111 protein-coding genes and 4 pseudogenes (2 of these 115 only partly in view) are annotated in these 111621 nt (G+C 62.6%); 66 read left to right on the top strand and 49 right to left on the bottom strand.

The features are described 5' to 3' along the window. On the top strand, positions 1 to 818 hold the 3' portion of the coding sequence (locus tag RX328_RS29040; RefSeq protein ID WP_213249765.1) for a helix-turn-helix domain-containing protein. It extends 94 nt beyond the left edge of the window; only the last 818 of its 912 coding nucleotides appear in the window; its start codon lies off the left edge, out of view; it ends in the stop codon at positions 816 to 818. Between the two features lie 42 nt (positions 819 to 860). Here the strand turns inward: RX328_RS29040 and RX328_RS29035 are convergent, their stop codons facing one another. The 7 genes from RX328_RS29035 to RX328_RS29005 all read right to left on the bottom strand — a co-directional run bounded on the left by RX328_RS29035 (position 861) and on the right by RX328_RS29005 (position 7367). Next, on the bottom strand, positions 861 to 1295 hold the full coding sequence (locus tag RX328_RS29035; RefSeq protein WP_317258519.1) for a hypothetical protein: 435 nt from the start codon (positions 1293 to 1295) through the stop codon (positions 861 to 863). Positions 1296 to 1333: 38 nt separating this feature from the next. After that, on the bottom strand, positions 1334 to 2014 hold the full coding sequence (locus RX328_RS29030) for a site-2 protease family protein (protein WP_213249767.1): 681 nt from the start codon (positions 2012 to 2014) through the stop codon (positions 1334 to 1336). A gap of 112 nt (positions 2015 to 2126) precedes the next feature. Beyond that, complete coding sequence (locus tag RX328_RS29025; RefSeq protein WP_213249769.1) at positions 2127 to 2516, bottom strand: GFA family protein; 390 nt, start codon at positions 2514 to 2516, stop codon at positions 2127 to 2129. Between the two features lie 7 nt (positions 2517 to 2523). Beyond that, entirely contained in the window at positions 2524 to 3270 is a 747-nt protein-coding gene (locus RX328_RS29020; protein ID WP_213249771.1) for an SDR family NAD(P)-dependent oxidoreductase, read from the bottom strand. 201 nt (positions 3271 to 3471) lie between these two features. After that, positions 3472 to 4206 carry an SDR family oxidoreductase gene (locus RX328_RS29015; protein ID WP_213249772.1) on the bottom strand — a complete coding sequence of 245 codons (735 nt, stop codon included), beginning with the start codon at positions 4204 to 4206 and terminating at the stop codon, positions 3472 to 3474. Positions 4207 to 4338: 132 nt separating this feature from the next. Beyond that, entirely contained in the window at positions 4339 to 6159 is a 1821-nt protein-coding gene (locus tag RX328_RS29010) for an IlvD/Edd family dehydratase (RefSeq protein ID WP_213249774.1), read from the bottom strand. Positions 6160 to 6335: 176 nt separating this feature from the next. Further along, positions 6336 to 7367, bottom strand: a complete 1032-nt coding sequence (locus RX328_RS29005) for a LacI family DNA-binding transcriptional regulator (RefSeq protein ID WP_213249776.1) — start codon at positions 7365 to 7367, stop codon at positions 6336 to 6338. A gap of 193 nt (positions 7368 to 7560) precedes the next feature. On the opposite strand from RX328_RS29005, the gene RX328_RS29000 reads away from it, so the two are divergent. The 14 genes from RX328_RS29000 (at position 7561) to RX328_RS28935 (ending at position 21479) form a co-directional block, all read left to right on the top strand. Next, positions 7561 to 8628 carry an ABC transporter ATP-binding protein gene (locus RX328_RS29000; protein ID WP_213249778.1) on the top strand — a complete coding sequence of 356 codons (1068 nt, stop codon included), beginning with the start codon at positions 7561 to 7563 and terminating at the stop codon, positions 8626 to 8628. A 55-nt stretch (positions 8629 to 8683) separates the two neighbouring features. Continuing rightward, positions 8684 to 10003 carry an ABC transporter substrate-binding protein gene (locus RX328_RS28995; RefSeq protein WP_213249780.1) on the top strand — a complete coding sequence of 440 codons (1320 nt, stop codon included), beginning with the start codon at positions 8684 to 8686 and terminating at the stop codon, positions 10001 to 10003. 123 nt (positions 10004 to 10126) lie between these two features. After that, positions 10127 to 11086: a carbohydrate ABC transporter permease gene (locus tag RX328_RS28990; protein ID WP_213249782.1), complete on the top strand. Its 960-nt coding sequence runs from the start codon at positions 10127 to 10129 to the stop codon at positions 11084 to 11086. After that, on the top strand, positions 11079 to 12014 hold the full coding sequence (locus RX328_RS28985; protein WP_213249784.1) for a carbohydrate ABC transporter permease: 936 nt from the start codon (positions 11079 to 11081) through the stop codon (positions 12012 to 12014). Before RX328_RS28990 ends, RX328_RS28985 begins: the two co-directional genes overlap by 8 nt. Before the next feature lie 49 nt (positions 12015 to 12063). Further along, positions 12064 to 13047: a D-erythronate dehydrogenase gene (gene denD / locus RX328_RS28980; protein WP_213249786.1), complete on the top strand. Its 984-nt coding sequence runs from the start codon at positions 12064 to 12066 to the stop codon at positions 13045 to 13047. A 33-nt stretch (positions 13048 to 13080) separates the two neighbouring features. Then, the gene (locus tag RX328_RS28975; RefSeq protein WP_213249788.1) at positions 13081 to 14046 is read left to right on the top strand and encodes a sugar kinase; all 966 of its coding nucleotides are present in this window, start codon (positions 13081 to 13083) and stop codon (positions 14044 to 14046) included. Continuing rightward, positions 14043 to 14693, top strand: coding sequence for a bifunctional 4-hydroxy-2-oxoglutarate aldolase/2-dehydro-3-deoxy-phosphogluconate aldolase (gene eda / locus RX328_RS28970; protein ID WP_213249790.1), 651 nt, complete (start codon positions 14043 to 14045; stop codon positions 14691 to 14693). Before RX328_RS28975 ends, eda begins: the two co-directional genes overlap by 4 nt. A 55-nt stretch (positions 14694 to 14748) precedes the next feature. Beyond that, the gene (locus RX328_RS28965; protein WP_213249792.1) at positions 14749 to 15918 is read left to right on the top strand and encodes an acetyl-CoA acetyltransferase; all 1170 of its coding nucleotides are present in this window, start codon (positions 14749 to 14751) and stop codon (positions 15916 to 15918) included. A 154-nt stretch (positions 15919 to 16072) separates the two neighbouring features. Further along, positions 16073 to 16288 (top strand): hypothetical protein, encoded by a 216-nt coding sequence (locus tag RX328_RS28960; protein WP_213249794.1) that lies wholly within the window; start codon positions 16073 to 16075, stop codon positions 16286 to 16288. A gap of 123 nt (positions 16289 to 16411) precedes the next feature. After that, positions 16412 to 17614, top strand: coding sequence for a CaiB/BaiF CoA transferase family protein (locus tag RX328_RS28955; protein ID WP_213249796.1), 1203 nt, complete (start codon positions 16412 to 16414; stop codon positions 17612 to 17614). A 9-nt stretch (positions 17615 to 17623) separates the two neighbouring features. Continuing rightward, entirely contained in the window at positions 17624 to 18790 is a 1167-nt protein-coding gene (locus RX328_RS28950; RefSeq protein ID WP_213249798.1) for an acyl-CoA dehydrogenase family protein, read from the top strand. A 145-nt stretch (positions 18791 to 18935) separates the two neighbouring features. Then, a complete protein-coding gene (locus tag RX328_RS28945) occupies positions 18936 to 20072 on the top strand; it encodes a thiolase family protein (protein WP_213249799.1) in 1137 nt (378 codons plus the stop codon). Further along, on the top strand, positions 20069 to 20428 hold the full coding sequence (locus RX328_RS28940; protein ID WP_213249800.1) for a Zn-ribbon domain-containing OB-fold protein: 360 nt from the start codon (positions 20069 to 20071) through the stop codon (positions 20426 to 20428). Before RX328_RS28945 ends, RX328_RS28940 begins: the two co-directional genes overlap by 4 nt. A 523-nt stretch (positions 20429 to 20951) precedes the next feature. After that, positions 20952 to 21479, top strand: a complete 528-nt coding sequence (locus RX328_RS28935) for a carboxymuconolactone decarboxylase family protein (RefSeq protein ID WP_213249801.1) — start codon at positions 20952 to 20954, stop codon at positions 21477 to 21479. 29 nt (positions 21480 to 21508) lie between these two features. On the opposite strand, the gene RX328_RS28930 is transcribed toward RX328_RS28935, so the two are convergent. Beyond that, positions 21509 to 22765 carry an Hsp70 family protein gene (locus RX328_RS28930; protein ID WP_213249802.1) on the bottom strand — a complete coding sequence of 419 codons (1257 nt, stop codon included), beginning with the start codon at positions 22763 to 22765 and terminating at the stop codon, positions 21509 to 21511. A gap of 227 nt (positions 22766 to 22992) precedes the next feature. Here RX328_RS28930 and RX328_RS28925 point away from each other — a divergent pair, with 227 nt between their 5' ends. Next, the gene (locus RX328_RS28925) at positions 22993 to 25326 is read left to right on the top strand and encodes a Tex family protein (RefSeq protein ID WP_213249803.1); all 2334 of its coding nucleotides are present in this window, start codon (positions 22993 to 22995) and stop codon (positions 25324 to 25326) included. Between the two features lie 174 nt (positions 25327 to 25500). Here the strand turns inward: RX328_RS28925 and glsA are convergent, their stop codons facing one another. The 4 genes from glsA to RX328_RS28905 all read right to left on the bottom strand — a co-directional run bounded on the left by glsA (position 25501) and on the right by RX328_RS28905 (position 31042). Next, a complete protein-coding gene (glsA, locus tag RX328_RS28920; protein WP_213249804.1) occupies positions 25501 to 27360 on the bottom strand; it encodes a glutaminase A in 1860 nt (619 codons plus the stop codon). A 22-nt stretch (positions 27361 to 27382) separates the two neighbouring features. Beyond that, positions 27383 to 29446, bottom strand: coding sequence for a TRAP transporter permease (locus RX328_RS28915; protein ID WP_213249806.1), 2064 nt, complete (start codon positions 29444 to 29446; stop codon positions 27383 to 27385). Positions 29447 to 29495: 49 nt separating this feature from the next. Next, on the bottom strand, positions 29496 to 30659 hold the full coding sequence (locus tag RX328_RS28910) for a TAXI family TRAP transporter solute-binding subunit (RefSeq protein ID WP_213249808.1): 1164 nt from the start codon (positions 30657 to 30659) through the stop codon (positions 29496 to 29498). Positions 30660 to 30820: 161 nt separating this feature from the next. Next, the gene (locus RX328_RS28905; RefSeq protein ID WP_213249810.1) at positions 30821 to 31042 is read right to left on the bottom strand and encodes an acetyl-CoA carboxylase biotin carboxyl carrier protein subunit; all 222 of its coding nucleotides are present in this window, start codon (positions 31040 to 31042) and stop codon (positions 30821 to 30823) included. A gap of 134 nt (positions 31043 to 31176) precedes the next feature. On the opposite strand from RX328_RS28905, the gene RX328_RS28900 reads away from it, so the two are divergent. Next, a complete protein-coding gene (locus RX328_RS28900; protein WP_213249812.1) occupies positions 31177 to 32154 on the top strand; it encodes an IclR family transcriptional regulator in 978 nt (325 codons plus the stop codon). Beyond that, positions 32084 to 33643: an acyl-CoA carboxylase subunit beta gene (locus RX328_RS28895; RefSeq protein ID WP_213249814.1), complete on the top strand. Its 1560-nt coding sequence runs from the start codon at positions 32084 to 32086 to the stop codon at positions 33641 to 33643. Before RX328_RS28900 ends, RX328_RS28895 begins: the two co-directional genes overlap by 71 nt. A 116-nt stretch (positions 33644 to 33759) precedes the next feature. Here RX328_RS28895 and RX328_RS28890 read toward each other — a convergent pair whose 3' ends face one another. The 4 genes from RX328_RS28890 to RX328_RS28875 form a co-directional block, all read right to left on the bottom strand. Continuing rightward, positions 33760 to 35040: an MFS transporter gene (locus RX328_RS28890; protein ID WP_213249816.1), complete on the bottom strand. Its 1281-nt coding sequence runs from the start codon at positions 35038 to 35040 to the stop codon at positions 33760 to 33762. 270 nt (positions 35041 to 35310) lie between these two features. Next, positions 35311 to 35496, bottom strand: a complete 186-nt coding sequence (locus RX328_RS28885; protein ID WP_213249818.1) for a hypothetical protein — start codon at positions 35494 to 35496, stop codon at positions 35311 to 35313. After that, positions 35493 to 37184, bottom strand: a complete 1692-nt coding sequence (locus RX328_RS28880; RefSeq protein WP_213249820.1) for an FAD-dependent monooxygenase — start codon at positions 37182 to 37184, stop codon at positions 35493 to 35495. The genes RX328_RS28885 and RX328_RS28880 overlap by 4 nt, the downstream gene beginning before the upstream one ends. A 12-nt stretch (positions 37185 to 37196) precedes the next feature. Further along, on the bottom strand, positions 37197 to 37967 hold the full coding sequence (locus RX328_RS28875) for an enoyl-CoA hydratase (RefSeq protein WP_213249822.1): 771 nt from the start codon (positions 37965 to 37967) through the stop codon (positions 37197 to 37199). A 135-nt stretch (positions 37968 to 38102) separates the two neighbouring features. Between RX328_RS28875 and RX328_RS28870 the strand changes: the two genes are divergently transcribed. Both RX328_RS28870 and RX328_RS28865 read left to right on the top strand, forming a co-directional pair. Beyond that, entirely contained in the window at positions 38103 to 38639 is a 537-nt protein-coding gene (locus RX328_RS28870) for a PaaI family thioesterase (RefSeq protein ID WP_213249824.1), read from the top strand. Between the two features lie 61 nt (positions 38640 to 38700). Then, positions 38701 to 39318 carry a TetR/AcrR family transcriptional regulator gene (locus RX328_RS28865; RefSeq protein WP_213249826.1) on the top strand — a complete coding sequence of 206 codons (618 nt, stop codon included), beginning with the start codon at positions 38701 to 38703 and terminating at the stop codon, positions 39316 to 39318. 143 nt (positions 39319 to 39461) lie between these two features. Here the strand turns inward: RX328_RS28865 and RX328_RS28860 are convergent, their stop codons facing one another. Then, positions 39462 to 40376 (bottom strand): LysR family transcriptional regulator, encoded by a 915-nt coding sequence (locus RX328_RS28860; protein WP_213249828.1) that lies wholly within the window; start codon positions 40374 to 40376, stop codon positions 39462 to 39464. A 103-nt stretch (positions 40377 to 40479) separates the two neighbouring features. Here RX328_RS28860 and RX328_RS28855 point away from each other — a divergent pair, with 103 nt between their 5' ends. From RX328_RS28855 to RX328_RS28820, 8 genes are all read left to right on the top strand, one after another. After that, complete coding sequence (locus RX328_RS28855) at positions 40480 to 41976, top strand: CoA-acylating methylmalonate-semialdehyde dehydrogenase (protein WP_213249830.1); 1497 nt, start codon at positions 40480 to 40482, stop codon at positions 41974 to 41976. A gap of 22 nt (positions 41977 to 41998) precedes the next feature. Then, on the top strand, positions 41999 to 43144 hold the full coding sequence (locus RX328_RS28850) for an isobutyryl-CoA dehydrogenase (RefSeq protein ID WP_213249832.1): 1146 nt from the start codon (positions 41999 to 42001) through the stop codon (positions 43142 to 43144). Further along, positions 43141 to 44214 (top strand): enoyl-CoA hydratase/isomerase family protein, encoded by a 1074-nt coding sequence (locus RX328_RS28845; RefSeq protein ID WP_213249834.1) that lies wholly within the window; start codon positions 43141 to 43143, stop codon positions 44212 to 44214. The genes RX328_RS28850 and RX328_RS28845 overlap by 4 nt, the downstream gene beginning before the upstream one ends. Before the next feature lie 33 nt (positions 44215 to 44247). After that, positions 44248 to 45135 (top strand): 3-hydroxyisobutyrate dehydrogenase, encoded by an 888-nt coding sequence (mmsB, locus tag RX328_RS28840; RefSeq protein ID WP_213249835.1) that lies wholly within the window; start codon positions 44248 to 44250, stop codon positions 45133 to 45135. Between the two features lie 144 nt (positions 45136 to 45279). Continuing rightward, entirely contained in the window at positions 45280 to 47010 is a 1731-nt protein-coding gene (locus tag RX328_RS28835; RefSeq protein WP_213249836.1) for an AMP-binding protein, read from the top strand. 3 nt (positions 47011 to 47013) lie between these two features. Further along, complete coding sequence (locus RX328_RS28830) at positions 47014 to 47493, top strand: MaoC family dehydratase (RefSeq protein ID WP_213249837.1); 480 nt, start codon at positions 47014 to 47016, stop codon at positions 47491 to 47493. Between the two features lie 293 nt (positions 47494 to 47786). Beyond that, entirely contained in the window at positions 47787 to 48704 is a 918-nt protein-coding gene (locus RX328_RS28825; protein ID WP_213249838.1) for an SDR family NAD(P)-dependent oxidoreductase, read from the top strand. A 136-nt stretch (positions 48705 to 48840) separates the two neighbouring features. Continuing rightward, on the top strand, positions 48841 to 50070 hold the full coding sequence (locus tag RX328_RS28820) for an NAD(P)/FAD-dependent oxidoreductase (protein WP_213249839.1): 1230 nt from the start codon (positions 48841 to 48843) through the stop codon (positions 50068 to 50070). Positions 50071 to 50157: 87 nt separating this feature from the next. Here the strand turns inward: RX328_RS28820 and RX328_RS28815 are convergent, their stop codons facing one another. The 3 genes from RX328_RS28815 to RX328_RS28805 form a co-directional block, all read right to left on the bottom strand. After that, the gene (locus RX328_RS28815) at positions 50158 to 51240 is read right to left on the bottom strand and encodes a D-TA family PLP-dependent enzyme (protein ID WP_213249840.1); all 1083 of its coding nucleotides are present in this window, start codon (positions 51238 to 51240) and stop codon (positions 50158 to 50160) included. Between the two features lie 119 nt (positions 51241 to 51359). Then, complete coding sequence (locus RX328_RS28810) at positions 51360 to 53174, bottom strand: ABC-F family ATP-binding cassette domain-containing protein (RefSeq protein ID WP_213249842.1); 1815 nt, start codon at positions 53172 to 53174, stop codon at positions 51360 to 51362. A gap of 3 nt (positions 53175 to 53177) precedes the next feature. Beyond that, entirely contained in the window at positions 53178 to 53672 is a 495-nt protein-coding gene (locus RX328_RS28805; RefSeq protein WP_213249844.1) for a YaiI/YqxD family protein, read from the bottom strand. Positions 53673 to 53834: 162 nt separating this feature from the next. Here RX328_RS28805 and RX328_RS28800 point away from each other — a divergent pair, with 162 nt between their 5' ends. Further along, complete coding sequence (locus tag RX328_RS28800) at positions 53835 to 54629, top strand: hypothetical protein (protein WP_213249846.1); 795 nt, start codon at positions 53835 to 53837, stop codon at positions 54627 to 54629. Between the two features lie 157 nt (positions 54630 to 54786). Here RX328_RS28800 and RX328_RS28795 read toward each other — a convergent pair whose 3' ends face one another. After that, positions 54787 to 57162: a xanthine dehydrogenase family protein molybdopterin-binding subunit gene (locus RX328_RS28795; RefSeq protein WP_213249848.1), complete on the bottom strand. Its 2376-nt coding sequence runs from the start codon at positions 57160 to 57162 to the stop codon at positions 54787 to 54789. Positions 57163 to 57382: 220 nt separating this feature from the next. Here RX328_RS28795 and RX328_RS28790 point away from each other — a divergent pair, with 220 nt between their 5' ends. Continuing rightward, a complete protein-coding gene (locus RX328_RS28790; protein WP_213249850.1) occupies positions 57383 to 58426 on the top strand; it encodes a Ppx/GppA phosphatase family protein in 1044 nt (347 codons plus the stop codon). A 77-nt stretch (positions 58427 to 58503) separates the two neighbouring features. Here the strand turns inward: RX328_RS28790 and phaP are convergent, their stop codons facing one another. Next, the gene (phaP, locus tag RX328_RS28785) at positions 58504 to 59133 is read right to left on the bottom strand and encodes a phasin family protein (protein ID WP_213249851.1); all 630 of its coding nucleotides are present in this window, start codon (positions 59131 to 59133) and stop codon (positions 58504 to 58506) included. A gap of 218 nt (positions 59134 to 59351) precedes the next feature. Between phaP and RX328_RS28780 the strand changes: the two genes are divergently transcribed. The 3 genes from RX328_RS28780 to RX328_RS28770 all read left to right on the top strand — a co-directional run bounded on the left by RX328_RS28780 (position 59352) and on the right by RX328_RS28770 (position 62118). Beyond that, on the top strand, positions 59352 to 60302 hold the full coding sequence (locus RX328_RS28780) for an alpha/beta fold hydrolase (RefSeq protein WP_213249853.1): 951 nt from the start codon (positions 59352 to 59354) through the stop codon (positions 60300 to 60302). An 85-nt stretch (positions 60303 to 60387) separates the two neighbouring features. Continuing rightward, positions 60388 to 61077, top strand: a complete 690-nt coding sequence (locus RX328_RS28775; protein ID WP_213249855.1) for an RlmE family RNA methyltransferase — start codon at positions 60388 to 60390, stop codon at positions 61075 to 61077. A 213-nt stretch (positions 61078 to 61290) separates the two neighbouring features. After that, positions 61291 to 62118 carry a Crp/Fnr family transcriptional regulator gene (locus RX328_RS28770; protein WP_213250072.1) on the top strand — a complete coding sequence of 276 codons (828 nt, stop codon included), beginning with the start codon at positions 61291 to 61293 and terminating at the stop codon, positions 62116 to 62118. Between the two features lie 172 nt (positions 62119 to 62290). Here RX328_RS28770 and RX328_RS28765 read toward each other — a convergent pair whose 3' ends face one another. After that, a complete protein-coding gene (locus RX328_RS28765) occupies positions 62291 to 63769 on the bottom strand; it encodes a DHA2 family efflux MFS transporter permease subunit (RefSeq protein ID WP_213249857.1) in 1479 nt (492 codons plus the stop codon). 140 nt (positions 63770 to 63909) lie between these two features. Here RX328_RS28765 and RX328_RS28760 point away from each other — a divergent pair, with 140 nt between their 5' ends. The 4 genes from RX328_RS28760 to RX328_RS28745 all read left to right on the top strand — a co-directional run bounded on the left by RX328_RS28760 (position 63910) and on the right by RX328_RS28745 (position 67542). After that, complete coding sequence (locus RX328_RS28760; RefSeq protein ID WP_028346604.1) at positions 63910 to 64158, top strand: hypothetical protein; 249 nt, start codon at positions 63910 to 63912, stop codon at positions 64156 to 64158. Between the two features lie 222 nt (positions 64159 to 64380). Beyond that, positions 64381 to 65871, top strand: a complete 1491-nt coding sequence (guaB, locus tag RX328_RS28755; protein WP_213249859.1) for an IMP dehydrogenase — start codon at positions 64381 to 64383, stop codon at positions 65869 to 65871. Between the two features lie 254 nt (positions 65872 to 66125). Continuing rightward, positions 66126 to 67148 carry an NADP-dependent oxidoreductase gene (locus RX328_RS28750; RefSeq protein WP_213249861.1) on the top strand — a complete coding sequence of 341 codons (1023 nt, stop codon included), beginning with the start codon at positions 66126 to 66128 and terminating at the stop codon, positions 67146 to 67148. 118 nt (positions 67149 to 67266) lie between these two features. Beyond that, positions 67267 to 67542, top strand: coding sequence for a hypothetical protein (locus RX328_RS28745; protein WP_213249863.1), 276 nt, complete (start codon positions 67267 to 67269; stop codon positions 67540 to 67542). Positions 67543 to 67555: 13 nt separating this feature from the next. On the opposite strand, the gene RX328_RS28740 is transcribed toward RX328_RS28745, so the two are convergent. From RX328_RS28740 to RX328_RS28730, 3 genes are all read right to left on the bottom strand, one after another. After that, complete coding sequence (locus RX328_RS28740) at positions 67556 to 68389, bottom strand: metallophosphoesterase family protein (RefSeq protein WP_213249865.1); 834 nt, start codon at positions 68387 to 68389, stop codon at positions 67556 to 67558. Positions 68390 to 68504: 115 nt separating this feature from the next. Beyond that, a complete protein-coding gene (locus RX328_RS28735; protein WP_213249867.1) occupies positions 68505 to 69473 on the bottom strand; it encodes a dienelactone hydrolase family protein in 969 nt (322 codons plus the stop codon). Between the two features lie 120 nt (positions 69474 to 69593). Next, positions 69594 to 70286, bottom strand: a complete 693-nt coding sequence (locus RX328_RS28730; protein ID WP_312017977.1) for an acriflavin resistance protein — start codon at positions 70284 to 70286, stop codon at positions 69594 to 69596. Between the two features lie 173 nt (positions 70287 to 70459). Here RX328_RS28730 and RX328_RS28725 point away from each other — a divergent pair, with 173 nt between their 5' ends. Together RX328_RS28725 and RX328_RS28720 are read left to right on the top strand one after the other, a co-directional pair. Beyond that, the gene (locus RX328_RS28725) at positions 70460 to 70882 is read left to right on the top strand and encodes an MAPEG family protein (protein WP_213249869.1); all 423 of its coding nucleotides are present in this window, start codon (positions 70460 to 70462) and stop codon (positions 70880 to 70882) included. 71 nt (positions 70883 to 70953) lie between these two features. Then, complete coding sequence (locus RX328_RS28720) at positions 70954 to 72252, top strand: RsmB/NOP family class I SAM-dependent RNA methyltransferase (protein ID WP_213249871.1); 1299 nt, start codon at positions 70954 to 70956, stop codon at positions 72250 to 72252. Between the two features lie 143 nt (positions 72253 to 72395). Here RX328_RS28720 and RX328_RS28715 read toward each other — a convergent pair whose 3' ends face one another. Continuing rightward, positions 72396 to 72728 carry a DHCW motif cupin fold protein gene (locus RX328_RS28715; RefSeq protein WP_213249872.1) on the bottom strand — a complete coding sequence of 111 codons (333 nt, stop codon included), beginning with the start codon at positions 72726 to 72728 and terminating at the stop codon, positions 72396 to 72398. Between the two features lie 145 nt (positions 72729 to 72873). Beyond that, positions 72874 to 73248 carry a nuclear transport factor 2 family protein gene (locus tag RX328_RS28710; protein WP_213249873.1) on the bottom strand — a complete coding sequence of 125 codons (375 nt, stop codon included), beginning with the start codon at positions 73246 to 73248 and terminating at the stop codon, positions 72874 to 72876. A gap of 153 nt (positions 73249 to 73401) precedes the next feature. Here RX328_RS28710 and guaA point away from each other — a divergent pair, with 153 nt between their 5' ends. Beyond that, positions 73402 to 74997: a glutamine-hydrolyzing GMP synthase gene (gene guaA, locus RX328_RS28705; RefSeq protein WP_213249874.1), complete on the top strand. Its 1596-nt coding sequence runs from the start codon at positions 73402 to 73404 to the stop codon at positions 74995 to 74997. A gap of 7 nt (positions 74998 to 75004) precedes the next feature. Here guaA and RX328_RS43870 read toward each other — a convergent pair whose 3' ends face one another. Continuing rightward, complete coding sequence (locus RX328_RS43870; RefSeq protein WP_213249875.1) at positions 75005 to 75400, bottom strand: DUF4238 domain-containing protein; 396 nt, start codon at positions 75398 to 75400, stop codon at positions 75005 to 75007. A gap of 262 nt (positions 75401 to 75662) precedes the next feature. Between RX328_RS43870 and RX328_RS28700 the strand changes: the two are divergent. After that, a pseudogene (locus tag RX328_RS28700) lies at positions 75663 to 76919 on the top strand (serine hydrolase domain-containing protein). Positions 76920 to 76927: 8 nt separating this feature from the next. Here RX328_RS28700 and RX328_RS28695 read toward each other — a convergent pair. Then, positions 76928 to 77407 (bottom strand): VOC family protein, encoded by a 480-nt coding sequence (locus tag RX328_RS28695; protein WP_213249876.1) that lies wholly within the window; start codon positions 77405 to 77407, stop codon positions 76928 to 76930. A gap of 205 nt (positions 77408 to 77612) precedes the next feature. On the opposite strand from RX328_RS28695, the gene RX328_RS28690 reads away from it, so the two are divergent. Beyond that, the gene (locus tag RX328_RS28690) at positions 77613 to 77891 is read left to right on the top strand and encodes a hypothetical protein (RefSeq protein WP_213249877.1); all 279 of its coding nucleotides are present in this window, start codon (positions 77613 to 77615) and stop codon (positions 77889 to 77891) included. Between the two features lie 499 nt (positions 77892 to 78390). Here the strand turns inward: RX328_RS28690 and RX328_RS28685 are convergent. Continuing rightward, positions 78391 to 79247, bottom strand: a pseudogene (locus RX328_RS28685) (LysR substrate-binding domain-containing protein). A 114-nt stretch (positions 79248 to 79361) separates the two neighbouring features. Between RX328_RS28685 and RX328_RS28680 the strand changes: the two are divergent. After that, positions 79362 to 80412, top strand: a pseudogene (locus RX328_RS28680) (alkene reductase). Positions 80413 to 80798: 386 nt separating this feature from the next. On the opposite strand, the gene RX328_RS28675 reads toward RX328_RS28680, so the two are convergent. Beyond that, entirely contained in the window at positions 80799 to 81266 is a 468-nt protein-coding gene (locus RX328_RS28675) for a hypothetical protein (RefSeq protein WP_213249879.1), read from the bottom strand. 171 nt (positions 81267 to 81437) lie between these two features. On the opposite strand from RX328_RS28675, the gene RX328_RS28670 reads away from it, so the two are divergent. Further along, entirely contained in the window at positions 81438 to 82289 is an 852-nt protein-coding gene (locus RX328_RS28670) for a helix-turn-helix transcriptional regulator (RefSeq protein ID WP_213249881.1), read from the top strand. A gap of 470 nt (positions 82290 to 82759) precedes the next feature. Here RX328_RS28670 and RX328_RS28665 read toward each other — a convergent pair whose 3' ends face one another. Further along, on the bottom strand, positions 82760 to 83218 hold the full coding sequence (locus tag RX328_RS28665) for a DUF3237 domain-containing protein (protein WP_213249883.1): 459 nt from the start codon (positions 83216 to 83218) through the stop codon (positions 82760 to 82762). Between the two features lie 88 nt (positions 83219 to 83306). On the opposite strand from RX328_RS28665, the gene RX328_RS28660 reads away from it, so the two are divergent. After that, positions 83307 to 83927: a hypothetical protein gene (locus RX328_RS28660; protein ID WP_213249885.1), complete on the top strand. Its 621-nt coding sequence runs from the start codon at positions 83307 to 83309 to the stop codon at positions 83925 to 83927. A 192-nt stretch (positions 83928 to 84119) separates the two neighbouring features. On the opposite strand, the gene RX328_RS28655 is transcribed toward RX328_RS28660, so the two are convergent. The 3 genes from RX328_RS28655 to RX328_RS28645 form a co-directional block, all read right to left on the bottom strand. Further along, on the bottom strand, positions 84120 to 84821 hold the full coding sequence (locus RX328_RS28655; RefSeq protein ID WP_213249887.1) for a class I SAM-dependent methyltransferase: 702 nt from the start codon (positions 84819 to 84821) through the stop codon (positions 84120 to 84122). Then, complete coding sequence (locus tag RX328_RS28650; protein WP_213249889.1) at positions 84811 to 85275, bottom strand: Rrf2 family transcriptional regulator; 465 nt, start codon at positions 85273 to 85275, stop codon at positions 84811 to 84813. Before RX328_RS28650 ends, RX328_RS28655 begins: the two co-directional genes overlap by 11 nt. An 883-nt stretch (positions 85276 to 86158) precedes the next feature. Continuing rightward, positions 86159 to 86509, bottom strand: coding sequence for a hypothetical protein (locus RX328_RS28645; RefSeq protein WP_213249891.1), 351 nt, complete (start codon positions 86507 to 86509; stop codon positions 86159 to 86161). Between the two features lie 191 nt (positions 86510 to 86700). On the opposite strand from RX328_RS28645, the gene RX328_RS28640 reads away from it, so the two are divergent. Then, positions 86701 to 87279, top strand: a complete 579-nt coding sequence (locus RX328_RS28640; RefSeq protein WP_213249893.1) for a class I SAM-dependent methyltransferase — start codon at positions 86701 to 86703, stop codon at positions 87277 to 87279. Then, positions 87276 to 87422 carry a hypothetical protein gene (locus RX328_RS28635; RefSeq protein ID WP_213249895.1) on the top strand — a complete coding sequence of 49 codons (147 nt, stop codon included), beginning with the start codon at positions 87276 to 87278 and terminating at the stop codon, positions 87420 to 87422. The genes RX328_RS28640 and RX328_RS28635 overlap by 4 nt, the downstream gene beginning before the upstream one ends. 92 nt (positions 87423 to 87514) lie before the next feature. Here RX328_RS28635 and RX328_RS28630 read toward each other — a convergent pair whose 3' ends face one another. The 4 genes from RX328_RS28630 to RX328_RS28610 all read right to left on the bottom strand — a co-directional run bounded on the left by RX328_RS28630 (position 87515) and on the right by RX328_RS28610 (position 90159). After that, on the bottom strand, positions 87515 to 87907 hold the full coding sequence (locus RX328_RS28630; protein WP_213249897.1) for a VOC family protein: 393 nt from the start codon (positions 87905 to 87907) through the stop codon (positions 87515 to 87517). 298 nt (positions 87908 to 88205) lie between these two features. Next, a complete protein-coding gene (locus RX328_RS28620) occupies positions 88206 to 88682 on the bottom strand; it encodes an RES family NAD+ phosphorylase (protein ID WP_213249899.1) in 477 nt (158 codons plus the stop codon). 2 nt (positions 88683 to 88684) lie between these two features. Beyond that, a complete protein-coding gene (locus RX328_RS28615) occupies positions 88685 to 89119 on the bottom strand; it encodes an antitoxin Xre/MbcA/ParS toxin-binding domain-containing protein (protein ID WP_213249901.1) in 435 nt (144 codons plus the stop codon). A gap of 128 nt (positions 89120 to 89247) precedes the next feature. Beyond that, positions 89248 to 90159, bottom strand: coding sequence for a LysR family transcriptional regulator (locus tag RX328_RS28610; RefSeq protein WP_213249903.1), 912 nt, complete (start codon positions 90157 to 90159; stop codon positions 89248 to 89250). A gap of 98 nt (positions 90160 to 90257) precedes the next feature. Here RX328_RS28610 and RX328_RS28605 point away from each other — a divergent pair, with 98 nt between their 5' ends. The 4 genes from RX328_RS28605 to RX328_RS28590 all read left to right on the top strand — a co-directional run bounded on the left by RX328_RS28605 (position 90258) and on the right by RX328_RS28590 (position 93836). Beyond that, complete coding sequence (locus RX328_RS28605; RefSeq protein WP_213249905.1) at positions 90258 to 91325, top strand: aldo/keto reductase; 1068 nt, start codon at positions 90258 to 90260, stop codon at positions 91323 to 91325. Between the two features lie 78 nt (positions 91326 to 91403). After that, the gene (locus RX328_RS28600) at positions 91404 to 91871 is read left to right on the top strand and encodes a nuclear transport factor 2 family protein (protein ID WP_249726247.1); all 468 of its coding nucleotides are present in this window, start codon (positions 91404 to 91406) and stop codon (positions 91869 to 91871) included. A gap of 63 nt (positions 91872 to 91934) precedes the next feature. Next, the gene (locus RX328_RS28595) at positions 91935 to 92273 is read left to right on the top strand and encodes an Atu4866 domain-containing protein (protein WP_249726248.1); all 339 of its coding nucleotides are present in this window, start codon (positions 91935 to 91937) and stop codon (positions 92271 to 92273) included. A 114-nt stretch (positions 92274 to 92387) separates the two neighbouring features. Next, positions 92388 to 93836: a carotenoid oxygenase family protein gene (locus RX328_RS28590; RefSeq protein WP_213249909.1), complete on the top strand. Its 1449-nt coding sequence runs from the start codon at positions 92388 to 92390 to the stop codon at positions 93834 to 93836. A gap of 59 nt (positions 93837 to 93895) precedes the next feature. On the opposite strand, the gene RX328_RS28585 is transcribed toward RX328_RS28590, so the two are convergent. After that, complete coding sequence (locus RX328_RS28585; RefSeq protein ID WP_213249910.1) at positions 93896 to 94822, bottom strand: arginase family protein; 927 nt, start codon at positions 94820 to 94822, stop codon at positions 93896 to 93898. Positions 94823 to 95095: 273 nt separating this feature from the next. Here RX328_RS28585 and RX328_RS28580 point away from each other — a divergent pair, with 273 nt between their 5' ends. Beyond that, positions 95096 to 96313, top strand: coding sequence for an MFS transporter (locus tag RX328_RS28580; protein WP_213249911.1), 1218 nt, complete (start codon positions 95096 to 95098; stop codon positions 96311 to 96313). Positions 96314 to 96471: 158 nt separating this feature from the next. Here RX328_RS28580 and RX328_RS28575 read toward each other — a convergent pair whose 3' ends face one another. Together RX328_RS28575 and RX328_RS28570 are read right to left on the bottom strand one after the other, a co-directional pair. Then, positions 96472 to 96873, bottom strand: a complete 402-nt coding sequence (locus tag RX328_RS28575; protein WP_213250076.1) for a cupin domain-containing protein — start codon at positions 96871 to 96873, stop codon at positions 96472 to 96474. A 69-nt stretch (positions 96874 to 96942) separates the two neighbouring features. Beyond that, on the bottom strand, positions 96943 to 97638 hold the full coding sequence (locus tag RX328_RS28570; protein ID WP_213249912.1) for a VOC family protein: 696 nt from the start codon (positions 97636 to 97638) through the stop codon (positions 96943 to 96945). A 178-nt stretch (positions 97639 to 97816) separates the two neighbouring features. Between RX328_RS28570 and RX328_RS28565 the strand changes: the two genes are divergently transcribed. The 3 genes and pseudogenes from RX328_RS28565 to RX328_RS28555 all read left to right on the top strand — a co-directional run bounded on the left by RX328_RS28565 (position 97817) and on the right by RX328_RS28555 (position 100086). After that, a complete protein-coding gene (locus tag RX328_RS28565; RefSeq protein WP_247511641.1) occupies positions 97817 to 98341 on the top strand; it encodes a MarR family winged helix-turn-helix transcriptional regulator in 525 nt (174 codons plus the stop codon). 57 nt (positions 98342 to 98398) lie between these two features. Further along, a pseudogene (locus RX328_RS28560) lies at positions 98399 to 99375 on the top strand (SDR family oxidoreductase). A gap of 30 nt (positions 99376 to 99405) precedes the next feature. After that, on the top strand, positions 99406 to 100086 hold the full coding sequence (locus RX328_RS28555) for a GNAT family N-acetyltransferase (protein ID WP_213249915.1): 681 nt from the start codon (positions 99406 to 99408) through the stop codon (positions 100084 to 100086). Positions 100087 to 100135: 49 nt separating this feature from the next. On the opposite strand, the gene RX328_RS28550 is transcribed toward RX328_RS28555, so the two are convergent. Beyond that, positions 100136 to 100591, bottom strand: coding sequence for an SRPBCC family protein (locus tag RX328_RS28550; protein WP_213249917.1), 456 nt, complete (start codon positions 100589 to 100591; stop codon positions 100136 to 100138). Positions 100592 to 100695: 104 nt separating this feature from the next. Here RX328_RS28550 and RX328_RS28545 point away from each other — a divergent pair, with 104 nt between their 5' ends. The 5 genes from RX328_RS28545 to RX328_RS28525 all read left to right on the top strand — a co-directional run bounded on the left by RX328_RS28545 (position 100696) and on the right by RX328_RS28525 (position 103894). Further along, complete coding sequence (locus tag RX328_RS28545) at positions 100696 to 101784, top strand: adenylate/guanylate cyclase domain-containing protein (RefSeq protein WP_213249919.1); 1089 nt, start codon at positions 100696 to 100698, stop codon at positions 101782 to 101784. Positions 101785 to 101882: 98 nt separating this feature from the next. Beyond that, a complete protein-coding gene (locus RX328_RS28540; RefSeq protein WP_213249921.1) occupies positions 101883 to 102248 on the top strand; it encodes an ArsR/SmtB family transcription factor in 366 nt (121 codons plus the stop codon). A gap of 4 nt (positions 102249 to 102252) precedes the next feature. Further along, positions 102253 to 102786, top strand: a complete 534-nt coding sequence (locus RX328_RS28535) for an SRPBCC family protein (protein WP_213249923.1) — start codon at positions 102253 to 102255, stop codon at positions 102784 to 102786. Between the two features lie 50 nt (positions 102787 to 102836). Beyond that, positions 102837 to 103586, top strand: coding sequence for a DUF899 domain-containing protein (locus RX328_RS28530; protein WP_213249924.1), 750 nt, complete (start codon positions 102837 to 102839; stop codon positions 103584 to 103586). Continuing rightward, positions 103583 to 103894 carry a hypothetical protein gene (locus tag RX328_RS28525; protein ID WP_213249926.1) on the top strand — a complete coding sequence of 104 codons (312 nt, stop codon included), beginning with the start codon at positions 103583 to 103585 and terminating at the stop codon, positions 103892 to 103894. Before RX328_RS28530 ends, RX328_RS28525 begins: the two co-directional genes overlap by 4 nt. A 66-nt stretch (positions 103895 to 103960) precedes the next feature. On the opposite strand, the gene RX328_RS28520 is transcribed toward RX328_RS28525, so the two are convergent. Then, the gene (locus RX328_RS28520) at positions 103961 to 104464 is read right to left on the bottom strand and encodes a putative glycolipid-binding domain-containing protein (protein ID WP_249726249.1); all 504 of its coding nucleotides are present in this window, start codon (positions 104462 to 104464) and stop codon (positions 103961 to 103963) included. A 235-nt stretch (positions 104465 to 104699) separates the two neighbouring features. On the opposite strand from RX328_RS28520, the gene RX328_RS28515 reads away from it, so the two are divergent. From RX328_RS28515 to RX328_RS43865, 3 genes are all read left to right on the top strand, one after another. Continuing rightward, a complete protein-coding gene (locus tag RX328_RS28515; RefSeq protein WP_213249928.1) occupies positions 104700 to 105050 on the top strand; it encodes a Lin0512 family protein in 351 nt (116 codons plus the stop codon). A gap of 69 nt (positions 105051 to 105119) precedes the next feature. After that, on the top strand, positions 105120 to 106835 hold the full coding sequence (locus RX328_RS28510; RefSeq protein WP_213249930.1) for a dihydroxy-acid dehydratase: 1716 nt from the start codon (positions 105120 to 105122) through the stop codon (positions 106833 to 106835). Continuing rightward, on the top strand, positions 106819 to 107316 hold the full coding sequence (locus RX328_RS43865; protein WP_410733918.1) for a 2'-5' RNA ligase family protein: 498 nt from the start codon (positions 106819 to 106821) through the stop codon (positions 107314 to 107316). Before RX328_RS28510 ends, RX328_RS43865 begins: the two co-directional genes overlap by 17 nt. A gap of 167 nt (positions 107317 to 107483) precedes the next feature. Here the strand turns inward: RX328_RS43865 and RX328_RS28505 are convergent, their stop codons facing one another. After that, positions 107484 to 108119, bottom strand: a complete 636-nt coding sequence (locus tag RX328_RS28505; RefSeq protein WP_213249934.1) for an HAD hydrolase-like protein — start codon at positions 108117 to 108119, stop codon at positions 107484 to 107486. 21 nt (positions 108120 to 108140) lie between these two features. Then, positions 108141 to 109013, bottom strand: coding sequence for an SDR family oxidoreductase (locus tag RX328_RS28500; RefSeq protein WP_213249936.1), 873 nt, complete (start codon positions 109011 to 109013; stop codon positions 108141 to 108143). A 77-nt stretch (positions 109014 to 109090) separates the two neighbouring features. On the opposite strand from RX328_RS28500, the gene RX328_RS28495 reads away from it, so the two are divergent. Continuing rightward, positions 109091 to 109795 carry a glutathione S-transferase family protein gene (locus tag RX328_RS28495; protein ID WP_213249937.1) on the top strand — a complete coding sequence of 235 codons (705 nt, stop codon included), beginning with the start codon at positions 109091 to 109093 and terminating at the stop codon, positions 109793 to 109795. A gap of 74 nt (positions 109796 to 109869) precedes the next feature. Here RX328_RS28495 and RX328_RS28490 read toward each other — a convergent pair whose 3' ends face one another. Beyond that, a complete protein-coding gene (locus RX328_RS28490; protein ID WP_213249939.1) occupies positions 109870 to 110502 on the bottom strand; it encodes a TetR/AcrR family transcriptional regulator in 633 nt (210 codons plus the stop codon). Between RX328_RS28490 and RX328_RS28485 the strand changes: the two genes are divergently transcribed. Next, the gene (locus RX328_RS28485; RefSeq protein WP_213249941.1) at positions 110406 to 110855 is read left to right on the top strand and encodes a VOC family protein; all 450 of its coding nucleotides are present in this window, start codon (positions 110406 to 110408) and stop codon (positions 110853 to 110855) included. The genes RX328_RS28490 and RX328_RS28485 overlap by 97 nt on opposite strands. Before the next feature lie 75 nt (positions 110856 to 110930). Next, the gene (locus tag RX328_RS28480; RefSeq protein ID WP_213249943.1) at positions 110931 to 111302 is read left to right on the top strand and encodes an ArsC family reductase; all 372 of its coding nucleotides are present in this window, start codon (positions 110931 to 110933) and stop codon (positions 111300 to 111302) included. Here RX328_RS28480 and RX328_RS28475 read toward each other — a convergent pair. Further along, positions 111299 to 111621: the 3' portion of a PAS domain-containing protein gene (locus tag RX328_RS28475; RefSeq protein WP_213249945.1), read on the bottom strand. The gene runs 280 nt beyond the window's last position; the window shows 323 of its 603 coding nt (coding positions 281–603); its start codon lies off the right edge, out of view — the gene reads right to left on this strand; it ends in the stop codon at positions 111299 to 111301. The two genes, RX328_RS28480 and RX328_RS28475, sit on opposite strands and share 4 nt — an antisense overlap.

Here is a 111621-nt window from a genome sequence, read left to right as displayed (position 1 = left end):
GGGTCATCCGCCAGAAGGCGGAGCGCCGGGCGCATCTATTGTTGCTGCAATCGGATCGCGGCCGGGCTTCATGGCACGGAACCGGTGTCGCGCTCGAAGCGCCGGCGCTGCTCTGGTTGCCGGGCAGCACCGATGCAGCGCTGCACGTTGGTCCCGGCGCGCATGGATTCCTATTGTCGGTGGACGATGCCTTCCTGATCAAGATCATCGCGGGCAGTGCCGAGGCGCTGCATCTGCGCAGAACCACGGAGCGCGCTGCGCTGGTTGCCGGCGAGACGCTTTCTCCACATCTCGACACGATCGCCGAATCCTGCTGCGCGATCGTGGCGGAGTTGCGCGCGCCCGGCTTTGGCGGCGCGACTCTGATCGCCTCACATCTGCTGTTGCTGTGTCTGCAACTCTGCCGGCTCAGCTCCTCGCATGATGAGCGTCACGAGGTTGCAGCGCGTGGCGGTGGTCCGGCGCTGGTCGGCAATTTCCTGCAAATGGTCGAACTGCATTACCGTGACGGCTGGCCGGTAGCGCGCTATGCGGACGCGCTCGGCGTCACGTCCGACAAGCTGCACGCCCATTGCCAACGGGAGAAAAACTGCGGCCCGCGCGCGATCATCCACGAGCGCCTGGTGCGCGAAGCCTGTACGCGTCTGCAGCAGCTCGATCTTCCCGTCGAGCAGATCGGATACGGCCTGGGTTTTCGCGATCCGGCCTATTTCAATCGCTTCTTCCGCAAGTATCGCAGCGCGTCACCGGGCAACTATCGCCGGCAGATACGATTGGAGCACGCACGCAGCGGTCCGTCCTACGCGGCATGGCCGTGATGCGGTTGTATTGCAGACCTTCCGGGCAGTAATGTACCCGCCTCAGCGCCAGAACAAGCGAATGCTGACGTAGACGATCGCAAGACAGATAAAAATCAGCGCTACCGGCAGCCGCGGTTTTGTCGCCGGTCCCGAGACAGCCTGTTGTTTCGGCCGGGCGGGCGGACGGCGGAACGCAGTGACGTTGCCGCTGTCGGTGGTCGGATCACTCGTGCGGGACGGGAGCTGCGGCGGCGTACCTGAGCCGCCCATCTCCACATAGTATTTCTTGTACATGAGCTGGATGGTTGCTTCGGAAGCATCGTCTTCCGTCATTCTGGCAAGCAACTGCCGGTAGCCTTCAAGGAAGCTCTGCGCCTCGGGCGGCAGGGCGGAAAAGCCGTTGAGCTTGGCGATCATTTTCCAGGTTGCGAAATCTGCCCTCGCGCGAGTGTCGGCGCGTCGTGCGATCAACATATCGGCAGCTTTTGTCGCCATGGCCCGGGTCGGTTCTTCCCTATGTGTTGTTTCTAAACTTAGGCGTTGCCGGTGACGAAGAGAAGCGCGCTGATGACATAACCGGTCAGTGTCCGCAGTATCGCCGAAATAACATCAAGATTTAGGCCAAGCTGCGCGCCGATGATGGGAAGCAGGATCAGAAGGCCGATCAAAATCAGCAACCCATACGGTTCCAGCCGCGATAGCGGGTAAGCTAGCACCCGGGGCAGAAGTCCGACGGCGACCCGGCCACCGTCCAGCGGCGGGATCGGCATCATGTTGAAAATCGCCAGCACGATATTGATCAGAAAGGCGTTTTTGAGGTTGTCCGCCGTCCATTTGGTAGCTTCCGCCGGCACCAATGGCAAGGCGTGGAAGGCCAAAGCCGTGACAAGCGCCAACGCGATGTTCGTGGCGGGGCCGGCCAGCGCCACCCAGACCATGTCGAGCCGGGGGTGCTTCAGGTTCTGGAAGTTCACTGGAACCGGCTTGGCGTAGCCGAACAGGAACGGTGAATGCGACAGCAGCAGCAGCCCCGGAAGAATCACTGTCCCAAACGGATCGATATGCTTGAAGGGATTGAAGCTGACCCGGCCGAGCTGCCAAGCGGTATTGTCCCCGAGCCGGTAGGCCACGAAGGCGTGGGCGGCCTCATGGAAGGTGATGGCGATCAGGATCGGGAGAATCCAGACCGAAATGCCGTACAGTGAGATGTTCAAGCGGTCTGCCCCGGTTGCCGGGCATCGTAGCCCGGATGGAGCGAAGCGCAATCCGGGATAAGTGAGATCCCCTATGAGACGGCCCCGGATTACGCTGGCGCTGCATTCCGGGCTACGGAACCGATTCCTGATATTGCGGCAGGCCGTCATCCAGGCACACCCAGGCGATCTTCTCCGAGACCCAGATGTGCTCGGTCGGTGCAAAGGCGTTACGGTCGTCGAAGGCGGCGAGTGCGACGCCAACTGCGGTGCCGTTGGTGCGGCGGGAAAACAGCCTGGTACCGCAGATCTTGCAGAACTCCCGGTCGAGCGCCTCCGATGAGGGATAGCGCGCGGTGTCGCCCTCGACCGTCAGCGCCCGCTGGTCGAACAGCGCGCGAGCAAAGAACGGCGAGCCCATCGCCTTCTGGCAGTTGCGGCAATGGCAGATGCGGACATTCAGCGGCTCGCCCTCGGTCTTGAACCGGACCACGCCGCAGAAACATCCGCCTTCCCGGATCATGCCCATCTCAATAAGTAGCGCGGCCGCCGGAGATATCGAACACTGCGCCGGTCGAGAACGCGCAATCTTCCGACGCCAGCCACGCCACCATCGCCGCGAGTTCTTCCACAAGCACAAAGCGCCCCTTCGGAATCTTCGACAGCATGAAATCGATGTGCTGCTGCGTCAGTTGGTCAAAAATCGCGGTTTTCGCCGCCGCCGGCGTCACTGCGTTGACGAGGATGTCGTGCTGCGCGAGTTCCTTGCCGAGCGACTTGGTCAGCGCGATCAGGCCGGCCTTCGAGGCCGAATAATGCGCAGCGTTGGGATTGCCTTCCTTGCCGGCGATCGAAGCGATGTTGACGATGCGGCCGTATTTTTGCTGCAGCATCGCAGGCACCACCGCCTTGCAGCAGATGAAGGGGCCGTCGAGATTGATGCGCAGCACCTTGCGCCATTCCTCGAGGTCGGTCTCCCAGACTGTCTTGTTGACGCCGGCGATGCCGGCATTGTTGACGAGGATGTCCATCCTGCCGAGCGCCTTCAGCGTTTCGTCGCGGGTCTTTTCGACAGCGGCGAGGTCGGAGACATCGACCTTGAAGGCGGACACCGCCGGGCCGATTTCCTTCGCGGTTCTTTCCGCGAGCGGCAGGTCAAAATCCCAAATCGCGACCTTCGCACCCGATGCGACGAAACGTTCGGTGATCGCGCGCCCAAAACCCTGCGCCCCGCCGGTGACAACGGCACAACGGCCGTCCAGATCGATCTTGTTCATGAGCACATCCTTTCAATTCGGTCTTCGGCGCCGCATCGGCGGTTCACTCCCTCGCCCCGCCCTTCGCGGGGAGAGGGTTGGGGTGAGGGGCTGCTTCCGCAAATTCGGTACACAATGTTCGCGCGAAGATATCGTGCCTTGCCCCTCACCCGGAAGCTTCGCTTCCGACCTCTCCCCGCCAAGCGCGGGGAGAGGTTAGAACTACAGCGTCCAGCCGCCGTCGATGACGTGGGCGACGCCGGTGGTGAACGCGCTTTCGTCGCTGGCGAGATAGACGGCGAGGGACGCGATCTCCTCGGCGGTGCCGAGCCGCCCCATCGGCTGCCGGGCGATGAACATCTCGCGCCCGTTGGGGCCTGCCGCCGCCGCGCGCTCCAGCATCGAAGGCGTCTCGATCGTGCCAGGGCAGATGCAATTGCACCGGATACCTTTGGCGATGAAGTCAGTGGCGACCGAGCGCGTCAGCGCCGCAACGGCAGCCTTGGTCGCACCATAGACGTAGCGGTTCGGTGCCGCCTTGAACACGCCGGCGGCGGAAGAGATGTTGACGATCGCGCCGCGGCCGTTGTCCAGCATGCCCGGCAGGAAGGCGCTGATCGTGCGGTGCATCGACTTGACGTTGAGGTCGAACGAAAAATCGAAGTCTTCGTCGGAACAATCCAACACAGTGCCGTGATGCACGAAGCCAGCGGCGTTGAGCAGGATGTCGGTCTTGCCGGCGCGCTTGGCCATGGCGGCGACCGCCGCGCTGTCTCGCACATCGAGTTTCGCCACTTCGGCGATGCCTTCGCTCTTGAGCGCGGCGAGTTTGTCCTCGTCGATGTCGGTGGCGAACACCGTTGCCCCTTCACGCGCAAAGGCCACGGCGCAGGCGCGGCCGATTCCGACGGCGGCGGCGGTAACGAATGCGCGCTTGCCCTTCAGGCGGTCTGACATGTTTTCTTCTCCGGGGATTGGCTTGATGTCTATTGGCCGTCATTGCGAGCAAAGCGAAGCAATCCATTTCACCGCGAAAAGGGGAAGGATGGATTGCTTCGCCGCTTCGCTCCTCGCAATGACGGCGATCAGCTAATGATTATCCCGCGCCACGCCAACCGTGCCGGCGATATTCTGATAACGCGTGGCGAGCTCCATGCAGGCGCCGGTGGCCTGCTGTCCGACGGTCGAGCGGTAGAGCTCCTGCCACGGCGTCTGGTGGGCCGGATAGGGGAAGCCGCCCTTGTCCTTCAACTCGGCGCGGCGCTTCTTCAATTCATCGCTCGAGATCAGGATATTGGCGTCGCCGGTGTTGAGGTCGATGCGAACCTTGTCGCCGGTCCGCAAGATCGCCAGCCCGCCGTCGGCGGCGGCCTCGGGCGAGGCGTTGAGGATCGAGGGCGAACCCGAGGTGCCGGACTGCCTGCCGTCGCCTATGCAGGGCAGGGAAAGAATGCCGCGTTTGATCAGCGCCGCCGGCGGCTGCATGTTGACGACCTCGGCGCCGCCGGGATAGCCGATCGGCCCGGCGCCGCGAATGAACAGGACGCAGTGCTCGTCGATATTGAGCGAGGGGTCATCGATCCGGTCGTGATAATCCTCAGGCCCCTCGAACACGATGGCCCGGCCCTCGAATGCGTTCGGGTCCTTGGGGTTGTTGAGATAGCGCTCGCGGAACTCCTTCGAGATCACGCTGGTCTTCATGATCGCGGAATCGAACAGGTTGCCGCGCAGCACCAGGAAGCCGGCGTCCTTTACCAGCGGCTTGTCGTAGCTCCAGATCACGTCGCCATCGGGCTTTGGCGCCTCGCGGCAGTTCTCGCCGATGGTGCGGCCGTTGACGGTGACGGCGTCTTCATAGATGCGCTTGTGCGCCATCAATTCGCGCACCACCGCCGGCACGCCGCCGGCGCGATGGTATTCCTCGCCGAGATAGAAGCCGGCCGGCTGCATGTTCACCAAGAGCGGGATATCGTGGCCGTGTTTCTGCCAGTCGTCGATCGAGAGCTCGACGCCGATATGCCGCGCCAGCGCGTTGATATGGATCGGCGCGTTGGTCGAGCCGCCGATCGCCGAATTCACGACGATGCAGTTCTCGAACGCCTTGCGGGTCAGGATGTCGGAGGGTTTGAGATCCTCCCAGACCATCTCGACGATCCGCTTTCCCGTCTCATAGGCGATCTGGCCGCGTTCGCGATGGGGCGCCGGGATCGCCGCGCAGCCCGGCAGCGACATGCCAAGCGCTTCCGCGAGCGAGTTCATGGTCGAGGCGGTACCCATGGTGTTGCAATGGCCGACCGAGGCGGTTGAGGAAGCCACGAGCTCGATGAACCCGTTGTAGTCGATCTCGCCGGCGGCAAGCATCTCGCGAGCTTTCCAGACGATGGTGCCCGAACCGGTGCGCTCGCCGTTGTGCCAGCCGTTCAGCATCGGGCCGCCCGAGAGCACGATCGCGGGCAGATTGACGGTCGCCGCCGCCATCAGGCAGGCTGGCGTGGTCTTGTCGCAGCCGGTGGTCAACACCACGCCGTCGAGCGGATAGCCGAACAGGATTTCGACGAGGCCGAGATAGGCGAGGTTGCGGTCGAGCGCAGCCGTTGGCCGCTTGCCGGTTTCCTGGATCGGATGCGTCGGGAATTCCATAGCGATGCCGCCGGCGGCCCGAATGCCCTCGCGTACGCGATGCGCCAGTTCGAGGTGGTGGCGATTGCATGGGGAGAGGTCATTGCCGGTCTGGGCGATGCCGATGATCGGCTTGCCGGACTGCAATTCCTCCCGGGTCAAGCCGTAGTTGAGGTACCGCTCGAGATAGAGCGCCGTCATTCCCGGATTATGCGGATTATCGAACCACTCGAGGGAACGTAGCCTTCGGCCCTTGCCATTGGTCACAGTCTTGCTGTCGTTCTTTTTCATTGGTTCCTCCCGCACTGCAAACTCGTGACCGGCCTAATCAAGGCAAAGATGCACGATGCCGAAAATTTCATCCGGTGCAACGCGCTTGCCCGTCTCCATTTGAGCATAACGATCTTAGTTCGGCCGAAAAGATAGCGCTACCATTTTCTCAGGCGCACATCGATGCTGCGTCGAGATCAAACGCTTTGCGGCGTGGAGCTCTCACGGACCATCAACTGAAAACCGAGGTCGAGAACCGGCTTCTGCGGGCGACGCCCCTCGATCGCGTCGATCACCATCGTGACGGCGTGCCGGCCCATTTCATAGCGATTGGTCCGCACGCTGCTGAGCGAGGGAACTGCGGCGGCGGTGAATTCCAGGTCGTTGAAGCCGACAATGGCCAAGTCACGGGGAATCGATATCTGCCGGCGCTGGCATTCGAAGAGGACGCCGAGCGCGAGGTCGTCATTGACGCAGAAGACCGCGTCGATATCGGGTGTCTGGGCAAGGAGGTCGGCGAAAAGCGTTCCGCCAAGCGTGACGGTCGTGGGTACGGAAGTGGTGACGATGAGGTTCGGGTCAAACAGCGAGGCCGCTTTCATGGCATCACGATATCCTTCGAACCGCCGTTGCACGCGGGGGTCCATTCGCGCACCGAGAAATCCGATGCGGCGGCGTCCCTGATCGAGGATGTGCGAAATCGCCGCAGAAGCTGCATCATAGTGCGAAAAGCCGACCATCATGTCGACAGGACTGTCGCCGATCTCCATGATCTGTGTGACCGGGCAATTCATGGATTCCAGGATGGCGCGGGATTCCGCGGTCTGGTTGATGCCGGTGACGATCAATCCCGCAGGCTTCTGCGCTCGAAACAGGCGCAGAAGCTTTTCCTCCTGCAGGATGCTGTAGCGCGTATTGGCAAGTTGAATGGTGTAGCGGCTACCTTCGGAAGAATCGTAGATGCCGCGCAACACGTCGGCGAACACGTTGTTGGTGAGAGAAGGAATGACGACGCCGATGACTTCGGTGCGGTGCGAGGCGAGGGCGCGCGCGGCGAGATTGGGTACATAACCCAGTTCCTTGACAGCGCTATCGACGCGTTCCCGCTTGCTAAGCGACAGCGCTTCGGGGTTCCTGAAAAAACGTGATGCCGTAATTGGACTGACGCCAGCGAGCTTGGCGACCTCGGTGAGGCGGATTTTGCCAGACTTTGTCTGTTTTCGTCCCATCTTGCGCTCATATCACAACAAATTAGACGTTTGAACAATTATTGACAGCGCTACCATCGGATTGCTAAAAGCCGCCAAACTGCGGATGATAATGACCGTTGAATTCGACTTCCGGCATTAGAGTCGAAAAGACAGCATGGCGTCGTTGCCCGTCTGTGGCGCCACAAAGCAGAAATTGAGGGGAGAGAGTTCGATGTCGTCGGTACAGATTCGCGACGTGCGCAAGTCGTTCGGAAACTTTGAAGTTTTGCACGGCGTGTCGATTCCGATCGAGGATGGTGAGTTCGTCGTGCTCGTCGGCCCCTCCGGCTGCGGCAAGTCGACGTTGCTGCGGATGCTCGCAGGCCTCGAAAACATCACCTCCGGTACGATTTCGATCGGCGATCGCGTGGTCAACAATGTCCAGCCCAAAGAGCGCGACATTGCCATGGTGTTCCAGAACTATGCGCTCTATCCGCATATGACGGTCGCCGACAATATGGGCTTTTCGCTCAAGCTGCGCGGCGCCAAGCCCGAGGAAATTTCGAGCGGGGTGAAGCGCGCCGCGGAAATCCTGGCGCTGACCCCGCTGCTCGATCGCTATCCCCGGCAACTGTCGGGCGGCCAGCGCCAGCGCGTCGCCATGGGCCGCGCCATCGTGCGCGACCCGCAAGTGTTCCTGTTCGACGAGCCCTTGTCCAACCTCGACGCCAAGCTGCGCGTTGCGATGCGCACCGAGATCAAGGAACTGCACCAGCGGCTCAAGACCACGACGGTCTACGTTACCCACGACCAGATCGAGGCCATGACCATGGCCGACAAAATTGTCGTCATGCATGACGGCATCGTCGAGCAGATGGGCACGCCGCTCGAGCTCTACGATACCCCGGCCAACCAGTTCGTCGCAGGCTTCATCGGTTCGCCGGCGATGAATTTCCTTAAAGGCAAGGTTAAATCGAACGGCAGCGCCGGTTTCGAAGGCCCGAACGGCGTCAAGCTGCCGCTGAAGACGGCGCCCGCCAATTCGGAAGGCCAGCCGGCGGTTTACGGCGTGCGCCCCGAGCATTTCACCATTGCCGATGACGGCGCCGAAGCCGAGATCGTCGTGGTCGAGCCGACCGGTTCGGAAACCCAGGTCTTCGCCAAGCTCGGCGGAGAGCAGGTGGTTGCCGTGTTCCGCGAGCGGCATCAATTCAGTCCGGGCGACAAGGTCCGGCTCAAGCCGGATCCGTCGCTCGTGCATCTGTTCGACGAGACGACGGGCAAGCGACTGAATGGCTGAGCGATAACTAAATGGGCTGAGCAATAACCAAAAATATTTAAAGGGAGGATGGACTATGCATGACTTTACCCGGCGCTCTCTGCTTCAGGGTGGCACCGCGCTGGCGGCAGCCGGCGCGCTGACCGGACCCGCACTGCTCGATTTCGCCAAGGCTTGGGCGCAAGCTGCGCCGTGGAAGGCGGAGCAGGGCGCCAAGCTCACCGTGATGCGCTGGAAGCGCTTCGTGCCCGCGGAAGACGATGCGTTCAACGCGATGGTCGCCGCGTTCAAGGCCGCGACCGGCACCGAAATGAACGTGTTCTCGGAGTCGTTCGAGGACGTGCAGCCGAAGGCGTCCGTTGCCGCCAACACCGGCTCGGGTCTCGACCTCGCCTGGGGCCTACATACGCTGCCGCAACTGTTCCCGGCGCAGGTGTTGCAGATGAACGACGTCGCCGACTATCTCGGCAAGAAATATGGCGGCTGGACCGAGGCCGCGGCGGTGACCTGCAAGCAGGGCAACAACTGGCTCGGCATCCCGGTTGCGACCGTCGGCGGCTACATGACGTACCGCAAGTCGTCGCTGGACAAGGCCGGCTACAAGGAATTCCCGAAGGATTTTCCGGGCTTCCTCGAGATGTGCAAGAAGCTCAAGGCCAACAACACCCCGGCCGGCTTCCCGCTCGGCCACGCCTCGGGCGACGCCAACGCCTGGCTGCACTGGATTCTCTGGGGTCACGGCGCCTACACCGTGGACAAGGACAACAAGGTCATCATCAATTCGCCAGAGACGGTGAAGGCGCTCGAATACTGCAAGGCGCTGTCGGAGACCTTCATTCCCGGCGTGGCATCCTGGAACGACTCCTCGAACAACAAGGCGTTCCTCGCCGGCGAACTGCATTGCACCGCCAACGGCATCTCGATCTATGTCGCGGCAAAGGACGACCCGACCAAGAAAGAGCTCGCGGAAGATACCTATCACGCGCTCTGGCCGGTCGGGCCGGTCGGCAAGCCGACCGAACTGCAGCTCTGCGTTCCGATCCTGGCGTTCAAGTTCACCAAATACCCGAACGCTGCGAAGGCTTTCATCGCCTTCATGCTGGAGAAGGAAAACTACGACAAGTGGCTGTCGGGTGCGCGGGGCTATCTCACCCACACGCTCAATGCCTATGATAACTCGCCGGTCTGGACGGCCGACCCGAAGAACCAGGTGTTCAGCCAGGCCAGCAAGCGCGCATTGCCTGCGTCCGGTATTGGCACGCCCGGCGAGAAGGCGGCGACTGCGATCGCCGACTTCCTGGTGGTCGACATGTTCGCCAATTACGCGACCGGCGCCAAGGATGCCAAGACCGCGATTGCGGAAGCCGAGCGGCAATTGAAGCGCATCTATCGCTGACGAAACCGGAGCGGGCGGCGGATGCCGCCGTCCGCTCCGTCAATACAGGCGTGACTCGGAAACGCGGGGGACGGCTTTCCGGCAAGTCACGCGCAGCAAGAAGCAGTAATCGGGACATCAGGCATGGCTGACATCGCAATCGCGCCAAGACGCGCCAAGACGGAGATCCGCGAGGCCAGTGCGTGGGACCAGCTCAAGCACAACCGTAACTGGCTGGGCTTCTGGTTCATGGTGCCCGCGCTGGCCTTCCTGATCTTCTTTCTGGCCTATCCGCTCGGCCTTGGTATCTGGCTCTCATTCACGGATACACGTATCGGCCGGGTAGGGCAGTATGTCGGGACCGAGAACTACGAATGGCTGTGGGATGACGCGATCTTCTGGCTTTCGGTATTCAACACGCTTCTCTACACGTTTATCGCGAGCGCCATCAAATTCGGAATAGGGCTCTATCTGGCCCTGCTGTTGAACGAGAACATGCCGTTCAAGGCGATGCTGCGCGCGTTGGTGCTGATCCCCTTCATCGTGCCGACGGTACTATCGGCGCTGGCATTCTGGTGGATCTTCGATTCTCAATTCTCGATCATCTCGTGGTCGTTGAAGCAGATGGGCCTGATCACCCAGAACATCAATTTCCTCGGCGACACGACCTGGGCCCGCATTTGCGTAATCTTCGCCAATATCTGGCGCGGCGTGCCGTTCGTCGCGATCACGCTGCTCGCCGGCCTGCAGACCGTGCAGCCGTCGCTCTATGAGGCCGCGACGCTCGATGGCGCGTCGCGCTGGCAGATGTTCCGATTCATCACCTATCCGCTGTTGACGCCGATCATCGCCGTCGTGATGACGTTCTCGGTGCTGTTCACCTTCACAGACTTCCAGTTGATCTGGGCAATGACGCGGGGCGGGCCGGTCAACGCCACGCATTTGATGGCGACCCTGTCGTACCAGCGCGCGATCATTGCGGGTCAGTTGGGCGAGGGAGCGGCGATCTCGAGCGCGATGATCCCGTTCCTGCTCGCCGCCATCATGGTGTCCTGGTTCGGCCTGCAGCGCCGCAAGTGGCAGCAAGGGGAAAACAATGACTGATCTCCCCACCTCACGGATCGATCTCAAGGCCGTACTGCATGGCTCGGCGCCAACGATCGCGAAGGACGATCACAGCGAAGGCATGAGCTATCTGCAGTCGGTGCCGCGCCGGCTGGTGACGCTCTATCTGCCGTTGTCGATCATCGTCATCGTGCTGCTGTTCCCGTTCTACTGGATGGGGCTGACGGCGATCAAACCGGACGAGCAGTTGCTCGATCTCGACAAGTACAACCCGTTCTGGACCTGGAATCCGACCTTCAAGCACTTCTACAAGCTCCTGTTCGAAAGCCACTATCCGATGTGGCTCTGGAACACGATGTATGTCGCGGTCTGCGCCACCATCCTGTCGATCATAGCCAGCGTGCTCGCGGCCTATGCGATCGTCCGGTTACGCTACAAAGGCGCCAATATGGTCGGCGGCCTGATCTTCCTGGCCTACCTGGTGCCGCCGTCGATCCTGTTCATTCCGCTGGCGACCGTCGTGTTCCAGTACGGCCTGTTCGACTCGCCGATGGCGTTGATCCTGACCTATCCGACCATCCTGATCCCGTTCTCGACCTGGCTGCTGATGGGCTACTTCAAGACCATCCCGTTCGAGCTGGAGGAATGCGCGCTGATCGATGGTGCCAGCCGTTGGCAGATCCTGATCAAGATCGTGCTGCCGCTGGCAATTCCCGGACTGATCTCGGCGTTCATCTTCTGCTTCACGCTGTGCTGGAACGAGTTCATCTATGCGCTGACGTTCCTGCAATCGACCTCCAACAAGACGGTGCCGGTCGCAATCGTCAACGAATTCGTCGACGGCGATATTTATCGCTGGGGCTCGCTGATGGCGGGCGCGCTGGCGGGCTCGCTGCCGCTGGTCATCCTTTACGCCTTCTTCGTCGAGCATTATGTGTCGGCCATGACGGGAGCCGTGAAAGAGTGAGCGCTTTAAGGCCCGGGTCGGATAACAGGGTTCAAAAAGGAGACGGGTCTTGCACATTCTGATTCTCGGCGCCGCCGGCATGGTGGGCCGCAAGCTGACCGAACGGTTGTTGCGCGACGGTCGCCTCGGCAAGCACGACATCACCCGAATGACGCTGCAGGACGTGGTGGCGCCCACCAAGCCCAACGCGTCGATCCCGATCAGCGTCGTGGCCTCCGACTTTGCCGATCCCGGCGCGGCGGAACCGTTGATCGCGCACCGACCGGACGTGATCTTTCATCTCGCCGCGATCGTTTCCGGCGAGGCCGAGGCCGAATTCGACAAAGGCTACCGGATCAATCTTGACGGCACGCGCTATCTGATCGACGCGATCCGCCACGCCGGCGGGGGCTACAAGCCGCGGCTGGTCTTCACATCCTCGATCGCAGTGTTCGGCGCGCCGTTCCCCGAAAAGATCGGCGACGAATTCTTTCATACCCCGCTGACGAGCTATGGCACGCAGAAGTCGATCTGCGAGCTCTTGATCAACGATTATACGCGCAAGGGCCTGCTCGACGGCATCTCGATCCGCCTGCCGACGATCTGCGTGCGCCCGGGCAAGCCGAACAAGGCGGCCTCCGGCTTCTTCTCCAACATCATTCGCGAGCCGCTCGCCGGCGAGGAGGCCGTGTTGCCGGTCTCCGAAGACGTGCGCCACTGGCACGCCTCGCCGAGATCGGCGGTGGGCTTTCTGGTCCACGCCGGCACCATGGACCTCGACGCGATGGGGCCGCGGCGTAACCTGAGCATGCCCGGAATGTCGGTCACCGTCGGCGAGCAGATCGCAGCGCTCGACCGCGTCGCCGGCAAGAACGTCACCGCGCGCATCAAGCGGGTGCCCGATCCGACCATCATCAGTATCGTCTCTGGTTGGCCGCGGGACTTTTCCACCGACCGCGCGCTGAAGCTCGGCTTCACCACCGCGGAAAAGACGTTCGACGACATCATCCAGATCCATATCGAGGATGAGCTCGGCGGCAAGTTCGCGGCCTGAGTTGATTTCACGCCAGTTCACGCGGATGCGGTCATGAGCAAGGTAGCCTGCATCGGCGAATGCATGATCGAGCTGAAGCAGGCCCAAGGGACTCAGCAAGGAACTGAGGCCGGCCTGTATTCGCGCGGCTATGGCGGCGATACGCTCAATACCGCCGTCTATCTCGCGCGCCTGGGCGTCGACGCCGACTACATCACCGCGCTTGGCGACGATACGCTGAGCGACGAGATGATCGCCGGCTGGGCCGCGGAGGGAGTCGGGACGGCGCGCGTGGCGCGGCTGCCCGGCAAACTGCCGGGTCTCTACATGATCGAGACCGACGACAAAGGCGAACGCCGGTTCTTTCATTGGCGCGACAGCGCCGCCGCCCGCAGCCTGATGGATTTGCCGCAGACGCCGGAGATCCTTGATGCGCTCGCTGGCTATGACGTGATCTATCTCTCGGCGATCACGCTGTCGCTATATGGTGCGGAGGGGCGGACGCGGCTGTTTGCGGCTCTCAACCGCGCGCGCGACAATGGGGCGCGTTTCGCTTTCGATACCAATTTCCGCGCCCGCGGCTGGCCCGATCTCGACGTCGCCCGCGCCGTTTTTCAAGAGGCCTTCACGGCTGCCGATATCGTGCTGGCTTCCACGGAGGATTTGCTGCCGCTCTATCCGGGCGTGACCAACGAAGCCTTGCTGGCCCGGATTCCCGGCGCCGAGGTGGTGTTGAAGCTCTCCGAGCCGGCGAGCATCGTGCGTCTGGAAGGTGTTCCTTATCCGATCAAGGCCAAGCCGGTGGAGGCGCCCGTCGTCGATACCACAGCGGCCGGCGACAGCTTCGCTGCGGCCTATGTGGCCGCGCGCCTCGTGGGCGCGGATCCGCTTGAAGCTGCGCGGGCCGGGCATCGTCTGGCCGGCGTTGTGGTATGTCATCCCGGCGCGATCATTCCGCGTGCGGAGATGCCGTCCGGCCTCATCCCGAACCACGTTCATTCTCGCAAGGCATCGCCATGACTGCAGCCGCACGGCAGGAACAACTCGCCGCCATCTTCAAGTCCGCGATCGTGATCCCCGTGCTCACCATCGAGCGGTTGGAGGACGCGGTGCCGCTGGCGCACGCGCTGGTTGCGGGCGGGGTGCGTGTGCTGGAGGTCACCCTGCGAACGCCGGTGGCCGTCGAGGCCGCCAGGGCCGTGATCGCCGAGGTGCCGGAGGCCGTCGTCGGCATCGGTACGATTCTGAACGCCGACGACTTGGCGCGGGCGCGCGCGCTCGGGGCCAAATTCGGTATCAGCCCGGGCTCGACGCCGGAGCTGTTGAAAGCCGCCGCCGCAAACGACCTGCCGTTCGCCCCGGGCATCGCAACGGCTTCCGAGCTGATGCAGGCACTGGCGGCAGGCTTCGACATCGTTAAATTCTTCCCAGCGGAGCAGTCCGGCGGTATCAAGGCACTTCGGGCGCTGGCCGGGCCGTTTCCGAATATCAGGGTCTGTCCGACCGGCGGCATCGGAGAGGCCAATGCCGCAACCTGGCTGGCGGAGCCGAACGTGGTGGCGGTGGGCGGTTCCTGGCTTTGTCCGGCGGCGGACATCCGGTCCGGGAACTGGGCCGACATAACCGCCATGTGCGCGCGGACCATGAAATCGCTGAAACCGGCGTGAAGTCTTTTTCCCGATAGGGTACAAAGGCTTCAGAACCGGAACAGGGAGAACGACCATGACAGCCAGCATCGTCGGATGGGCGCACACGCCATTCGGCAAGTTCGACGCGGAAACCGTCGAGAGCCTCGTGGTCAAGGTTGCAACCGATGCGCTTGCTGACGCCGGCATTACCGCTGAAGACGTCGACGAGATCGTGCTCGGGCATTTCAATGCCGGCTTCTCGCCGCAGGATTTTACCGCCTCGCTGGTACTGCAGGCCGACCCGAAACTGCGCTTCAAGCCGGCCACGCGTGTGGAAAATGCCTGTGCCACCGGCTCGGCGGCGGTGCACCAGGGTATCCGGGCGATCGCCTCGGGCGCCGCCAGGATCGTGCTGGTGGTCGGCGTCGAGCAAATGACGCGGACACCGTCGGCCGATATCGGGCGGTACCTCCTGAAGGCGTCCTATCTGCCTGAGGATGGCGATATCGTCGGCGGTTTTGCCGGCGTGTTCGGCAAGATCGCGCAAAGCTATTTCCAGAAATACGGCGACCAGTCGGACGCGCTGGCGATGATCGCAGCCAAGAACCACAAGAACGGCGTCGCCAACCCTTATGCGCAGATGCGCAAGGATTTTGGCTTCGAGTTCTGCCGTGCCGAGAGCGAGAAGAACCCGTTCGTCGCCGGCCCCCTGAAGCGCACCGATTGCTCGCTGGTGTCGGACGGCGCGGCAGCGCTGGTGCTGACGGATTCGGAAACCGCCAAGACCATGGGCAAGGCGGTGAATTTCCGTGCCACCGCGCATGCGCAGGATTTCCTGCCGATGTCCAAGCGCGACATCCTGCAGTTCGAAGGTTGCACCGTGGCCTGGCAGCGCGCGCTGGCGCAGGCCGGTGTGCAGCTCTCCGATCTCTCCTTTGTCGAGACTCATGACTGCTTCACCGTCGCCGAACTGATCGAATATGAAGCGATGGGCCTGACGCCGCGCGGCCAGGGCGCCCGTGCCATCAAGGAAGGCTGGACCCAAAAGGACGGCAAGCTGCCGGTCAATCCGTCCGGCGGCCTGAAGGCCAAGGGCCACCCGATCGGCGCCACCGGTGTCTCCATGCACGTGATGAGCGCAATGCAGCTCGTGGGACAGGCGCCCGAGGGCATGCAGCTCAACAACGCAAAACTTGCCGGCATCTTCAACATGGGCGGCGCGGCGGTAGCGAACTACGTCTCCGTGCTGGAGCCCGCGAAGTAGGCGTTGCATCATGCCGACACGGATTGGGCATCGGCAGCATTCCGTAGGGTGGGCAAAAGCGCGCTTGCGCGTTGCCCACCATGACTAGCGCGATATGAGACGGGTGGGCACGCTTCGCTTTACCCACCCCACAAAGTCGTCTGGAGCGTGCATCATGAGCAACGAAAGTTCGATGTCAGAGGCGGAACTGAACAACCGGATCAGGATTGTGGAAGACAACATCCGCCAGTTGATCGAACAGGCTGCCGCGGCCTCCGGCGAACGGAACGAAGCGCGCATCGCCGACCGGCTCAGTCAGCAGAATGAAGAGCTGGAACGGCTGACCCGGGAACGCGACGCCAGATCGAAGAAAGAACCATCGAAGAAATAGCCGCTATCGCGCATACGCCCATACGCTGGGCGCGCCTTGATCTTCGTAAGCGCCTGCCGTTACTTGGTTCCGAGACAATAATGCGGACCGGAGATGGCCCGCTATCGGGAGCAGGGCTGATCCATGGGTCCATTGGCGGGCATCAAGGTCATCGATATGACGACCGTGCTGATGGGGCCCTATGCAACCCAAATGCTCGGCGATTACGGCGCCGACGTCATCAAGGTGGAATCGCTCGATGGCGACGTGACGCGGCAGATCGGGCCAACCCGCCATCCCGGCATGGGGCCGGTGTTCCTCAACACCAACCGCAACAAGCGCTCCATCTGCCTCGATCTGAAGAAGCCAGCCGGGCGTGACGCGGTGCTGCGGCTGATCAAATCCGCCGACGTGCTCGTCTACAATGTGCGGCCGCAGGCGATGGCGCGGCTGAATCTCGGTTACGACGTGGTCGCGAAAATCAATCCGCGCCTGATCTATGCCGGTGTGTTCGGCTTCGGCCAGGACGGCCCCTACGCGGCAAAGCCCGCCTATGACGATCTGATCCAGGGCGCGACTGCGCTGCCGGCGCTGATGGCGCAGACCGCAGACGGTGTGCCGCGCTACGTGCCCAATGCGCTGGTTGACCGTATCGTCGGGCTCACCGCGGTCGGCGCTATTTGCGCCAGTCTCGTCGATCGTAACCGTACCGGGCGCGGCCAGCGCGTCGATATTCCGATGTTCGAAACCATGGCCGGTTTCGTGATGGGCGACCACATGGGCGGGCTCACCTATGAGCCGCCGCTCGACAAGGGCGGCTATGCCCGGCACCTGTCACCAGACCGTCGGCCTTACAAGACCTCCGACGGCTATATCTGCGTCATCGTCTACAACGACAAGCAGTGGCAGAATTTTTTCGATGCCACCGGGCGCGACGACCTTCGCGTCCATCCGAAATTTTCGACCTTCGCCGGCCGCGCCGCCAACATCGATGCCGTCTATGCCGAGCTGGCGCGCATCCTCGAGACCAAAACCACCGCCGAATGGTCCGCGATCCTGGAGAAGGCCGACGTGCCGGTCATGCCGATGCATGATCTCGAGAGCCTGCTCGGCGATCCCCACATCGTCGCGACCGATTTCTTCCCGGTTGTCGATCATCCGACCGAGGGCCGCATTCGCAACATGAGGCCATCGGCGCGATTTTCCGAAACGCCGGTTGAGGCGAAGCGGCTGGCGCCGCGCCTCAGCGAGCACAGCGCTGAAATCCTCAGCGAAGCGGGGTTCTCGGCGGACGAAATTGCCGCTTTGGTACGCGATGGCGTCACCAAGGCCGTGCCAAACACATAGGACGGACACATGGATTTCGCGCTATCCGCCAACCAGGAATCGATCCGTGACGCAGTCGGCAAAATCTGTTCGCGCTTCGACGATGCCTATTGGCTGAAGAAGGACAAGGAGGGCGGCTACCCCGCCGATTTCCACCGCGCGCTGGCGGATGCCGGCTGGCTCGGCATCTGCATTCCCGAAGAATATGGCGGGTCGGGGTTAGGCATCACTGACGCCGCGATCATGATGCGGACCATTTCGGAATCGGGCGCCGGCATGTCGGGTGCATCCGCCGTGCACATGAACGTGTTCGGGCTCAATCCCGTGGTCGTATTCGGCACCAAGGAGCAATGCACACGCATGCTGCCGCCGATCATCGATGGCCGCGACAAATCCTGTTTTGCAGTGACAGAACCCAACACCGGACTGAACACCACGCAGTTGAAAACCCGGGCGGTGCGCAAGAGCGACAAATATGTCGTCAACGGGCAAAAAGTCTGGATTTCCACCGCGCAGGTTGCCAACAAGATCTTGCTCTTGGCGCGCACCACGCCGCTGGAAGAGGTGAAGAACCCGACCCATGGCCTGAGCCTGTTCTACACGGATTTCGACAAGCAGCGCGTCACCGTGCACGAGATCGAGAAGATGGGCCGCAAGCCCGTCGATTCCAACGAGCTGTTTTTCGAGAATTTCGAAATTCCGGTCGAGGACCGCCTCGGCGAAGAGGGCCGTGGCTTCGAATACATCCTGCACGGCATGAACCCCGAGCGCATCCTAATTGCAGCGGAGGCGGTCGGGCTGGGGCAGGTCGCGCTGTCGCGGGCCGCGGCCTATGCGAAGAACCGTATCGTGTTTAACCGTCCGATCGGCATGAACCAGGGCATCCAGCACCCCCTGGCGAAGAACTGGATGGAGCTGGAAGCTGCGTGGCTGATGGTGCTCTCGGCCGGCTGGCAATACGATCAGGGCATGCAGTGCGGACCGGCCGCCAACGCCGCGAAATATCTCGCCGCCGAAGCCGGCTTCCACGCCTGCGAGCAGGCGGTGATGACCCACGGCGGTTTCGGTTACGCCAAGGAATATCACGTCGAGCGCTATTTCCGGGAATCGCTGATCCCGCGCATCGCGCCGATCAGCCCGCAGCTCATTCTCAGCTTCATCGCCGAGAAGGTGCTGGGACTGCCGAAGTCGTATTGATCATGGATTGGCATACACAGATCGTCATTGCGAGCGAAGCGAAGCAATCCACCTCTCCGCGCGGGGACAGATGGATTGCTTCGTCGCTGGCGCTCCTCGCAATGACGGCATGCCACGGCGCTTTGCGTTCGAGCGGGGCGATAGGATGAGCTTCATCACCGGCGTCGGGCTGACATCCTACGGCAAGCACGAAGGCTCGTCCTCGCTTGATCTCATGAGCAAGGCGGCCGAGCTCGCCATCGCCGACGCCGGGCTGAAGCGATCCGAGATCGACGGCATTCTTTGCGGCTATTCGACAGTCTCGCCGCACATCATGCTCGCAACCGTGTTCGCCGAGCATTTTGGAATTCAGCCGTCCTACGCGCACGCCGTGCAAGTCGGCGGCGCCACCGGCCTTGCCATGGCCATGCTGGCGCATCATCTGGTCGATGCGGGCGTCGCAAAGGATGTGCTTGTTGTCGGCGGCGAGAACCGTCTCACCGGTCAGAGCCGCGACGCCTCGATCCAGGCTTTGGCGCAGGTCGGCCACCCCGACTACGAGGTGCCGCTGGGGCCGACGATCCCGGCCTACTACGGCCTCGTCGCCTCGCGCTACATGCATGAATATGGCGTCACCCAGGAAGATCTCGCCGAATTCGCGGTTCTGATGCGTGCCCACGCCCTGACTCATCCCGGCGCGCAGTTCCACGAACCGATCACGGTCGATGACGTGATGGCCTCAAAGCCGGTCGCGATGCCGCTGAAGCTGCTGGATTGCTGCCCGGTGTCCGACGGCGGCGCCGCCTTCGTGATCAGCCGCGAGCGCACTGGTGCAACCGGCATTCGTGTGCGCGGCTGCGCGCAGGCGCATACCCATCAGCACGTCACGGCAGCTCCCGCTTTAAGCGAACTCGGCGCCGAGATTGCGATCGCCAAGGCCAAAGCCGCATCCGGTCTCGCGATCTCGGATGTACGCTACGCGGCGGTCTATGACAGCTTCACCATTACGCTGGCGATGCTGCTGGAAGATCTCGGCCTTGCCGGGCGCGGCGAGGCGGCGGCGCGGGTGCGGGCAGGGCATTTCGGTCGCGACGGCGCCATGCCGCTCAACACCCATGGTGGTCTCTTGAGCTATGGCCATTGCGGCGTCGGCGGTGCGATGGCGCATCTCGTCGAGACGCATCTGCAGATGACAGAACGTGCCGGTCCCCGGCAGGTTCGCGACGCCTCGATCGCGCTGCTGCATGGCGATGGCGGCGTGCTGTCGTCACATGTCAGCATATTCCTGGAGCGGGTAAGATGACCGACAAGCTCGCCGACTGGACCAAGGGCGCCGAGGCCATCGTCTATCAATCCTGCGATGCCTGCGGGAAGGCGCAGTATTTCCACCGCAGCTTCTGCGCCGCTTGCGGTGCACCTGATCCGGTAGAGAAGCGGGCCAGCGGCATAGCGACGGTGTATGCGACCTCACTCGTCTGCCGTGCCGCGACGCCGGAAACCCGCGCCCACGTTCCCTACAATATTGTGCTGGTCGATGCGGAAGAGGGCTTTCGCATGATGGCCCATGGCACCAACGATCTCGCCATCGGCGATTCCGTTACCGCAAGCTATCGGCCGTTTGCCGGAAAACTGGTCCCGTACTTCGAGAAAACGAAATGAGGTTCAGGAAAAATGCTCACGCAGCGAAGCAATCCAGATTACGCGGAACGGTGAAAAATCCGAATTGCTTCGACGCGTCAACATTCAGTGCCAGTAGAACACAACGCTGGCGATGACGAGCATCGCTGTTACCGCCAGCATCTGCGCAAGCGCTTCCGAGGCCGCCTTCCTGGTGGCTTCCTTCATGCCTAACTCCCTAGACTTGGGCATGAGTCATCCATGCCTGCGAAGGCCTGATGAGCTCAGTTTGGTTTTACTCGGAACACCCCGCGACGAGTATTCGCTCCTTTGAGTCCCCACTCAGCGAATATCGACAGTCCTGAGAATCGACCAGCATTGAGGCGGCAATTTGGCTCGCTCGCAGCCGGTTTGTGCACGAGAAAGGGAGTTTTTTGGAGCGTGCCGAACGGCCTCACCGCAGGCCCGACGTGCCGCGAGCGCCTTTCGACAGTTGATCGGCTCCCTGCTGCAGTGCATGATCTCTCTGTCAGCAAATCAGAAAATCCAAAGCCCAAGGTGACGAATGGCCCGCATCGAATACAGCGATCCTGCCAAGCACAATGATCGCACCCGCGAACTGCTCGGCAAAAACCGCAATGCGAACATCTTCCGGATGATGGCACACTCGCCGAGCTATCTCGAACAATACTGCCGGCTGGGCGGTGCGATCAGGCACAAGGGCGAGCTGGACCCGATCCTGCGCGAGCTCGCCATCACACGCACCGGCATCCTCTGCGAGGCGCCTTACGAGATCGTCGCCCATAAGCGAATTGGGAAGAACGTCGGCGTGAGCGACGAACAGAACGAGGCGCTGGAGAATTGGGAGGGGGCGACCTGCTTCAATGACGTGCAGCGCGCCGCGCTGGCCTTCACCGACGAGATCGTCAAGCGTCACAAACCGACCGATGCGACCTTCAACGCGATTGCCGCCAAGCTGACCCCGGCCGCACTGGTCGAACTGCAGCTCTCGGTCGGCTTCTACATCATGACGTCAAAGTTTCTGGAAACCTTTGCCATCGACATGCAGCCGGTGACGGAAGTGGTTGGCTGAGCGGCGGTTGGACCCGCGAACCGCTGATCTCAATTCGCAGGGCCGTATCGCCGCACCGCCTCCAGCGTCAGTCCCTTGCCGACGGCGCCGAAGATATCGCCTTTGACGATGCGGGCTGAGGGCACAGCCTGGGTGATCGCCTTGTGGACGTGGGCGAGTTTTACCGAGCCGCCGGTCAGGAACACGGAGTCGATATCTTCAGCGGCCAGTCCCGCCTGAACGAGGCAGTTCCTGATGCGCGCCGCGATGCGATCGGCCAATTGCTTGGTATGGCTGACGAGGTCGGGGCGGCCAATATCTGCGCTGAGACCGCGGGCAACCCACTCCAGCGGAATGTCCGCCCGCCGCTTCTCGGACAGCGCGATCTTGGCATCTTCGACTTCCATGGCCAGCGTATGGCCGCGCTGCTCGTGGACCACGCGGATCAGCCGGTCGAGAAGTACCGGCTCGGCCGCCTCCTGCCGGACTTGGCGGATGTCCGCCATTACGCGCGGCTCATACATGTGGTTGATGTTCGACCAGGTGGCGAGGTCGTGGAAATAGCTCGACGGCACATCAAGCCCGGCGCGCTTCCTGGCGCTGCGGAATCCGAACAGCGGCATGACTACGCCGAGGCTGAGCTGACGGTCGAAATCGGTGCCGCCGATGCGGACGCCGTCATTGGCGAGAATATCGGCGGCGCGATCCGCCTTGTCGTGGCGTTCGGGACCCAGCCGCACGATCGAAAAGTCGGATGTGCCGCCGCCGATGTCGGCGATCAATGCCAGTTCCTCGGAGGTGATTTGCCGTTCATACTCCAGTGCTGCGGCAATCGGTTCGAACTGAAACGTGACCTCGTCGAAACCGATCCCATGCGCAATCGATCGCAGGGTTTCCTCCGCCTTGCGATCGGCGTCCGGCGCATTGTCTACGAAATGCACTGGACGGCCATGGACAACACTCCGCAGTTGGCGGCCCGTGGCCTGTTCCGCGCGACGTTTGATCGCGCCGAGGTAATAGGCAATCACATCGCGAAAGCTGATCCGCGCACGTCCGAGCCGGGTGGTTTCCTCGATCAGCGAGGTGCCAAGCACCGATTTCAGGCTGCGCATCAGGCGGCCGGCGGTGCCTTCGACGTAGGCTTCCATGGCCCTGCGGCCGATTAGAACGCCGCCATCCGCCTCATAGAAGATCGCACTGGGAATCGTGGTATGCGCCGCCTCCAGCGCCACCAGAACCGGCGCCCGACCATCGATGGTGCCGAGCGTCGTGTTCGACGTTCCGAAATCAAGGCCGCAGATCGACATGGGAGGCTCCGGGAGGGAGCGCCCGTTTACACATTACAGCGCCATCAATCCACCCTTATCTCGGCGTGCTTTCCTTGCGAATCCCGCGCGGCCATTGTTGACCGACACGGCCGATCCACAGATCAATTTCTTTCGTGCGGCGGGTTGAAAAATCGCTCCGAGATGGTCCATAAGCGGCGTCCCCGCGGCCGGTCCTCCCGCCGCAAACGGCTTTGGAAAGAGGTCGCGTGGCAAATATCAATCGACAAATTGCGCAAGAGCTTGGCGTTCGCGAGGAGCAGATCGCGGCAACCGTCGAGCTGCTGGATGGCGGCGCCACGGTGCCGTTCGTGGCACGCTATCGCAAGGAAGTCACCGGCGGGCTCGATGACGCGCAATTGCGCACGCTGGAAGAGCGCCTGACTTATTTGCGCGAGCTCGAAGCGCGCCGGGTCGCGATCCTTGATTCGATCCGCGAGCAGGGCAAGCTCGACGCCGCGCTGGAAGCACAGATTATGGCAGCCGATACCAAGGGCCGCCTGGAAGACATCTATTTGCCGTTCAAGCCGAAGCGCCGCACCAAAGCGGAGATTGCCAAGGAAGCCGGGCTCGAGCCGTTGTCCGAGCTGTTGCTGACGCAACCGCAGAACGATCCGCAGGTTGTGGCGGCGGGTTTCGTCAACCCCGAAAAGCAGGTGGCAGACGTCGCCGCTGCGCTTGAGGGGGCGCGCGCGATTCTGGTGGAGCGATTCGCCGAGGACGCCGACCTGATCGGACGGCTGCGGGAGGAGATGTGGACCCGTGCGCTGATGATCTCCACGGTGCGCAAGGGCAAGAAGCTCGAAGGCGAGAAGTTCAAGGACTATTTCGATTTCAACCAATCGCTACACAAGTTGCCTTCACACCGCATTCTCGCGTTGTTCCGCGGCGAGAAGGAAGAAATTCTGGAGCTGCAGATCCAGCCCGAGGCGAATGTGCCCGAGGCCGGCGTCCCCAGCGCTTATGAACTGAAGATCATGCAGCGCTTTGGCATCACTGATCAGAAACGCCCGGGCGACCGTTGGCTGGTGGAGACCGCGCGCTGGGCCTGGCGCACCAAGATCCAGGTGCATCTCAACATCGACCTGCGGATGCGGTTGTGGACGGCGGCCGAGACCGAGGGCGTGCGGGTGTTCGCCTCGAATTTGCGCGACCTGCTGCTGGCGGCGCCGGCCGGCGCCCGCGTCACCATGGGGCTCGATCCCGGCTATCGCTCCGGCGTCAAGACCGCGATCGTCGATGCGACGGGCAAGGTGGTGGCGACCACTACGATCTATCCGCATGAGCCGCAGCGGCAATGGAATGAAGCGTTGGCGACGCTCGGTAAGCTCGCGGTCGCGCATCGCGTCGAGCTGATCGCGATTGGCAACGGAACGGCTTCGCGCGAGACCGACAAACTGGCGACCGAGCTCGTCAAGCTGCTGCCCGATCTGAAGATGTCGAAGATCGTGGTGTCGGAGGCCGGCGCATCGGTCTACTCCGCCTCGGCGTTTGCGTCGGAAGAGCTGCCGGAGCTCGACGTCACCTTGCGCGGCGCGGTGTCGATCGCGCGGCGTCTGCAGGACCCGCTTGCCGAACTCGTCAAGATCGATCCGAAGGCGATCGGCGTCGGCCAGTACCAGCACGATCTCGGCGAGGCCAAGCTGGCGCGTTCGCTCGATGCTGTGGTCGAAGATTGCGTTAATGCCGTCGGCGTCGATGCCAATACCGCTTCCGCGCCGCTGCTGGCGCGGGTGTCGGGAATCGGGGCAGGGCTCGCGCAAAGCATCGTGCAGCATCGCGATGCCAACGGGCCGTTCAAGTCTCGGAAGGAGCTGAAGCATGTGCCGCGGCTGGGGCCGAAGGCGTTCGAGCAATGCGCCGGCTTCCTGCGGATCAACAATGGCGAAGACCCGCTGGATTCCTCCGGCGTACATCCCGAAGCCTATCCGGTCGTGCGCCGGATTCTTGCCGCGACCAAGAGCGACATCAAGGCGCTGATCGGCAATGCCGATGTCGTGCGCCAGTTGAAGCCACAGGCCTTTGTCGACGAAACCTTTGGTCTTCCCACGGTGACCGACATCCTGCGGGAGCTGGAAAAGCCCGGCCGTGACCCGCGTCCGGCATTCAAGGCCGCGGTGTTCAAGGAGGGCGTCGAGGAGATCAAGGATCTCAAGCGCGGCATGATCCTGGAAGGCACCGTCACCAACGTGGCGGCGTTCGGCGCCTTCGTCGATATCGGCGTGCATCAGGACGGCCTGGTGCACATCTCGGCGATGTCTAAGAACTTCATCAAGGATCCGCGCGAGGTGGTGAAGCCGGGCGACATCGTCAAGGTCAAGGTGCTGGAGGTCGAGGTGGCTCGCAAGCGCATCGCGCTGACGCTGCGGCTCGACGACGAAATCGGCGACAAGGGCCCCAAGCTGTCGGACAGCAAGATGCGTGAGTACTCCAAGGCGTCGATGACGTCGTCGTCGCCGCGCAAGCCGCAGGAGCCGGGCGGTGCCCTCGCCGAGGCGCTCCGCCGCGCCGCCGAAAAGAACGGGCGGGGCAAAGCGGGGTAGTAGCATAGGCTGCGTGCCGGGCTTCATCCTTCGAGACGCATCGCGTCGCGATGCTCCTCAGGATGAGGTCTGGCAGGGTCGAATCCGGGATACGAATCCATGATCCTCATGGTGAGGAGCCCGGCAGCGCCGGGCGTCTCGAACCATGCGGTCCGTGACCTCTCCCAATTCGGTCTAACCCGACGTCAGCAGGTCCAGTTTGGCATTGGCGAGGATCAGTCGATCGGCCAGCAATTGCGCGAGATTGCGCATGATGCGCTCGCCGGCGCGCGGGTGCTGTTGCCGGAAACGTTCGAGATCGCGCAGCGGAATCTCGTAAGCAGTCGCGGCCACGTCGGCCAGCACGTCGGCCGAACGGTGCGGCTCCAGCAGCGCCATTTCACCGAAGGGCATTCCTGCCGTCAATGTCGCCAGCCTGACGCCGTCGGGCAGGGTAACGTGGACTGCACCGCTCCGCAGAAAGAACAGCGATGCGGCGGGATCGCCGGCGGAGACGATCTTCTCGCCGGTTTGATAGGTCCGGATTGACGCAGACGACGTGAGATCGGCCAGTTCGTCTTCCGTCAGCCCCGCCAGCAGCGATTGCTCGGAAAGCTCGGTCGCCTCGAAGAAGTCGATGGCGCCGCCGTAGCGATAGACGAGCTGGTCCTCCGCCCATTCGATCGCGGCATCCAGCAGATAGTAGTTGCGGATATTGTTCAGTCCTTCCGTCCATTCCGCGATCATTTTCCAGTCCGGCGACGAGCGCCGGATGCCGGACAGAATCACCGTGACGTGGTGCGCGGCGAGCTCGCGGAATTCCTCGGCAAGCAGGCGGGCGCCGGCGCGAGTCATGGCGGTGACGCGGCGCAGGTCGAAAATGACCAGTTGCGGGCGCGGCCTGGCCGCAAGCTGGCGCGAGACGTAGTCAACGTTTGAAAACGACAGCGTCCCGACCAGCTCGATCACGCGGACCTCCTGGTGATGGGCGGCCAGGATGCTCTGTTCCTGCGCGCGCCGCACGCGCCGCGAGGGGCTGTTGCCGATGTCGTAGTCGGCGATGATGCTGGTGCGCGCATCGTCGCTGCGGTTGAGCATATGCAGATCGTAATGCGAGGACAGCGCCTCGCAGACCTTGATGCCGCGCACGCTGTTGCCGTGCTTGTCGAGCCTTGGCGAATAGCTGCCGAGCCCGAGCCGCGCGGGGAGCGCTGCGAGGATGCCGCCGCCGACGCCGCTCTTGGCGGGGATGCCGATCCGATAGATCCATTCTCCCGCATAATCATACATGCCGGAGCTCGTCATCACGGAAAGCGTGCGCGAGATGGCGTAGGCGCTCATCACCTGCTCGCCTGTCACGGGGTTGATGCCGCGGTTGGCCAGCGTCGCCGCCATCACCGCGATATCGCGCGCCGTCACCAGGATGGCGCATTGCCGGAAATAGACCTCCAGCACGGCGGCCACGTTCTCCTTGATTACCGCGTTGGTGCGCAGGAGATAGCCGATCGCCCGGTTGCGGTCGCCGGTCGCGCTTTCGGAGGCATAGACGGCATCGTCGACGTCGAGTTCGCGCCCGGCAAACCGGTCCAGCGCCTGCCTGATGTATTCGAATGCCGCCTCGCCCTTGGCCTCGTGGATCAGGCCGGAGCAGGAGATCGCACCGGCATTGACCATGGGGTTGAAGGGATGGTTCTCGGCGTTGAGGCGAATCGAGTTGAAGGGATCGCCCGAGGGCTCGACGCCGATGACGCTTTCGACCTGCGCCGCCCCCAGCGTGTCGAGCGCCAGCGCGAACACGAAGGGCTTTGACATCGACTGAATGGTGAAGGGGATCTTCGTGTCGCCGACCTCGTAGACATGGCCGTCGAGGGTGGCGAGGCTGATGCCAAAATGGGCAGGATCGGCTTTGCCCAGCTCGGGGATGTAATCGGCGACCGCCCCGCCGGTCTCAGAGGTGAATTCGGCGTGGCACGCGTGCAGGAACCGCAGCAAGGGCGGCTTCGAGCTGGTCCAGGTCGCGGGGCCTGCCGTGAACGGAAGAGGCAATGGTTTCATCGCCTCTTCTTGTGCAACGCAATCAGGGTGCGCGCAACTGGTTCGGCGCCAGCGTCTGGCGCCGTATCAGCACGAGCGCGATCAGAACGGTCGGGATCAGGATCGCCAATCCAAGAGAGGTGATCTGCCATTGTGAGAGCGGCATGATGCCGCCGCCGGGCGTTGCGATCACGAAGCCTCCGAGCACAAGCAGCACCCGCACCGGCCATTCCAGCGCACCTGCGCCTCTGAGGTCGCCGACAAAAGCCTGATAGCCCTGGATGCCGCCGCAGATAAACAGTGTGCCGACGCCCGCCAGCGCCATCAGCCCGAGCCCTTCCAGATACGGGTTCGGTCCCTGCATCACCAGCGCCGGGTTCAATACGAAGAAGAACGGGATGAAGTAGATGATGCTGCCCACCCACATCGATTCCCAGCCCGTCTTCATTGCTGGCGATCCAGCTATTCCGGCCGCGGCAAAGGAGGCGATGGCGACCGGTGGCGTGATCGAGGACAGCATTCCCCAGTAGAAGATGAACATGTGCACGGCCATGCGGTTGAGGCCGAGTTTTTCCAGCGCCGGGGCCACCAGGATGGCGAGGAAGATGTAGCAGGCGGTCGTCGTCAGCCCGAGCCCAAGCACGAGGCTGGTAAAGGCGCACATCACGAGCAGCAGGAGCGCGTTGTCGCCGGCGATCCGCAGCAGATCGTTGGCGAGGCTCGAGACCACGCCGGTCATCGAGAACGCGCCGATCAAGAGCCCGCATCCGGCGAGAATGCCGACCAGCTCGACGAAGGTGCGACCATTGACCTCAAGGAACTTGCTGATTGTCCCAAGCGTCCAACGGGTATCCTTGGAGAAGAGCTGGTTCAACATCAAAAGCAGCGCAGTGGCGTAGAACGGCGCGTGGCTCTCCCGTTTGAAGTAGAGCAGCATCACAATCAGCAACGCGATCACGAAAACGTAGTACCAGCCCTCCTTGATTGTGTCCCAGACCTTCGGCAACTCGGCGCGGGGTATGCCCTTCAACCCGTGGCGGGCTGCATAGGAGTCCACCTGCATGAAGAGGCCAGCATAATAGAGCGTCGCCGGAATGATCGCGGCAACCGCGACCTCGGCATAGCTGACATTGAGGAACTGCGCGATAACGAACGCGGTCGCGCCCATCACCGGCGGCGCCAGCACCGCACCGGTCGAGGCGCAGGCCTCGATCGCAGCGGCATAGGAGGCGCGGAAGCCGCTCTTCTTCATGACGGGAATGGTCATGGTGCCGGCGGTCAGTACGTTGGAGATGATCGAGCCCGACATCATGCCGAGCAGGCCGCTAGCAAAGATGCAGACCTTGGCGGCGCCGCCGCGGAAGGTGCCGCACATGGCAAACGACAGGTTGATGAAGAATTTTCCGGCGCCCGTCATCATCAGCGCCGTGCCGAACACGAGAAAGCCGATCACGGTGTCCGCGAAGGCCTGGATCGGGATCCCGAGCAGGCTTTCGCCCGAAAGCACGTGATACGCGGTCGCTTGTTCGAGTGTCGATTGGGTGCCGCGAAACGGCCCAAGCCACTTCTCATCGGCGAACAGGGGATAGACGGTAAAGGGGAGCACGCTCAGCAGCAGGCTCCAGCCGCCTGTGCGCCGCAAAGCTTCCATCAGCACCACCCACATGATGACGCCGGCGACGATCACGGGTGTCGGCGCGCCGCCGAATTCCCAGCCGGCTTCAGCCGCCTTGCGGACGCTGCGCATCAGGAGGATTGCGCAGGCGAAGCTAGCGACAAAAAGCAGGATGTCATACCAGGGAATTCGATCGAGCGGCGCGCTTCCGGTCCCCGGAAAGATCAGGAACGTGAACGGCAGCATCAGCGCGATCAGGAGATAGAAGTACTCGGTGTTGAGCTGGGTGTAGCCGAGGAAGAAGCGTAGCGAAAATTGCTGGTTGATGCACAGCAAGATGGTTACTGCGGTTGCAACCACCAGCGCCCAGCGCCACACCCCGCGCAATGTCCGCACCCGCGTGACTTCGGCTTCCTGCATGTTGGCATGCGGGTCGTCGAACTCAATTCGTTGTGCAGGCGCGACTACGCTATCACTCGCAGCAGGTGACATCATTCCCCCTAGACGATATTCGCCTTAGACCCAGGCGAGTGAGGCAGCGCTATTCAAAGCCGTTGGGCATATTCGCCTTTGCCAGCGCCGCGGCGCGCGCCTTCATCCAGCCTTCGAGAAACGCCTTGTCATCCGATGGCGGGCTAGACTTGCCGTAGTCCGTCCATGCCGCTGTCAGAACCTGCTGGCGCTTGAACAGCGCATTGTTGTGAGCGTCCTGCTCGGGGCTCCATTGTCCGGCTTCCTTCAGCGCCTTCACGGCGCCCGGATGTACAGGGACCACCCAGTTCTTGGTCTGACGGTCGGCCGCAAGGCCGCTCGCGCCCGGCGCGGAATCCTTATAGGCGTCGTAGCCCGTGATCATCGCCTTGGTGATGGCATAGACCTCGTCGGTGGGCAGCGAACCATAAACCATGAAAATGGGATAGGGGTAGTTGCCGAGCTCGATCGGCTTGTCCTTGGAGATGCCGGCGCCGCAGGTCGCGACGTGCGGGAAGAAGAACGAGCCAACCTTTTTCACGCGCTCCCAGCCGGCCTTGTCGGCGTGGGGCAGGGGCGGCCAGATGATGCCGCGCGGCGATGTCTCGAGTTCCTTCGCCGGACCGGTGATGGTGGTGGCGAAGGCGGCATCGACGTCGTTGTTGATCATGCCCTTCCACATCGCGCCATAGCTCGAGAACTCGACGACCTTGACGTCGCTTTGCTTGAGGTCACCGAACGCCAGGATCGCGAGCGCGTTCTGGTTCAGCGCCGGCGAACCGACCACAAAGCCGACGCGCTTGCCTTTAAGCTGCTTGATCTCGGTCACGCCGGTATCTTTGGCGACGCCGAGCGTCGCGGCGTTGCAGTCGACCGATGACAGCACGAGCTGCAGGGGCTGGGGACCCCATTCCTTGGTGCCGAACTCGAACACGCCCTCCTGGGCGAAATAGGTGCCGGAGCCCATCGCGGACATGGCCGCGCGCTTGGCGCGCAGCGGCGCCAGTCGCGCCACGTCATTGCCGGCCGGCAGCACGCGGACGTCGGTGCCATATTTGTCCTTCATCATCTTGCCGACGCCGACGGCGATGTTGAAGCCCGCAGTGCCGGTGTCGTAGGCGGTGACGACCATGGTCGGCGGCAGCTTGACGTCGTCAGCGTAGGCCGCTGGCAAGGTCAGCCATGAGATGCCTGCAAGGGCGATTGGCGCGAGCGCCTTCAACCGGTGAATCATAATTTTTCCCCTCAGATTGTTTCGCTATGCGAAAATTCTCTTGTTAGCGTTGATCATGTCATCGGCTGCGTGCGATGGCAACGTTAGGTGCGACGCGCCAACACCAAAGCTGGACAGATTGTCGCGGAACGCGTCGGAAGAAGGCTTATGCCATGATCCGGTTAAGCTTCGATGATCACGACAACCTGTCCTTCGGCGATCACGTCGTCGAGTTTGACCAGGATGGCCTTGATCGTTCCTGCCGTCGTCGACGTGACCGGAATTTCCATCTTCATGGCTTCGACGAAAGCGATCTCGTCACCGTCGCCGACATTGCCACCGGTTGCTACGGGAAGCGCGCACACGCGTCCGGCGACTTCGGTGACAATTTTGATCTCTGGCATTTCCGTTCTCCCGGGGACCGTCTGACGGACTGACTGTCCTCGTGAACGGCTTTTTGTTGTGGCGGCAGATTGCCTGAGGTAGTTTGTTCTGCAAGTGGAATTTTATTCCGCAGGGCGGAATGGAGCCATAACACATGGGAAGACGCTCGGAACGGCTAAGCAAACAGGGAATGCTCGCCAGCGATCTGGCAGGCGAGGGCGACGTGATTCAGGTGGTATCGCGGGCGTTCGACGTCTTGCGCTGCTTCGAGGGTCATGAAGCGCGACTAGGCAATCTGGAAATTTCCAGTCGCTGTGGTCTGCCGCGGTCGACGGTATCGCGGCTCACCCACACGCTGACGCGGATGGGCCAGCTCGTTTATCTGCCGCGCGACCAGAAATACCGCATCGGTCCAAGCGCGGTGGCGATGAGCACCTCGATGATGAAGGGGCTGCAGCTTCGCAATCTGATCAGGCTGCGTCTGCAGGACGTCGCCGATCAATTGCCGGGCACCGTCGGCTTCGTGATTCCCGATCGCTATCACCTCGTCTATCTAGAATTCGCGCGCGCGGCGAACGCGCTCGGCCTGCACGAAGGCACCGGCAGCCGCATCTCGATGACGAGCACCGCGGCCGGCTTTGCCTACACCGCAGCGCTCGACACCGACGTCGGCGACGCCCTGATCGCCGAAATGGAGCGCGAGATCCCGGAAAATGCGGGACTGTTGAAGTCGCGCATAGAAGAGAATCGCCGCCATCTGCGCGAACACGGCTATGTCGTGGGCTGCGGCACCTGGAGCCCGCATATCAACGGGTGCGCGGTGCCGGTGTGGTCGCCGCAATATCAAACCTTCGTCGTCGTGACGATCGGCCTTCTCGCTGCCATGTTTGACGAGAAGCGGTTGCACCAGGAAGTGGCGCCGCAGATGCTCGAACTCGGTGTTGCGATCGGCGGCCTGCTCGAAGGCGCCGAGGGCGACATCTTCGCCAACCGGATCGAAAGAAAGCCGCTTCCGGTGCCGGCCCATAACAACAATAAGATCATCAAGACGGAGGATACGAATGAATTGGAAGCCGGAGCTCGACGAGCTCGCTCGGCGCGAAGCGTTCGCGCGCGAGATGGGAGGCGTTGACAAGGTCAAGCGCCAGCATGACCAGGGCCGGCTCACAGTTCGTGAGCGCATCGACAAACTGATCGACAAGAATTCCTTCCACGAGATCGGCGCGATTTCCGGCATCGCCGAATACGACGAAAACAGCGAGCTGAAGCATCTGACGCCGGCCAACTGCGTGTTTGGCCGCGGCAGGATCGATGGCCGCACCGTGGTTGTCGTCGGCGACGATTTCACCGTGCGCGGCGGCTCGGCCGACGCCTCGATCTCGGCCAAGCCGCTGATGGCGGAGGAGATGGCACACGATTTTCGCCTGCCGATCATTCGGGTCATCGAAGGCTCGGGCGGCGGCGGCTCGGTAAAGACGATCGAGACGCGCGGCGCTGCGAATCTGCCCGGCGGCGTCGGCGGCACGCGCTGGTATTGGTTCACGACCGCGAACATGGCGCGCGTGCCCGTGGTCGCGCTCGGGCTCGGTTCGGTTGCAGGCCTCGGCGCTGCGCGACTCGCCGCCAGCCATTATTCCGTCATGACCCGAAATTCCGCGATGTTCGTCGCAGGCCCGCCAGTCGTAAAACGGCTCGGCCAGGATCTGACGAAGCAGGAGCTTGGCGGCGCCGAGATCCAGACCCGCGCCGGCGGCGTCGATGACGCCGTCGACACGGAGGAGGAGGCGTTCGAGCGCGCCAGGCGTTTTCTGTCCTATCTGCCCTCATCGGTGTACGATCTGCCGCCGACCATGCCCTGCACCGACGATCCGGAGCGCGCGGAAGAATCGCTGTTGAAGGCGGTGCCGCGCAATCGCCGCCAGGTCTACAAGATGCGCCTGATCATTGACGCCGTCGTCGACAAGGGCTCGTTCTTCGAAGTGAATTCCAATTTCGGGCGCCCCATCATCACCGGGCTTGCGCGCCTCGAAGGCCGCGCGGTGCTGCTGCTCGCCAGCGATCCCTTCCACTATGGCGGGTCGTGGACGGCGGAGGCGTGCCAGAAAGTGGTGCGCTGGGTCGACTTCGCCGAGACCTTCCATCTGCCGGTCGTCTATCTGATGGATTGCCCCGGCTTCATGATCGGGCTCGAGGCCGAGAAGTCGGCGACCATCCGCCATGGCGTGCGGGCGATGGCGGCGGTCAACCAGTCGACGGTGCCCTGGTGCACCATCATCGTGCGCAACGCGTTCGGCGTCGCTGGAGTCGTGCACCAGCCGGCCAACCGCTATTCGATGCGCTATGCCTGGCCGTCGGCCTATTGGGGCTCGCTGCCGCTCGAAGGCGGCATCGAGGCCGCCTATCGCGCCGACATCGATGCAGCCGAGGATCCGGCGGCGAAGCTGAAGGAGATCGAAGACCGACTCAACAAACTGCGCTCGCCGTTCCGCTCCGCCGAGAAATTCTGGGTCGAAGAGGTGATCGACCCGCGCAAGACGCGCTCGCTGCTGTGCGAGTTCGCGCGGCTCGCAGAGCCGATCCGCAGTGTGGGTCCGCCGACGAGTATGTCGACGCGGCCGTAGGGGATGTCATTTCCGGGATGGTGCGTTAGCACCAGACCCGGAATCTCGAGATTCTCAGGTGCGCAATTGCGCACCGTAGTTCGATGCTTCGCATCGCCCGGCAATGACAGATCGCGTTATGCCGCCACCGCCTTCGGCCGCGAGATCGCCAGCACAATCAGCGCCGCCACCACACAGAGCGCTCCAGCGACGAAGAAAGCCGGCAGGTAACTCTGCAGCACCGTCCGCGATAGGCCAGCGCCGAACGCCGCGACTCCCGCACCCAACTGATGGCCGGCAAAGATCCAGCCGAACACCAAGTTGGCGCGTTCGGGGCCGAAGCGCTGGGTGGTGAGACGCACCGTCGGCGGCACGGTTGCGATCCAGTCGAGTCCGTAGAACATCGCAAACAGCGACAGGCCGTAGAGGGTGAAATCGGAGAAGGGCAGAAACAACAGCGACAGGCCGCGCAGCCCGTAATACCAGAACAGCAGCCAGCGATTATCGTAGCGGTCCGACAGCCAGCCGGAGGCGATGGTGCCGACGAAGTCGAAAATGCCCATCGCCGCCAGCAGGCTCGCCGCCTGCACCTGTGGAATGCCGAAATCGAGGCACATCGGAATCAGGTGGACCTGGACCAGGCCATTGGTAGAGGCGCCGCAGATAAAGAAGGTGGCGAACAGGATCCAGAACACGCCCGACTTCGAGGCATCGCGCAGGGTGCCGAGCGCGGCCGCCATGATCGGCGTGTTGTTCGGCGGCGGCGCAGGCAGCGGCTCCGTGCCTTCATCGCCGAACGGCCGCAGGCCCACGTCGCTCGGCCGGTCACGCATGATCATCAGCACGGCGAAGGCCGCAATGCCCATCATGACGCACACCAGCGTTAGCGCGATCCGCCAGCCGTAAGATTCGGTCAGGCTCGCCAGTAGCGGCAGGAAGGCGAGCTGTCCGGTGGCGACGCTCGCGGTCAAGATGCCGACGACCAGGCCGCGCCGCGCCACGAACCAGCGCGCAGCGATGGTGGCGCCCAGCACCAGCGCCGTCATGCCGGTGCCGAGTCCGATCACCACGCCCCATAGCAGCATCAGGTGCCAGACCTGCGTCATCGCCAGTGACGCGATGAGTCCGGATACGACGATGAGCTGCGCCGCCAGCGTCACGTTCCGCAGCCCGTAGCGGTTCAGCAGCGCCGCGGCGAATGGCGCCATCAACCCGAACAGGATAAAGCGGATCGACAGTGCCGATGAAATCTCCGCTGTCGTCCAGCCGAATTCCTTCTGCAACGGCACGATGAAAACGCCGGGTGCGCCGACCGTACCGGCGGCAATCAGGGCGGTGAGGAAGGTTACGGCGACCATCGCCCAGCCGTAATGGATGTTGCGGCGGGTGAGGGCGGCGGAAAGCCAGTTCGAGATCATTCGGCCTCGGAAGATTGCAGTGGGAAGATTTGCTTTCAGTATTTTGACGTGATGATCGTTTGACTTAAATGTCGTACTTCCCTCATTTCAGGACACCACGCGGGGTGCCAGGATCCATCCGTGTGAACGTCAATTCGATCATTGAATTATGTGTATAATATTATAGGTAACGAAAATCGCAACCGATCATCCCCATGAAAAATCTCGCCGGTCGCATGAGAGAAATTGATCGATCGGCACCCTTGAGACGGGGATTGCCGCGAACCTTCGCTATTCCAGGCCATCGAGGGCGGTCTCGATCGCCTTCCTGAAAGCCGCGATGTCGCCGAGTTCGTGGCCGAGCACAAGCGCCAGCCGGGTCAGGAACAGCGCTTCGCGTTCGGGGCCGGCCGTATCAATCGCCATTGCCAGCGTCTCATAGGCGGTCTCGAAGTCCTCGAAGGGCATTGCGCTCATGGCGTCTCGCTCCCCAGGCAAATCTTTGCGGTTTTCAGGATCTCGTCGGGAATGGCGGCCATCCATCTCCCGGCAATGTGCAGGTCGGGCCGGAGGAGATAGAGCGTGCCGGGCGCGGCGGCGAACAGGCGGGCGATTTCGCCGTCCTGATCCGCAATGGCCTTCGTTTCAGAGGCCGAGCCGCGCAACGTAACCAGCACGGCAACGAAGCGCCTGTCGATCCGGCCAAGCTCGGCAAGCATCGCCGCCTGTTCGGCGGTGGGGTGCCTCTCGCAGAACAGGATCGCCGTCATGCCGTTGCCGGCGCGATCCAAAAGGTAGCTTCCGTCGGCCAGTCTCGCGTTCGGCGCAGCGCTGCCGCAACGAGGGCCGCCGGCGAATTCGGCGTCGCGTCCGGCATAGGGCGTCAGCGGGCTTTCCGAATAGGTGTAGGGCTGCATCTGGCGCGGATTGGCGAGCCCGCGGGGAAATTCGTGCTTCAAGCTGAGAGACAAGGCCGCCTCGCGCGCCAGCCGCCAGCCGCGCGTCGGCGGCGTCATGAAGCGGGTGCTCTTGGTGGCGTTGGCGAACACGTCGAGCGTGGCGCCGCGCCGCTCCGGCGAATAGCTGTCGAGCAGCCGCTCGTCGGCCTCGCCATGGAGCACGAGCGCCAGCTTCCAGCCGATGTTCTCGGCATCCGCCAGGCCATTGTTTAGCCCGCGCACGCCGAAGATCGGCACGATATGCGCGGCATCGCCGATGAAGAAGACGCGGCCGTGCCGGTAATCGTCAAGGCACAGCGTGTTGGCAGAGTAGACGCTCCACCATTCCAGATCCCATGGTTTGGTGTGGCCGATCTCCGCAAGGATCGCACCGACGCGGGCGCGGAGATTTTCTTCCTTTAAAGCCTCTTCCTCGTTCTCGCCTTCACGAAGCTGGTAATCCACGCGCCAGATATCGTCCGGCTGCTTGTGGATCAGCACCGTGCCGCCGGGATTGCCGCTTGGTTCGAAAAACGCCCGGCGTTCGGTCGGAAAATCGTGGTCCATCCGAATATCCGCGATCACATAGCGGCCTTCGTAATTGTCGCCCTTCAGCCGCAAGCCAAGCATCGACCTGACAGGCGAGCGCGCCCCGTCGGCGGCCAGCACATAGTCGGCATCGAGCCGATAATCGCCCTTCGGCGATGAAATCCGGACCGAGACGCCATCATTGTTAGATTCGATGGCCGACAATTCGCTCTGCCAGCGCATGTCGACGAGGTCACAGGCTGTAACCGCATCGTGCAGGAATTTCTCGATATACTGCTGCTGCAGATTGTACATCGGCAGATATTTTTCGCCCGGCGGCTGCGGCATCTCCAGCCGGAAAATCTGTTCGCCGCGGTAGTAGCTGCGGCCGAAGCGCCAGCCGAGCGCCTTTTCCACGAAGGGCGCGACCGCGCCGATCCGCTCCAGAATATGCATGCTCGGCCGCGCAATGCAGATGGCGCGGCTGCCGTCATTGAACGTGTCCTTGCGGTCGATCAGCACGCTTCTGATGCCATAGCGCGCCAGCACCAGCGCGGCCGTGGTGCCGATCGGGCCGGCGCCAACGATCAGCACCGGATGCCGCTTCGCGTCGCCGTCAAGCTCGGGGACGCGCCGTGCCGCAAAGCGGGGATAGTCGAAATAGAGCGACTCCAGCGGTCCCTTGCCGGCAGGCCTCATGCGTCCCTCCGTCTATTTCTTGCGGTCGAGAAATCCCTGCATCATCCGCTGCGGCTCGCCGGTCAGAAACGATTGTCCGAATACGCCGACACTTAGGTTGACGGATTCGGTCAACGGCAGTTCCTCCCATTGCCGCAGCAGTTCTTTCTGCGAACGCAGCGCCTCGGGCCCGCATTCGAGCAGCGCCTTCACCGTGTGCTCGACCGCGGCATCAAGACCGCCTTCCTTGGCAACTACATCGACCAGGCCCCAGGCAAGCGCTGTGGGCGCGTCGATGTTCTCCGCCGTCATGACAAGCCAGCGGGCGCGGCCCCAGCCGATCAGCCGCGGCAGCAGGGCTGCGTGGATCACCGAGGGAATGCCGACACGCACCTCCGGCATGCCGAACTTGGCGTCATGGGCGGCAACCCGGAAATCGCAGGCAGCGGCGACTTCCAGTCCGCCACCGAGGCACCAGCCGGGAAGCCGCGCGATCACCGGCGCCGGAAACTGGCGCACGGCCTCGCATAGGTCACGTAAGCGCGTGATGAAGGCTTCCGCGGATTTCTGGTCGAGCTTGGCCATCTCCTTGATATCGGCGCCGCCGATCATGCTCTTCTCGCTCTGGCCGGCGAGGATGACCGCGCGAATGCTTTTGTCGCCCGCCATCTTCTCGAACCCTTCGCGCACGCCGTCGGTGACGAGGGAGGAGAGGATGTTAAAAGGGCCCGCATTGCAGATCGCGAGGCGAACGACGCCTCTGTCGTCGCGGTCGATGCCGCAATGGCGATTGAGCATTTCCATTTTGTTTTTCCGGGCTTGTTCTGGTCGGTGACGTCACTTCCGGGACATTGCGCCGGCTTGTCAAGGGCGGGCGAGGGGCATTGCGCGACCGCGCGCACCGATATAGAATTATGATCGTCATCTAAAGGAGCCGCCATGACTATGACCGAGACTGTCGATCTTTTTTCGTTCGATACGCGCAGGCATCGGGTGGTGGATTGGCAGGCGCCGGGACCTGTGGCGAAGGCCGCTGCCGGGATGTCCGGACTGGAGACCATGTGCGCGATCCGCGACGGCATCCTGCCACCACCGCCGATGGCGCGGCTGATCGGTTTCGAGATGCGCATCGCGGAGCCCGGCCGGATCGTGATGGAACTCGATCCGGATGAAAGCCTCGAAAATACCATGGGCTTGCTCCATGGCGCGACCGCCGCGGCGCTCCTGGATACCGCCATGGGTTGTGCCATCACCACCATGCAGCCGGTGGGGCAGAGTTCGGTCACGCTGGACCTCAAGCTGACCTATCTGCGGCCGTTGTCGGTGCGCTCTGGCGCGATTTCGGCGGAAGGCAAAGTGATAAAGCTCGGCCGCCAGACCAGCTATGCCGAAGGCTTCGTCCGCGACCGTGTGGGAAATCTTGCAGTGCACGCGACCGCAACGTTCACGATGATCGGCGTTGAAAAGGCGAATTAGATGCAGCTTTTCCTGCACACAACTGCTATTATATGACCAGGGACATTTAATGGGTGCGTTGATGCGTTATTCGAAAGAGCACAAGCAGGAGACCCACGCGCGGATCGTGAAGAAGGCCTCGGTGCGGCTGCGCGAAAAGGGCGCCCATGGCATCGGCGTCGCCGACCTGATGAAGGAGGCCGGCCTGACTCATGGCGGCTTCTACGCCCATTTCGATTCCCGTGAGGCGCTCGTCATCGAGGCCTTTGCCTATGCGATGGACCGCTCGGTCGAGCACTGGCGACAAATCGCCGCTGATACCCCGCCGGAAAAGCGGCTGTCGACGATCATCGACTCCTACGTCTCGCCAGTGCATCGCGACGATCCCGGCCGTGGTTGCGCCGTTCCCACCTTAGGTGCCGAGATCGCCCGGGAAAGTGCAAAGACGCGCAAGGCCTTTGCCGCCAAGCTGGAGCAGTTGATCGACGTGATGGCCGATCAAATTCCGGACGTGCCGCGCAAAGCGGCGCGCAGGCAGGCGATGGGTACGCTGGCGACGATGATGGGCACCCTGGTGATGTCTCGCGTTGCCGGCAGCGGCGAATTGTCCGACGAAATTCTCGTCGCCGGCCGCGAGGCGGCGCTGACCCGCGCCGAGACGAAGCCGGCCGTGAAGAAAGCACGGGCAAAGGTGAATTGATTCTGGTCTAACTGCGTCATTGCGAGGAGCGCAGCGACGAAGCAATCCATGCCCCGGCTTGCGGCGCCATGGATTGCTTCGCGGAGCCTGTCATCGGGCGCGCATTCGCGCGACCCGTTGGCTCGCAATGACGCGGTGAGAGCTTACCGCCCGCCAAACAGCGCCCGCTCGCTCTCCACCGTCTCGCTGATGTAATCGGCCACCGCCCTGATCCGCGCCAGATCCTTGCTGTCGGCGTGCATCAGCATCCAGAACGTGCGCGAGATCCTGACCTCGTCGGGCAGCACCGCGCTCAATTCGGGATGCGCCTTCGCCATGAAATGCGGGAGCACGGCGATGCCGAAACCGGCGATGGTGGCGTTGAGCTGCGCGATCAGGTTGGCGCTGCGGAATTTGGCCGAGATTTTTGGCGAGACCTGCGGCAGGTAGTCCAGTTCCGGCGTGAACAGCAGTTCCTCGATATAGCCGACGAAGCGATGTCCCGGCAGGTCGCCGCGCGATACGATTTTGGGGGCCCGGTCGAGATAGGCCGGCGCGGCATAGAGCCCGAGACTGTAGTCGAGCAGCTTGCGCCCGACGATCCGGCCCTCCTTGGGCATGGAGAGGCTGATCGCAATGTCGGCCTCGCGCTTCGACAGGCTGAACAGCCGTGCGGTGGCGACGAGCTGCAGGTCGAGATCGGGATACCGCTCGGTGAATTTCAGAAGCCGCGCGGCCAGGAAATGGCTGCCGAACCCGTCGGGGGCGCCGATCCGGACCGTTCCGGTGAGCTGGGCGCGCGAGCCGCCGACCGCCTCCTGGTTGGCGACGATGGTGGATTCCATCGCCTCCGCGCTGTCGGCCACGCGCTGGCCGGCTTCGGTCAGGAGGTAGCCGGTCTTGCGGCGGTTGAACAGTTTTGCGGAGAGATGCCGTTCCAGCCGGTCGACACGGCGGATCACGGTGGCATGATCGACCGATAGCTGCTTGGCGGCAGCGGAAACCGATCCGCCGCGCACGATCGCCAGCACGAAACGGAAGTCATCCCAGTCGATCGTCTTGGTGCCTTGATCCAGCATTTCCGCACATCTATGGTGCAATATATCGGACTTGTATCCCAAGAAATGCAGGTCAAAAAGGGGCTCGAAAGCGATCCCAGACGGGACCTTAGGGAGATCATTCATGCGCTCAATCGGACACTTTATCGGCGGCAAAGAGGTCAAGGGAACGTCTGGCCGGACGGCCGACGTGTTCGAGCCGATGACCGGCGACGTCCAGGCCAAGGTGGCCCTGGCATCAAGAGCGGAAGTCCGCGCGGCCGTCGAAAACGCTGCGCTCGCCCAGCCCGAATGGGCCAACACCAATCCGCAGCGCCGCGCGCGGGTGATGATGAAGTTCCTCGAACTGGTGCAGCGCGACTATGACAAGCTCGCTGAATTGCTGGCACGGGAGCACGGCAAGACCGTTCCCGACGCCAAGGGCGACATCCAGCGCGGCCTCGAAGTCGTGGAATTCGCCTGCGGTATTCCGCATCTGCTGAAGGGCGAATACACCGAGGGCGCCGGTCCCGGCATCGACATTTACTCGCTGCGGCAGCCGCTTGGAGTCGTCGCCGGCATCACGCCGTTCAATTTCCCGGCGATGATCCCGATGTGGAAATTCGCGCCCGCGATCGCCTGCGGCAACGCCTTTATCCTGAAGCCTTCGGAGCGCGATCCCGGCGTGCCGATGCGGCTGGCCGAGCTGATGATGGAAGCAGGGCTGCCGCCCGGCATCCTCAACGTCGTCAACGGCGACAAGGAAGCCGTCGATGCCATCCTTGACGATCCCGATATCAAGGCGATCGGCTTCGTCGGCTCGACGCCGATCGCACAATACATCTATGAGCGCGCGGCCCAGACCGGCAAGCGCTGCCAGTGTTTTGGCGGCGCCAAGAACCACGCCATCGTGATGCCCGACGCCGATATGGACCAAACCGTCGATGCCTTGATCGGCGCTGGCTACGGCTCGGGCGGCGAGCGCTGCATGGCGGTGTCGGTCGCGGTCCCCGTCGGCAAAACCACCGCCGACCGGCTAATGGAAAAGCTGATCCCGCGCGTGGAGTCGCTCAAGATCGGCACCTCGGTCGATCCGTCCGCCGATTACGGCCCGCTGGTGACGCGCGAAGCTGTCGAGAAGGTGAAGAACTACATCGATATCGGTATCAAGGAAGGCGCCACGCTCGCTGTCGACGGCCGCGGCTTCAAGATGCAGGGCTACGAGAAGGGCTTTTATCTCGGCGGTTCGCTGTTCGACAACGTCACCAAGGACATGCGGATCTACAAGGAAGAAATCTTCGGCCCCGTGCTCTCGGTGGTGCGCGCCCACGACTACAAGGAAGCGCTGGCGCTGCCGTCGGAGCATGACTACGGCAATGGTGTCGCAATCTTCACCCGCGACGGCGACGCCGCGCGCGACTTTGCCGCCAAGGTCAATGTCGGCATGGTCGGCATCAACGTGCCGATCCCGGTGCCGATCGCGTACTACACCTTCGGCGGTTGGAAGAAGTCGGGCTTCGGCGATCTCAACCAGCACGGTCCGGACTCGGTCCGCTTCTATACCAAGACCAAGACGGTGACCTCGCGCTGGCCGTCCGGTGTCAAGGAAGGCGCGGAGTTCTCGATCCCGCTGATGAAGTAACGCGTCACAGTCGAGGCGCGGGATGCAGTTCGCTCTCAACGAGGATCAGGTGGCGGTTCGCGACATGGCGCGCGAATTCGCCGCCGAGAAGATCGCGCCGCATGCGCTCCGCTGGGACGAGGAGAAGCATTTTCCAGTCGATGTGATGCGCGAGGCCGCGAGCCTCGGCATCGGCGGCATTTACATCAAGGACGACGTCGGCGGCTCTGCCATGACCCGCTTCGACGCCGCCCTGATCTTCGAGGCGCTGGCGACCGGCTGTCCGACGGTGTCGGCCTTCATCTCGATCCATAACATGGCGTCCTGGATGATCGATGCCTATGGCAACGATACCCAGCGGCAAAAATGGCTGCCAAAGCTCTGCACCATGGAGCAGCTGGCGAGTTATTGCCTGACGGAACCGGGCTCCGGCTCGGACGCCGCAGCGCTGCGCACCCGCGCGGTGCGCGAGGGCGATCATTATGTGCTCAACGGCCAGAAACAGTTCATCTCCGGCGCCGGCGGCGGCGACCTCTATGTCGTGATGGTGCGGACCGGCGGCGAGGGGCCCGGCGGCATCTCGACGCTGGTGATCCCGGCCGATACGCCGGGCGTTTCCTTCGGCGCCAACGAGCGCAAGATGGGCTGGAACGCGCAGCCGACCCGCGCAGTGATGTTTGAGAACGCGCGCGTGCCGGTCGAGAACCGGCTGGGCGAGGAGGGCATCGGCTTCAAGATCGCGATGGCCGGGCTCGACGGCGGCCGCCTCAACATCGCGGCGTGCTCGCTCGGCGGCGCGCAGAGCGCGCTTGATAAATCGCTGGCCTACATGAAGGAGCGAAAAGCCTTCGGCAAGCGCCTCGATGAATTCCAGGCGCTGCAGTTTCGCCTCGCCGACATGGCGACCGAGCTGGAGGCGGCGCGGACGTTCGTGTGGCGCGCGGCGGCGGCGCTCGACCGCAAGGATGCGGATGCCACCATGCTGTGCGCGATGGCCAAACGGTTCGGGACCGATGTCGGCTTCGAGGTCGCCAACCAGGCGCTACAGCTTCACGGCGGCTACGGCTACTTGAGCGAATACGGCATTGAAAAAATCGTCCGCGACCTGCGCGTGCACCAGATCTTGGAAGGCACCAACGAAATCATGCGGCTGATCGTGTCGCGCAACCTGATCGAGGGCGCGCGATGACGGATACTGCCATTGCAGACGGCGACCTGATCGCGCGCAAGGAAGGTTCGGCCGGCATCCTCCGTCTGAACCGGCCGAAGGCAATCAATGCCGTGACGCTGGAGATGTTTCACGACGTCGACAAGGCGCTTGATGTCTTTGAGGCCGATCCCGATGTTGCCGTGATCGTACTTGAAGGCGCCGGCGAGCGCGGCCTCTGCGCCGGCGGCGACATCCGCGCGCTATGGGAAAGCTCCAAGGTCAAGGGCGATCTCGGCAAGATTCTATGGCGCGACGAATACATCCTCAACGCCCGCATCAAGAAATTTCCGAAGCCGTATGTCGCTTTCATGGACGGCATCGTCATGGGTGGCGGCGTCGGACTGTCAGCGCACTCCAGCCATCGCGTCGTCACCGAGAGGACGAAACTCGCGATGCCGGAAGTCGGCCTTGGCTTCTTCCCCGACGTCGGCGGCACCTGGTTGTTGTCGCATTCGCCGGGCGAGATCGGCACCTATTTTGGCTTGACCGGGCAGACCATGAACGGTCCGGATGCCATTCATGCAAAGTTTGCCGATACGGTGGTGCCGTCGGCAAAACTGCCGGCCTTGCGTGAGGCGTTGACGAAGGTAGCGCCGGGCACGACATCGGCTGACGTCAGGAAACTGATCGAGGGCTTTTCGACCGGAGAGACGGCCGGGCCGGTCGCCGCGCAGCAGGCGAAGATCGACACGCTATTCTCTCACGATCGCATGGAAGACATCATCGCGGCGCTGCAGCGCGATGATTCTGATTTCGCGCAGGCGACGCTAAAGACGCTGAACGAAAAGTCGCCGCGCGGCATGGTGGTGACGCTCAAGCTGCTAAGGCTGGCGCGTAGCGCGCGCTCGCTGGAGGAATGCCTGGTGCGGGAATATCGCGCCGCACTGGAAGTGTTTGCCAGCGACGATTTCCGTGAGGGCGTGCGCGCCGCCGTAATCGACAAGGACCGTAGCCCAAAATGGTCGCCGCCGCGCATCGAGGACGTGACGCCGGAACTGGTCGCGCCTTACTTCGCCGAGATCGGCGCCAATGAGCTGAAATTTCCCTGATCAGAACAGAAAAGTCTTAGCGGAGGATTCGAGATGGCAAGTATCGCATTTATTGGCCTCGGCAATATGGGCGGGCCGATGGCGGCTAATCTGGTCAAGGCCGGCCACAAGGTCACCGCGTTCGATCTGGTTGCCGCATCGCGCGATCAGGCCAAGGCAGACGGCGCTGATATCGCGGAGAGTTCGGTCGCTTCCGTCAAGGGCGCCGATGTCGTCATCACCATGCTGCCGGCGGGTAAGCATGTGCTGTCGGTCTGGAACGAGGTCGTCCCTGCCATGACCAAGGACACACTGATCATCGATTGCTCGACCATCGACGTCGAAAGCGCCAAGCAGGCGCATGCGCTGGCTGCGAAGCACGGCATGCTCTCGGTTGACGCGCCGGTGTCGGGCGGAACCGGCGGCGCCAAGGGTGCGACGCTGACCTTCATGTGCGGCGGCGAGGAAAAGGCTTTTGCGGCGGCGAAACCCGTGCTGGAGAACATGGGCAAGAAGATCGTGCATTGCGGTGCCGCCGGTGCAGGGCAGGCCGCCAAGATCTGCAACAACATGATACTCGCGGTATCCATGATTGCAGTGGGTGAGGCCTTTGCGCTAGCGGAGAAGCTGGGCCTCTCGCATCAGGCACTGTTCGACGTCGCCTCGACCTCATCGGGGCAGTGCTGGGCGCTGACGTCCTATTGCCCCGTTCCGGGTCCGGTGCCGACCTCGCCGGCGAACAACGGTTACAAGCCCGGCTTTGCATCGGCCTTGATGGTAAAGGACCTCACGCTGGCACAGGACGCGGCCAATGCCACCGGCGCCGCAACGCCGCTCGGCAAGCATGCGCAGGAAATCTACAAGGCTTTTGATGCCGCCGGCCATGGCGGGGTGGATTTTTCCGGGATTATCCAGCACGTTAGGAGCCTTGCTGCGAAATGATTTATTGCGTCATCCTGAGGTGCGAGCGACAGCGAGCCTCGAAGGATGATAAAGGCGGTGTGCGTGGCCCATCCTTCGAGACGCCGCGCAGGCGCGGCTCCTCAGGATGACGGTCGTGAGTGTGGAGGCATCAGAGAGAAGAGCATGACGACCTTCCAGGAAGCGCGCGCCTTTCTGCTCAAGCACCGCACCGATTACGATGCGGCCGTGAAGGGGTTTCGCTGGCCCGATCCGGTTCCATTCAACTGGGCGCTGGACTGGTTCGACACGGAGCTCGCGCGCAATCCTGACAGCCGGGATCGCCCGGCGCTCTGGATCGTCGATCCCGGCGACAAGGAGACAAAACTCACGTTCGCGACATTGTCGCGTCGCTCCAATCAGGTGGCGAACTTCCTGCGGACGCAGGGCCTGAAGCGCGGCGATCATCTGTTGCTGCTGCTCGGCAATGTCGTGCCGCTGTGGGAGACCATGCTGGCGGCGATGAAGCTCGGCGTCGTCGTGATTCCCGCGACCACGCTGCTTACGCCGGACGAGTTGCGCGATCGGCTCGACCGGGGCAGGGCGCGGGCGGTGGTCGCCTCGCAGGATCAAGTCGCAAAGTTTGCAGGCCTTGGCGGCGAGGGACTGGTGCGCATTGTGGTCGGCGCGGCATCGAAGCACGATGGCTGGCTGCCCTTTGAACAGGCTGCCAGCGCCTCGGACGACTTTACGCCTGATGGCCCGACCAACGCCAACGACCCAATGCTGCTCTATTTCACCTCGGGCACCACGGCGAAACCAAAGCTGGTGCGGCACAGTCAGCGCAGCTATCCGGTCGGCCACCTCTCGACGATGTTCTGGCTCGGCCTGCAGCCGGGTGATATCCATCTGAACATCTCTTCGCCGGGCTGGGCCAAGCACGCCTGGAGCTGCTTCTTCGCGCCGTGGAATGCGGGGGCCACCGTGTTCGTGGTCAACCAGCCGCGTTTTGACGCAAAAGCCTTGCTCGCGACCGTCGGCCGCTGCGGCGTCACCACGCTGTGCGCACCGCCGACGGTATGGCGGCTATTCATTCAGGAGAAGCTCGCGGATTTCAAGGTCAGCCTGCGCGAGGTCTGCGGCGCGGGCGAGCCGCTCAATCCCGAAGTGATCGATCAGGTGAAGGCGGCGTGGGGCCTCACCATCCGCGACGGCTACGGCCAGACCGAGACCGCGGCGCTGGCCGGAAACTCGCCGGGCCAGAAGGTCAAAGTCGGCTCGATGGGCCGTCCATTGCCGGGATACCTGGTGCGGATCACCGACAATGACGGCCACCTCACCAAGGAGGGCGAGGTGACACTCGTGCTCGGAGCCGACCGCCCCGCAGGCCTGATGCAGGGCTATCAGGGCGAGGATGGTAAATTGAGCGGCGCGGATGGCGATCTCTACCGCTCAGGCGACGTGGTGTTTGCCGACGACAAGGGCTATCTCACCTTTGTCGGCCGCTCCGACGACGTCTTCAAATCGTCGGACTACCGCATCAGCCCGTTCGAGCTGGAAAGCGTTTTGCTCGAACATGAGTGGGTAGCCGAAGCTGCCGTCGTCCCAAGTCCCGATCCGATCCGGCTCGCGATCCCCAAGGCCTATGTGCTGCTGGTCTCAGGCGTGGAGCGCTCGCCGGAGACGGCGCTGTCGATCTTCAAACACCTGCACACGCGGCTGGCGCCGTTCAAGCGCATCCGCAAGATTGAGCTGGTGACGGAGCTGCCGAAGACGATTTCGGGAAAAATCCGCCGCGTGCAGTTGCGCCGGCTGGAGCATGATAATAACCGCAGTGACGCGCTGCGCGGCGCCGAGTTCCGCGAAGAAGAATTCCCGGAGTTGCAGAAGGTGCGGACCGCCGGGCTGGAGAGCTAACGAATGAATGAAGTCTGGAAGAAGCCGCCGGTCTCGCTATCGGCCTATCAGGCCATGGTGGGCAAGGAGATCGGGGTGTCGTCGTGGCACTTGATCGACCAGAACCGGATCAACCTCTATGCCGACGTGATCGAGGACCATCAGTTCATCCATGTCGATCCTGAACGCGCCAAGAGGGAAACCGCGTTCGGAAATACCATCGCGCACGGCTTTCTGACGATGTCGCTGCTGAGCATCATGTCCTATGAGGTGATGCCGGTCATCGAGGGCACGTCGATGGGCGTCAATTACGGCTTCGACAAGCTGCGTTTCCTCTCGCCGGTGCGCGCCGGTTCGCAGGTCCGCGGCCGCTTCACGCTTGTTGAAGCCAAGCTGCGCAAGCCGAAAGAGCTGCAGTCGCGCACCAACGTCACCGTCGAGATCGAGGGCGAGGACAAGCCGGCGCTGGTCGCCGACTGGATCGGGCTGATCTATTTCAGCTAGGTTTTGCCCGTCATGGCCGGGCTAAAGCGCGAAGCGTGTCTTCAAACCAGTTGACCCGGCCATCCATCGCTGATCAAAAATGATCAATCTCTTTCGTACCCTCTCCCCTTGTGGGAGAGGGTGGCTTCGCGAAGCGAAGCCCGGTGAGGGGTTCTCTCCGCGGAGACAGACCCCTCATCCGGCGCCGTAGCCGACGCTACGCGTCGGCGTTGCACTAAGAAACAGCGGCCATAGGCCGCCTATGCCACCTTCTCCCACAAGGGGAGAAGGGAAGAAAAACAGGAATTCCAAATATGGCAATCAGGTTTGACGGACGCGTCGCAATCGTCACGGGCGCGGGCAATGGTCTGGGACGGGCGCATGCGCTGGGGCTGGCGAGCCGCGGCGCCAAGGTGGTGGTCAACGACTTCGGTGGTGCGCGGGACGGCACCGGCGGTTCGCTGACGCCGGCCGAATCCGTAGTCGAGGAAATCCGCAAAGCGGGCGGCACCGCGATGGCCGACGGCGCCGATGTCTCCAAGTTCGGACAAGTCACGGCGATGGTCGAGCGGGCCACGAAGGAGTGGGGCAGTGTCGATCTGCTCTGCGCCAATGCCGGCATTTTGCGCGACAAGTCGTTTGCCAAAATGGATGTCGCCGACTTTGCCAAGGTGCTCGATGTCCATCTCGTTGGTACATTTTACTGCTGCAAGGCGGTGTGGACCGGCATGCGGGAGCGCAATTACGGCCGCATCGTGCTGACCACCTCGTCGTCGGGCCTGTTCGGCAATTTCGGCCAGGCCAATTACGGCGCGGCCAAAGCCGGCTTGGTGGGCCTGATGAACGTGCTGGCCGAGGAAGGCCGCAAGAACAACATCCACGTCAACACGATCTCACCAACTGCAGCGACCCGCATGACGGAGGAACTGCTGCCACCGCAGGCGCTGGCGCTGATGAAGCCCGAGGCGATCACGCCGGCGGTGGAATTCTTGCTGAGCGAAGACGCCCCGACCCGCACCATCATGGGCGCGGGCGCGGGCTCCTTCGCGGTGATCAAGATCATCGAAACCGAAGGCATTAACCTGCCGCAGTCCGACTGGACGCCGGATGCGATCGCGGCACATTTCGCCGAGATCGACGATGTCTCGAAAGCCAAGGCGCTGCAGGGCGCCTTCGAGCAGACGCAGAAGTATGTCGCCCAGGCCGCGGCACGGGCGGGCATCAAGCTGTAGCTTTAAGGCACGCGTAGGGTGGGCAAAAGCGCCCTTAGCGCCGTGCCCACCATGCATCCTCGTCGTCGGTGAATAATGGTGGGCATGCTTCGCTTTGCCCACCCTACGCACCGCCACTTCGGCCTGCGTTCCCGTCATGCCATTGCCGTCACAACACATCGCCGTCATCGGCGCCGGTCCCGCCGGGCTGATGACGGCCGAAGTGCTCGCACAAGGCGGCGTCAACGTCACCGTCTATGACGCGATGCCGTCGGCGGCGCGCAAATTTCTCATGGCGGGGCGCGGAGGGCTCAACCTCACGCACAGCGAGCCGTTGCCGCAGTTCCTTGCCCGCTACCGCGAGGCGATGCCGCACCTGAAAACCGCCATCGAAGTATTTCCGCCGCAGGCGTTGCGCGACTGGAGCGACGCGCTTGGGCAGGAGACCTTTGTCGGTTCCAGCGGACGGGTGTTTCCAAAAGCGTTCAAGGCGTCGCCTGTGCTGCGGGCCTGGCTGCGGCGGCTGGATGCGATGGGCGTAAGACTGGCGCTGCGCCACCGCTGGACCGGCTGGAATGAGCAGGGCCGCCTGCGCTTTGAAACGCCTGGTGGACCGCTCGTCGTCGAGCCTCGTGCAACCGTGCTGGCGCTCGGGGGCGCGAGTTGGCCGCGGCTTGGTTCAGACGGCACGTGGACGGAAATGCTCGCCGCGAAAGGCGTGAAGATATCGCCGCTGCGGCCGGCCAATTCCGGCTTCACCGTCGCCTGGTCGGAAATTTTCCGCGACCGCTTTGAAGGTCAACCGCTCAAGGGCGTGGCGCTGATCTTTGGAGCGCATACCGTGCGAGGCGAAGCCATCGTCACTCGCACCGGCATCGAGGGCGGCGCGATCTATGCGCTGTCTGCCGAGTTGCGTGAGGCCATCCTGCGCGATGGGCACGCAACACTGAATATCGCCTTACGTCCCGACGCGGAGACCGGTGAACTGATCGCGAAATTGTCCGCAGCCAAGGGCAAGCAGTCCTTCTCGAATTTTCTCCGCAAGACGGCAAATCTTTCGCCCATCGCGATCGGGCTGTTGCAGGAGTCAGCCAAGACATACGGGAAGTCACTAGCCGCGCTTTCTCCGGCCGATCTCGCCCGCTTGATTCAGGCAGTGTCCGTTCAGCTCAACGGCATCGCGCCGATCGCGCGCGCGATTTCGACGGCGGGCGGCATCGCCCTCGACGAACTTGACGATGCCTTCATGATCCGGCGCCTGCCGGGCGTGTTCGCCGCCGGCGAGATGCTTGATTGGGAAGCGCCGACCGGCGGCTATCTCTTGCAGGCGTCATTCGCGACGGGTGCGGCCGCTGGGCGGGGTGTGCTGAAGTGGCTAAATTCGTAGGATGGGTAGAGCGCAGCGAAACCCACCGTCCAGCCCCTCGGCAAGTCTCGATGGGTTTCGCTGCGCTCTACCCATTCTACGAACGTGTCACCGCAGCTTTCCCCGCGCCGCGACCGGCAGCGTGCCGATGATCTCCTCGCCGCGCACCATCACCACCTCGTCCATCATGTTGACGACGACGCAGACATGGTTCGGCACGATCCGCACGACGTCGCCGACATTCGGCCGCGTGTTGCTGCGGGTCAGGTCGAGGAAGCCGTGCTCTTCCGCAAAGCGCGCGATCCTGGCCTCCGGATGCTCCAGGATCAATCCGTAACCGTCGAGGCCGCCGCCGGGATCCGATGTCAGTGTCTTCGAGCCGGCGTCCAGAATGCCGCGGTCCGGGCCGGCGCGGCTCACGACTGTGGAATAGATGTTCAGCGCGCAATCGTCCCATTCGGCGACGCCGGCCGCGACCTGCATGCGGTCGTTGTAGATATAAGTGCCCGGCCGGTGTTCGGTCGCGCCCTTGAGCTTGCCGAGATTCTTCAGGTTCGGTGAGCCGCCGGTCGAAACCATCGTCGCATCGAGCCCGTGCGCGCGGACACCCGCCAGCGCCTCGTCGAAAAACTTCTGTGCCTCAGCCCAGCCGGTCTCGGTCGGGTACAGCATGAAGCCCGCAAATTGCAGCCCCTTCGAGCCCGCAATCTCGCGTGCCAGCGCAATCGCTTCGGCCGGCGTTTCGACGCCGGCGCGCTTGCGCCCCGTATCGCACTCGACCACGACCGATAGCGGACGGCCCGACGCGGCGGCGGCCTGCGGCAGGCCGGCGATCACGGTCGAATTGTCGGCGGCCACCGTCATGTTGGCCTTGGCCTGCAGCGCCGCGAGGCGCGCCATCTTCTCCTCGCCGATCAGATTGTAGCTGATCAGGATGTCATCGATCCCGGCTTCCGCCATCACCTCGGCCTCGCCGAGTTTTTGGCAGGTGATGCCCCTGGCGCCGGCCGCGACCTGCATCTGTGCGAGCAGCGGGCTCTTGTGGGTCTTGATATGCGGCCGGTTGGCGACACCGGCGCTATCGCAGGCGACCTGAACCCGCGCGATGTTGCGCTCGACGCGGTCCATGTCGATGACCGCGCAGGGCGTGCCGTATTCGCGGGCGATTTTTGCGGCGAGGGGCGTTGTCATGACGTGAACTCCGGTTGTCCTTTTCGTCATTGCGAGCGAAGCGAAGCAATCCATCGTGCGGCATAACGGATGGGTGGATTGCTTCGTCGCTTCGCTCCTCGCAATGACGGTAGAAATGCCTACGCCTGCTCGATCTCTTCGCGCAAAACCTCAAGCTCCAGCCACCGGTCCTCGGCGGCCGCGAGTTCTTCCTGCGCCTTGGCGATCGCAGCAGATGCCGCGTCGAACTTCTTGCGATCCTTGGCGTAGAGGTCGGGATCGTCAAGCAGCTTTTGCTGCTTTGCGATCTCGGCCTGCAATTTTGCGATCGTCTTCGGCAGCGTTTCCAGCGCGTGCTTTTCGTTGAAGTTCAGCCGGCGCTTTGGGGCGGCGGAAGGGGCCGTAGCTCTGGTCTCTTTCTTTTCCTCAACTGGCGCCGGTTCCTTGACAGATTCCCGCGACAAATCCTCGCCGCGCTGCGCCAGCATATCGGTATAGCCGCCGGCATACTCGATCCAGCGGCCATTGCCTTCAGGCACGATCACCGACGTCACCACGCGATCGAGGAAATCGCGATCGTGGCTGATCAGGATCACGGTGCCCTCGTAATCGCCAAGCATCTCCTCGAGCACGTCGAGCGTTTCGAGGTCGAGGTCGTTGGTCGGCTCGTCCAGTACCAGGAGGTTCGACGGCTTTGCCAGCGCGCGCGCCAGCATCAGCCGGCCGCGCTCGCCGCCGGAAAGCACCTCCAGCGGCGTGCGCATCTGTTCTTGCGCGAAAAGAAAGTCCTTCATGTAGCTGACCACGTGTTTCGGCTTGCCGCCGACCATGACGTGGTCGCCGCGGCCGCCGGTCAGCGCTTCCGCGAGCGTCGATTTCGGATCGAGGCTTTCACGATGCTGGTCGAGGGTGGCCATTTCGATATTGGCGCCGAGCCGGACCGTGCCGCTATCGGGCGGATCGTTGCCGATCAAAAGATGAACCAGCGTAGTTTTCCCGGCGCCGTTCGGTCCGACGATGCCGATGCGGTCACCGCGCTGGACCCGAATTGAGAAGCCATCGACAATCTTGCGGTCGCCATAGGCCTTGGCGATGTTCTTCGCCTCGATGACCAGCCGGCCAGATTTGTCAGCTTCAGCGGCCGCGAGGTTGGCATTGCCGTCAGCACCGCGATAATTTCGCCGCTGGTCGCGCAGCGCGTGCAGATTGCCGAGCCGCTTGACGTTGCGCTTGCGGCGGCCGGAAACGCCATAGCGCAGCCAGTGTTCCTCGTTGACGATCTTGCGGTCGAGCTTGTGCTGCTCGCGCTTTTCTTCCGCCAGCACTTCGTCGCGCCAGGCCTCGAAGGCGGAGAAGCCGCGATCGATCTGCCGGATCTGGCCGCGGTCGAGCCAGGCGGTCGAACGCGACAGGTTGGAGAGGAAACGGCGGTCGTGGCTGATGAGGACGAGCGCGCATTTGCGGCTCGCCAGTTCACCTTCCAGCCATTCAATGGTTGGGAGGTCGAGATGGTTGGTTGGCTCGTCCAACAGCAGAATATCGGGCGAGGGCGCCAGCACCCGCGCCAGCGCGGCGCGGCGGGCCTCGCCGCCGGAGACATGCGCGGGGTCTTCATCGCCGGAGAGCCCAAGCTGTTCGACAAGATAGCGCGCCTGGTAGTGATCATCGCCGGGGCCGAGGCCTGCCTCGACATAGGCCAGCGTGGTCTTGTGGTCGCCGAAGTCAGGCTCCTGCGGCAGATAGCGGATGGTGGCGCCGGGCTGCACGAAGCGGCTGCCGCTGTCGGGCTCGACCAAGCCGGCGGCGATCTTGAGCAGCGTCGATTTGCCGGAGCCGTTGCGGCCGATCAGGCAGACGCGCTCGCCCGACGACACCGACAATTCCACGCCCGATAACAGCGGCGTGCCGCCAAACGTCAGCCTGATGTCTTTCAACTGGATCAGCGGCGGCGCCATCGTTCAATCCTGGTTCGGCGCAGACTGCTGCGCCCGCTGGCGCTGGATGCGGCGGATGGCTTGGTCGAGCGCCGACAGGAACGCCGAGCGGTCGCGCGGTGCAAAGGACTTTGGACCGCCGGTGACTTCGCCAGACGAGCGCAAATCCGTCATCAGATTGCGTACTGCCAGCGTCATGCCGATCGATGCTTCCGTGAACGGCTTGCCGTTCGGCGCGATCACCTCCGCGCCGGCTTTCACGCAGCGGCTGGCGAGCGGAATATCCGATGTGATGACGATGTCGCCGCGGCCGGCGCGCTCAGCGATCCAGTTGTCGGCGGCGTCCATGCCGGAACCGGCAGCGATGCGCTCGATCAGCGGATCCTGCGGCACGCGGATGAAATTTCCCGCAACGACGCTGACCGGCAGGCCGTGGCGGGTCGCGACGCGATAGATCTCGTCCTTCACCGGGCAGGCGTCGGCATCGACATAGATGCGGGTGGGGTTCACGTCAGGCATTCAGTCAGGCATATCGGTTCGACAGCGGTTCTTTTGAACGCGCGTGGTAACCTATTCGATGCCGGAATGCGAGGAAAACAGAGGGTGGGAACACGCTTGCCTCGGCACATTCTTCGCGTACCATTACCGGCGGAAAAACAACCAAAAACAACAGGAAATGGCATGCCCATCGAGCCGTATTGCGTCCAAGCCTACAACACCGCCAAACAATCCGAAAACAAGATGCATGACGACACCGTGGCAAAGCGGTTCGGATTCTCGGGTGGACTGGTCCCCGGCGTCGACGTGATGGCCTATATGATGCATCAGCCAGTCGCCAAATGGGGCCGTGCCTTCCTCGACCGCGGACTGATCGAGGCGCGTTTCGTCAAGCCGGTCTATGACGGCGAACTCGCGGAGCTGACAGCGGAAGAAGACAACGGCGTGCTGTCGATCGAGGTGCAGAGCCGCGGCGAGCTTTGCGCCACCGGCACCGCGTCCTTGCCGGCGTCTGCGCTCGCGGTTTCGATTGCGGACTATAGGGAAGTCGCAGCCGTGGCCGAGCGCAAGCCAGTTAATGCCGCTTCGTATGAAGTCGGCAAATGGCTCGGCACCACCCCGCGCGACTGGGCGGGTGAAGCGGCCACGGGATATCTCGCCGACATCAGGGAAACCGATCCGATCTACGCCAGGGAAGGTCTCGGTCGTCCCGGCCTGCTGCAGCGGGTGATGAATCGCGTGCTGGTCGACAATGCCATCCTGGGCCCGTGGATTCACGTCGGCAGCCGCATGCAGCTTTTATCGGCCGCAAAAGCGGGAGACGTCATCACGGCGCGTGCGAAAGTAATCGGCAATTACGACAAGAAGGGCCACCGTTTCGTCGAACTCGACGCGCTGGTCGTCGGCAACGGCAACACGCCGCTGGCGCATTGCCACCACATCGCGATCTACCAGCCGCGCGAGCAGGCGGCGGCGTAGAAGGCGCGGCGGCGCCTCGCGATTCACCTGTCATTCCCCGCGAAGGCGGGAATCTAGTACGCCGCGGCTTCTCGTTTCTATCACTAACGTCTCTGGAATACTGGGTCACCCGCCTTCGCGGGTGATGACAGTTTCCTATGTGGCCAGTAGCGGCGCGCTACGCCGCCTGCTTCGCCTTGGCATCCCGAATCGCGCGCCACACCCGTTCCGGCGTCAGCGGCATGTCGATATGGGTGATGCCGTAATCCGACAGCGCGTCGATCACCGCGTTGACGATGCAGACGAGGCTGCCGGCGCAACCGGCTTCGCCGCAGCCCTTGGTGCCCAGCGGATTGGATTTTGCCGGCGAGGGATGGTCGCCGATTTCCATTGGCGGAATGTCTCCGGCCCGCGGTAGCGCGTAATCCATGAATGAGCCGGTGATCGGCTGGCCGCTGGCGTCGTAGCTGACCTGCTCCATCAGCGCTTGGCCGATGCCCTGCGCGACGCCGCCGTGCAACTGGCCGGCGACGATCATCGGATTGACCACGGTGCCGAAATCATTGACCGCGAAATAGCGGATGATCTTGACGACGCCGGTCTCGGGATCGATTTCCACTTCCGCAACATGGCAGCCGTTGGGGAAGGTGGACGGCGTGTCCTTGGTGGCATGGTCGACGTCGAGCGACAGCGGTACGCCTTCGGGCATCTTGCCCTCGCGCAGGCGCTTTGCCAGATCCATGATGCCGATCGAGCGGTCGGTGCCGGCGATGGTGAATCGGCCATTGGAAAATTCGATGTCGCCTTCGGATGCTTCCATCAGATGCGCGGCCGCCTGCTTGCCTTTTGCGATCACAAGCGCGGAGGCTTCCACGATCGCGTGACCCGTTGCCGTGATCGAGCGCGAGCCGCCGGTGCCGTTGCCGAAGCGGACGAGATCGCTGTCGTTCTGCTCGATCGTGATCTTTTCGAAGGGGACGCCGAGCTGCGCTGACAGCACCTGGGCGAACGGCGTGGCGTGGCCCTGGCCGTAGTCGAGCGTGCCGGTGGTCAGCTTCACTGAGCCGTCTGGCTCAAAGGTGATCTTGCCGAGTTCGCCGCTCGGCGGCGCGGTGACTTCGAGGTACGAGCCGACAGCGATGCCGCGCAGCTTGCCGTTCTTCTTGCTCTCCTTCTTGCGCTTGGCAAAATTGGCGTGATCGGAAATCTCCAGCGCCTTGTTGAAGACGCCTGCGAAATCGCCGCTGTCATAGGTGACGCCGCTCGCCGCCGCGAACGGCAGTTGCGACGGCTTGATGAAGTTGCGCTTGCGCAGCGTCAGCCGGTTGATGCCCATCTCGTCGGCGGCGCGGTCGATCAGCCGCTCCATGTAGTAGTTGGCCTCCGGCCGGCCGGCGCCGCGATAGGCGCCCATCAAGGTTGTGTTGGTCAAAACCGTCTTGATGTCGACGCCAAGCAGCGGCGTACGGTAGACGCTGGCGAGGTTCTTGCCGGTGTTGAGCGACAGCGGCCCCGGCGCGACACCGGTGATGTAGGCGCCGAGATTGCCGTAGCCCGAGAGCCGCACCGCGAGAAACTTGCCTTCGGCGTCGAGCGCCAGTTCGGCGTGGATGAGCTGCGCGCGACCGTGGCTGTCGGAGAGGAAGCTGGTCGAGCGTTCGTCGGTCCATTTTACCGGACGGCCCAGAACCTTCGCGGCGTGCAGGATGCAGGTGTATTCGGGATAGCTGACGTTCTTCATGCCGAAGGAGCCGCCGACATTGGCGGTCAGGATACGCACCTTGTCGTTCGGCACGTTGAGGATTTTCGCCAACGTCACCTTGTTACCGGAGACGCCCTGCGTCGGCACATGAAGCGTGAAGCGTTCGGCCGCCTTGTCGTAGGCGGCCAGCGCCACGCGCGGCTCCATCGACACCACGGCGACGCGGGTGTTGACGATATCGAGTTTTGTGACATGCGCGGCAGCGGCGAACGCGGCGTCGATCTTGGCCGTATCGCCATAGTGGTAGTCGAGCGCGACGTTGTTCGGGATGTGATCGTAAAGCTGCGGCGCGCCGGGCTTTGCGGCTTCCGCCGCATCGGTCACGGCAGGCAGCGGCTCGATGTCAAGCTCGACGGCCTCCGCCGCATCGCGCGCCTGCCCCAGCGTTTCCGCGACCACGAAGGCCACGGGGTCGCCGACGAAGCGCACCTTGTCGGTCGCCAGCGCCGGACGGTTGGTCTGCAACAGCGGCGATCCATCCCGGCTCTTCAGCGGCAGGCCGCAGGTGAAGGGGCCGTAGCCGGCGGCTTCCAGGTCCTTGCCGGTCCAGACGCCGAGCACGCCCGGCATCGCCTTGGCGGCGGCCGTGTCGATCCCCCTGATGATTCCGTGGGCATGGCTGGAGCGCACCATCCAGCAATAGGCCTGGCCGGGCAGGGTGAAATCGTCGGTGTATTTGCCCCTGCCGCGCACCAGCGTGTCGTCTTCCTTGCGGCGCACTGGCTGCCCCACACCGTATTTTTGCAGTGCGATAGCGTTGTCCAGAGAGGGGGCCGGCGTGTGATCTTGCATCGAAAGCACCTGAAATGCTGGGGATTCTCTTGGATTTCTTGCTGGATTCTGGGTTCCGCGAGTTCCCGCTCAGATAACGCACCGCGTCATGCACGACAACGCCTGATTGGGCATAGTCCTATGTGATGGGTTGTTGCGTAGCCCCTTGGCGCTGCTAAAGTTTCCGTGAACGGTAATTTTCTTCGGCGGCCCGGACGCGGCCTGCGGAAAGACAGTTTTGATGAACCACGATACGCGGCTGCGCGAAGCCCTTGAGGCCCGCGCCAGCCCGTCAGGGTCGGTTGCGGCGGCCACGGCAAACGGTGTCTATGCCGCGCTGGACCTTGGCACCAACAATTGCCGGCTTTTGATCGCCAGCCCGGCCGGCGACGGTTTTCGCGTCGTGGATTCGTTTTCACGGATCATCCGGCTTGGCGAGGGCATTTCCGCAACCGGTTCCATCAGCGAGGCGGCGATCGAGCGCGCCATCGCGGCGCTCAGCATCTGCAGCGACAAGATCCGCTACCGCAAGGCCAAGCGCCTGCGGCTGATCGCAACCGAAGCCTGCCGCGCCGCCGCCAATGCCGACAGCTTTCGTGCCCGCGTCGCGAGCGAGACCGGCATCCGGCTCGAGGTGATCGATCGCGAGACCGAGGCAACACTCGCTGTCATCGGCTGCTCGCCGCTGCTCGACGCAAAAGGGCGGGGCGCGATCCTGTTCGACATTGGCGGCGGCTCGACCGAGCTGGTCCGGATCGAGCGCGATCCGGAAGAGCAGAACGTGGCGCCGCGCATCAAGGCGTGGATGTCGGTCCCGCTCGGCGTCGTCACGCTGGCTGAGCATTTCGGCGGACGTGACGTCACGGCGGCATCCTATGCCCGGATGGTGCGCGAAGTCGCGCAATATGTGGCGCCGTTTGCGGCCGAGCACGGCACTGATTTGCGTGACATGCATATGCTGGGCACCTCGGGCACCGTGACGACGCTTGCCGGCATCCATCTCAATCTGGCGCGCTACGACCGCCGGCGCATCGACGGCGTCTGGATGAACGGCCCCGACGTCACCGCGGTGATTCAGCGGCTGCTCGGCATGAGCTATCAGGAGCGGGCCAACAATAATTGCATCAGCGTCGAGCGCGCCGATCTGGTGCTGGCCGGCTGCGCCATTCTCGACGCGATCCGCGACGCCTTTCCATTGCCTCGGCTCCGCGTCGCCGACCGCGGCCTGCGCGAGGGCATGCTGGTCGAGATGATGCGAGAGGACGGCGCGCTGCGGCCGTGCTGATGCGGGCTATGCCCGAAAACCGGAAGAGCGGCTGAAAGCCAGCCGCTCTTCCCTGAAAGCTGAGCGGGAGGGCCGCACTAGGCGGCACGCCGCACCTCTTCCATATTTTGCTTAATCTGCTTTCCGGCATCGTCGGCCAGTTTGAGCGACATATCGGCTATCCGACGGCTGCTCTCCAGAACAGATCCCACGGTCTCACGTACCAGGTCCGTCTGAACGGCTGCAACCTCCTGAGGCGTTCGGCAGGCCCACAATTCGTTCATTCGGTCCATGCTCGTCTCGACCTGATGGCGAACCAACTGCAGGTATTCCTGCGAGATGCCACCCATCACCTTGGCAGCAGTTGTGCCGGTATAAAGGATGGTTTGCGCGTTGCGGGCCGATCGTTCGGTTGCCTGTTGCACTCCTTCTCCTGACAGGCCGAGCGTACGACCAAGTTGCTCGGTGGACCGCCCCATGACGGTCGTCGCCATATCCAGGCCGAAGCGCCAGGTGTTCTGTAACGTCTCGGCGTTTTGCTGGAATAGAGTAGCGCTTGCCCGGGCCACTTCCTCGCCGGCTTCGGCCGCCACTTGTCCGACGCGCGTCGTCTGCTCGGCTGCAGCTTGTCCAAACCGGCTGGTCTGTTCAGCAGTCTTCTCGCCGGCGCGGCGTGCTGCGTCTTCCATACCTTGGGTAGACTTCTCCTCTTGGCGTGGGTTTGCCATCTTATCTCTCCGCTGATTGCAGGTTGATGACTTCCCCAGCTCCGTCCCGGGCAACGCAATCGCTGTGAGACCGTTCCAAGCCTTCCGAACTTTTCCGCGCTTCTCGTTCAGTTCGCAACGACTGCTTAGGAACGTCGGCAACATGTCGCGGTTGTGCCGCAGACTGGCTATTCACCCGCCGCAATTCGGCTGGCTACGCACATCACGAGGCTCAGCGAATGTCCACTGCCGAAATCATCCTTGTCGCCGTTATCGGTGTCCTCCTTGTTCTGGTGATCGGGAATATAGTGTTCTCGTTCCTGGCCGAACGAAAGAACCCACCGATCGGCAGTTTCATCGACTGCGACGGTGTGCGGCTGCATTACCTCGAACGGGGTGACCCGGCAGCTCGGTGCGTCGTGCTGTTCCATGGCAACGGCACGATGATCCAGGATCTCATCATCAGCGGACTTGTGGATCGTCTTGCCAGCCGCAGCCGGGTCATATGCTTTGATCGGCCGGGCTTCGGATACAGCGGGCGGCCGCGCGCGCGGATCTGGACTGCAACGTCCCAAGCGGCGCTGTTTGTAAAGGCGCTTAAACAGCTCGGTGTGCGCGATCCTGTCGTGCTCGGCCACTCCTGGGGCACGCTGGTTGCTGCCGCCATCGGATTTCAAAACGACTACCCGATCCGCGGTCTTGTGCTTGCCTCCGGATACTACTTCCCCACGCCGCGGTGGGACTTCTGGATGCTGTCAGGTCCGGCGATACCGATCATAGGGGACCTGGTCCGTTACACAGTCGCGCCGATGATCTCATGGGCCATTTTGCCGGGCCTCATTCGCAAGCTCTTTGCGCCCCGCTCTGTCCCCGAAAACTTCAAGCATGGCTTTCCAGCGTCCCTGACGCTCAGGCCAAAGCAGCTTAGGGCGGCCGCTGAGGAAAGCGCGTTCCTCATTCCCCAGGCCGCACGGTTCCAGTTTCGTTATTCGAGCATTCGGTGCCCGGTCCACATCTTCCATGGAACGGGAGACCAGATCATCGAACCCGAGCAGGCCAGGCGTCTACACAGGGTGCTTGGTCGTTCCGACCTGCATCTCATGCCGGACGCCGGACACATGGTGACCTATGCCGACAGCACCGCTATTGCGCAGGCCGTCGAGTCCCTGGAAATCGCCATGATCAAATAGGGGCTGGCGCTTCAACGCGTAGCCACTTCCGTGCTACTGATTCCAGGCTCCGGGTCTGGGCTGGCATTTCAAGACAAGTATCGATATGGCGAAAGACACCACCGGACGGCTGCACGTCACGGTCAAGAGCGCGGGCAAGCGCAAGCTGTCGTCAAAGCTCTGGCTGGAGCGGCAGCTCAACGATCCCTACGTGGCCAAGGCCAAGCGGGAGGGCTATCGCTCGCGCGCGGCCTACAAGCTGATCGAAATCGACGACAAGTATCGGTTTCTCAAGCCCGGCAACGCCGTGGTCGATCTGGGCGCGGCCCCCGGCGGCTGGAGCCAGATCGCGGCCAGGCGTGTCGGCGCGATCAATGGCAAGGGCAAAGTGGTCGCGATCGATCTGCTGGAAATGCCGGAAATTCCCGGCGTCGATTTCGCGCAGCTCGACTTTCTGGCCGAGGACGCACCCGAAAAGCTGATTGCCATGATGGGCGGGCGCGCCGATGTCGTAATGTCCGACATGGCGGCCAACACCACCGGCCACCGCAAGACCGATCAGCTCCGCATCATCGGCCTCGTCGAGACGGCGGCGGCCTTTGCCGCCGAGGTGCTCAATCCCGGCGGGACGTTCCTGGCAAAAGTCTTTCAAAGCGGCGCCGATGCCGAACTCGTCGCGCAATTGAAGCGCGACTTTTCCAGCGTGCGCCACGTCAAGCCGGCCTCGAGCCGGCAGGACTCCTCGGAGCGCTACGTGCTGGCGATGGGATTTCGAGGGCACCGCAGTCAGCCCTGAGCGCAACCTTTGCGGCCCGTGACTTGATAGCGTCTCCAGCAGTTGCAGTAGAAGACGCGAGCGGGCGCTAGGTCTTGACAATTCCTCTGGAACTTTCCTCCCATACGGCGTATTTCATTACTCGGGCGTGGTCTGTTTACCGCTTGCAGCGCTGACGCCACCGGGAATTTCTGCAGCGAGCCGCGCCTCCGTCTGGGAAGGAGTATTCCCGTGATGGAGCAGAGGACCAGAGTTGGCAATCGATTGTTAGCTGCGTTGCCGCCGGCAGACCTCGATTTGCTTGTGCGTCATTTCCGATTGGTTAGCCTTGAACGTGACGCCGTGCTGGTGCGGTCGGGCGATCCAATAGAACGGATTCATTTCCCGCTTAGCGGCCTGATCGCTTTCGTGATGGATATGCCGAGCGGACAAACCGTCGCGACCGCCGTCGTTGGCAATGAAGGAGCCGTGGGAGTCCTGACGAGTCTGGGGCCTTCCCGCTCTCCGATGACGGCGGTGGTGCGGGTGGCGGGGACTGCGCTACAGATCTCGCCAGCACAGTTTCAGGCGTCGCTTGAACGCAGCGGCGCCTTGAGGGGAACGGTTCAAACCCACACCAGGGCGCTAATGGCCCAATTCCAACACGTCGCAGCCTGCAATGCGCTGCACTCGGTGACGGCCCGGCTGGCAAGATGGTTGCTGCAGCTCCGCGATCGTGCCGACGGCGACATCCTGCCGCTGACGCAAGACACGCTTTCGGAATTGCTCGGTGTGCGCCGCCCGACGGTGACGCATGTCATATGCAAGCTGCGCGAGTCGGGCGGAATCCGATCCAATCGGCGCGGCTCGATCGAGATTGACAGGCCGCGGCTCGAGGCGGCGACATGTGAGTGCTACCAACTCATGCGCCGTAGAATCGATCGCATCGTCCTGACGGACGAAATGAAATCGGCGCCTGTGGCCGAAGCTTCCCTGTTTGCCAATGCGGACGAAGAGCGGCAGCGCACTCCCGCGCGGGGTGTAACCGGCCAACGGCCAAAGGGGTCATTGAGAGGTCATTGACCGGATTGCAGGCCTCAACGGCTCGACGTCGATTGCAGGGCGAAAGCGGTCCCGAGCAAGCGCCATTTTTCTTCCGGCTCGTGAACCCAGGCCTCCCGGGCAAACCATTCGTGGTTGGACTGGCAGATCAGAGGTGCGTGCGAAAAACACCGGGCGTGAAGGGCGCCGCGAGTCACCCCAGCCGCTGATCCCGTGCGTCCTCGGTGCCTTCGCTGGCGGCCTTCTTGGTCGCTGCTTTTTCCGCAGCCTTGCGGCTGGAGATCTCGACGACCTTGCGTCCCGAAATCTCGTGGCCGGCGTCGTCTGGCATCTGCCAGAAGAAGTATGCCGACGCCGCTGAGATGATCGCGACCACGAGGAACGCGGGCGGGAATACGCCGGCACTCAACTCGGTGACATGCTGGTACAACATGGTCGATTCCACCGAGAACGCGCCGACGGCGACGCCTGCCGAAATCGCCAGTTGCTGGTTGACGCTGACGAGCGTGGTCGCTCTGCTCATCTGCGCCGGTTCGACCTCGGCATAGGCGACGGTATTGATCGCGGTGAATTGCAGCGAGCGGAAGAAGCCGCCGACCACCAGGATGATGAAGATCAGCAACAGCGGCGTTGTCACCGTGAACAATGCGCAGGCCGCGAGGAAGACCGCGCTGATGACGGCGTTGACCGTCATCATGTAGCGGAAGCCGAAGGCGCGGATGATCCGCGCCGCCAGCGTCTTCATCCCCATGGCGCCGACGGCCGAAGCAAACGTCACCATGCCGGACTGGAACGGCGTCAGCCCAAAACCTTCCTGCATTAATAGCGGCAGCAGGAACGGCAGCGCGCCGATGCCGAGCCGGAACAGGAAGCCGCCGATAATGCTGGCGCGCATGGTGGACAGTCGCAGCAGCGAGAAATCCAGCACCGGCGAGCCGGTTCGTTTCGCGTGCATGACATAGAGCGTCATCGAGATGGTGCCGACTGCGACGAGGCCCGCGATAACAGGCCAGGGCAACAAATTGAGGCCCGCGACCGAAAGGCCAAAGGCGATGCCGGCTAGCCCAATCCCGGCCAGCACCAGCCCGTAGAGATCGAAGCGCTCGGGATCCTCGCTCTTGATCGGGTCGATGTACTTCATCGCCATGAAGATGCCGAGCAGCCCGATCGGGATGTTGATCAGAAAGATCCAGTGCCAGGAGAAATAGGTGGTGATGAAGCCGCCGAGCGGCGGGCCGATCACCGGCCCGACCAGAGCCGGCACTGTTACCCATGTCATCGCATTGACCAGCGCGCTCTTGTCGATCGAGCGCAACAGCACCAGCCGCCCGACCGGCGTCATCATCGCCCCGCCCATGCCTTGCAGGATGCGGGCGATCACAAAATGGGTGATGTTCTGCGACAGCGCACAGCCAATCGACCCGATCATGAACACGCCGATCGCGATCGAGAACACCATGCGCGCGCCGAAACGGTCCGCGGTCCAGCCGCTGGCCGGAATGAACACGGCGAGCGAGAGCAAATAGGACGTGATCGCCAATTTCAGTGTCAGCGGGCTCGTGCCGATGTCAGCCGCGATCGCCGGCAGCGAGGTCGCAATCACCGTCGAGTCCATGTTCTCCATGAACAGGGCGGTGGCGACGATCAGCGGGATCAGGCGTTGCTTATCCATCGGGATGGGGGGCCGGAGAGAGAAACAGGCAGGCGAGGGGCCTGTATCATCCCGCCGTCACACAAGCCATTGCGGAACCGGGCAAACCACCTAAATCCTGCGTGACGCTGGTATGCACCGCGCCAGGCCCGGAGGTCCGCATGATCTACGTTCTCGCTGCTCTGTTGCCGCCGCTCGGGCTGCTCCTGAACGGGCAGCCGTTTTCGGCGATCTTCAACCTGGTCCTGATCGTGTTTTGCCTGGTTTTCGGGCTGATCTTCCACGTCCTGCTCTTGGTGCCGTCGGCGCATGCGCTGATCGCGGTTCACATGAAGCGGGAGGACCGCCGCCACCGCGAGGTGGTAGAGGCGATCCGCCAGCACGGGCCACCGCCGGGCTATCGGCCGTAAGGCCTTCCCGTAAGCTCTCCCGCTAAACCCTTGGGATTGCGGCGTTTCCCGAAAAGTCTGTGCATAGCAGTCAAACGCTTTGATTCGGCGTGCTGCCATGCTATCGACCACCGTCAACCCCATCGATGGGCTTCGATTCGACGGCGATGCCGCTAGCATCGCCGAAGGCGGCGTTCATCCATAGAACTGATCGCGGCGGCGAGCCGCCGAAAGGAGTTGGCAATGGCGCAGGGACTTCAGGGTATCCGTGAAGCCTTCACGTTCGACGATGTGCTTCTGAAGCCCGGTCTTTCGGATATCTTGCCCTCGGAGGCTGATATCCGCTCCCATGTGACCCGCGCGATTCCGCTGAACATTCCGATTATCGCGTCGGCGATGGACACGGTCACCGAAGCGCGCATGGCGATCGCAATGGCGCAGGCGGGCGGCATCGGCGTCATCCACCGCAATTTCGAGCCGGACGGGCAAGCCGCCCAGGTGCGGCAAGTCAAGAAGTATGAATCGGGAATGGTGGTCAATCCGCTGACCATCGGTCCCGACGCGATGCTGTCGGACGCGCTGGCGCTGATGAAGGACCATGGCTTTTCCGGCATTCCCGTCGTCACCGGCGCCAGCAAGAACACGCCCGGCAAGCTGATCGGCATTCTCACCAACCGCGACGTCCGCTTTGCGACCAATCCCAAGCAAAAAGTCTCGGAGCTGATGACGCACGAGAACCTCGTCACGGTTCGCGAGAACGTCAGCCAGGACGAGGCCAAGCGGATGCTGCACACGCACCGCATCGAAAAACTGCTCGTCGTCGACGACCAGTACCGCTGCGTCGGGCTGATCACCGTCAAGGACATGGAAAAGGCGGTTGCGCATCCGCTCGCCTGCAAGGACGAGCATGGCCGCCTGCGTGTGGCTGCCGCGACCACGGTCGGCGAGGGCGGCTTTGAGCGCACCGAGCGGCTGATCGATGCCGGCGTCGACCTGATCGTGGTCGATACCGCGCACGGCCATTCCTCGCGGGTACTCGAGGCGGTCAACCGCATCAAGCGACTTTCCAACGCAGTGCAGGTGATTGCCGGCAACATCGCAACGAAAGAGGGCGCGCAGGCGCTGATCGACGCGGGCGCTGACGCGATCAAGGTCGGCATCGGGCCGGGCTCGATCTGCACCACGCGCATCGTCGCCGGTGTCGGCGTGCCGCAGCTCACCGCGATCATGGATGCGGTGGAAGCGGCGAAGAAAGCCGACGTTTCAGTGATTGCCGATGGCGGCATCAAATATTCCGGCGATCTGGCCAAAGCGCTCGCCGCGGGCGCCGACATCGCCATGGTCGGCTCGCTGCTCGCCGGCACCGACGAGACGCCCGGTGAAGTGTTTCTGTGGCAGGGCCGCTCCTACAAGGCCTATCGCGGCATGGGGTCGGTCGGCGCGATGGCGCGCGGCTCGGCCGACCGCTACTTCCAGCAGGACATCAAGGATACGCTGAAACTGGTGCCCGAGGGCATCGAGGGCCAGGTGCCGTACAAGGGGCCAGTCGCCAACGTCATGCACCAGCTCGCCGGCGGCCTGCGTGCCGCGATGGGCTATGTCGGCGCCCGCAATCTCGCCGAATTCCACGCCAAGGCTCAGTTCGTCCGCATCACCGGCGCGGGCCTGCGCGAAAGCCACGTCCACGACGTGACGATCACGCGGGAAAGCCCGAATTATCCGGGCGGGGCGTGATTCTCCCTGTACGCGGTCCTTCCGGGGCGATGCGAAGCATCGAACTATGGAATTGCGCACCTGAGAATCTCGAGATTCCGGGTCTGGTGCTCGCGCACCATCCCGGAATGACGGCGTTTTAAGAAGGGATGCGGTACTCGCCACCGTCATTGCGAGGAGCGCTAGCGACGAAGCAATCACTCTTTTTCGTTGACGAGAATGAATTGCTTCGCTTCGCTCGCAATGACGAAAAACAACAAACCGGAGGAACAACCATGTCCCAGGGCAAACGCATCGTCCTCGCTTCGCGCCCCGTCGGCGAGCCCAAACCTTCCGATTTCCGTCTCGAAGATTGCCCGATCTCCACGCCGGGCGCCGGCGAGGTGCTCCTTCGCACCATCTGGCTGTCGCTCGATCCCTACATGCGCGGACGCATGAGCGAGGGGCCGTCCTATGCGCAGCCGGTGCCGATCGGGGGCGTGATGGAAGCCGGCACGGTCAGCGAGGTGATCGCCTCAAACAATCCCGCCTTCGCCAAGGGCGACATCGTGCTATCGCGCAATGGTTGGCAAACGCATGCGATTTCCGATGGCAAAGGCCTGACGAAAATCGATCCTGACATTGCGCCGATCTCGACCGCGGTCGGCGTGCTCGGCATGCCCGGCATGACCGCGTATACGGGCCTGCTCGACATCGGCAAGCCGCAAGCGGGCGAGACGGTCGTCGTCGCGGCCGCTTCCGGCGCGGTCGGCTCGGCGGTCGGCCAGATCGCCAAGATCAAGGGGGCGCGCGCGGTCGGCATCGCCGGCGGCAAGGACAAATGCGCTTACGTCAAGAATGAACTCGGGTTCGACGATTGCCTCGATCACCGTGATCCTGACCTCGCGGCCAAGTTGAAGTGTGCCTGCCCAAAGGGCATCGACGTCTATTTTGAAAACGTCGGCGGTGCCGTGTTCGAAGCGGTGTTCCCGCTGCTCAATGCCTTTGCGCGCGTTCCCGTGTGCGGCCTGATCGCGCATTACAACGACACGCAGGCGGTGGCGCCGAAATGGGCACCGTCCCTGATGCGCGCGGTATTGACCAAGCGCCTGACCATCCGCGGTTTCATCGTCAGCGATTTCGCCGCGCGTCACGGCGACTTCCTGCGCGACATGTCGGGGTGGGTGCGCGAGGGCAAGGTCAAGCACAAGGAGTTCGTCACCGAAGGCCTCGAGAGCGCGCCGGCCGCGTTCATGGGCCTTCTGAAAGGCGCCAATTTCGGCAAGCAGCTCGTACGCGTCGGGCCGGACAAGATTTGAAGCCGGCGCGCCCGAGTTCTAGGAACCATCAACGAAGAAGCTCACGGCTACTTGAGGCGCGCGGCGGAACGTCCCCTCGAAACTGTCGTTTGGTTTTGACATTCAAAGGAGAAGCCAAATGATGAACTGCAAGAAACTATCGCTCGGCTTGGTTGCCGCTACGATGCTGGCCACTCCTGCAATGGCTCAAGTGGTCTATCAGGAGCCCGGCGTTATAGGCTATAGCTATCCGAACTCAGCTTACGTCACAGGAGGCTACGGCGTCAGGACCACGCCCCCGGGCTACTATTATGGTAGCCGGTTTCACCCGGCTCCACGCGTGGGCGCATTTGCGTCACAGCCTTGGGACGATGGCTCCTACTATTCCTATGGTCTCGTTGAGCGCCAGTGGTGATGCTCTCTGAAAACTAGGAATTCCTGCCAATCAGCGAATCCAGATCAACATCGGATTGTCCCGGCGCTCTGACGTGCCGGACCTCAAAGGCGTCGGGCTGGAAACGATACTCTACCAGCCCGACTTCCTTTGTGCCGATGACCGGTTGAATTCTGTCTGGAAGGATGAAACCTGTCGACGGCGCCCAGATATGGCGCGTGTGGCGATAGGTGAAGTCGCGACGCTGGTGGACGTGGCCTGAGGCGACCAGCCGCAGATCCACCGCGGAGAACAGCTCGACCAGATCGTTGCGCCTCGGCTGCGGAACGTAGCGGATCGCGGTTTCGGCCGTCTCGGGATCATCAGGCGCGTTCAGAAACAGCGGCTTGTGCAGGAACAGCGCGGCCGGCTTGCCGTTCACGCGCGCAAGTTCTAAGGCGAGCCAATCGAACTGCTCAGCCTCGCTCTCGATCCCCGTGTTCATGATCAGCGAGTTCAGCCCTATAAAGCACCAGCCCGCCGCATCGAAACGCCAGCGGTCCTCGCCGATCACGGAAAGATATTTCTGCCGCTCGTGTTCGGTTGCCGGCGGCTTCGGCGGGGCGCCGACAGCCGTCGGATTGTCACCGACGTCGTGATTGCCCGGCAGATGCCGGCTGGGCACCGGCAGCGCGTCGTGCAGTTCCTTTGCAAAATTGAGATCGTCCGGGCTGGTCGGCGCATCGAAGGCGAGATCGCCAGTATTGATGACCAGATCGGGACGCGTTGCGTCGATATGCTCGCTGACGCGGTGAAAATTGTCGGTGAGTTTCTGCAGACGGCGGGCGAGGTGGGTGTCGGAAATTTGCGTCAGGCGAAACTCGGGCATGCAATAGTCCTTTTGGACGGATTATCGCCGCGTCCCGAGTCAGAACGATGACGGATCCGAACTCTTGCCCAACCTCAATCGTCGTACCCCGGGTACCCAGTGCAGATCTCAGGTGTTACCCCAACGTCCGTCGCCAGAACGCTAGCATATCCGCCTTGAACAGCTCGGCATCCCCATCGCGGCTTCCAATCTTCGCGCCCTTGCGGCCGTAGCCGGCCTTCAGCGCATAGATCATCAGGTCGCGGTCGGTCAGCTTGCTCTCCGCGACGCCCTGAAGCGGATGGATGAAGGCGCCGTCATTGGCGATATAGGCCGTCGGCGCGGCGGGGGAGACGGACGCGTCGGGGACGTTCTCGATTCCAGTGCCGCGGTCAAAGCTGTGCTGCGCGCCGCCGATCAGCCGTATCGTCGCCTTGCCGCCGGAAAGGCGGATGGCCTGGCAGTGGCCCTGCACCTGCATCGGCGAGCACCATTCATCGGCATCGCCCATGATGACGCGGATTTCGGTTTCGTCGACGGACGGATCGAGGAACTGGTGGCCGCTCCAGGGATAGGCGGCAAGCACGCTCCTAAATCCGGCGCCCGCGCCGATCACTGCATCGGCAAAGCGTCGCGTCGCGGCCGTCAGCACGGCTGAGCCGCCGCGGCTGTGGCCCTGCGCGCCGATCCGGGAGGCGTCGATCTCCGGATGGGTTGACAGCATCTGCCATGCCGCCAGCACGTCATAGGCGCTGGCGGCAAACGAGAACTGGGTCTGATTGGCAACCGTCGAGGTCACGTCGCGCCCGCCGAAACTGTCGAGGACAAACGCTGCAAAACCGTCGCCGACCACCGTTTCGGCATGCGCAAGGTGCGAGGGCGCAACGCCGAGGCTGCCGGGCACCACCATCACCAGCGGGAGCTTTCCGTTGAGCCTGCGATTGTTCGAGGCCGGCAGGAACAGCTTGCCATCGATCACAAGTCTGGGCAGCTCGGCCGCATTGCTGATGACGTGGAAGTAGTTGACGGGATTGGCGGTGAGAATGTCGAAATTCTGTCCCTTGACGCCGCCAGCAAAAACAATGTCCTGATCGCGAAATCGCAAGTTGCAATCCTCCCGCGGCTGCTCTCTTTCGGCGACCGTCAGGGATACAGTAGAGCGCTGGTTATTCCCGTCAAAGCAAATGTGCCCGACGGTCTTGCCATCTTTAGATCTCAATGCGCCTCAGAGCACGCGGTAGCGGATCGCGAAGGCGTCGTGGATTTCGGTCGTCACCGTTCCGCCATTGGCGGCGACGATGCCGTCGGCCAGGTGCCACGGCCCGAACTGGTCGGAGCGCGATGGGCTTGCCGGCAGCCGCAGCCGGAACGTGCTCTGGGCCCGGCCGGGCAGGTTCAGCACCATCATCCGCTCGGTGGTGCGGTAATCGAGCGTCACGGTCCCGCGCAAGATGCTGCGGCCGTCGGCGGTCGAGGCCAGCGCCTCCTGGACTTTCGCCAGCTTCTGGTTCCGGTCCGTGAGCAGCTCGATCTGGATGTCCGCCGCGGTCGTCAATGTCGCCTTCGGCAGTCGGATTTCAAATTCCACCGCGGGCTTTGCCGGATTGACGCCGAGATAGGCCTGCGCCGCGTGCCTGATATCCGAGATCGCGAAGGCGAGCAGGACCAGCACCGCGGAGGCCGCAAGCCCGTGCTTGACCAGATCGTGGCGGCTGCGGTGGCCGCCGTGGAAATAGACCGAGAGCATGATCGCGACCGCCAGCGCCGCGGCGATGCCGGCCAATGCCGACATGACGATGCCGAGGCCGCCATCGGGGCTGTCGCTGAATCCGACGGCCCGGAGCAGGGAGGCCATGGAATCGCCGGGCAGCTCGGCGGCGCGGCCGGCGCCGGTCAGGATCGGGGAGGTGATGTTCATCGCCTGCTCGCGGATTGCTTCAAGATCGATTCGAGACCAGAACCTTCGGAATTCTCGGTAGTTGGTCGTCCGGGCTCTCCCTGTGGTTCAAGCGAGCCAGGTTAAGTGCATTTGTCAGGTGAGGGGCACCTCGTTATTGCTGTAAGGCCACGCAGGCTTCGGGGGAGATTCTCATGTCGGTTCAAATGGTTTTGCTGCCGGTCTTCATTCTGATCGGGCTCACATTCTTCCTGATGTTCTGGATGGTGACGGCCCGCACCAAGGCGGTGAAGGCCCGCGAAACCAGCCTGAGGGACATCGCGCTCGGGCAGCCGAAATATCCGCCCCGCGTCGCCCAGATCGGCAATTGCTTCTCAAATCAGTTCGAAGTACCCCTCCTTTTCTACGTCCTGATCGCGCTGGCGCTGCCGCTGCGCCGGGCCGATCTCTTCATCGTGCTGATGTCCTGGGTGTTCGTGGTGACACGATTTGCCCATGCCGGCATTTTCGTCACCACCAACAACATCCAGCAGCGCAGCCTGGCGTGGTTTGCCGGCGCGCTGGTGCTGCTTGCGATGTGGATCTACTTCGCGCTGAAGCTTTTGCTTCTGATCTGATCTTTGTTTGACGCGTTTTCTTTACGCGAACCGGTTCCCACTTCGCTTGAAAACGCTATGGAAAGCTTCTGATGACCCCCGCTGCCCGTCTTTCCGCCGCCATCGAACTGATCGACACCATCGACGCGCAGCGCGTTCCTGCGGCAAAGGCGCTGAAGGAGTGGGGCACTGCGCATCGTTATGCCGGGTCAGGCGACCGCGCCGCGATTTCGGGCCTGATCTGGGACGTGCTGCGGCGGCGGGCATCGAGCGCCTGGCTGATGGATGCGGACACGCCGCGGGCGCGCGTGCTCGGCATGATGAAGCTCGAGCGCAAGCTCGATGTGGAGGCGATATCGGCGCTCTGCGACGGCAGCCGTTTTGCGCCGAAACCGCTGACCGAGGCCGAACGATCGGCGCTCACCTCGCGGACCCTCGACGACGCGCCGCCGCACATCGCCGGCGACTATCCGGAATGGCTCGATCCGCATCTGGCCGCCGTGTTCGGCGAGGACCGCGTCGCGGAGGCAGCCGCGATGGCAAGCCGCGCTCCGCTCGATCTGCGCGTCAATACGCTGAAGGCCAAGCGCGAAAAAGTGCTGGCGTCGCTCAGCCATCTCGGAGCTGCGCCGACGCCCTGGTCGCCGATTGGCCTGCGCATCGAACTCGGCGCCGACGCCCGCAATCCTGGCATTCATGCCGAGGAGGATTTCATCAAGGGCGCGATCGAGGTGCAGGACGAGGGATCGCAACTCGCGGCACTGTTCACCGCAGCAAAGCCCGGCGAGCAGGTGATCGATCTCTGCGCCGGCGCCGGCGGCAAGACGCTGGCGCTCGCCGCGATGATGCAAGGCAAGGGGCGCCTGATCGCGACCGACCGCGACAAGCGCCAGCTCGCCCCGATCTACGAGCGGCTGTCCCGCGCCGGCGTCCACAACGCCGAAATTCGCGCGCCGAAGGGCGACGCTGATCCATTGGCCGACATCAAGGCGTCAGCCGACCTCGTCCTGATCGACGCGCCCTGCACCGGCACCGGCACCTGGCGCCGCAACCCCGACGCCAAATGGCGCATGCGCCCCGGCGCGCTGGAGGTTCGCTTGAAGGACCAGGCCGAAGTGCTTGATCGCGCAAGCCGCCTGGTCAAGTCCGGCGGCCGCATCGCCTATGTCACCTGCTCGGTGCTGCCAAGCGAAAACGGCGAACAAGTCCGCGCCTTCGTGGCACGTCATCCCGACTTTTCGATTCAGCCACTGAACGAGACGGCAAGCGTGCTGTGGGACAAGGCGGAGGATTTTGAAAAGGCTGCGCTGCGGTCGCCGGAGGGCTGGCTGATGACCCCGCGAAGGACGGGCACGGACGGTTTTTTCGTCTCGCTGCTGAAGAAGGCGTGACGCTGTTTCCCCGTCATTGCGAGCCAACGGGTCGCGCGAATGCGCGCCCGATGACAGGCTCCGCGAAGCAATCCATCGCGCAACAAGCGGAGGAATGGATTGCCGCGTCGCTATCGCTCCTCGCAATGACGGGGGTGAGATCATCAATCCACAATGAACAACTTCGCCCCGGTCTTTGTCGACGAGCGATGCGCGGCGTCGCCGAAATCCGAGACCTGATAGCTCATCCCTGCACGAAGCTTGAACGTGCGTCCGTCGCGCAATTCGGTATCGAGCTCGCCTTCCAGCACATAGAGCACATGGCCACGGTCGCACCAGTGGTCGGCGAGGTAGCCCGGCGAGTACTCCACAATCCGAACGCGGAGATCACCGATGTTGAGCGTGCGCCAGCGCGCTTCGCCCGTTTCGCCGGGATGCGTGGTCGCGGGCATCTGGCTCCAGTCGGTGACGGTGAAGGGCAGGGTGGGGATTTTCATGCGGGATACCTGTGGCAAGAAGGCGTAAATCTCTCCCCGTCATTGCGAGGAGCGTTAGCGACGAAGCAATCCATTCTTTCAGCGTGTGGCGATATGGATTGCTTCGCTTCGCTCGCAATGACGGCTGTGGTCGATGCGATCGGCGTCAATGCGCCAGATGGTTGGCCGAACCCTGCCTGATCTTTCCATTCGCATCGAGCCGCAGATATTCGCAGATCTGCGCGCCGCGCTCGTTCTGGTAAAACACCACCACGCTGTCGGGGCTCACATACGTGTCGATCAGGTCGAAATGCAGGTTGGGCAGCAACTGGAGCGCCTTGCTCCAGTACATCCGAAGCTTGTCCTTGCCGCGCAGCGTGCCACTGGCCGCAAGCCCGAGCGCCTGGATGCGGTCGGAAGTCATCTCGGCATCCTCGGCATAGAGCGCGAGGATGCGCTCGAGGTCGTGCGAGTTCCAGGCCGCGATCCATTCCCGGCCGAGCGCGGCCAGATCGGACGCCGCGTAATGCTGGCGTTGCATGTTTCCTCCTTTGCTTCCGATTTGCCGTCGGCAGTCGGCGCAAATTAGGTCAATAATACTTACCCAATATCGATTTGTCCATGGCCCAGAAAGAATGTGGGTCAGCCCTTTGCCGCGGTTGCGAGGCCGCGCCCCGTCGCGTAATTCCTGTCCATGACAGCAGCACAGAAAGCCCGCGAGTCGACGCCCTCGGTGGCCTCGGCGCATGACAAGATTCTGATTGTCGACTTCGGCAGTCAGGTGACGCAACTGATCGCCCGCCGGGTGCGCGAGGAGGGCGTCTATTCCGAAATCGTGCCGTTCCAGAAGGCCGAAGCCGCCTTCAAGGAGATGAAGCCGAAGGCGGTGATCCTCTCCGGCGGGCCGGAGTCGGTGCACGAAGAAGGCTCGCCCCGCGCGCCGCAACTGATCTTCGATTCCGGTGTTCCCGTGCTCGGCATCTGCTACGGCCAGATGACGCTCGCCGCCCAGCTCGGCGGCGAGGTCGAAGGCGGCCATCACCGCGAGTTCGGCCGCGCCGATGTCGAGGTGAAGACCGCGAGCAAATTGTTCGACGACACCTGGGCGATGGGCGAACGCCATCCGGTGTGGATGAGCCATGGCGACCGCATCACCAAAATGCCGCCGGGTTTTACCGTCGCCGCCGTCTCGCCGAACGCGCCGTTTGCGGTGATCCAGGACGAGAAGCGCAAATATTACGGCCTGATGTTCCACCCCGAAGTGGTGCATACGCCCGACGGCGCCAAGCTGCTGCGCAATTTCGTCCGCAAGGTCGCAGGCTTCACCGGCGACTGGACCATGCGCGCCTTCCGCGAGGAGGCGATCGAAAAGATTCGAGCGCAAGTCGGCAAGGGCAGAGTGATCTGCGGCCTGTCCGGCGGGGTCGATTCCGCGGTCGCCGCGGTGCTGATCCACGAGGCGATCGGCGATCAGCTCACCTGCGTGTTCGTCAACCACGGCCTGCTGCGGCTCAACGAAGCCGAGACGGTGGTCGACCTGTTCCGCCATCACTACAATATCCCACTGGTGCACGTTGATGCCTCAAAGCTTTTCCTTGGTGAGCTCAAAGGCGTCAGTGATCCCGAGGCGAAGCGCAAGACGATCGGCCGCCTGTTCATCGACGTGTTCGAGCAGGAAGCCAAGAAAATCGGCGGCGCCGAATTTTTGGCGCAGGGCACGCTATATCCCGACGTGATCGAGAGCGTCTCCTTCACCGGCGGCCCGTCGGTGACGATCAAGTCGCACCACAATGTCGGCGGCTTGCCGGCGCGCATGAACATGAAGCTGGTCGAGCCATTGCGCGAACTGTTCAAGGACGAGGTCCGCGTGCTCGGGCGCGAACTCGGCCTCCCCGAAATCTTTGTCGGCCGCCACCCGTTCCCCGGGCCGGGTCTCGCGATCCGTTGTCCCGGCGACATCACCAAAGAGAAGCTCGACATCCTTCGCAACGCGGACGCGGTCTATATCGACCAGATCCGCAAAGCCGGCCTCTACGACAAGATCTGGCAAGCCTTCGCGGTGCTGCTGCCGGTGAAAACCGTCGGCGTCATGGGCGACGGCCGCACCTACGAATACGTCGTGGGTCTCCGCGCCGTGACCTCCACCGACGGCATGACTGCCGACTTCTATCCCTTCGACATGAGCTTCCTCGGCGCCACCGCGACGCGGATCATCAACGAGGTGAAGGGGGTGAATAGGGTGGTGTACGACGTAACGAGCAAGCCACCGGGGACGATTGAGTGGGAGTAGGGGGTCGTCAGGGTGCGGAGGGCGGAAGTTCGGCCCAACGATAACCTTTCTCGCCAGTCGCATCACCCCGCCATGGAACGGGGTTGCCATTAGGCCTGAATTGGAAGTCGATTCCGAACGCGGTCTTGGCAACTTGACCTTCAACATATTCCTTTTGCCTGGGAGACTTGCGCCAACCCCGAATTTCACCTTGAAGATATGATTGCTCAGAGACTCCCTTTAGTCGATACAGTCCTCGTCGAAAGCCCGTGCCCTTTGGACCTGTGCCTCGAGGCTCCACTACCGAGCGTCCAGGTGGGCGGCTGAATTCCGTGAAGCGTCCACCGGCCTTTGCCCACTGCTTTAGGTAAAGGACGGGAATGTAGTGATGCTTGGGGAGCTTCTGCTCCTCCTCGCTTACCATAGCCGACTCATTTTTAGAGACGGTAGAGATTAGTTGCTTGAATTTAACGGCACAACCTCTGACGCGCCTGTCTCATGCAAGCTATAAGCAAGCGTAGCCCGGGTGAGGGCAGCGACACCCGGGACCGCTCCCCCGCATATCGCTTCGCTCATGCGGGCTACAACTCTGCTCGCGGCGCCGATCTCCCCTGCTGAAAACGCCGCCTGCGTATTGCGCGCCACCATGTTACGACTTCGCAATCATCCCTCCGGAGTCAGCCTTCATGTCCGTCGCGACCGCCTCCAGCCAGCCCACCCTGACCGCCGCCGAAACCGATCCGGAAACGTTCGGCTGGATGCAAGGCTTTCCCCCGCCGCCGGACAAGACCATCACCTTCCAGAACGGCTCGTTCCGCAGCTTTCCCGAACTCCGCTGGGCGTGGAGCAATATCCGCCAACTAGTGCCGACCGTGAATGTCTGGCGCGGGGCAGGGCCCGCGTCGGTGCTGCCGCGCGAGGAGCATGATATCGGCGCGTCCGCTTCGGTAACGATGGACGGACGGCCGATGACGTTCGCGCGCATGCTTGAGGAAACCTATGCCGACGGCATCGCCGTGCTGCACCGGGGCAAATTGATCTACGAACGCTATTTCGGTGCGCTGAAGCCGCACAAGCCGCACATCGCGATGTCGGTCACCAAATCGTTCACCGGCACGCTCGCCGGCATTCTGGTCGCGGAGGGGAAGCTCGATCCGCAGGCGCCGATCACCGACTATGTGCCGGAGCTTAAGGCCAGCGTTCGGTGATGCGCGCGTGCATGAGGCGATGGATATGACCACGGGCCTCGAATACACCGAGGTCTATACCGACAAGAATTCCGGCGTGTTTGGGTTGCGGCGGGCGAACGGCATGGCGCCGATCGAGCCGGGCTATGAGGGCGCGACCAATATTTCGATTTCCTGTGTGCGCAGCGCAAGCAGGGCGAGCACGGCAAGGCCTTCGCCTACAAGACCGTCAATTCCGACGTGCTGGCCTGGATCTGCCGGCGGGCGAGCGGCATGACGCTGTCCGATCTCCTATCGGAGCGGATCTGGATTCCGATGGGTTCGGAAGAGGACGCGCATTACCATGTCGACCGCATCGGCACCGAAAGCGGCGGCGGCGGGCTTTCGACGACGTTGCGCGATCTCGCCCGCTTCGGCGAGACGATCCGCAATCACGGTCGCTTCAATGGCCGCCAGATCGTGCCGTCTCAAGTCGTCGAGGACATCGCGCGCGGCGGCGATCCCGAAAAATTCAAGCCGGCCGGCTACACCACATTGCCCGGCGCCTCGTACCGGAACCAGTGGTGGGTGACGCATAACGCGCACGGTGCCTTCATGGCACGCGGCGTTCACGGGCAGGGCATCTATATCGATCCGAAGGCCGAGATGGTGATCGCCCGCTATGCCTCGCATCCGGCCGCCGGCAACGCCGCCAACGATCCCGTGACGCTGCCGGCTTACATGGCGCTGGCGAAAGATTTGATGGCGGGCGGCTAACACCCGCCCTACGGGTCGCCGCGCACCGCCGCCTCGATCTTCGCCACGTCGATCTTCCCCATCGGCATCATCGCTTCGAACGCGCGCTTGGCGACGTCGCCGCCCTTGGCCATCGCGTCGGTCAGCACGCGCGGCGTGATCTGCCATGACACGCCCCATTTGTCCTTGCACCAGCCGCAGGCGCTTTCCGTGCCGCCATTGCCGATGATCGCGTTCCAGTAGCGGTCGGTCTCTTCCTGGTTGTCGGTGGCGATCTGGAACGAAAAGGCTTCGCTATGCTTGAAGAAGTCGCCGCCGTTGAGACCGATGCAGGGGATGCCGCACACGGTGAACTGCACCGTCAGCACCTGGCCGGCCTTGCCGCCGGGAAAGTTCGATGGTGCCTTGAGAATCGAGTCGACGCGGCTGTCGGGAAATGTCTTCGCGTAGAAATTGGCCGCCTCTTCCGCGTCGTGGTTGTACCACAGGCAGATCGTGTTCTTGCTCATCGTTGCTCTCCTTGAATGGGATAATTCCCGTTTCAGGGCAAAGGACGTCCAAACAGGCTGCGTTCCGACACCCCCCGAAAGTTTTTTGCAACCTCGCGAAATCTCCTCAAATCGTTGATTGGCCAGCGGTTGCGGCAATGATTGGATACACGCAGCCGGGCGTGGCAAGCAGCCTTGCGATGGGTGGAAGGGTAAATGAAAGGTCTTGAAATTGCCTGCTTGCATCTGCGGCGGCGTTTTCGATCACCTTTATCGTCTTTATGCTGTTTTGGAAGTGGCTGGACGACGGATCCTTGGCACCCTTGGGTATGATCCTGCGCTTTCGCCGGGCAAATCACTTCTGATTTTCAGAAATCGTGTCAAGCCCAAGAATCAATGGGAATCAAAAATATTCTGCTTTCGTTCTCACCCAAATCAGTCGCATAACTCCGCCCGTCTCACGGCAGATGAGGGGCGCTTCGCGATCGTCACGAACGTGCGGTGAGATGCGCTGGACGCTGATGGCGCGCTAGACGTACGCGCCGGACGCGTACGGCGAAGTCGTGTGGTTCGGGCGCCGCGGTGCTGGCGTTAAGCTTGCGATAAGAAGCGCAGGCGACGGAGGCAAAAGAGCCGTTCTCCGGGAAGAGCACGAAGTAAGCCGTAAAGCCATTGCGCAGGGAAGGCCGGAATGCTCCCGCTGCCCTGTATGCTCGTGTGCAGTTTTGTTTGCGCAAATCGCACGCGAGACCGCGGGTGCAGCAAGCACCCGGTCTTCCCTGCGCCCTCTAATGATTCAGAGGGCTTTGGATGACGCAAAGCTCGGGCGCTTCTCGCCGCGAGAATGCGGACTCACACCCTCGTGCTGTTTGAAACGTAGATCAGTCATAGAGTGGGATAGCGCAGCGTATTCGCCAATCAGCCACGATCGGCGCGGCGCACCGTCATTGAGCGCCACGATCTATCCACCGCGAAACGATTGGCGATGCGTGCCGCCGGCATGTTCAAGCTTCCATCAGCCTGGAGGACAGGAATTCGATGAAGCGCTGGGTCTTGGCTGGAATAAGGCGTGTTTCGGTCACGGCATGAATACTGACCGACGACCCCTGCCATTCGGGCAGGACACGCCTGAGCCGGCCAGAGGGAGATCGTCGGCGACGATCTTCTCGGCAAGCAGGGCGATGCCCTGGTCGTTGACCGCCAGGGCGCGGGTCATCCCTACACTGTTGAGCGTGAAGCGGCCGCTAACGCCGACATCGACCTTGTTCGTCCCCTGGTGCAGAGTCCAGGTCGTGACCTTCGGCATGCAGATGCATTCATGCTCCGCCAGGTCCGCCGGTGTCGCGGACTCGCCTGACGCTTCGATATAGCCAGGAGACGCATAGAGATGACGCGAATGCCGCCCGATCAGGCGCGCGATCAGGCTGGAATCTTCCAGTTTGCCGATGCGGATCGCCACATCGAACGGCTCGGCCACCAAATCGACACGGCGTGGGGTCAGGTCGAATTCGAACGTGATGCCGGGATAGTGCCGCGCGAAGTCGGCGATGATCGGCGTGAGATAAAGCGTGGCGAAGTCGACCGGGAGCGAAACCCGCAGGACCCCGCTCGGCTGTTCAAGCATCGCGCCGAGTTGTTCGTGCGCGAGCCGTGCCTCGTCGACGATTCGCTTGCTTCGTTCATAATAGAGCTGGCCGGGCGCTGTGAGCTCGATCTTGCGTGTCGTGCGATGCAGCAGCCTCAGGCCGATCGCCTTCTCCAACTCGCTGATACGTCGCGACAGAGTGGAGTTTGGCATGCCGAGAGCCTCTGCGGCCTTCCGGAAGCTCCTGGCTCTGGCCACCTCCACGAACAGCGCCATGTCGTTCAAATGGCTTAACTGATTGCTCCATAGATGGAAAGATGATTTCAATTCTGCCGGATTTATCCCGAGATCGGAATAGTGGACAAGGACTCCAACGAATGGAGAGCCCCAATGAATCCACTGTTCACCCCGGCCCGCGTTGGCCGCTACATGCTTCCCAACCGGCTGGTCATGGCGCCGATGACCCGCAGTCGCGCCGGCTTCGACGGTACGCCGGGAGAGCTGGCGGACGAATATTATGCTCAGCGCGCTGGTGTTGGCCTGATCGTCACCGAAGGCACCCAGCCCTCGGATGACGGGCAGGGCTACCTCACCACCCCGGGCATCTACACTCCCGCACACGTCGCCGGCTGGCGGAAGGTCACGTCCGCCGTGCACGACAAAGGCGGCCACATCTTCATCCAGCTCATGCACGCCGGGCGCATGTCGCATCCCGACAACACGCCGCATCATCGCCAGGCGGTCGCGCCGTCCGTGATCGCGCCGGGGACGGGCATGTTCACGGCGACCGGGATGCAGGACATTCCCACGCCGCGCACGCTGACGACCGAAGAGGTGCGCCAGACCGTCGCCGATTTCCGCCATGCGGCCCGCTCAGCGATCGAGGCCGGCGCCGACGGCGTCGAGATTCACGGCGCGAACGCCTATCTCGTCCAGCAGTTCTTCGCGCCGAGCGCCAACACGCGCACGGACGAATATGGCGGCTCCATCGAGAACCGCGCCCGCTTCGCCATCGAGGTCGCCACGGCGATCGCCGAGGAGATCGGCGCGGACCGCGCCGCGATCCGCCTGTCCCCCGGCACGACGATATGGGGAATCGACGAAGGCGCCGAAGGACCGGACCTCTACCGCTATCTCGTCGCCGAACTCGACAAGCTCGGGCTCGCGTATGCGCACATCATGCACCAGGGCAACGAGCCGTTGCTGGCCGATATTCGCAAGCTCTGGCACCAATCGCTGGCCGGGTCGTCCGCGCGACCAGATCGGCGCCGACGTGGCCTCGGGGCTGGCCGATCTCGAAGCCTATGGCCAGATGGTCCTGGCCAATCCGGACTTCGTTGTGCGGCTGAAGGCCAATACAGCGATGAACGAGGCAGACCACAACACCTACTTCGGCGGCGCCGCACAGGGCTACATCGATTATCCAGCCCTGAGCGCCTGAGGTTCGCGGCTGCCTGTCGTCCAGCTCCAGCGGGTGGGCTCGTACTGAATAGCCGCCGTTCTCACAAGGCTGTCTCGTGTCGGCAGCTTTCATGGTCTCAGTTCTCGAAACCTGTCAGTCCGCTACCGGCCCAACCCCGCCATTTAACCTAACTCACCGGGCGAAGGGAGCGACGAGGTGGGGTGCGTGAAATCGTAAATCACGCATCGCGTGCAGATCTGGTAGGATCAGGGTGACGGTACTTTTTGGCAGTTGCCAGCCAGACCGGCAATGGCTGACAACGGCTCACAGCCGCCGGGGACGATAGAGTGGGAGTAGGGGGCGTGACCAGAGCGGGATGGTTTTTCTTCGAATAGTCATCCCGCTCTGTCTTTCCGGATCATGCCCTAAGCCGGGAAGAACTGATAATCGATGATGATCCGGCCTTCGTCGTCGATGATCAGAAACTCCAATCCCCTGACTAGGACTGTGTCACCATTGGCGGATAGCATCTCCCAATGGAACGTCATGACGTCGTGCAGACGGCGGGCTCCGGGCGCCGCGCGAAATCGGTTGCCGTTATCCCTGACATTTCTTTCATGGGATCCCCGGACCCGCTTCTCCAGCTCGTCATAGCCCCGGGCCTGCCGGCCTTCGACGAAGTGTTGGCCATTTGGCACCCAAAGCGCTGATATGGCGTCGCGCCTTCGCTGCTCGTCGGCTTCATTCCATACGGCAACGTATCGATCGGCTAGCGTCTGTGGGTCGAGCATCGCTTTTTCTCCAATTGGCGATCTGGCGTTCTGAGCGAGAGCAGGGATCGCAAGCACTGCGCTCATCAGAAATGCGAGCAGGTAGTAATCAATCCTGGGCATGTTCCACCTCGAAGTTTCGCGGTTTCAGTTCGAACCAAAGCCCCGCGCCAGCATTCGCGTGAGCGTCGGCCGAAATCGATGACCCCACAGGTCAAAAAACAGCAGTTCTGCGCAGCCAACTTGACCTCTGAGGTCATTGAGAACAGCCGGTTCGGGCGCTAGGCTCGCGCAATGAGTGCCTATCAGCTCCCTTTCGGCATCCTTCTCCGGCGTTGGCGCGAGCGGCGCCGTATGACGCAGGCCGATCTCGCGCACGCAGCGGAGAGCTCGACCAGGCATCTGTCCTGTCTTGAGACCGGCAGGTCGCAGCCCAGTCGTGAAATGATCCTGCGACTTGCCGAACATTTGGATCTGCCGCTTCGCGATCAGAACAAGCTGCTTCTCGCCGCGGGCTTTGCCCCCGCCTTCGAGGAGCGCGCGCTCACGGAATTGGAGGCGGCAAAGAGCGCCATTGATCGTGTGCTGATGGCTCATCGGCCGTACCCGGCCTTCGCGGTCGATCGGCACTGGAACGTGATACTGTCGAATGCGGCGCTTCCACAGCTTTACGAAGGCTGTTCGGCGGAGCTCTTGCGCACCCCGGTCAACGCCATGCGTCTCCTCCTGCATCCGTCCGGAATGGGTCCGCGCATCCTGAATTTCGTGGAATGGCGCGCGCACTCTCTGAGCGTCCTTCGCCAACAGATCGACACGCGGGCCGATCCGGTTATTCAGAGATTGCATGCAGAAATAGCGGCCTACCCTGTTCCGCCCAATTCCGAGCCCTCCGGAGGCTTGGAGGCTTCGCAGCGTCTGGCAACACCACTTCGTATCGCTACACGCCTGGGCACGGTGGCATTCCTGAATACCGTGACCGTTTTCGGCACACCCAATGATGTGACACTGGCTGAGCTCGCGTTGGAAATGCTCTTCCCAGCCGATGCCAGGACTATTGAGGTCACAAAAAGCATGGTGCAGGAGCAGCCCCCGCCAAACATCACGCCCAGCGGTAACGGCTCGCTTATTCGCGACTTGGTAGCCTGACACGGCTCGCAGGACATTGCAGAATAGAATTGCGGTGTTAGTGCACTAAACTCAGCCGGTAGGGCGGAATAGCGCAGCGTATTCCGTCAATCGGGTGCCGGGCGGCGCAATGCGCTGCGCTGTCGGCTAACGAGCTAACCCCCGAAACGGATTGACGATGCGCAGGCCTTCACCTTCATTGAGCTGTGTTCGTGATGGCGGGTTACGCGTTCGCTGACCTGCTTTAGGAGTTGATCTTTTTCGATCTCCGAGGTGCCGGTCGATCCCGTATGGGCTCCTGAGCAGAAGTGAAAGTCGCCGAGGAAGATTCAGTTCGTGGATCAGCCCAACGGGTCCGCGCGAAGCGCGGCCCGATGACAGGCTCCGGCATAATCCACCGCATTGTCTCATCAGAACTATTTGGTGGAACGGCGGGTTACGCTTCGCTAACCCGCCCGACGAGCTCGATAAATCTCTCAAAGGCGCAGCAATCAGGTGACGCGGTAAATGCGGTACTCGATCTGGTTTTTTCCGGTGAGACGGCCCTCGGCCACAAACAGATGCTGGTTGAGCCACGCGTATTTCGATGCGCCGGCATCGAAGCGCATCGCCATCCGCATGTAGTGATCTTCAAAGCGCGTGGTGTTGGCCGCCTCGGCGGCCTTGGTGAATGCGTCATTCATCTGCACGAGGCCGGTGTAGTGCAGCAGAATAACCGCGTCGTCATCTGTGATGAATTGGACGCGAACATCGGGCCGGCCAAAGCCATCCGCGCCCGGCCGGTACCAGTCACCGCCCGGCATCGCGATACGCGCCTTGATGCGCGGACCTTCCAGTGTGCCCTCGCTCATCTCCCAGTAGATGTGCTCGCCGACGGGCGAGCCTTGCGTCGCCGGCATCGGACCGCGCACGCGCAGACGATAGGTCATCTCGAATTCAAGACCAGCCATTGGATCGGCCTTCGTATTCGGTAACATCGGTCAACGGCGGCGAAGGCGTGCCGTTCCCGGCGAAGGACTGCCCGGCTCGGTTCCAGACATGTCCGGGATCAAGACGCGTTTCGTGCACGTCCTCGCGTTACGTCCAATCGGCGGGTATCCATCTTTCGCTATCCGCTTTTCAGCCCTATCTGCTCCTCGCCGCGGAGTGGAGAGCGATAGCCAATTACGACATCACGGCTACAAAAAGGAGCAACGCATGAGCGCGACAGCACTGGCCGTCCAAGGGCACCGGCTGATTCAGATCGGCGTAGCCTTGTTCCTCTTCACGAGCTTCCAGGGATTTGCGGTGCCGTATTTCGCCGCACCAAATCTCGGCCGTTCGGTTCACACGCTCAGCGGATTCACGGGAGTGTTGCTTGTGGCCTTGGGTCAGGTCTGGCCGAAGCTGCAGCTCACATCGACGCCGTCACGGCTGGCATTCTGGTTTCTCATCTATTCCGCGCTTGCAACGATCGCCGGTTTCGTGATCGCGGCTCTCTTGGGGGCCGGTGGTTCGATCATTCCGATCGCGGCGGCCGGCGCTCGTGGGAGCGACGCTCAGGAGATGCTGATCCAACTCGTCATGTACCCAGCCGCCCCGACGGGAATCATATCCTTTTCGCTGATCCTCTGGGGGCTTCGCGGCAGCGGGGTTCATGAGAACGCTGTAGAGGGCTGACCGGAACACAGCGCGTTGGGTGGATTGGCCGGAGGGCGCAATCCACCGCACCCATCTCGACTTATCCCTTCGACATGAGCTTCCTCGGCGCGACCGCGACGCGGATCATCAATGAGGTGAAGAATTACGGTGACACTCTAATCTGTATTACGATGACCGGCGTCCGCACTTCGCTTCTGCCAAGTGCCCGCTTCAGGCATAGCCAACCCAGCCGCGCCAGGTAAACGCGGCGTAGAACAACTCGACATCCCTGAAGCCGGCCTCACGCAGAATTTGCGCGTCGTGTTCCGGGCTGAGCAGGCTCAGGTGGGCCTCGACGGCAGCACGCGCATTGTTGGCCCGGTTTGGATCGGCGCCGGAAGCTATCGCATAGGCGGCATAGCGGGATAGCCATCGCGCGCGCTCGCCGTCAGCTTGCGGAAAACTGGAATGGGCGGCCACAAAGGGCGCGCCGGGTCGAAGGCGGCGGTGGATTTCCCGTGCGGTCCGCCGCCGTTCGTCGACGTCGAGGAAATGCAGCGTGAGCAGGCATGTGGCGGCATCGAACGGCCCATCGGGCGCATCATCGATATAGCCCTGCTGTAACTGCACCCGCGCATTGAACTGCCCCAGCGTCTGCTCGGCCAGCTTCAGCATCTCGGCGGCGGGATCGATGCCAACGAAACGCCAGCGATGCTCCGCCTCTGCCAATGCCTTCAGTTCTAGGCCGCCACCGGCGCCGAGCACCAACACAAGCGCGTCTTGCGCAGCCTGCTCCGCCAACAAGATGCGGCTCATGCGGTGAAGGTCCGCAAAGCCGGGAACGAAGCGTGGTGGCCCTTCCGCGTAGCGCGTCACCGCCGCGGGATCGGAGAAGTGGGCCAGCAATACTGAGGCTGCCGCATCATGATGCATGAACAATATCCAGACGATGACGGTTGCGCCGGTCACCCAGACGCTTTTGAAAGTCGGCGCTCACCATCGCGAGCGTCACATCTGCCAGACGCGCCAGCAGCAGCGCCTCCGCATCGTCGAATGCCTCGTCGAGCGCGGCGTTCACGGCCTGCTCGACAAGGCAGCCGGGCGATTCTGTTCTGTTTCCTACGGCGAACAGCGACGGTTGGCCGAGCGCCTCATAGACGTCCCGCAGCGAAATCGTCGCGAGATCGCGGGCGAGGGTCCATCCGCCGCCATGTCCTTTCTCCGATCGCACATGGCCATGATCTCGCAGCCCGGACATGAGCCGCCGTATCACCACCGCATTGGTATCCATGGCCTTCGCCAGCGCTTCCGACGTCACCGGCTCTTTCTGCTCGGCCATGTGGAGCAGTACGTGCAACACGCCTGACAATCGACTGTCTCTTCTCATGTAACTAATGATATTACATGATTAACGGCCCGTCAAGCTGCGGCAAATGATTGGATGACATCCCGTCGAAGGGATGGGAGGAATGGCACGTTTTCTATCGGCGGCGCTATGGACGGCTTCGCGGAGCCTGTCATCGGGCGCGCATTCGCGCGGCCCGTTGGCTCACAAGGACGAAGTTTGCCCATCGAGTGCGACAAACCGGCATGAGGCAAGTCAATCCTGATTTTCAGAAATCGTGTCAAGCCCGGGAAACAAAAATATTCCGCTTAACACGAGGGGCAAATCAGCCGCATAACTCCGCCCGTCTCACGGCAAGATGAGGGGTGCTCGCGATCGTCACGAACGTGCGGTGAATGCGGTGGACGCTGAATGCGCGCTAGACGTACGCGCAGGAAGCGTATGGCGAAGTCGTGTGGTTCGGGCGCCGCGGTGCTGGCGTTAAGTCCGAGAGGGGCAAGCTTCTCACGGCCGACGGAGGCAAAAGAGCCGTTCTCCGGGAAGAGCACGAAGTAAGCCGTAAAGCCATTGCGCAGGGAAGGCCGGAGTGTTTCCGCTGTACCTGTATGCTCGTGTGCGTTTCCTGTTGCGCACTTTGCACACGAGACCGCGGGTGCGGCAAGCACCCGGTCTTCCCTGCGCCCTCTACTCATGCAGAGGGTCTTTCGATGACGCAAAGCTCGGGCGCTTCTCGCCGCGAGAATGCAGACTCACACCCTCATGCTGTTTGAAACGTAGATCAGTCATAGGCGGAATAGGCATTCCGCCAGATCGGATGTCGCCGTCGCCACAGACGGGCCTTCATGGTTCGAGACGCGCTTCGCGCTCCTCACCATGAGGGACTTGTGATTTAGCAAGGCTGTCGCGTCCTACGCCCCCTCAAACCTTACTGCCGAGGCGTATTAAACTGCGGACATCGATGCACGTAATCCCAGGGGATATCGTACACGCATGTGAAGCGGATATCGTCCGATGTTTTGAGGGGCGGAGTCTCCACGACGACCGGTCGCTCGACCTCATTCGACAGACCATAGACGACGCCGCCGGTCGGCCAGAAACCGCTTACTCCCCGGTGATGATGGTGATGATGCCCCGATTTGGGGAATGCCGGGAAAGCCGGACGCGACGGCGCAACGCCTGCGCCGCGCGCCACGCCCGGATCGGCAAATGCCTCGCCCGCGGCAAGGACAAGCGCGACTGCACTGAGAGACGCGATCAACGTCGTTCTATAGGTCATGGCACTCATCCATCGTAGGTTACTGAGCAGCATTCCCAAAACGCTAAGCTGAGCCTTTCGTGCCCGCAAAGACATAATTAATTATTGGTTAAGGCGTAATCTTAATGGGGGACGCTCTCTTCGCCGGTGGCAATGGCGTAAGGTCAAAGCCGCCCGGGATAATTGATCGGGGGCAGGGGGCATAAGGCGGAATGGGCGATATCTATGACCCGCAGTTCGTGAAGGCCGTGTTCGATCGCTGCTCGGATCGCTACATTACCTTCAGCCAGATCTGCTCGTTCGGCTTCACCGAGCGCTGGCGCAAGCAATGCGTGGCGGCGATGCCGGTGCTTCAAGGGGGCGGCACTCGCGGTTACGATCTCATGGCAGGAACCGGCGAGGTCTGGCCTCATCTGTTGAAGCGCTTCGACGATATCGGCGCGATCACCGCCGTCGATATCTCCTCCGGTATGCATCGTCGCGCCATGGCGCGACTTCACGCCCACCACCGAATCGAATTCATAGAGGATAACGTGCTGGCAAGCGACCTGCCGTCGGAGAGCGCGGACTTCGTCATCTCCACGTTCGGCTTGAAGACGTTCAACCCCGAGCAGCATGCGCGACTGGCCGCCTTGATCGCGCGCGTGCTGAAACCCGGAGGCGTCTTCTCCATGATCGAGGCGTCGGACCCGAAAGGGTGGTGGCTTCGGCCGCTCTACCTGTTTCATCTCAGGGTGATCTTGCCGCTCATCGAGCGTATCTTCTCCGCGGCGCGCAGGATTTTGCGATGATCGGCACTTACAGCATCAACTTCGGCAGTGCCGCCGAGATCGCAGCCATGCTGCGCGCCCACGGCCTAGAGGTGAAGTTCTCAAAGTACTTCTTTGGCTGCGCGACGGGCGTCGCCGGCCGCAAGACCGCGCCGCAAGATTGACGGCATGAAAGCGCGACCGGATGATTTCGGTCTCGAAGTCTGTCGCTATGAAGAGCGCTTGGCGCGCAGGCAGAGCGCAGGCAGCCGCGCCGTCAGGGATTCCAGCCGCCGCTACCATACTCGCGGGTAATAATTTCAATAAGGTGTCCGTTCTTCTCCTTGAAGTAGATGCCACGCCCACCGTCGTGGTGGTTGATCTTGCCCGGTTGCGTCTGTCCAGGATCGGCCCAGTAGGTAAGCTGCCGTTCCCGGATGCGGTCGAAGATCTCGTCAAACTCGCTTTCGCTGGTCAGAAATGCATAGTGCTGCGGAGCAATGTCGCCGTCGACATCCATGTAGTCGAGATTGGCGCCGTTCTCGGTGGTGACCATATAAAATGGCCCCCACCGCCGCGGCGCCGGCAGACCGAGCATCTCGGCCAGGAATGTTGCCGATGCCTTGCTATCGCGGGTCGAGAGGATCGTATGATTGAAATGGATGGCCATGGCGATCTCCCAGGCTGGAACAGCTTCATCGTTTTCCTACGTGGAACTGGTTAACTGGCGCGCAGGTTGTATCGTTCCATTGATGAAACGAGCGCAGGGGTATTCCGCTATCGCGGTATGGCCGGCGCTTTTGCGCTGCGCTAAGCCCCGCGAAACGGATTGACGATACGCAAGCCCGCCATGCCGTGCTGCAAGTCCTCAGACCAGAGCGTATCGCATCCGGCGTGAAGCGCCGAGGCTGCAGTCATCGCGTCGTAGGTGGAAAGGCCGTATCGCTCGGCGAAGGCAGCCCTTCCAATTACCGCCCATAAAGCCGTTCGTCCCACCACACTGGCTCGGGGAGGGTGTGCGTGATGTTCCTGGCATCGGGATGGGCCGGGTTGATCAGAAAATTGCGCTCCAGCCGCGCCGGGATCGAGGGGACGATCAGGAGCGCCGAACGCTTCCCCTCGCACCATTTCTGGCCGAAGCTCTTGCAGATGGTTTCGTTGCGTGAATCCCAGCCGGGATGCGCAGCGGTCTGGAATATCTCATATGAGACGCCGTTCGGTATCGTGATCTCGATGAAGTGCTGGTTGGCGGGCATCACCAGATTGGCATGCACCAGCTTCTCGAGCATGGCAGTGGAATAGTGCTCGGACGCGTAGATCATCGGGCTGGTGTGCGTATTCCACCGGCCCGGGTAGAGGCGCGATCCCTCGGCATCGTACACGGGGTAGGCGCCGTCCGGGTCCCCGATGCGATAGCATGTCAGGACACGATCACTCTTCGGCACGCCTAGACGCCGCCGCTATAGGCTGTACGCCCCAGCAGGTTGACGACAGCGTCCGCCCCCGGGCCGGTTGCCAAGGCCAGTTCAAGCGGGGTCTTGCCTTCAAGCATCGGATGCCGCCGGTTGAGAAAATCGCGCACCTTGGCCTCGTCGCGAAACACTTCGAGGCCGAAGGCGAACACTTTTGCGACACGCGCCAGCCGGTCGCTCTCTTCGGTCGTCAGATGCTGCTTTTCCTTGCGGCGCCGTTCCAGCGTCGGCTTCGGCACCACACGATAGGTGAAGTCACGGACGTCCTGCGGGGATACGCGGCCGGCGAATTTGTCCAACGCCGATACCGGCAGACCCTTCTCTACGGAACGGGCGAGGGTAAGCGTCGTCTCTGTGTTCTTCGGCTTGACTCCGAGCAGACCGGCCAGGATCGCGGCTTGATGGCTCACGGAAATCTCCAATTCAGATGAGACAAAAGTATGCCTCAGATGAGACTTAGTCAAGTCGCGCACAGGCGAGTCGCGCCAAGAGTGCAGCGCATTTCGCCAACAACGGGCTCAGCTATTGCGCCCCAGGCCTATCTCTTTCGACCACCTGAAGCAGGCCGATATCGCACGTAGTCGATCAGCGCGCGTAGTTTTGGCGGCAGATTTCTTCGGTCCGCGAAATAGAGAAAAAAGCCCTGAAAGGGTGGGCAATACTGCTCCAGCAGCGGCACCAGTTCGCCGCGCTCGATGTAGGGCCTGAACGTCTCCTCCATGCCGAACGTCAGGCCGCCGCCGGCGCAAGCGGTCCGCACCATGACCCACATATCATTGGTCGTGATCCTGGGATTGACGGCGACGTCGAACTCGCGGCCGTCTTCTTCGAACTCCCAACGATAGGGCGCGACGTCAGGCGCCGGACGCCAGCCGATGCAACAGTGCTGCGCAAGCTCGGTCGGGTGCGTGGGCGCGCCAAAGCGCGTCAGATACGACGGTGCAGCGACGACCATCTGGCGCTGGTCGCCCGAAACCGGCACGGCGATCATGTCCCTTTCGATCACTTCGCCAAGGCGAACGCCGGCATCGTAGCCCTCGGCGACGATATCGAACTCCTCGTCGGTGACGGTGATGTCGATCTGTACGGCCGGATAAGCGTGCGTAAAACCCGCAAGCAGCGGCCCGCAGATGAAGCGCTCGGCGATCGAGGAAACCGCGAGCCGTAGCTGTCCTGTCGGCTTGGCGTCGCGATCCTGCGCGGTGTCGAGCGCGAGTTCGATTTCCGCAATGGCTGGCGCGACGCGCTGGTGCAGTCGCACGCCGGCCTCGGTGAGGCTGACGCTGCGCGTTGTCCGCTGCACGAGCGCCACGCCCATCCGGTCTTCCATTCGCCGGATTGCCTGGCTCACCGCCGAGCGGGTCACGCCCAGCCGCTCGGCCGCGCCGCGAAAGCTTTTCGCTTCAGCGACCGTCAGGAACACCGAAACGAGGTTCAGGTCTGCCGTCATTGGTTAGCCAAATTTACCAAGCTAGTCACGATTGAGCAAATTGTTTCACCTATAGCGGCGTCGTATGTGCGTCCCGACAGAAGTTGGAGGCACCGACAATGACGTCTCTGGATCATTACCGTCTGCTCGGACGGTCCGGACTGCGGGTATCCCCGATCGCGCTCGGCACGATGACCTTTGGTTCGGACTGGGGCTGGGGCGCCGACGCGGGCGAGGCACGTCGGATCTTCGATCTTTACGTCGATCGCGGTGGCAACTTCGTCGATACCGCCGTGAACTACACCGACGGCGCCTCCGAGCGCATCGTCGGCGAGTTCATCAAGGACAAGCGCGACCGTATCGTGCTCGCGACCAAATTCACCATGGCGCGCGAACCGGGCAACCCCAACTCGGGAGGCAACCACCGGCTCAATATGCTGCGATCGGTGGAGCAGAGCCTGCGGCAACTCAACACCGACCGTATCGACTTGCTCTACCTGCACGGCTGGGACATGACCACGCAGTGCGATGAGGTGATGCGGGGGCTCGACGATCTGGTGCGATCAGGCAAGATCCACTACGTCGGCATCTGCAATACGCCGGCCTGGCGCATTTCCCAGATGCAAACAATCGCCGATCTCCGCGGCTGGTCAGCTTTCGTGGCGCTGCAGATCGAATACAGCCTGGTCGAGCGCACGGTCGAGCACGAGCTCATTCCGATGGCAGAAGCGCTCGGCATGGGCGTGCTGCCCTGGTCGCCGCTCGGCGGCGGCGTATTGACCGGCAAGTACGCGCGGTCGGATATCGCGGACTCGCGCGACGCAAGCATCTCACCGACGCGCAAGGGTGTCATTGCGTCGTCCGGCCACCTCAATGAGCGGTCCATTGAAATCGCCGATGTGGTCCGCGCTGTGGCCGAGGAAGTCGGCGCGAGCCCGTCTCAGGTGGCGATCGCCTGGACGCTTGCGAACCCCGCCGTTACGTCGCCTGTCATGGGTGCGCGCACATTTGCCCAGGCAGAGGACAATCTCGGTGCCCTCGGGATCGCGCTGTCGCCTGACCACCTCGATCGGCTCAATCAGGCCAGCGCGTCCGACCCGATTTTTCCCATCCGCTTCGTCGGCCGTCCCATGGTTCGGCAGCTCATCTTCGGTGGGGCATCCGTCGCCCTGCGGGATCGAAGTTAAGAAGGAATTGCAGCAGCAAAGGAGAAATTCATGAGAGCCTTGGCAACTCGCGCATCCGCATGGTGCCTATGCGCCGCAATGTTCACCGCTTCCAGCCTGACCACGGCTGCTCCCTGTGGTCAGATGAGTACGGCGCAAGATGACAACAAGCGCGTGGTCACCGAAGCCTTTCATCGCTGGGCGGCGGGTGGAACGTCCTTCTTCAACGAGGTGCTCGCCGAGAATGTCGTCTGGAGGATCAAAGGATCGAGTCCAGGGGCCGGGGAGTTCGAGGGACGTGAGGCCTTTCTGGAGCGAGCCGTCCGTCCATTCGCGGCGAGATTGTCCACGCCCGTGCGTCCAACAGCCGTGCGGGTCTTTGCCGATGGCGATCATGTGATCGCTCACTGGGAGGGGAGCGGGATCGCCCGCGACGGCAGGGGCTACAGCAACAGCTATGCCTGGATCTTCCGCATGCACGACGGAAAGGCGACGGAGGTGACGGCCTATCTCGACCTCGTGCCGTACGAGGATGTCCTGCGGCGCATTCTCGCGCCTCAGCAGTAAGACGTCGGCCGATCATTTGGAGGAAAATAGATGAGCTGTCGTCCGGCCATCGCAGGTGCGCTGATGCTGGGATTGATTTTTGTCCGCGGACCATGGGCGGCTGTCGCTTCCGGCGAGGCCGCCCCAGCCAGTAAACCCGAACAGCAATCCATGGAGAAAACAATGACGCAGCATCCCTATATTGGCATGTGGGTGACCGATGGCGGCCACATTCGCCACGAGCTTCTTCCAAACGGCCGCTACGACGAAGCCCGCGGCACGCGCAAGAGCGCCTACCAAGGCCGCTACGAGATCAAGGGCGACCACATCGACTACTGGGACGACACCGGCTTTACCGCCGACGGCAGGTTCGTCGACAAGGATACGCTCCATCATGGTGGGATGATCTTTCGCCGCCAGTAGTATCACTTGCCTCGATTGGAGTCGCCGCAGCCCTAAATCTTTCTCGGCAGCGATTGGTTGAGCGCGGGACCAAATCGCGCGCCTGTGCGTTAGCCGGTGGACCCGGATATCGCCATGACCGCCATGTTTGCCAAAGGCTTTGCTGATCTCGACCGCGAGGTTGCGGTCGAGAGCCTTCCCGTCATCGGCACCGTACCGAGATGGCTATCTGGCGCGCTGCTCCGCACAGCGCCGGCCAAATTCGACCTCGGCAGGCAAACCGTGAACCACTGGTTCGACGGCCTCGCTATGCTGCACCGGTTTGCCTTCGTCGACGGCAAAGTCTCGTATGCGAACCGGTTCATCCGTTCGGCGAACTATCGGGAACAGCGACGATCCGGCCGCTTGAGCCGCGGCGAGTTCGCAAGCGACCCCTGTCGGACGCTGTTCGGCAGAGTGCTCTCCAGATTTCTCGATAAGCCGACCGACAATTGCAATGTCAGCGTCAACGCTCTTGGTGGATCGCTGGTGGCGCTCACGGAAACAACCCTGCCGGTGCGATTCGATTCCGAAACTCTCCAAACACTGGGGCATTATGAATACGGCAAGCAGCTCGGCGGCCAGATCTCGATTGCTCATCCGCACCATGACGCAACCCGCCGCTGTCAGTTCAGTTATGTGGTGGAATTCGGCCGGCGAAGTCGGTACCGGCTGTTTCGCGTGGCGGATGAGGACGGCGCTGAAACCACGATCGCCGAATTGCCGGCGGATCGGCCCGCGTACATGCACAGTTTCGCGATGACGGAGCGCTATCTCGTCCTGGCGGAGTTTCCGCTGGTGGTCAGCCCGCTGCGGTTGCTCCTGAGCGGCGAGCCGTTCATCAGAAACTATCGGTGGCAACCGGAGCGCGGGCTGCGCTTCCAGGTCGTCGAGAAGGACAGTGGCCGACGGATCGCAACAGCGGAAGCTGAAGCGGCCTTCGCCTTTCATCATGTCAATGCCTATGAGCGAGGCGGCGAACTCGTGCTCGACCTCGTCACTTACCCCGATCCGGGTATCATCGATCAGCTCTACCTCTCGCGTCTGCGCGCCGGCAAGCCGGTCGACGCGGTGGGGTCTCTCTCTCGCTATGTTGTTCCGCTCGGCACCGCAGATCGCGCGGCGCGGAAACATCAGATCACCACCACCGCCATCGAACTGCCGCGGATCGACTATGGCAGGGTCGCGGGAGAGTCCTACCGTGTGGTCTGGGGCACGGGAAATCGACAGCCGGGGAATTTTCTCGACAGCCTTGTCCGGATCGACGTTGAGACGGGTGAGTGCACTGTGTGGGCAGAGCCCGGATGCTATCCGGGAGAGCCGGTGTTCGTCGCTGCCCCGGACGCTGGCAACGAAGCTGAGGGTGTGTTGCTTTCGGTTGTTCTGGACGGGCGGAACGACAGGTCATTTCTCCTCGTTCTCGATGCAACTCGCATGACCGAGATCGCTCGAGCGGAGTGCCCCCACCAAATTCCTTTTGGCTTCCACGGCAATTTCTTCCCAACCGGCAATGGTGGATTGATATTGCGAAATGCTCACCGCTGAGAAGCTTAGGGGCTCGGGGTGCACGCGGCGGCCTGGCACGTAGTCCGACCGCCCAGTTCCTACCTATCGGCGGCTGCAACGGGTGCGAGTGCCTGCGTCAGCATAGCAATGAGGCTGCCAAATGCGGCGGTCTCATCAGGTGCGTGATCTGGATTCAACTCGGCTATCGTGAGTCCGCGCCAGTTCGGTGCAGCCAGGAGGACATCAAGTATTTTACCAAGCTCCTCCAACTCGAGACCGGTACCGCGCGCTCCGTAGCGGACGTTCTCGGCAATCGGAAACGATGTGAACGCAAGCACATCAATGTCGATATGAACGAGCAGGCGATCAAACCGGCGTCCCCAGGCCCTTGCCTGTTCGGCTGCAGCCACCGGGTCTGCTTTGATCTCCGCCAGGACAATGTGTCTAATGTCATTGATGGCGATCGTTCTTGACTCGGGCGCTGTGACCTCATGAGCGCCGAATAGCAACACCTCGGACGGACTAAGCATTGGCCGTCTCGACGCAAGACCGCTCAGGTCAGGAAGCGCGCCGGGCAGGTCAAGCATGTGGGCGATGCCAGTCCAGTCAAGTGAACCTTCGGCGGTTTCTGGCACGTTGAGATCTGCGTCACCATCGATATAGATCAATCCAACTGAAGCATCGTCGGTCAGCGTGCCGGCAACGACTCCTAGCTCGACGGTGCAGTCACCGCCAAGGACGAGCGCCGCCTCGCCATCCACCATAGCGCGCGCGACGTGCCGGGAGACGGCTCCCGCGGCTTCACGCACGGCTCCCAGGTTCATTGAAGTCGGATTGCCGGGGTCCGGACGCCAACGAAAATAGGAAATGTCGCCCATATCACGCACTTGCCATCCGACCCGCTCCAAGGCGGGAATCAATCCATGGCGTCGAAATGCTTCGGGTGCTTTCTCCTGGCCAGGGGCATATGCCCCGGCGCTCGTCGGCGCTCCGATAACGGTTAGGCGGTTGCTCGTAGCTCGCACGGTGCCTTCTCCGGACGTTTTGAGCTTAAACGTAGCTCCGTCACAGATAATTGGAGAGCCTATCCTTGTCGCAAGAAATCACCCGTTGAACTGACAAACGTCCATCATGTTCCGCAGGGCGCTCGCGGGTAAGCGATAAGATAGGAAGCCCAGATGCACCCCGCGGAACGATCTGCCTCGCTCGCAAAAAAGTGAGCTGGGGCGGCCCGCGTCCTGTCGGCTGAGACCCGTCCCGTTCGTCTTCCAGCCGAAGAGGCTGTCAGGAGATCAGAAATGACCAATTCGCATTATCGCTGGGTGATTGTCGCGGCCGGAGGCCTGCTTGGCTGTGTCGCGATCGGCGGCATGTTTTCGCTGCCGGTGTTTTTGCAGCCAATCGCGCGGGATACCGGCTGGTCGGTAACCGGCGTATCCAGTGCGATGACGATCGGTTTCCTCGCGATGGCCTTCACCAGCATGGTCTGGGGCACCTTGTCCGACCGGCTGGGGCCGCTGCCGGTGGTGCTGACCGGCTCGGTCGTACTCGGGGCAAGCCTGGGGCTGGCAAGCCTTGCGACCTCGCTCGTCGTATTTCAATTCATTTTCGGGCTAATGGTCGGCGGTGCCACGGCTGCGATCTTCGCGCCGATGATGGCTTGCGTGACCAGCTGGTTCGATACCCATCGCAGCCTTGCGGTTTCGCTGGTTTCGGCCGGCATGGGCATGGCGCCGATGACGATGTCACCGCTCGCAGCCTGGCTGGTCTCGAATCATGATTGGCGCACCTCGATGCAGATCGTGGCGCTCGTCGTTGCCGCGATCATGATTCCGGTTTCGCTGCTGGTACGCCGCGCGCCGGCGCTCGAGAGCGCGGCGTCCATGCCATCAAGCGGGCTGGCAGAACCGGAGATGACGCTGGCGCAGGCGCTGCGCTCGCCGCAATTCGTCATTCTGTTGCTGACGAATTTCTTCTGCTGCGCCACGCATTCGGGCCCGATCATCCATACCGTGAGCTACGCCATCAGTTGTGGCATCCCGATGATTGCCGCCGTCACCATCTACAGCATCGAGGGCCTCGCGGGGATGGGCGGCCGCATCGCCTTCGGCCTGCTCGGCGATCGCTTTGGCGCCAAGCGCGTGCTCGTCTTTGGTTTGCTGGCGCAGGCATTCGGCGCACTCGGTTACGTCTTCGTGCGCGATCTCGCCGCGTTCTATGCGGTCGCCGCGCTATTCGGCTTCCTCTACGCCGGCACCATGCCGCTCTATGCTGTTCTCGTGCGCGAAAACTTTCCGCTGCGCATGATGGGCACCGTGATCGGTGGCACCGCGATGGCCGGCAGCCTCGGCATGGCGACGGGACCCTTGGCCGGCGGTTTGATCTACGACACGTTTGCCAGCTACGCCTGGCTCTATATCGGCTCGTGGATCATGGGGCTCGGCGCATTCCTGATCATGATGACGTTCCGGCCGATGCCGGCGGCGCGGCCCGTGCCCACGCCGGTGCCGGCGTGAGACGTCGCCGGGTTGATCAGCGCGTAGGATGGGTGGAGCGAAGCGATACCCATCGATTATGGCGCAAGACGAAATGGATATCGCTTCGCTCCACCCATCTACTGGGCTGATAAGCGTGCGATGTCCGACAGACGATCGGGCATAGCAGGTCGTGCACGTCACTTCAGCAATGTGAGAAGCGGCTTGCCTTTTTCGACGATGTAGGTGGCGAGTTCGCTGCCGGTGACGTTGCCGGGATTCCTGGCCGAATGGGGTGTGCCGGCTGGAATGAACAGAACGTCGCCGGCCTTGAGTGTAACCGGCGGTTTGTCCCCGAGCTGATATTCGAGCTGACCCTCGAGGACATAGATGATCTCTTCGCCGGGATGCGTGTGCTTGCCGAACGCCACGCCGGGGGCGAGGTCGACGCGGACCTGAATGGCCTCGCGCCCGAATGCGCTGAGATCATGCCGCTGCAGATCGGTGCGCGTGACCCCCGCCTGCTGCGCCGGCGCGGCAAACGGTGTCAGAACGGCTCCGGCAACAATCGCCGCCATCGCCATGAGTTGCACCTTATTCATCCTAGTCATGTTGATCTCCTTGGTTTTGGGAATTTCATCGAACTTGCGTGCAACGATCGCAAAGCCTGCTCATGCCGCCTGCTGTTGGCCCGCCTGCTCGCGGACGATGTATTCGGCGTACCAGTCCGGCCAGTTCTCATCGTGCTGGCCGCCATTGCGCTTCTCGTACTCGCCATGGGCAGCCGCCGCACGGCGCAGTGCGCTCGCGAGATCAGCCGACGAATTGAAAGCCGTCGCGTTAGCATCGACGCGCCCGGGCAATCGCGCGGTGACTTCCTGCAGTAGCCAGCCATTGCCGTCGGGGTCGCTGAACGAGGCATAGGAGCGATAGCTGCCGCGTTCCGGATCCGGGCCGCTCAGCCGGACCCGCCCGAACAGATAGGGCTCATCCGAACCGACATGCACGTTACCGCTGGCGTGAAACGCTTCACTGATCGCAACACCGCGGCCGAGCAACTCGTTGCGGGCGGCCTCGATGTCCGAGACGATCAGATAAAGACCCTGTGCTGAGCCGGGCGCGGCAGGGGTGACGTTCTTGCCGAAGATAACCGAAGCGTTGGAGCCGGGCGGCGTGAACTGGATCACGCGGTAATCGTCGGGGCCAGCGAAATCGGCGTCGAGCCGCCAGCCGAGTTTTGCGTAAAACTGCTTGGCGCGGTCGACGTCGGAAACGGGGATGACGATGACTTCGAGCTTCAGGTCGACCGCAGGCGCGGCCTTGGTTTCAGCAGAGGTGGTACTGGTGCGTTCCTTGAGGTCTGACATAGTTCTCTCCTTGATGTTGGGGTGGCGAGAATGCTTCCCGCCATTTGTATCGTGTACGATATGATCGTGTGCGCTACATAAGGTGCTCTCAGGGGGAGTGTCAAGCCTTCCGATTTAATCGGACACGATATATATGGATGCGAGACTTCACATGTTCGTGTCGGAAAGGACGACTTCCATGAAACTGAGTGACGGGCTCCGGACCGGTTCCAGGGACAATTCGAGAGACAATTCAAAGGCCAGTCAGAAGCCGAAGCCAGCCGCAGGCGAGCGGCGGCTTGGCGATTTCCTGTGTTTTGCGATCTACTCGGCCAACCTTGCCTTCGGGCGGGCCTACAAAAAGGGCCTCGACGAACTCGGCCTGACGTACCCGCAATGGATCGCGATCGTGGCATTGTGGGAGCAGGACGGCCAGACCGTGAGCGAGCTTGGCGAGAAGATGTTCCTGGAATCCAACACGCTGACGCCGATCCTGAAAAAGCTGGAGCAGATGGGCTATCTGCGCCGCCAGCGCGATCCCGCGGACGAGCGGCAGGTGCGCATCAGCCTGACCGAGGCTGGCCGCCGGCTGCGCGAGAAGGGCATGCACATGAATCTCGTGGCCTCTACCGGACTGAAGCCCGACGAGTTCGCGCGGCTGCAGGAAAACGTCGTCACGCTCCGCGACAATCTGATCAAGGCGACGGCAGAGAAAACGGAATGATGCGCGCAGGCGCTTCGATGCGATCGGACTGCAGCGGCGCGTGAAGGTGAGGGGAGGATGAGCGTGGTCTCACGTGAAGGCGCGCTTGCCGGACGTATCGCCGTGGTGGCGGGCGCGACGCGCGGCGCCGGCCGTGGCATTGCCGCCGCGCTGGGAGAGGCGGGAGCGACGGTGGTCTGCACGGGACGCAGCAGCGCTCGCGCCGATGCTCCAACGCGATCCGATTATAACCGGCCGGAGACGATCGAGGAGACGGCCGAACTCGTGACCAGCCTCGGCGGCAAAGGCGTAGCCTTCGCCGTTGATCATCTCGAACCTTGCAGGTCGCGGCGCTGGCCGAGCGTATCCGCGCCGAGCATGGCCACATCGACGTGCTGGTGAACGACATCTGGGGCGCCGAACGGCTGAAGGGCGGGCCCGGCGAATGGAATACGCCGATCTGGAAGCTCGATCTGCAAAAGGGATTGCGGATTCTGCGGCTCGGCATCGAGACGCATCTGGTGACCTCGCATTATCTGTTGCCGCTGCTGATCGCGAAAGGAGGCGGCCTGCTTGTCGAAGTCACCGACGGCACCGCCGACTACAACGCGCAGCATTACCGGATCTCGGTGTTTTACGACCTCGTCAAGCAGAGCGTGAACCGCCTCGCCTACTCGCAAGGTCACGAACTCGCACCGCGCGGGCCCACCGCGGTTGCGATCACGCCTGGTTGGCTGCGCTCCGAGATGATGCTGGAGAATTTCGGCGTCACCGAAACGAACTGGCGCGAGGCGCTGGCGGAGCGGGGAGGCGGCAGGCACCAGGCGCCGCCCGATTTCGCGCTGTCGGAGTCGCCGCGTTACATCGGCCGCGCCGTGGCTGCACTCGCCGCCGATCCGGCTCGCAACAAATGGAATCAGAAATCAGTCAGCTCCGGCGAGCTCGCCCGCCACTATGGCTTTACAGATCTAGACGGCTCACAGCCCGACATTTGGCGCTACACTGCTGAAGTGAGGGAAGGTGGCAAGATCGCAGACCTCGGCGATTACCGGTAGCGCATGCAATTGAGTGAATGAGGGCAGCCGATGTCCGTTCGACCTGACCACCCCCTCGATTATCCGATCTGGACGGCGCTCACGACCACGCAGCGGGCGTTGGCTGAAGGCGATGACCGCGCGCGGCGCTATCCGACTGAGATCACGCCCTTCGCAGCGATAGCGGACGCGTCGGCTGAAAGCTTTGCTGCGCTCGCCGGGCTGATGTCGCCGCAGGACATCGCCGTGCTGTTCACGCCGGATCCCGTGAACCCGCCTGCCGAATTCAGAATCGCGCTGGCGGACACCGGCGAGCAGATGATTGTTGGAACGCAGGTTGAAACACCAGCGCACGGCGTCGATATCGTCACCCTCGGTGTCAACGACGTGCCCGACATGATCGAATTGACCGCGCTCACCAAGCCGGGACCGTTCAACGCGCGGACCCATGAGCTCGGCACCTTTCTCGGCATCCGCATCGACGGCCAGCTTGCCGCCATGATCGGCGAGCGGATGAAGCCAGCCGGCTACACCGAGATCACCGCGGTGTGCGTGCATCCATCCCACCGCGGCCGCGGTTACGGGCGAATGCTGCTATCCGCCATCTCCCGCCAGATCGTATCGCGCGGCGAAATTCCGTTCCTGCACGTCTTCACTGACAATCACTCAGCCATTGCGCTCTACCGGCGGCAGGGGATGGAAATCCGGCGCCGTCTTCACGTACGGTGTTGAAAAAGCAGGACTGATCGTCCAGCGATGCACGGCTTGACCGACACCATCCTTACGCGTTGCGTGTGCCACTCGGTCCTCGGTCCGGTCCGGGGTCCTGGCCGACGGCTACCTTGGTTAGTCTATCGAGATAGTGCGCCCAGCCCTTGGAATGGCTGTCGCGGGTTGCCTCGGTGGGCAGGCCGCTATGGGTCATGCGCAGCAGCGTGCCGCCGTCCCGTTCGATCAGATCGATCTCGATCAGGCCCGATCCCGGCGGCACTTCCTCGTTGCCTTCCCAGCCAAAGCTATAAGCGAGGCGGTGAACCGGTATGACTTCGCGGAATGCGCCGCGCGCCGTGGCGCTGCCGACGCCTTTCAGGAGGTACATGCCACCCGGATGCATCTCCGTCACTGCCTCGCTGCCCATCCATTGCACGATCTTCTCAGGGTCCGTCAGGAAGGCGAACACGCTGGCGCGGGGTGCGGCGATGTGGGTCTCGCGCTGGAGCACAAACGATTCAGTCATCGAAAGCCTCGTGGGTCATTGGCAGGGCGCGCTGATGCAACCAGCGAGTGCCTAAGGTAAGTGCCGTGGGTGACAATGCAACGTCGCTGCCGCATGATCGATCCATGCAACTGAGTCCGACGCTGACATGGCTGGTAGACGCAGCCAGCGCTTCACCGGGCGCCGACCGGTTCCTCGCCGAACTCGGCACGCGCCTGATCGAGGACGGCGTGCCGCTCGCCGGCGGCGCGCTGACGCTCGCCGTGCCGCATCCGATCGTCGCCCGCCGGACCTGGCTATGGCGGGCGGAAAATGGGGCGGTGATCGAGGCCGTGGGATTTGCGCCGGCGGGATTCGGCGCGGCGGGGGATTTGTCCGGCGACGCCGGCCGGAGCTGGTTGGCCGGGCTCGCCGGCGGAGCGGTGCATGAAGATAAAGTGAGCCCGGGATCGGACGGGCCGATGCTCGGCTGGATCGGACCGCAGCCGTTCACGCAACCGGAGTCTGATCGCCTGCGCGATGCCGCCCGCTTCGCTGCAGCGCCGCTCGCCGCGCTTTCGGCGCGCGCGACCGTGACCGCTGCGCTCGAAGCTTATCTCGGCAAGCGGAGCGCCGCGCGCGTGCTGACGGGCCCGCTGCGGCGTGAGGTCGGCGAGACGATCCGGGCCGCGCTGCTGTTTGCCGATCTACGCGGCTTCACGGCACTGTCCGAGGCCGAGCCCCCCGCGGCGGTGATTGCCGCGCTCGGCGCTTGGTTCGATTGCATTGCCGGCGCTGTCCATGCCTTCGGCGGCGAGGTGTTGAAATTCATCGGCGACGGCGTGCTGGCGATCTTTCCGGTCACCGGCCCATCTCCCCGCGATGCCTGCGACGCTGCGCTCCGGGCCATCGCTTCCGCGCAGGCCGGAATGGCGCATCTCGGCGACGCACGGAGAGAGCAGGGGCTGCCGCCGCTGTCGTTCGGCGTGGCATTGCATCTCGGTGAAATTCTGTGGGGCAATGTCGGTGCGGCCGACCGGCTGGATTTCACGGCGATCGGCCCCGCGGTCAATCTGGTGAGCCGGCTGGAAGGGCTTTGTCGGCCGCTTGGCCGAACGGTGCTGATATCAAGCGCACTCGCCGCAGAAACCACCACAAAACTGATCCCGCTGGGAACGCGTACGCTGCGCGGCATTGCGTCTCCCTGCGCCGTGTACACCGTACCGGACGGCTAGTTTTACTGCGTTATAGCAGCTCAAACCCTCATTCTCTCATCACGAAAACGTTAAACCGATTGGTTGACAATTAGCGCCGCGCGACTATGTTAAACCACATGGTTGAACGTAATGCCCGTCTCGACGCCGTTTTTCACGCCCTCGCGGATCCAACGCGGCGGGCCATGCTTGGTCGTCTGGCGGAACGGGAACTGACAATCGGGGAATTGGCGACGCCGTTTCGCATGAGCTTCGCCGGCGCCTCGAAACACGTGCGGGTGCTGGAGAACGCTGGTCTCGTCAAACGCACGATCCGCGGTCGCTCCCATCTCTGCCGCCTCGAGGCGGCGCGGCTCGCGGAAGCCGATGCATGGCTGAAGCGTTACGAGCGTTTCTGGACCGCAAAGCTCGACAGGCTGGAAGCTCTGCTGCGCGAAGAGGACAGGGCGAAAGCAAAACCCAAATCAAAATCGGTGACGGAGTAGAGCAATGAATTCAACGACAAAGCCCGACGCGTACGGCAGCCTGCCCGAGCCCACGACGCTGAAAATCCAGCGGCTGCTGCCCGGCCCGATCGAGCGCATCTGGGCCTATCTCACCGACAGCGAGTTGCGCCGCAAATGGCTGGCGGCAGGCGACATGGACACGAAGCTCGGCGCGCCCTTCGAGCTCGTCTGGCGCAACGACGAATTGACGGATCCGCCCGGCAAGGCCCCGGCCGGCTTTGGCGGCGAGCATCGCATGCAGAGCCGGATTACCGAGTTCGATCCACCCCGAAAATTGTCGATCACCTGGAACAGTACCGGTGACGTCACGTTCGAACTGGAGCCCAAAGGCAAGGGCGTGCTGCTCACGATCATCCATCGGCGCTTCCCCGACCGCGCCACGCTGCTCAAGCACATGGCCGGTTGGCACATGCATCTCGATGTTCTGGTCGCCCGTGCGAGCGGAGAGGAGCCGGCGCCGTTCTGGGATGGCTGGAGCGGCCTCATGAAGGAATACGACGCGCGTCTGCCGGCCTGACGCTGCAAGTCATTCAAGCAACAAGTATCGCGACAAATAGGAGGTTAGCCATGCAGATTAACACCGTTTCGGCACAGGAATGGGAAGCAGCCCGCCAGCAATTGCTCGTGAAGGAAAAGGTCTTGACCCGCTCCCGTGACGCGCTCGCCGCCGAGCGTCGTCGGATGCCGTGGCTGCCCGTGGAGAAGGAGTACAGGTTCGAGGGGCCCAACGGCCAGGCGAGCTTGCTCGACTTGTTTGAAGGCCGTCATCAGTTGATCCTCTACCGCGCCTTCTTCGAGCCCGGCGTGTTCGGCTGGCCCGACCATGCCTGCCGCGGCTGCTCAATGGTGGCCGACCAGATCGCTCATCCCGCCCATCTCAACGCGCGCGATACTACACTCGTGTTCGCCTCGCGCGCGCCGCAGGCGGATATCGCGCGCCTGAAGAAGCGAATGGGATGGGAGCTGATCCCCTGGTACACCATCACGGACAGCTTCGATGCCGATTTCGATGTCGGCGAATGGCACGGCACTAACGTGTTCTTCCGCGACGGCAACAAGATCTACCGCACCTACTTCATCAACAACCGCGGCGACGAGCAGATGGGAGGCACCTGGAATTACCTCGACATCACGCCGCTCGGCCGCCAGGAGGTCTGGGAGGACTCGCCCGAGGGATATCCTCAGACGCCGACCTACAAGTGGTGGAATTGGCACGACAGCTACGTCGAAGGCGCCGCGCCCGACAAGAGGTGGGTCGAGGTGTCGGACGCCGGAGAGGCCGCGTTCCGGAAGCAGAGCGCAAATGGGAAGTCATGACCAAGGCCCGTCACAGCAACGCGCCCGACGCGGCGAGCTGTGATGACGAGGGCACCGCGGCCGCGGCCGGCATAGTCAGATGGCTATCGCTTGCGGCCGCGCCGACCTTCGCAATCATGGCGCTGCTTACCGCTGTGGTTGGCGGTGGCCCGCTGGATCCGCTTTGCTCGGCTGCAAACGCATCTCCGGTGGGCGGCATGGTGCCGATGTACTTGCTGATGAGCGCCTTCCATTCGGCGCCCTGGCTGAAGCTGATCTCGGGCCGCCGAGCAGGGCGGCGCGACCGGATCAGGCGTTCGACCCCATGAGGCAGTTCGCTGATTAGTCAGTTCGGCAGGACGGCTTTTGGTCAGCGATTTATCGCAACACCTTCTTCAGATAGGCGTCGCGCGTTCGAAAAGGTGCTGATATCGAAGCACCAGACCCCGATTATCCACCTCGAGCTCCGCCTCAAAGCCTGCCGAGACCCCGAGATCCACGTAACGCACCCGATCGGGACCGAGACGGTCGTATCGTTGACGGGAGCGCTGTATCGTCATGGCCGCACCGTCCACGAAGCAGGTATCGAGTATGCGACTCTGTCGGGCTCCGGCAGGTATCCGGCGGATAGGGAAGGTGTTGCAGAAGGGGGTGACCGAAAGGTCGGGCTCTTCCGCACCGTCGAGATCGGGACGTTGTTGGCCGTTAACGCGCCACCCGCCATCCATCCGCTCAAGAGTGAGGTGAATGTGGCCGGCCGGGCCCCACCGGTCTACGTCCAGCGATTGAGCTCGCCAGTCAGGCGTCAGTCTCCATCGGTGGTCGAGGCGAAAGCCGCCGTCCTCCACGCAGATCACGGTCGACTCTGCCAAGACCGCGTCAGCGGAAATATGGAGCATCAATCGCTCCAGTCCGACGACGTCCGTTCGGCGCCAGAATAGAATCTCGGAGTCGCCTTGCAAGATTGATCCTCGAATTGAACCCAGACCGAAAACGATTTTAGCCGATATCGGTTCCTGCACGCACCTATTGGCGCGGGCTGCATTCAGATTAATCTTGCCTCGCCTGTCGCTCGCGTGAATCGTCGACGGCTGATATGTCTCTCACTTGAACGAAAATAAGATAGGAAATGCCATGGCGCGCGTTCGCTGTATCACCGAAATGGGCATGGGCGTCGACGTTCACGGATGCGATGCGACCAAAGCCGCCAAGCGCGCCGTCTCGGACGCCATCCGCCACTCCAGTCTCGGCTTCTTCCGGATGCTGGGAAAGACCGCCAACGACATGTTCGTGGAGGTTACCGTCGCGGTGCCGGACCCGAGCGGGGTCGATACGGCAGCCGTTGCCAAGGAACTGCCGTACGGGACGGTGAACGTGACGGCGGTGAAGGGTGGGCTGGAAGTTCCTGCCGAGAGCGGAAGCGACTCCATCATCATCGCCAACGCTGCCGTGATTGTCAGTTTTGACGACGGCAAGACGGGCTAAATTCGTTTCAGTGCCAATCAGGCCGGACGCCAACGTCCGTGCGATCAATCAGAAGACCTGGAGCACCCGATGACGACGCAGGACAGCAGCACCTATTGGAAGCGGTCGCGTGTCGAGTTGCGCGCCGCCGGATTTGATCCGGACCGCGCTGCGGAGACCAGTGCGGTGGTGACCATCGCCAGCGCTTATACCAACGCCCATCGCTGCAACAACCGCGTGCGCGCCATTACCGATCTCCTGGTCGAAATCCTTGCCGAGCGCGGCGGGCAGGGGTTGATCGTCGGGGCTCCGGCGGTATCGGATGCGCTGACACAGGGCACGCCGACGGCGGGCTATAGCCTCGCATCGCGCGATGTCGTCGCCGACTGTTTTGAGATCGGTCATTACGCGCACCACGGCGACGCCATGATCGTGATCTCTGGTTGCGACAAGACGGGAGCCGCCGCGCTGATGCCGCTGGCGCGGACGAATGCTTTCGGCCTCGTGCTCTATCCCGGCACCAGCACGCCGGGCAGCGTCTCCTTCGGGGCATGGGCGAGCAAGGGTAACAATCTGACGATCATGGATTACGCCGAGGCGCGCGCCGCCAACGAGTCCGGCCGCTTGTCCGCCGATGAGCTGTTGGAAGTCGAGCGCAACGTGATGCCCGGCAGCGGCACCTGTGGCGCGATGTTCACGGCCAACACCATGAGCACGATCGCAGAATCAATTGGCATGATGCTGCCGCGCGGCGCCTCGCATCCCGCCGACTACAATGCCGGCAGCGATATTCACGCCGATGTCCGCGCCCAGGCCCGCGCCTCGGTCGAGGCCCTGTACCGGCTGATGCAAGCCGGCATCCGGCCACGCGACATCATGACCGAGCGCGCGTTCGAGAATGCGATCACGACCGTCTATGCGATGGGCGGCTCGACCAACATGTATCTGCATCTGCTCGCGGTCGCGCGCGAGGCCCAGGTGCCGATCACGATCGAACGCATCCAGCAAGTCGGCGAGCGCGTGCCGCTGCTCGCCAATTTGCAGCCGCACGGCCCCTTCGCGATGGGCAGCCTTCATGCGATCGGAGGCGTGCCTGTGGTCATGAAGGAGCTGCTGCGCGCGGGCCTTTTGCATGGCGATGTTATGACGGTAACCGGCAAGCCGCTGGCGGAAAATCTCGCCGATGTGCTGACGCTCGAGCAGATGCCGCCGCAGGAGATCGTTTTTCCGGTGTCTAAACCGATCGCGCCGGCGAACAATCACATCAGCGTCTTGAAGGGCAATCTCGCACCGGAGAGCTGCCTGCTCAAATTATCGGGCAAGACCCTCGAGAAGGGGCAATTTCGCGGCACCGCGCGCGTATTCGAGTCCGAGGCCGATACGATGGCCGCGATCCGCGCCGGCGAGATCGTGCCGGGCAACGTCATCGTCGTGCGCAATGTCGGTCCGGTGGGCGGTCCCGGTATGCCGGAAATGGTAATGCTGACCATTCAGTTGCAAGGACAGGGTCTCGGTGAGGACGTCGCGCTGATCACTGACGGCCGCTTTTCCGGCGTCTCGCACGGCATCCTGATCGGCCACGTCTCGCCCGAAGCCGCGCGTGGCGGGCCGATCGCCGGGGTGCGCGACGGCGACACCATTGTCATCGACCCAGCCGCCCGCTCCGTGAATCTCGAAGTGTCAGCGGAAGAGATCGCCCGCCGCATGGCCGGCTGGCGCGCGCCGGCGGCCGCTGTGCGACCGGGATCGGTGCACGACAAGTACATCCGGCTGGTGTCGTCGGCGCACCATGGCTGCGTGCTGTGAGGCTGCGGGAACCTGCCGAACGAGTTGTATTCGGGCCTTGTCACAATTTCGCGTTCATGATTTGTGTTGCGCTAGCATGGACGAGTTTGCAAGCTTTAGTAGTGGCCGATTGTTCCTCGCGGCTCTTCCTGACGCGGGCACAGCAGAGCGAATTCACCGGCTGGCGGGCGTGCTCAAGCGCGCCCATTGTCTGAACGGCAAGCTCATTGCGCCAGACCGGCTGCACGTTTCGCTATTTTCGCTGGGTGGGTTGCCGGACCGCCAGCTTTGCGCCGCCCGCGAAGCGGCCACGGAATTGCGAACCGAACCGTTCGAGGTATCGTTCGATCGAACGGCAAGTTTCCGCGGGCGGCCGGGCAATCGTCCGTTTGTCCTGATTGGCGAGAAGGGATTGTGCCGGTTACAGTCATTTCGGCAAATGCTTGGTGTCGCGATGGCGCGCAGAGGATTAAGGCGGCTCGCCAACACGAATTTCACGTAACGTTGCTGACGCGCGCAGCGTGGACGAGTATCCGATCGAACCGGTTGTCTGGACTGTGACGGAGTTCGTGCTCGTGTACAGCCAGAGGGGCCATCGGCATCTCGCGCGATGGTGCTTATGCGCATAATAGCCACCGGCAGTGAAATACAGCAAAAGCTCCAGCGGCATTATTTCGCTGCAGCAAGGCTCTGCGTGATCTCCTCGATCGAGTTGAACAAATACGTTGGTCCTGCCGCTTGCAGCGCGGCGGGGATGGCATAGCCCCACGCTACCGCGCCCGAATCCATACCGGCCGCCTTCGCGGCTTCGATGTCGCAGATCTCGTCGCCGATGCAGATCGTGTGCGCCGGCTTCGTTTCGAGTATTCGGGCGACCCGTCGAAATTTCCAATGCTTGCCGAATACCGCGGCGCCGCAGTCGAACCGGGCAATCAGGGCGGTGGCGGGACCGAGCACTTGCCGGACGGAGGCCTCGCCGTCGGAGCTGACGATCGCGGTCTTGATACCGAAACGCTGAAGGTCGGTCAGCATCTCCGGAATGCCGGCAAACAGCGACGTCTCACTCGCCGCGGCGAGCTTGCGCTTTCGCATGTCGTTCACGATGGCTGGAAGCTGCCACATGGACACGCCAAGACGCTCCATGATTTCCCGCGCGGACAGCCCGCGCATTCCTTCTAGTTCCTCCGGCGTGACCGGTTTGAGATCGAAGCGTGCGATCGCGTCATGAAAGGAGGCGCGAAACCAGTCGATCGTGTCGGCAAGCGTGCCGTCGAAGTCGAAGATCGCAAGGCGATAGCGTGTCATGCGAGCCCAGCTTTCAGCGTATCACTTGTCGCCGCCGCTGAAATAGGCGGGCTTGCCGGTGGTCCAAGTTTCGCCCCAGAGCTGACCGCCGCCGTCGACGGTCAGCGTTTCGCCGGTGACGAATTTGGCTGAAGGACCAGCGAGAAAGACAGTGGCTTCGGCGACGTCCCAGGGCGAGCCTGTGCGCATCATCGGATTCGAGCGCGGGTAGGCAGCGCGGGCCTCCGGCGAATAGACGTTCCAGCCTTCGGTTTCGATCGCGCCGGGCGCCACGCAATTGACTCGGATGTTCAGCGGCGCCCATTCGACTGCGACGGCGCGCGACAGCCCGATGACGCCGCTCCGTGCAGCAATCGTGTGCGCGATGCCGTAGAGGCCATGCGTCGTCACGACCACGATGTTGACGATGCTGCCGGGATGCTTCTGGTCGCGCCAGCGCTGCGCGGCGGCCTGCATCATGTACCAGGTGCCGTTCAGATTGGTGTTGATAACGGCGTTCCAGCCTTTCACGGAGAAATCGATCGCAGCTTGGGGAAATTGCCCGCCGGCGCTGTTGATCAGGCAGTCGACGCGGCCTTGCGCGGCCCAGATCGTGTCGAACAGGGCGTTGACCGCATCGGGCTCCCTGATGTCGGCGACACGCGCGGATGCCTTGAGGCCGCGGCCCGTCAGTTGGGCGACGAGCGCGTCGAGCTTGCCGCCGTCGCGCCCGACCACGGCGACATGCGCGCCCAGCCGCGCGAACAGCCAGGCGATCGCCCGCCCGATGCCGCCGGCGCCGCCCGTTACGACGACGACCTGATCGTTCAGCGCATCGGCCGCGAACATGGTCGGGTGAGCTGCAAGCTCCTCATCAGTGAGGCCGAACTTCGCCGGAGACGGTTGATCGGTCATGAACGGCCCGGACCTTGTTATGTGCGGCATTGGCCGTACATTAGCCGCGCAACAATAACCATGCAAAACGAGTTTTGATGCCCGATCTTTCCGCCTTCCCGATCACCAAGCGCTGGCCCGCCAAACATCCCGACCGCCTTCAGCTCTATTCGCTGCCGACGCCAAACGGCGTAAAGGTTTCGATCATGCTCGAAGAGATTGGCTTGCCCTACGAGGTGCATCTGGTCGACTTCAACAAGGACGACCAGAAGACGCCGGAATTCCTGTCGCTGAACCCGAACGGCAAGATTCCCGCAATTCTCGATCCCAATGGGCCGGGAGGAAAACCGCTGCCGCTGTTCGAGTCTGGCGCGATCCTGGAATATCTCGCGGAGAAGACCGGCAAGCTTCTGCCAGCCGATCCGGCGCGGCGATACCAGACCATCCAGTGGGTGCATTTCCAGATGGGCGGAATCGGACCAATGTTCGGGCAGGTCGGCTTTTTCTACAAATTTGCGGGCAAGGAGTATGCCGACAAGCGGCCGCTCGAGCGCTATGTCGCCGAGTCGAAACGCCTGCTGGACGTCATGGAGGCGCGGCTTGCGGGGCGGCAGTGGATCATGGACGGCGAGTACACCATCGCCGACATTTCCATGCTCGGCTGGGTGCGCAACCTGATCGGCTTTTATGGTGCGCGCGAACTCGTCGCGTTCGACGGCTTCAAGAGCGTATCGGCCTGGCTTGATCGCGGCCTGGCACGACCCGCGGTGCAGCGCGGGTTGGAGATTCCGAAGCGGCCGTGAGCACTGGATGCTTCCCGGCGCACTTTCCACAAGCGGCCGGTTAACATCGTTCGGCCGCGAGTGAGATGCCTCGTTCACGCGGACAGATGGCTGGACGAGGTCGACCTCTCGGCGACAAGGCCATCCATCAGTTGCTTCAACGCCATGTCGTAGTCGGAAAAGTTGCCGCCTGCAGCGATGGCGATAGCCGCCCGGTCGAAGGCCGCAGAGAGGATATTGACCACGCCGATGAGCGAGGTTTCGGGCGAGGGGCGGATCACAGCTTCCAGGCCCTCCAACAAAGTTCGGCGGCTATGTTTGGCGTCGATGGCATCCACGGTTTCAAAACCCAGAACGGCGGGCGCCTCGATCAGGATCAGGCGTGTTCGTCCTTCCTTCTGCATCGCGCGCAAGTACGCTGAAGCGCCCGTATGGAGCATCTGCATCGGAGCGTCCGCCGCCGAAGCAGCGTCCTCGATCTCGGCGGCAACAGCGGCGGACTCAGCCTCGACCAAGGCGAGATAGAGGGCCCTTTTATCCTCGAAATGATGGTAGACCGCACCCCGGGTCACTCCCGCTTGCGCGGCAATCTCGGGGGTCCCGGTGGCGGCATATCCCTTTGCGATAAAAAGTGTTTTGGCCGCTTCAAGCACCCTCCCGCGGGTGGTCGCGCTGCGGTCGATGTTGCTCCTGCGTCCTTTTCGACAACGTCGCTGCGACCTCTGCATTCTATCGAGCGCACTTTGATTTCGAGCCGGCGTTCGAGGCGGACTGGTACGTGCATCTGCGGTCGAAGGTGCAAGAGAACGTTGCCTTGGCGATCCTGGCGGGCGATCACGACACGATCCCCGCGAAAGCGCGCGGCACCACGCGCGGTGTTCTGATCAATTTTGAAGTTCAAGACGTCGATGAGGTCTACGGCAAGCTTCGTGCGGCCGGGCTGCCCATCCTGCTTCCGCTCCGCGATGAGCCCTTCGGTCAGCGGCACTTCATCACTGAAGACCCCAACGGCGTATTGATCGATGTCATCACGCCGATTCCACCATCCGCCGAGTACCTGGAATCTTATGCCAGGAACTGAGCCGCTCCGGATGCAAAGAATCTGGCGACACCCTACAATAGGCGACCGAACTCCACCATTCTGGAATGAACCTGAATGCCCATCACCATCTACGGCATCAAGAACTGCGACACCATGAAGAAGGCGCGCGCCTGGCTCGACAACCACGGCGTGGCTTACGACTTCCACGACTACAAGCTTGCCGGCATCGGCAAGGACAAGCTCAAGCAATGGTCCGACGATGTTGGCTGGGAAACGCTGCTCAATCGCGCCGGCACGACGTTCAAGAAGCTGCCCGACAGCGACAAGGAAGGTCTCAACGAGCGCAAGGCGCTGGCGCTGATGCTGGCGCAGCCCTCGATGATAAAGCGGCCGGTGCTCGACCTCGGCGGCAAATTGCTGGTCGGGTTCAAGCCGGATATCTACGCGAGCGAGGTCGCGTCAAAGCCGCGCGGGCGGAAGGCCTAATCGAATTCGAGTTCATCGCCGGATGGAATGCGGCCGGGCGCGCGATGGAAGAGATCGCTGTCGATGATGGTGCGAAGCTTCGGCACCGGCAGTTTGTCGTTTCCGCGCATCAGATTCTTGATCTCGAAGCCGCCGTCTTCGCTGATGGTTTTCAGCGAAGCGATGATATGGGTGACGCTGCCGTCATCCGAGAACGGCAGCAACAGCCGCTCATAGGCGACGATTCGCCCGTAGATGTCGTCGATATTGGCGATGGTATAGACAGGAAGGCGCCGCGCGATGCATTCATGATAGACGGGCATCACGACCGGAGCGAGCC

Source organism: Bradyrhizobium sp. sBnM-33, from assembly GCF_032917945.1.
In the GTDB taxonomy this organism is placed as follows: domain Bacteria; phylum Pseudomonadota; class Alphaproteobacteria; order Rhizobiales; family Xanthobacteraceae; genus Bradyrhizobium.
This window is presented reverse-complemented; position numbering and strand designations above follow the sequence as displayed.

Excerpts from the sequence above, each read along its gene's own strand:
- RX328_RS28805 (WP_213249844.1), bottom strand. The coding sequence starts at position 53,672 with ATGCCTGACGTGAACCCCACCCGCATCTATGTCGATGCCGACGCCTGC.
- glsA (WP_213249804.1), bottom strand. The coding sequence starts at position 27,360 with ATGAAACCATTGCCTCTTCCGTTCACGGCAGGCCCCGCGACCTGGACC.
- RX328_RS28995 (WP_213249780.1), top strand. The coding sequence starts at position 8,684 with ATGCATGACTTTACCCGGCGCTCTCTGCTTCAGGGTGGCACCGCGCTG.
- RX328_RS28595 (WP_249726248.1), top strand. The coding sequence starts at position 91,935 with ATGCTGGGATTGATTTTTGTCCGCGGACCATGGGCGGCTGTCGCTTCC.
- RX328_RS28645 (WP_213249891.1), bottom strand. The coding sequence starts at position 86,509 with ATGACCTATAGAACGACGTTGATCGCGTCTCTCAGTGCAGTCGCGCTT.
- RX328_RS28860 (WP_213249828.1), bottom strand. The coding sequence starts at position 40,376 with ATGCTGGATCAAGGCACCAAGACGATCGACTGGGATGACTTCCGTTTC.
- RX328_RS28745 (WP_213249863.1), top strand. The coding sequence starts at position 67,267 with ATGATGAACTGCAAGAAACTATCGCTCGGCTTGGTTGCCGCTACGATG.
- RX328_RS28610 (WP_213249903.1), bottom strand. The coding sequence starts at position 90,159 with ATGACGGCAGACCTGAACCTCGTTTCGGTGTTCCTGACGGTCGCTGAA.
- RX328_RS28800 (WP_213249846.1), top strand. The coding sequence starts at position 53,835 with ATGCCCATCGAGCCGTATTGCGTCCAAGCCTACAACACCGCCAAACAA.
- RX328_RS28870 (WP_213249824.1), top strand. The coding sequence starts at position 38,103 with ATGACTATGACCGAGACTGTCGATCTTTTTTCGTTCGATACGCGCAGG.
- RX328_RS28765 (WP_213249857.1), bottom strand. The coding sequence starts at position 63,769 with ATGGATAAGCAACGCCTGATCCCGCTGATCGTCGCCACCGCCCTGTTC.
- RX328_RS28915 (WP_213249806.1), bottom strand. The coding sequence starts at position 29,446 with ATGTCACCTGCTGCGAGTGATAGCGTAGTCGCGCCTGCACAACGAATT.
- RX328_RS29025 (WP_213249769.1), bottom strand. The coding sequence starts at position 2,516 with ATGATCCGGGAAGGCGGATGTTTCTGCGGCGTGGTCCGGTTCAAGACC.
- RX328_RS28880 (WP_213249820.1), bottom strand. The coding sequence starts at position 37,184 with ATGAGGCCTGCCGGCAAGGGACCGCTGGAGTCGCTCTATTTCGACTAT.
- RX328_RS28740 (WP_213249865.1), bottom strand. The coding sequence starts at position 68,389 with ATGCCCGAGTTTCGCCTGACGCAAATTTCCGACACCCACCTCGCCCGC.
- RX328_RS28590 (WP_213249909.1), top strand. The coding sequence starts at position 92,388 with ATGACCGCCATGTTTGCCAAAGGCTTTGCTGATCTCGACCGCGAGGTT.
- RX328_RS28940 (WP_213249800.1), top strand. The coding sequence starts at position 20,069 with ATGACCGACAAGCTCGCCGACTGGACCAAGGGCGCCGAGGCCATCGTC.
- RX328_RS28725 (WP_213249869.1), top strand. The coding sequence starts at position 70,460 with ATGTCGGTTCAAATGGTTTTGCTGCCGGTCTTCATTCTGATCGGGCTC.
- RX328_RS28505 (WP_213249934.1), bottom strand. The coding sequence starts at position 108,119 with ATGACACGCTATCGCCTTGCGATCTTCGACTTCGACGGCACGCTTGCC.
- RX328_RS28555 (WP_213249915.1), top strand. The coding sequence starts at position 99,406 with ATGTCCGTTCGACCTGACCACCCCCTCGATTATCCGATCTGGACGGCG.
- RX328_RS43870 (WP_213249875.1), bottom strand. The coding sequence starts at position 75,400 with ATGGTAAGCGAGGAGGAGCAGAAGCTCCCCAAGCATCACTACATTCCC.
- RX328_RS28545 (WP_213249919.1), top strand. The coding sequence starts at position 100,696 with ATGCAACTGAGTCCGACGCTGACATGGCTGGTAGACGCAGCCAGCGCT.
- RX328_RS28960 (WP_213249794.1), top strand. The coding sequence starts at position 16,073 with ATGAGCAACGAAAGTTCGATGTCAGAGGCGGAACTGAACAACCGGATC.
- RX328_RS28900 (WP_213249812.1), top strand. The coding sequence starts at position 31,177 with ATGGGAAGACGCTCGGAACGGCTAAGCAAACAGGGAATGCTCGCCAGC.
- RX328_RS28895 (WP_213249814.1), top strand. The coding sequence starts at position 32,084 with ATGAATTGGAAGCCGGAGCTCGACGAGCTCGCTCGGCGCGAAGCGTTC.
- RX328_RS28905 (WP_213249810.1), bottom strand. The coding sequence starts at position 31,042 with ATGCCAGAGATCAAAATTGTCACCGAAGTCGCCGGACGCGTGTGCGCG.
- RX328_RS28510 (WP_213249930.1), top strand. The coding sequence starts at position 105,120 with ATGACGACGCAGGACAGCAGCACCTATTGGAAGCGGTCGCGTGTCGAG.
- RX328_RS28885 (WP_213249818.1), bottom strand. The coding sequence starts at position 35,496 with ATGAGCGCAATGCCCTTCGAGGACTTCGAGACCGCCTATGAGACGCTG.
- RX328_RS28490 (WP_213249939.1), bottom strand. The coding sequence starts at position 110,502 with ATGCAGAGGTCGCAGCGACGTTGTCGAAAAGGACGCAGGAGCAACATC.
- RX328_RS28720 (WP_213249871.1), top strand. The coding sequence starts at position 70,954 with ATGACCCCCGCTGCCCGTCTTTCCGCCGCCATCGAACTGATCGACACC.
- RX328_RS28875 (WP_213249822.1), bottom strand. The coding sequence starts at position 37,967 with ATGGAAATGCTCAATCGCCATTGCGGCATCGACCGCGACGACAGAGGC.
- RX328_RS28565 (WP_247511641.1), top strand. The coding sequence starts at position 97,817 with ATGAAACTGAGTGACGGGCTCCGGACCGGTTCCAGGGACAATTCGAGA.
- RX328_RS28750 (WP_213249861.1), top strand. The coding sequence starts at position 66,126 with ATGTCCCAGGGCAAACGCATCGTCCTCGCTTCGCGCCCCGTCGGCGAG.
- RX328_RS28780 (WP_213249853.1), top strand. The coding sequence starts at position 59,352 with ATGTCCACTGCCGAAATCATCCTTGTCGCCGTTATCGGTGTCCTCCTT.
- RX328_RS28515 (WP_213249928.1), top strand. The coding sequence starts at position 104,700 with ATGGCGCGCGTTCGCTGTATCACCGAAATGGGCATGGGCGTCGACGTT.
- RX328_RS28890 (WP_213249816.1), bottom strand. The coding sequence starts at position 35,040 with ATGATCTCGAACTGGCTTTCCGCCGCCCTCACCCGCCGCAACATCCAT.
- RX328_RS28655 (WP_213249887.1), bottom strand. The coding sequence starts at position 84,821 with ATGCATCATGATGCGGCAGCCTCAGTATTGCTGGCCCACTTCTCCGAT.
- RX328_RS28715 (WP_213249872.1), bottom strand. The coding sequence starts at position 72,728 with ATGAAAATCCCCACCCTGCCCTTCACCGTCACCGACTGGAGCCAGATG.
- RX328_RS28605 (WP_213249905.1), top strand. The coding sequence starts at position 90,258 with ATGACGTCTCTGGATCATTACCGTCTGCTCGGACGGTCCGGACTGCGG.
- RX328_RS28850 (WP_213249832.1), top strand. The coding sequence starts at position 41,999 with ATGCAGTTCGCTCTCAACGAGGATCAGGTGGCGGTTCGCGACATGGCG.
- mmsB (WP_213249835.1), top strand. The coding sequence starts at position 44,248 with ATGGCAAGTATCGCATTTATTGGCCTCGGCAATATGGGCGGGCCGATG.
- RX328_RS28540 (WP_213249921.1), top strand. The coding sequence starts at position 101,883 with ATGGTTGAACGTAATGCCCGTCTCGACGCCGTTTTTCACGCCCTCGCG.
- guaB (WP_213249859.1), top strand. The coding sequence starts at position 64,381 with ATGGCGCAGGGACTTCAGGGTATCCGTGAAGCCTTCACGTTCGACGAT.
- RX328_RS28830 (WP_213249837.1), top strand. The coding sequence starts at position 47,014 with ATGAATGAAGTCTGGAAGAAGCCGCCGGTCTCGCTATCGGCCTATCAG.
- RX328_RS28535 (WP_213249923.1), top strand. The coding sequence starts at position 102,253 with ATGAATTCAACGACAAAGCCCGACGCGTACGGCAGCCTGCCCGAGCCC.
- RX328_RS28845 (WP_213249834.1), top strand. The coding sequence starts at position 43,141 with ATGACGGATACTGCCATTGCAGACGGCGACCTGATCGCGCGCAAGGAA.
- RX328_RS28575 (WP_213250076.1), bottom strand. The coding sequence starts at position 96,873 with ATGAATAAGGTGCAACTCATGGCGATGGCGGCGATTGTTGCCGGAGCC.
- RX328_RS28795 (WP_213249848.1), bottom strand. The coding sequence starts at position 57,162 with ATGCAAGATCACACGCCGGCCCCCTCTCTGGACAACGCTATCGCACTG.
- RX328_RS28810 (WP_213249842.1), bottom strand. The coding sequence starts at position 53,174 with ATGGCGCCGCCGCTGATCCAGTTGAAAGACATCAGGCTGACGTTTGGC.
- RX328_RS29010 (WP_213249774.1), bottom strand. The coding sequence starts at position 6,159 with ATGAAAAAGAACGACAGCAAGACTGTGACCAATGGCAAGGGCCGAAGG.
- RX328_RS28825 (WP_213249838.1), top strand. The coding sequence starts at position 47,787 with ATGGCAATCAGGTTTGACGGACGCGTCGCAATCGTCACGGGCGCGGGC.
- RX328_RS28520 (WP_249726249.1), bottom strand. The coding sequence starts at position 104,464 with ATGCTCCATATTTCCGCTGACGCGGTCTTGGCAGAGTCGACCGTGATC.
- RX328_RS28815 (WP_213249840.1), bottom strand. The coding sequence starts at position 51,240 with ATGACAACGCCCCTCGCCGCAAAAATCGCCCGCGAATACGGCACGCCC.
- RX328_RS28975 (WP_213249788.1), top strand. The coding sequence starts at position 13,081 with ATGAGCAAGGTAGCCTGCATCGGCGAATGCATGATCGAGCTGAAGCAG.
- eda (WP_213249790.1), top strand. The coding sequence starts at position 14,043 with ATGACTGCAGCCGCACGGCAGGAACAACTCGCCGCCATCTTCAAGTCC.
- RX328_RS28495 (WP_213249937.1), top strand. The coding sequence starts at position 109,091 with ATGCCCGATCTTTCCGCCTTCCCGATCACCAAGCGCTGGCCCGCCAAA.
- RX328_RS28530 (WP_213249924.1), top strand. The coding sequence starts at position 102,837 with ATGCAGATTAACACCGTTTCGGCACAGGAATGGGAAGCAGCCCGCCAG.
- RX328_RS28580 (WP_213249911.1), top strand. The coding sequence starts at position 95,096 with ATGACCAATTCGCATTATCGCTGGGTGATTGTCGCGGCCGGAGGCCTG.
- RX328_RS28930 (WP_213249802.1), bottom strand. The coding sequence starts at position 22,765 with ATGTCGATCTGCGGCCTTGATTTCGGAACGTCGAACACGACGCTCGGC.
- RX328_RS28550 (WP_213249917.1), bottom strand. The coding sequence starts at position 100,591 with ATGACTGAATCGTTTGTGCTCCAGCGCGAGACCCACATCGCCGCACCC.
- guaA (WP_213249874.1), top strand. The coding sequence starts at position 73,402 with ATGACAGCAGCACAGAAAGCCCGCGAGTCGACGCCCTCGGTGGCCTCG.
- RX328_RS28935 (WP_213249801.1), top strand. The coding sequence starts at position 20,952 with ATGGCCCGCATCGAATACAGCGATCCTGCCAAGCACAATGATCGCACC.
- RX328_RS28985 (WP_213249784.1), top strand. The coding sequence starts at position 11,079 with ATGACTGATCTCCCCACCTCACGGATCGATCTCAAGGCCGTACTGCAT.
- RX328_RS28910 (WP_213249808.1), bottom strand. The coding sequence starts at position 30,659 with ATGATTCACCGGTTGAAGGCGCTCGCGCCAATCGCCCTTGCAGGCATC.
- RX328_RS28950 (WP_213249798.1), top strand. The coding sequence starts at position 17,624 with ATGGATTTCGCGCTATCCGCCAACCAGGAATCGATCCGTGACGCAGTC.
- RX328_RS28675 (WP_213249879.1), bottom strand. The coding sequence starts at position 81,266 with ATGCCCAGGATTGATTACTACCTGCTCGCATTTCTGATGAGCGCAGTG.
- RX328_RS28865 (WP_213249826.1), top strand. The coding sequence starts at position 38,701 with ATGCGTTATTCGAAAGAGCACAAGCAGGAGACCCACGCGCGGATCGTG.
- RX328_RS28525 (WP_213249926.1), top strand. The coding sequence starts at position 103,583 with ATGACCAAGGCCCGTCACAGCAACGCGCCCGACGCGGCGAGCTGTGAT.
- RX328_RS28660 (WP_213249885.1), top strand. The coding sequence starts at position 83,307 with ATGTCCGGGATCAAGACGCGTTTCGTGCACGTCCTCGCGTTACGTCCA.
- RX328_RS28670 (WP_213249881.1), top strand. The coding sequence starts at position 81,438 with ATGAGTGCCTATCAGCTCCCTTTCGGCATCCTTCTCCGGCGTTGGCGC.
- RX328_RS29000 (WP_213249778.1), top strand. The coding sequence starts at position 7,561 with ATGTCGTCGGTACAGATTCGCGACGTGCGCAAGTCGTTCGGAAACTTT.
- RX328_RS28770 (WP_213250072.1), top strand. The coding sequence starts at position 61,291 with ATGGAGCAGAGGACCAGAGTTGGCAATCGATTGTTAGCTGCGTTGCCG.
- RX328_RS28600 (WP_249726247.1), top strand. The coding sequence starts at position 91,404 with ATGTTCACCGCTTCCAGCCTGACCACGGCTGCTCCCTGTGGTCAGATG.
- RX328_RS28665 (WP_213249883.1), bottom strand. The coding sequence starts at position 83,218 with ATGGCTGGTCTTGAATTCGAGATGACCTATCGTCTGCGCGTGCGCGGT.
- RX328_RS28775 (WP_213249855.1), top strand. The coding sequence starts at position 60,388 with ATGGCGAAAGACACCACCGGACGGCTGCACGTCACGGTCAAGAGCGCG.
- RX328_RS29015 (WP_213249772.1), bottom strand. The coding sequence starts at position 4,206 with ATGTCAGACCGCCTGAAGGGCAAGCGCGCATTCGTTACCGCCGCCGCC.
- RX328_RS28710 (WP_213249873.1), bottom strand. The coding sequence starts at position 73,248 with ATGCAACGCCAGCATTACGCGGCGTCCGATCTGGCCGCGCTCGGCCGG.
- RX328_RS28630 (WP_213249897.1), bottom strand. The coding sequence starts at position 87,907 with ATGGCCATCCATTTCAATCATACGATCCTCTCGACCCGCGATAGCAAG.
- RX328_RS28955 (WP_213249796.1), top strand. The coding sequence starts at position 16,412 with ATGGGTCCATTGGCGGGCATCAAGGTCATCGATATGACGACCGTGCTG.
- RX328_RS28945 (WP_213249799.1), top strand. The coding sequence starts at position 18,936 with ATGAGCTTCATCACCGGCGTCGGGCTGACATCCTACGGCAAGCACGAA.
- RX328_RS28760 (WP_028346604.1), top strand. The coding sequence starts at position 63,910 with ATGATCTACGTTCTCGCTGCTCTGTTGCCGCCGCTCGGGCTGCTCCTG.
- RX328_RS28855 (WP_213249830.1), top strand. The coding sequence starts at position 40,480 with ATGCGCTCAATCGGACACTTTATCGGCGGCAAAGAGGTCAAGGGAACG.
- RX328_RS29020 (WP_213249771.1), bottom strand. The coding sequence starts at position 3,270 with ATGAACAAGATCGATCTGGACGGCCGTTGTGCCGTTGTCACCGGCGGG.
- RX328_RS28990 (WP_213249782.1), top strand. The coding sequence starts at position 10,127 with ATGGCTGACATCGCAATCGCGCCAAGACGCGCCAAGACGGAGATCCGC.
- RX328_RS29035 (WP_317258519.1), bottom strand. The coding sequence starts at position 1,295 with ATGGCGACAAAAGCTGCCGATATGTTGATCGCACGACGCGCCGACACT.
- RX328_RS29005 (WP_213249776.1), bottom strand. The coding sequence starts at position 7,367 with ATGGGACGAAAACAGACAAAGTCTGGCAAAATCCGCCTCACCGAGGTC.
- RX328_RS28570 (WP_213249912.1), bottom strand. The coding sequence starts at position 97,638 with ATGTCAGACCTCAAGGAACGCACCAGTACCACCTCTGCTGAAACCAAG.
- RX328_RS28835 (WP_213249836.1), top strand. The coding sequence starts at position 45,280 with ATGACGACCTTCCAGGAAGCGCGCGCCTTTCTGCTCAAGCACCGCACC.
- RX328_RS28790 (WP_213249850.1), top strand. The coding sequence starts at position 57,383 with ATGAACCACGATACGCGGCTGCGCGAAGCCCTTGAGGCCCGCGCCAGC.
- RX328_RS28695 (WP_213249876.1), bottom strand. The coding sequence starts at position 77,407 with ATGAGCAAGAACACGATCTGCCTGTGGTACAACCACGACGCGGAAGAG.
- RX328_RS28820 (WP_213249839.1), top strand. The coding sequence starts at position 48,841 with ATGCCATTGCCGTCACAACACATCGCCGTCATCGGCGCCGGTCCCGCC.
- RX328_RS28500 (WP_213249936.1), bottom strand. The coding sequence starts at position 109,013 with ATGACCGATCAACCGTCTCCGGCGAAGTTCGGCCTCACTGATGAGGAG.
- RX328_RS28640 (WP_213249893.1), top strand. The coding sequence starts at position 86,701 with ATGGGCGATATCTATGACCCGCAGTTCGTGAAGGCCGTGTTCGATCGC.
- RX328_RS28730 (WP_312017977.1), bottom strand. The coding sequence starts at position 70,286 with ATGAACATCACCTCCCCGATCCTGACCGGCGCCGGCCGCGCCGCCGAG.
- RX328_RS28635 (WP_213249895.1), top strand. The coding sequence starts at position 87,276 with ATGATCGGCACTTACAGCATCAACTTCGGCAGTGCCGCCGAGATCGCA.
- RX328_RS43865 (WP_410733918.1), top strand. The coding sequence starts at position 106,819 with ATGGCTGCGTGCTGTGAGGCTGCGGGAACCTGCCGAACGAGTTGTATT.
- RX328_RS28650 (WP_213249889.1), bottom strand. The coding sequence starts at position 85,275 with ATGAGAAGAGACAGTCGATTGTCAGGCGTGTTGCACGTACTGCTCCAC.
- phaP (WP_213249851.1), bottom strand. The coding sequence starts at position 59,133 with ATGGCAAACCCACGCCAAGAGGAGAAGTCTACCCAAGGTATGGAAGAC.
- RX328_RS28480 (WP_213249943.1), top strand. The coding sequence starts at position 110,931 with ATGCCCATCACCATCTACGGCATCAAGAACTGCGACACCATGAAGAAG.
- RX328_RS28965 (WP_213249792.1), top strand. The coding sequence starts at position 14,749 with ATGACAGCCAGCATCGTCGGATGGGCGCACACGCCATTCGGCAAGTTC.